This window comes from Paraburkholderia jirisanensis (assembly GCF_054782355.1).
This window is the reverse complement of record NZ_BAAGSQ010000030.1, coordinates 1-113,858: the sequence shown is the minus strand read 5'-3', so window position 1 is coordinate 113,858 and position 113,858 is coordinate 1. Positions and strand designations below refer to the sequence as shown.

The window sequence follows — 113,858 nt, the reverse complement described above, 5'->3', positions numbered from 1 at the left end:
AGCGAAAGGCCGCTTCGAAGACTATCTGAAGAACATCCCGACGTACGTGATCACCGCCGAGTATCCGGCGTTCCTCGGCGTTTCCGCGATTCTGTCGGAGCAGTTGTCCAACCGGTCGGGCGGTAGTTCGTCGGCCGTGTTCGAACGCATTCGCCAGATGCGCGATGCGCTGACGCCGGCTGAACGCCGTGTCGCGGATCTTGCGTTGAATCATCCGCGTTCGATCATCAACGATCCGATCGTCGATATCGCGCGCAAAGCCGATGTCAGCCAGCCGACGGTGATTCGCTTCTGCCGTTCGCTGGGCTGCCAGGGTTTGTCGGATTTCAAGCTGAAGCTCGCCACCGGTTTGACCGGCACGATTCCGGTGAGCCACAGCCAGGTGCATCTCGGCGATACGGCGACAGACTTCGGCGCGAAGGTGCTCGATAACACCGTGTCGGCAATTCTGCAGTTGCGCGAGCATCTAAACTTCGACCACGTCGAAGAGGCGATCGATCTGCTGAACACCGCGCGACGCATCGAGTTTTACGGGCTCGGCAATTCAAACATCGTCGCGCAGGACGCGCACTACAAGTTCTTCCGCTTCGGTATTCCGACGATTGCGTATGGCGATCTATATATGCAAGCCGCTTCGGCTGCGTTGCTCGGTAAGGGCGATGTGATCGTTGCAGTGTCGAAGTCGGGACGCGCGCCGGAATTGCTGCGTGTGCTCGACGTTGCGATGCAGGCCGGCGCGAAGGTGGTTGCGATTACGTCGAGCAATACGCCGCTCGCGAAACGCGCGACTGTCGCGCTGGAAACCGATCACATCGAAATTCGCGAATCGCAGCTTTCGATGATCTCGCGGATCCTGCATTTGTTGATGATCGACATTCTCGCGGTGGGTGTAGCAATTCGTCGCGCCGCGCCGGATGCCGATGTGAATGAAGCAGTGGCCAAGGCGCGCGTAGGCGCTGATGAAGAGACCAGTGCTGTGCTCGACTGGTTGAGCCACGGGGCGGCTTCGTCGCCTAGAGACTAACGGTGATATCCCGCAAGGCAAAGCAGGCACGACACGCTTTGCCTTGCGGGAACCTCTCTGCTTTCGCAGTTATTTCGGCAAGGCTAGTTGACCAAACAACGCTCTACGGCGTCACGGTGAGCTAACCGCCGCGGCCCACTCCCGCTAGCGATAACGCTCCGCCGCATGCGGCCCACTCAAATGCGGTAGCAGCGCTTTGCGCGCCGCTTCAAACGCGTCATAGTATTTGACGTCCAGCAGCGGCGGAATCGTCACCGCTTCATGCCGGTCGAATCCGACCAGCGCCGCATCCACCAATTCGCCGACGTCCATCATGTTGTCGTTGACGCTGCGGCCTGAGCGCTCCCAGATCTCCGTTTTGGTGCCTGACGGCAGTACCGCCTGCACGTAGATCTCACCTTGCAGCTCTGCCTGTATCGCACGCGAAAGCGCGAGCACATAGGCTTTGCTCGCACCGTACACACCCGGAAGCCATTCGGGCGCGAAGCCGACCACGGAACCGATGTTGATGATCGAGCCTTCCACACCGTGCGCACGGAAGCCCTGCACTGCCGCGCCGCAAAGACGCGTCAACGAGACGACGTTCAGGTCGACGAGTTGGTAGAGCGGATTCAGGTCGTCGGCGGCAAAACCTTCGGGGCTCGATGCGCCCGCGTTGTTGACGAGTAGCGTCACCGGCGGTTCGGCGCGTAGCCGGTCTTCGACCGCTTTGACTTGCTCCGGCTGGGTCAGATCGGCGGGTAGGACTTCGATCGTCACGCCGGTGTCCGCTCGCAGTTGCGTTGCCAGCGCTTCAAGGCGCGAGACGTCGCGTGCCACCAGAACCAGGTTGTAGCCGCGCCGGGCCAGGCGGTCGGCATAAGTCTTGCCGATGCCGGACGATGCGCCGGTAACCAGTGCGATGGATTGATCGTTGTCCATGGAGTCCTCTCGTCATCCAGAATGTGTCCGAGAATCTTGTCGGTTCCATTACAAGAAAGCAAGGTAAAGACACACGGATGCGGCGCCGAAATAACATCGCGAAAGAATCTCGAAAGTGAATTGTCTGAACACGACCCGCGGTAATTTTTCGTAAAGCAATTCATTGCGGCTATACGCTCGCGCCGCATCGTCGGCACGCCCTCTGCGCTATCTGATCTCTTAATTTCCCAGTATTCTTGGCGGTCACGCCGGTCGGTCGAATAACGCAAAGAGCAAAGCCTGCGCAAAATGGGCTCGGGAGTGCAGTTCGCAATGGCAGCACTAGAACCAGAAATCCAGCGGCCTCCCAAGGGGCATCAAAGTCATACCGTTGCCGCGACGTTTGCGAAATCAGCGATCGCAGCGCTTGCCGTGTGCGGGTGTATTGCACTGGGCTCGTTTTATACGTCCGGCACGCATCTGTTTGCGCCGGCATCCGGCGACAACATCAGCAACGACGATCAAATGGCGCGCGCTCAAGCGTTCAGTCATTTGCAGAATCTTGTTGTCGCACGCGTAGCGGCAAATGAATTGCCGGGTGCGATCAATTCGATGCATCTGAGCGCGGACCAGAACGAGAAGTTAAGCGCGCTCCTCAACCCGCCGGCCGCGACGACGCAAACACCAGCAGCAACGCAAGCCACTGCAAACGAACCACGCCAGCCAGTCAGCGCTGCCGCAACATCACCCGGCGCGGTTCCAGCAAGAGTCTCCACATCCGCTCTAGGCCAGGCGCCGGCAGCGAAACCGGCCCCGGCCAGTGCTCGCACGCCGACCTATCTCGCATGGGTGCATCTGTGGGACACCGATGCCGAAGACGGCGATGTCGTTCGCATCGAGAGCGCCGGCTACGCGCGTACCGTTACGTTGACCAAACAAGGCATCACGTTTGCCGTGCCGGTTTCAGGTAGCGGTCAAATTCGTATCACCGGTGTCAAGGATGGTGACGGCGGCGGCGTGACCGTAGGCATCGGATCCGGATCCGCTCAGGCAATCCTGCCGATCATGAGCGAAGGTCAAACGCTAACCCTGAACGTCAGGACGAACTGATGCGCTGGCTCAACTCGCTTGCGACGCGCTACGCACCGCTCGCCTTTGTTGTGATGGCATGCGTGGCCGCCGCGCAATTCCTGATGCAGCATCATCCGGACTCTCCGAATCTCGGGCATCTTGCCCGCGATACAGCGGCGTTCCTGCACGCTTACGCGTGGTGCGTGCTCGTCGTTGCAGGCGCGCTCTGGCTGCTCACTTTTGCAGGCTATTTTCACGACCGCAGACGCGGCGCCAATCTCGATACAAGCAAAGGCAGGTGGTTAATGGACGCACTCGACAGGCTGACGAATCGACGCGTGCTGGAAGAAAAGCTTGCCCAGGAACCCGGGCCGGAGATCATCGATTCGGAGAAGCTCGCCGATGCGCTGAAGAGCAAGGTCATCGGCCAGGACACGGTCTGCGACGACGTCGCCGCGCAAATCCGCCGTCGCCTTGCGCTTCGGCAACGCAACAAGCCCATCGGCGTATTCATGCTGGCGGGCCCGCCGGGCACCGGCAAAACCTATCTCGCGAAATGCCTCGCTGCCGAGGTGGGACGCACGCTGCTGCATTTCGACATGACGCAATTCTCGAGCGGCGCTCATGCGGCCACGCAGTTGTTCGGCGCATCGAAGGGCTATGTCGGCTCGAACACCTACGGCAAACTCACCGCCGCGCTACGCGACACGCCGGATGCAGTCGTGCTGCTCGACGAAATCGAGAAAGCGCATCCCGAGATCCACAAGCAGTTCCTGACCGCGTGGAACGACGGCTTCGTGACCGAAGCATCGGACGGGCGACAGATTTCGACGACGCGCGCCATCTTCTTCATGACCACCAATGCCGCAACGGACGACCTGCAGACGCTGAGCACGACGTATGCGCAGGACGCCGACGAACTGCGGCGTGCATCGACCAATGCACTGCGCGAAGCGGGATTCGCCCCTGAAGTATTGAATCGCATCGACCGGATCTTTGTGTTCAGACCACTCAGTGGCCTGGATATCGCCCGCGTGGCAGCACTCGAGATCGAGACGATGATCAAGAGCTACGGGCTCGATGTGGCCGATGCCGGTATTGACCCGGAGATTTTGCTGGATATGATGCGCCGTCAGCAGCGCCTGGGCACCGGCGCTTCGTCGCGGGACCTGGTGCGTGCCGTAGAAGAATCGCTTGCGGACACGCTGATCGACGCAAAGCAGCATGGCCATACCAAAGTGAGCCTGCAGTCTGTGGATGGCAGCGTCATCGCGCAACCCGAAAAATGAATCCGAACGCATCTGACGCACGCGGCGGGATGGCGCCGTCCTCACTGTGGCAGCGCGCACCGCTCTGGCGTGGCTGTGTTTGTGCCGCTGTGTTGTTGTCCGCCGTGGTGGTGTGCTTTCCGCCGAACTGGCATGGGAGCCGCGTCAAGCAGCAGGCTGCTGCTGAGTCGGTTGCTTACGATCCGCCATCTGCGCCTACCGCTGCGGCTACGGCTGCGGCCGCACCTGCAGCTGCACCTGCACCCGTGGCGGCAGTTGTCCCAGCGGCTGCTTCCGTCGTTGCGAGCGTCGCGGCGCACAAGCAGGCCGAGCCGGTAAAACACCTACCCGTAGCCGCATCGACGATGGTTACAGCCGCAACGACCGCCACGCGTGCCAACCTTGCGGTGAAGCAGACAACCATGCCCGCCGCCCTCGCCACCGCAGATGTCAGCGCACCGCAAAAGCCGGTTGCAAATGCCCAGATTTCGCTAGCGACACCAGGGCAGCCCAAAGCCGCCGATCCATCTGGACTCAATGGCGCGATGTTCGGCCGTACTTTCCAGCAATCGGTGCAAGCCGACCACTTCAACGTGCCGCTGCCACCCGGGCAGTGGGTGATGCTTGCGCACTTCAACATTCATACTCCAACGTCGGCAGGCCACGCCTACTTCCTTGGGCACATCGAGCACAGGCGGCTGGTGGGCGGCGTCAGACTTTTCGCGCTACACAGCAACGACCAGCCAGGAGCCGGCTTCCCGGCCGCGAAAGGATGTGTCATCGGCAATCCGAACGCAAACTACGTGTACATCGAATCCATTACGGCCAACGACCACCAGGGCTGCTGGATCGTGGATCATTACTTCACGCCGCCGTTACAGCAATGGGCTGACCGCGCCACACGTATCTCTGCTCTCGATCGTGCGGTAGGCGGCGATCTAGCCGCCAAAGGCGTGGACTATCCGCAGGACCTGCCCACCGTGCGGTTCACGCGTGCCGAAAAGTGGGGCGTGCTGGAAGTCACCTATCTATTCGATCCCGAACTCGACGGCATTCAGTCGGCCAATGCGCTGTCCGTCAGCGAGTCTGACTGGCATGCGGCGAATATCAGCCGCTTTCCTGAGAAAGTGGCTTATGTGGCAAAGCTGCGCGCATGGGGCGAAGGGTTCTGGCCTAAATTCCAGCAGGCGTTCGATTCCGGCAAGCCGTTAGATACCGCGGCGGCAAGCACGCCTGCCGCTGCTGCTTCGGCGCCTTGATTGCGCAAGCGTTGACGTTCCGCGATCAGGCACCGCGCCGTGCGCCGGCTGCGGTAACGGTGCCTTGCGCTTTTGCCTCGGCAATCAACCATGAACGCAGCGCGGCAATCTTGCGCGAGTGGCCGCGACCATCGGGCAACACGAGGTAGTACGCCAGATCGCGTTTCACCGGTAGCTTGAAAGGCCGCACCAGCCTGCCGTCTTCGATGTCTTTGGTGAGCAGTTGGACTTGTCCCATCACGACGCCCATGCCTTCGAGGGCGGCTTGATACGCGAGAAACGAGTTCTGGAACACGCCCTTCTGCCCACGCACGTACTCATCAAGATCGACGCGTCCTTGCGCATGCAACCAGTCGAGCCAGTCGCGTTTCCGATAGCGCGATTGCAACAGCCGATATTGTTTAAGGTCGTCGATCGATTCAAGCGACGGTCCGCTCTTTAGCAACGCCGGGCTGCACATCGGCTCGATCACGTCCGCAAACAGGAACTCGCCTGAAGCGCCGGGCCACTGCCCTTCGCCGATCTGAATCGCCGCGTCGATGTCTGCTTGCTAAAGTTCACCGGCGACACCGTCGTGCTGATTTCCAGCGTGATCGACGGATAGCGTTGCTCGAAGCGATGCAAGCGGTGCATCAGCCATTTCGCTGCGAAGGTCGCGTACACACATAGCCGCAGCGGTTGCCCTTCGGCCGAGCCCTTTAACGAAGCGGTCGCGCTGGAGATCGCATCGAACGCCGGGCCGATCTGCGTAAAGTAGCGCTCGCCGACTTTGGTCAGCGTTACGCCACGTGGCCCACGCTCGAATAATTCGACGCCCAGGTACGCCTCGAGCGTCGCCAGTTGCCGGCTCACCGCCGAATGCGTCACCGAAAGCTCCGCTGCAGCACGCGTCAAACTGCCGAGCCTCGCGACAGCATCGAATACATGCAATGGATTGAGCGGCGGAACCGGACGCGTCATCGGCGTGTATGAGCAGATTGAAGCTGCTGAGCTGTGACTAAAAGTCACAGCAACTTACGCTATACGAAGTGCCCTGTCAAACCGCGACCTGAAACAATCCAGTCACGTTCCATCGACCTTTAGACGGCGTGCGCGTCGCAATACACCATGGACTTCAACCTGACAGAAGCACAACAGGCGTTCGGCGATGCAGTGAGCCGTTTCGCGCAGGATCGGCTCAAGGAAGGCGCGCTGCAACGTGCGCATCAACGCGGTTATCCGTTTGAAACAGCGCGTCAGTTGGCAGAGCAAGGCTTGCTCGGGATTACTGTGAGCGAGGAAGACGGCGGCCAGGGCGGCACGCTGATGGACGCTGTGATTGCGATCCAGCAAGTCGCGCTTGCATGCCCGCGTAGCGCCGATATCGTGCAGGCCGGCAACTTCGGGCCGATTCGCACCTTCATTGAATATGCAACCGCTGAGCAGAAAAATCGCTTTCTGCGCGATCTGTTGCTGGGCCGCAAAGTGATTTCGCTCGGCATGACCGAGCCGGGCGCGGGCTCCGCCGTCACGCAGTTGACGACGTCCGCACGCAAGGAAGGCGACGAGTATGTGATCAACGGCACCAAGATTTTCTCGACGCATAGCCCCGATGCCAGCCTGTTCCTGATCTACTGCCGCTTTGGTCCCGGTCTCGACAATATCGGCTCGGTACTGATCGAAAAAGGTACGCCGGGCTTGACGGTCGGCCAGCCATCGAGCTTTATGAGCGGCGAGGAATGGTCGCAGTTGTACATGGAAGAGTGCCGTATTCCCGCTGAAAACCTTTTGCTTGGGCCGGGTGGCTTCAAGAAGCAGATGTCGGGTTTCAACGTGGAGCGGATAGGCAACGCATCGCGTTCGCTTGCGCTCGGGCGCTATGCGTTTAACGCGGCGAAAGAGCACGCATCGATGCGCGAGCAGTTCGGCCGACTGTTGTGCGAATTTCAGGGCATTCAATGGAAATTTGCCGAGATGGCGATCAAGCTCGAAGCCGCGCAATTGCTGCTTTATCGTGCGGCGTCGGCGCCTGAAGGTACGTTGCCTTCTGCTTACGATACCGCGGTGGCAAAGTCGCATTGCAACCTGACCGGCTGGGAGGTCTCGAATGAAGCGCTGCAGGTGATGGGCGGCATGGGCTACAGTCAGGAGTCGCTGGTCGAATACTGCGTGCGGCGCACGCGCGGCTGGATGATTGCGGGCGGGTCGCTGGAAATCCTGAAGAACCGCATCGCGGAGTGCGTGTTCGAACGGCGCTTCGATCAACGGAAGTCATAAGTTCATCGGCAAGGGCAAGCAGACTATGACCATCGAATCTGCCCGCAACCGGCCGGCGCAGCACGCGGAACACGGCGAGCCGTTCGGCAAGTTCCCAGGCATACAAAGCAACAGCATCGACGACACGCGTCGCCGCGACACGTTAAGGCATGCATTGCTCGCGCCGCGCAGCATAGCGCTGATCGGCGCATCGGACGACGCGTCGAAAACCACCGGACGTCCGCTCCGTTTTCTGCGGCAAGCGGGCTATGAAGGCCGCGTGTATCCGGTTAACCCGAAGCGCGAAACGGTGATGGGCGAACGAGCGTGGCCGTCACTCGATGCGCTGCCCGAAACGCCCGATCACGCATACATCTTGACGCCGACCGATATGGCGCTCGATGCGCTCGAAGCCTGCGCGCAACGCGGTGTTCCGGTTGCGACGATTCTTGCCGCTGGGTTCTCCGAAACCGGTGCAGAAGGCGTGGCTCGCGAAGCGCGCGTCAGACAAATCGTCGCGCGCACAGGCATCCGCGTGCTTGGGCCGAGTTGTCTCGGCATGGTCAATCTGCACGAAAAATTGACGCTGACCGCTAACGCCGCTTTCGCAGAACCAGAGTTGCCCACTGGCGGCATCTTTGCGGTGTCGCATAGCGGCAGCATGATCGGCGCGTTGGTGTCGCGCGGCAAGGCACGCGGTATTGGCTTTGCGGGGCTCGTTTCAGTCGGCAATGAAGTGGACCTGAGCCTCGGTGAAATCTGCAGCGCGACGCTCGATGATCCGGGCATCACCGGCTACATGCTGTTTCTCGAAACGCTGCGGCATGCGGATGCATTGCGTCATTTTGCGTACGAAGCCGCGCAACGCGGCAAGCCGGTGATCGCGTATAAGCTCGGGCGTTCCGCTGCGGCTGCCGAGCTCGCGGTGTCGCACACCGGCGCGCTGGCAGGCGAAGACGACATCGCCGATGCCTTCCTGAAAGACTGCGGCATTGCTCGGGTGGGCACGCTGGAAGCGTTGTTTGAAGGTTTGCCGCTGCTCGCGAGCATGCCTGCGCCTCAGCCACGTATGCTGCCGGCAACTGCGGCGCCTGTAAAAATCAGCACGCACCGTAAAGCCGCTCCGCGCGTGGCCGTTGTCACAACCACAGGTGGCGGTGCCGCGATGGTTGTGGACCAGTTGGGCGTGCGCGGCGTCAGCGTCGAAGCGCCCTCGCCTGAAACACAGGTACGTCTCGCCGAAGCAGGCGTTGAAGCCGCACCAGGAAGAATCGTCGATCTGACCTTGGCCGGCGTGCGCTACGAAATCATGAGCGCTGCGCTTAAGGTGCTGCGCAGCGCGCCGGAATTCGATCTTGTCATTGCGGTGGCCGGCTCATCAGCACGCTTTAATCCGAACCTTGTCGTACGCCCAATCATCGACAGCGCGCGCGATAAGCACGACGACTGGTGCCCGCTTGCGTCGTTCATCGTGCCCGATGCGCCGGTCACACTCGCAGAACTTACAAGCGCTGGTGTGCCCTGTTTCCGCACGCCGGAAGCATGCGCCGATGCGGTCGAGGCGGCATTTGCGCGACGCGCGCCCGCACCACTTGCAGAACCCAGCGCGCGTGCAGCGACGCACGCGCTAACGCAAAGCGAAAGCGCCGAGGGACGCCTCCTCGACGAACTCGAAGCGTATGCACTGTTGCGCGATATCGGCCTGAACGCGCCGCGCTGCGTAACCCTCGACGCAACACAAGCGCATCTTCCATCGAGCTACGAAGACTCGCTCGATTACCCAGTCGCAGCGAAGATGCTATCGGCGGCGTTGCCGCACAAATCGGACGTCGGCGGCGTCGTACTGAACATCAACGACGACACGCAACTGCTCGACGCTGTGCAAACCATCAAACGGCAAGTAGCCGAAATCGGTGCAGACGTCCCCGTCGAACGCATTCTCGTGCAGCCGATGGTGAAAGGCATCGGCGAAGTGCTGCTCGGCTATCGCGTCGACCCACAAGTCGGCCCGATTGTGATGCTCGCGGCTGGCGGCGTGTTGACCGAGATTTACCGGGACCGTGCGTTGCGCATGGCGCCGATCGATCACGCCAGCGCACTCGATATGATCGACGAAGTACGCGCGCTGAAAGCGCTCAAGGGCTATCGCGGCAAACCGCGCGGTGACCTCGATGCGTTGGCCACTGCACTCGTCAGCCTTTCGCAACTGGCGCTAAAACCGGAATTGCGCGTGCTCGAAGCCGAGATCAATCCGCTGATGGTTCGCCCGCAAGGACAAGGCGTCGTCCCGGTAGATGCGTTGATCCGGCTTGCCTGACCAGGCCACCGCAATGTCGACCGCGACGACATCAATCGCCAACGTATGAGACGATGTAAGCCTCTGCAACACAACGAATCACACGCATGGCGGACCTCACTCCCCTCCCCGAATCGGTCTTGACGGAAGGCCGGGCGGCGCTCGCCCGCCTCGACGCGCTCGCAACGCATCACGATTACCGCGTCACGTGCGGCGCAAACGTGAAATGGCGCGCGTTCGGCAGCGGCAAACCTCTCGTGCTGGTGCACGGCGGCCACGGCAACTGGACGCACTGGGTGCGCAACATCGAAGCGCTCGCGGCATTTCGCGCAGTATGGGTGCCGGACCTGCCCGGCTACGGCGATTCCGACGCATTACCGCGCGACGCAGGCTTCGAAGATCTGATCGCAGCCACGCTCGAATCGCTCGACGGTCTTGTCGGCGCTTCGACTGAAGTCGATGTCACGGGGTTTTCTTTCGGTGGCGTAGTTGCATCGACACTGGCCAATCGCAGAGACGTAGGCTCGCTAGCGCTAGTCGGCAGCGCAGGACACGGCGGAAAACGCCGCCCGCAGCGCGAATTGCTGAACTGGAAAAAAGCCGAAGCAGACGACGAACGCCGCGCACTGTTCGACGCGAATCTAAAATCGTTCATGCTGTACGACCCGCGTCACGCGGATTCACTGGCGCTAACCGTGTACGAGCAAGCGTGTTTGCAAACGCGCTTTCGCAGCAAGGATGTGTCGCTCGCCAGCGATCTTGCCGTGCTGCTCAAGAGCGCCGATGTAAAGCCGTTGCTGCTTTGGGGCACACAAGACGTCACCTCGGCCGATCCGCAAAGCTTCTCGGACCTGCTGAACGCACAAGGCGTACAGCACAGCTTCGGACTGATACCCGACGCAGGCCACTGGGCGCAATTCGAAGCCGCCGATGAAGTGAACCGCAGGCTATGCGAATACTTCTCGCAGGCGTCACGTTAAGCCGTCAATCTCCAGCTGTGCTGTGACTTTTAGGAACACCGCTGTGCACGATTCGAAGTTGTAGCCACGCATCGAACCCAACAGAATGTACTGGACGGCCCAGGCATCCGGCCGTCGAGCGCGATCCGGCGTCAGACCGGCCGCGCCGCGCGCGCACCACGCGCCCATCCAAGTACAGGAGACGACGTGTCCTACCCAGAACTCACGGCCGATGCGGTGCGCGAGGCGCACCGCAATCATTTCATCCGTGCGCGCGTCGCCGGATGCGCGGGCCACGCGATCGAGTGGTTCGATTTCTCGATCTACGCCAATTTCGCGATCTTCTTCGGGGCACAGCTGTTTCCGTCCATCGACCAGACCTCGGCGCTACTCGCTGCGTTCGGCGTCTACGCAATCGGCTTCGTGATGCGCCCCGCCGGCGGCTGGCTGCTCGGTGTGTACGCAGATCGTCACGGACGGCGCGCGGCGCTCGCGTTATCGGTAACGATGATGTCGGTCGGTTCGCTGGTCATGGCGGTGCTGCCGACCTATGCGGCGATCGGCCTCGCCGCACCTGTGATCGCGACACTCGCCCGGCTACTGCAAGGGCTTTCGGTAGGCGGTGAATTCGCGGCCGCGTGCTCGTTCCTCGCTGAAACGGCGCCTAAGAACCGCCGCGGCTTTCACGGCAGCTTCCTGTTCTTCGGCACGGGCCTCGGCCTGATTTGCGCGTCCGGCATTACGTGGCTGCTTAGCCGCGTGCTCGACCATGCGCAAATGGTGTCCTTTGGTTGGCGCATTCCGTTTCTGCTCGGCGCGCTCGGCAGCCTGCTGGCGTTCTGGATCCGCATGCGCGTTGGCGAGACCGAAGCGTTTACTTCGGCACAACGCAAGCACAGCGCAACGCAGGCATCGCTGCGCGTGCTGTTCACGCAGTATGGGCGCCAGTTTTGGACGCTGATCGGCATCAGCATTCTCGGCGCGTTCAGCTTCTACCTGTTTATCGTCTACGTGCCGGTCTACGCAATTCATCGCAGCGGCGCGTCGCCATCGGTCGCGTACGCAGCCAGTACCGTAAGCCTGATCGTCTTCACCGCTGTGCAGCCATTGTTCGGCGCATTGTCCGACCGCTACGGACGCCGCCCGCAATTGATCGTGATGGCTGCCGCCTATGTGCTATTCCTGTACCCGGTTGTGCTTTCAACCGGCAGCACATTTTGGAGCATTCTGCCGGTCGAACTATTCGGCACGCTGTTTTACGCGCTTTTCACCGCGATCGCGCCGGCAGTGATGGCTGAACTATTCGGCACCGAAGTCCGTTCCATTGGCATCGGGCTACCGTTCAACCTGGTCGTCGCGCTGCTCGGCGGCACCACGCCGTACCTGATGACGTGGCTGCAAAGCCATGGCCACGAGCGCTGGTTCCTCGTGTACGTCTGCATCGGCTCGGCGATCAGTCTGATCACCTACGTGCTGATGAAGGAAACCGCGCACAACGCATTGCGCGATCACGCTGAGCACGTTGCCTGACTCCACTTTCCCGATGCACGCCTCACTACGCCATGATCCTTGACGAATTCGCACGCTATGTCGCCGACGAAGCTCGGCGCGATCTGTCGCAGCAAACCGGGCATGCCGCCAAGCGCGTGCTGATCGACTGGTTTTCTGCGCTGTTTCCCGGTACACGGGTCAGCCCTGCAACCAATCTGGTGCGCGCTCACGCCGCCGAACTCGGCGCCGGTACATCGAGCCTGCCGGGCTTTGCTACCACCGCGCATGCGGGCACCGCTGCATGGATCAACGGCAGCGCGTCACACGCAGTCGAATTCGACGACATCTTTCGCGATGCGGTCTATCACCCCGGTTGCCCAGTGATCGCCGCGGCACTCGCGCTCGCGGAACAACAGCACGCGTCGGGCGATGCGCTATTGAAAGCCATCACCGCCGGCTACGAAGTATCCACACGTATCGGCGCCGCGATTCAACCGGCGCACTACCGCTATTTCCATACCACCGGCACAGCAGGTTCGTTCGGCGCAGCCGCTGCAGGCGCGGCGCTGATGGACGCCGGCTCGCAACCGGTCGCGCTGCATGCGCTCGCAACGTCGGCAACCTTCGCATCGGGCTTGCAGCAGGCCTTCCGCTCGGACGCGATGACGAAGGCCCTGCACGCCGGCCACGCCGCCTGGGTCGGCGTGACGGCCGCGCAAGGCGCAGCGGCGGGCGTAACCGGTGTCGCCGATATGCTCGAAGGCGATGCCGGTTTCGGCGCAGCGCTATGCGGTTCGCCCGACTGGTCCGGCGTAACCGACGGACTCGGCGAACGCTATAACATCGAACGCATCACGCAAAAGAACCACGGCTGCTGCGGGCACACGTTCGCCGCTATCGATGCGGCGTTGGCACTGGTACAAGAGCACAAGATCACGGCAAGCGACATTCGGTCGATCACCGTTCGTGCGTATCAAGCTGCACTGGATGTCGCCGGCATTCGCGAGCCGCGTTCGGCCTTCGAAGCGAAATTCAGCCTGTACTACGTGCTTGCGCATGCGGTGCTCTACGGCGCAGTACGGCTCAACGCCTTTAGCGACGAACGTCTTGCAGACCAGCCATTGCGCGAGTTGATGAAGAAAGTGCACGTCGAAGCCGACCCCGAGTTGACCGCGCATTTCCCGCGCATGCGGGCCGCGCGCGTGACGATTGTGCTGGCAGACGGCACGTCGCTCGAACATTTCGCGCCGCACCGTCGCGGCGATCCCGAGGCGCCTTTGACCGATGCGGAGCTCGAAGACAAATTCATCGAGCTATCGGCGCCCGTGATCGGCGATGGCGAGGCGCACAAGCTGTTGACGGCGCTATGGCATATCGACAGCAGTACGCCTGCGGACTTGCATCTCGCCGCACTGCGTGCGCGCTAAACGAGGTCGCGCGACCTTCGACGCACATCCAGGATGACGTGACGCGGCACGTCGCGTCACCGCGTGATCCACATCATTTTGCGCACCGCAGCACCAAACGTGCTGCTGCGATTTTGCGTTTGTCATCTATCACCTTCGCGCAACGTTGTGCGACGATTGCGGCTTGGCTGCATCGTCATGCGTCGTGCCGGTCGCGCCAGGAGACAGCGACCAGCCGGCGAATCCGTGCTCGAATTCACAGGCTCACATCCATGCAAATAAAAACCTTACTGCCGAAGGTTCTCGCCACCGCACTGCTCAGCAGCGTCGCACTCACCGCCAGCGTACAAGCCGCCGAACTGCACGTGCTGACCTCAGGCGGTTTCACTGCCGCGTATCAAACCCTCGGCCCGAAATTCACCGCATCGACAGGCAACACGCTCGACACGATACTCGGCCCATCGATGGGTAAATCGAAAGAAGCGATTCCCAACCGCCTGGATCGCGGCGAGCCCGCCGATGTCGTGATCATGGTCGGCTACGCGCTCGACGATCTGATCAAGCAAGGCAAGGTCATCCCGAGCTCACGTGTCGAGCTCGCGGATTCGCGCATCGGCATGGTCGTCAAAGATGGCGCGCCAAAGCCCGATATCAGTTCAGTCGACGCGCTGCGGCAAACGCTGCTGCATGCGCATTCAATCGCGTATTCAGACAGTGCGAGCGGCGTCTACATCGAGCGTGAGCTATTCAACAAGCTCGGCATCGAAGACCAGGTGAAGGGCAAGGCGAAGATGATCGAGCGGATTCCGGTCGCATCCGTCGTGGCCAAAGGCGATTATGAAGTCGGCTTTCAGCAGGTCAGCGAACTGCTGCCGGTGAAAGGCGCGGCCTACGTCGGCAAGATTCCGGAATCGCTGCAGTCGACCACGCGTTACGCCGCCGGCATTCCGGTAGCCTCGCAACATCCGAAAGAGGCGAAGCAACTGCTCGACTATATGGCGTCACCGCAAGTGCAGCCCGAAGTGCAAGCGACCGGGCTCGATTCCGTCGCTGCGCATTGACGCAAACCTGATAGCCAGGCAGACACAGTCGACGCGCGCGGCGCGTTTCGGTCTGCCTGTGCTCAAAGACTCAAAGGCTCAAAGCACCTGCGCGGACTGCGGCGCCGGCCGCGCATGCCAGCGCACCACCAGCACACGCCCTGCATAACAAAGCAGACCGCACACGGCAATCACGACGCCCATCCCTTGCGGCGAGCCGTCATGCCACAGGCCGACCGCGAGGCTCGCCAGCGCGCCGAGCCCCAACTGCACTGCGCCGAACACGGCGGCGGCGGCACCCGCGTTGAGCGGATAACGATGCATCAGATCCGTCGTGCAATTGGCGGACAACAGCCCGACCACGCTCACCACAAAGAACAACCCGGCCACGATCGACCAGAGCCCGCCCCACCCCGTCAGACAAACAAGCGCGACGAATAGCGACGCAACGCAACTGACCGTCGCCGCGCCCACGATCATGCGCAACGGCCCATAGCGGCTGACAAGGCGCGTATTCAGAAAATTGCCGGCCATGATGCCGACGATATTCAGCCCGAACAGAAAGCCGTAATGCTGCGCGGAAACGTGAAAATATTCGATATACACGAACGGCGTCGCGGTGATATACGCGAACATCGCCGCGAACGCCATGCCGCCGCACAGCATCAGCCCCCATGCGACGGGGTCTTTCAGCAGCTTGCCGTATGCAGCGAACGATTGCAGCACCGCCGAATTCGCGCGCTTTTCGCGCGGCCAGGTTTCCGGCACGCGCAAAAACGCGGTAACCGCGCATATCGCACCGAACAACGTCAGCACGATAAACACGACACGCCAGCCGCCCAGCAGCAACAACTGCCCGCCGATCAGCGGCGCAAGCAGCGGACCAATCGACGTGACGATCGCGAGCATCGACAGCACGCGCGCGGCATCGGACGGTTCATGGGCATCGCGTGCAATGGCGCGCGCCAGCACCGACGCAGCACCCGCACCCAACGCCTGCACAAAACGAAACAGCACCAGTGAGCCGATCGAAAATGACGCGACGCACGCGAGGCTGGCCAGCGCATACATGACGATGCCGCCTAGCAGCACCGGCCGCCGCCCGTATGAATCCGACAACGGCCCATACAACAGCATGCCGATCGAAAAGCCGAACATGAAACTGGTGAGCGTGGTCTGCGCGGCACCTGCGCTAACACTGAAAGCTTGCGTGATCGACGGCAGGCTCGGCAGGTACATGTCGATCGAAATCGGCCCGCATGCGGCAAGCGCGCCGAGCAATAGAATCAGCCGGGCATCCGGACGGCCCCTGGTGACGTGCGACATGGAATTCCACAATGAAGCGGCCAATCCGCCGATGGATGGATGCGGATGCAACGAACCGCGTGTGACGATGCAACGGGTCCTTATTGTAGCCGACATGAAACTGTAAGCATGTTCGCTTCGCACCGAACGGCACATGGTGATCGGGTAAGCTGCCGACTGACATGAGGATCTGGGCGACGCCCGTTTTCGTCTGCTCGCTTCCGTTGCTTGACATTCGCTCACAAAAATCGCCATGACCGCATTTCTGCTGATCTGGAGCCCCAAAAAGTGGCCTTGGCCCGAGCTGCCCGACGTCGCGAAGCGAGTCGCCGCCGGTGAAGCGGTCTCGGATGTGTGGGGCTGCGGCGTCGCGCGCAGCATCCTGCCGGGCGACCGGGTGTTCGTCCATCGCGTGTCGCAGGAGCCCAAGGGACTGTTCGCATCCGGCTACGTGACGCGCGCACCGTACGAAGTGCCCGATGCGAACAGCAAACGCGGCTACCGGCTGTGCATCGATTTCGTCTACGACTGGCTGGTCGACGCGCATCACGAAGTGACGATTCCGCGCGACGCATTGCGCGTCCATCCGTTTTCAGTGCAGACATGGGATGCCCAAAGCTCGGGCACCTCGATCAAGCCGATGGCCGAAGGCGCGCTCGAAAAGCGCTGGAAGGAGCTCACACGCAAGCGCGAGCAACCGGCGACCAAAACCCGCCCGCAAGCTGGCCGCAGCAGCAGCTAAAAACGCGCCTGCCCCGTCCGCAGGCCGACTCCACGCGACTCCGGTACAATTTCGTCACCCCTTAGCCGGCGCGGCGCGCCCCGCAGCAGCAGACACCGCGCGCCGCCAGCCGGCTACAGCGCGCCTTCGGGCGCCTTCCCGTACCGCTTTATGACGCAGGTCCAAGCCATGTCCAGCAACCAAGCTCTCTTCGAACGCGCACAACGAACCATTCCCGGCGGCGTCAATTCGCCGGTGCGCGCGTTCCGATCGGTCGGCGGCACGCCGCGCTTTATCGAACGCGCACAAGGCGCGTACTTCTGGGACGCCGAAGGCAAGCAATATATCGATTACATCGGCTCGTGGGGCCCGATGATTGTCGGCCACGTGCATCCGGAAGTGCTCGAAGCGGTGCAGCGCGTGCTGGTCAACGGTTTCTCGTTCGGCGCGCCGACCGAAGCCGAAGTCGAAATTGCCGAAGAAATCTGCAAGCTGGTGCCGTCGATCGAACAGGTACGGATGGTGTCGAGCGGCACCGAAGCGACGATGAGCGCACTGCGCCTCGCGCGCGGCTTTACGAACCGCAGCCGCATCGTCAAGTTCGAGGGCTGCTACCACGGCCACGCGGACAGCCTGCTGGTCAAGGCGGGCTCGGGCCTGCTGACGTTCGGCAACCCGACTTCCGCGGGCGTGCCGGCGGATATCGCGAAGCACACCACGGTGCTCGAGTACAACAACGTCGCCGAGCTTGAAGAAGCGTTCAAGGCGTTCGGCAATGAGATCGCTTCGGTAATCGTCGAGCCGGTGGCGGGCAATATGAACCTCGTGCGCGCGACGCCCGAATTCCTCGGCGCGCTGCGCCGCCTGTGCAGCGAATACGGCGCAGTGTTGATTTTCGACGAAGTGATGTGCGGCTTCCGCGTCGCGTTGGGCGGCGCGCAGCAGGTGTACGGCATCAAGCCGGACCTCACGTGCCTGGGCAAGGTGATCGGCGGCGGCATGCCGGCCGCGGCGTTCGGTGGCCGGCGCGACATCATGGCGCATCTCGCGCCGCTCGGCGGCGTGTATCAGGCGGGCACGCTGTCCGGCAATCCGATTGCGGTGGCAGCGGGCCTGAAGACGCTGCAGCTGATTCAGGCACCGGGCTTCTACGAAGCGCTGACGCGCCAAACGGCACGGCTCGTGAACGGTCTCGTCGAAGCCGCGCGCGCAGCCAAGGTACCGTTTGCAGCGGATTCGATCGGCGGTATGTTCGGCCTGTACTTCGCTAGCGACGTGCCGCACAGCTTTGCTGAAATCTCGCGCTGCGACGTGCCGAGCTTCAACAAGTTCTTCCACAAGATGCTTGACGCAGGTGTCTACTTTGCGCCGTCCGCGTATGAAGCGGGCTTCGTGTCGAGCGTGCACGACGACGCCGTGATCGACGCGACGATCGAAGCAGCACGCGGTGCGTTCGCTTCATTGCACGCTTGAATCACCGTTGAATCGCCTTTAAGCAAGACAAGTTAATCGCCTTAAGCGAATCGACACGAAGCGACCGACGAGTCGCCGCCATTGAACGATTCGCCAACGCACGAACAGGAAGCCGATGTTCTCGCAAACTGATTTTGTCCATATGGAACGCGCGCTGGTGCTCGCCGCGCGCGGCATGTACACCACCGATCCGAACCCACGCGTCGGTTGCGTGCTGGTGAAGAACGGCGAAGTGATCGGCGAAGGCTTTACGCAGCCCGCCGGCCAGGACCACGCGGAAATCCGCGCGCTGAAGGATGCGCGTTCGCGCGGGCACGATATCAACGGCGCGACCGCCTATGTAACGCTTGAACCGTGCAGCCATTTCGGCCGCACGCCACCGTGCGCGAATGCGCTGATCGAAGCGAAAGTGGCGCGCGTGGTCGCCGCGATGGAAGACCCGAACCCGCTGGTGTCCGGCCGTGGTCTGGGGATGTTGCGCGATGCCGGCATCGAAGTGCGCTGCGAACTGCTTGCGAACGAGGCGCGCGAATTGAATATCGGCTTCGTGTCGCGCATGACGCGCGGCCGCCCCTGGGTGCGCATGAAAGTGGCCGCGACGCTCGATGGCCGCACGGGTCTGCCGTCTGGCGAGAGCAAATGGATTACCGGCGAAGCCGCGCGCGCGGATGGCCATGCATGGCGCGCCCGCGCATCGGCGATCCTGACCGGCATCGGCACGGTGCGTGAAGACAATCCGCGTATGACGGTTCGCGAAGTCGATACGCCGCGCCAGCCTAAGCGCGTGCTGATCGATAGCAGGCTCGACGTGTTGCCCGAAGCGCACATTCTGGCCGGCGCGCCGACGCTGATTTTCTGCGGCAACTTCAACGAGCAACTCGAACAGCGCGCCGTTGCGCTGCGTGATCATGGTGCAGAGATCGTGCCGCTCGCCAATGAGAACGGCAAGGTCGATTTGCCTGCGGTGCTAAAAGAACTCGCCAAACGCAACGTGAACGAACTGCATGTCGAAGCCGGCAACAAGCTGAATGGCTCGCTGCTGCGCGAAGGTTGCGTCGACGAGCTGCTGGTTTATCTTGCCCCTGGCCTGCTAGGCTCGAACTCGATGAGTATGTTCGACATCGCGGCGCCGGGCACGCTCGAGGAGCGTCTGCATCTGGAGTATCAATCGGTCGACCGGATCGGCAGCGATCTGCGCATCGTCGCGCGGCTTGTTCCGCCGCCTCCGTCGCATTGAACAGGAAATCAGAATGTTTACTGGAATCGTCGCGGCCGTGGGCCGCATTGCATCGATCAAGCCGCTGGGTAGTGAGCCGGAAGCGGGTGTGCGTCTTGGCGTCGAAGCCGGCGGCCTCGACCTCGAAGACGTGCAGCTAGGCGACAGCATCTCGATTCAGGGTGCCTGCATGACCGTGATTGAGAAGACGGCGACGTCGTTTGATGTGGACGTGTCGCGTGAGAGTTTGAATCACACCGCAGGACTCACGCAGGTTGGCGAGGTGAATCTGGAGAAGGCGCTGCGCGCGCATGACCGGCTGGGCGGACATATCGTGTCCGGGCATGTGGATGGGCTCGGTACGGTGACGCACTTTGCGCCGGTTGGTGAGTCGCATGAGCTGCGTGTGCTTGCGCCTAAGGATATTGGCCGGTATCTCGCATACAAAGGCTCGATCACCGTGAACGGCGTAAGCCTTACAGTGAACTCGGTAAAAGACCGCGACGATGGCTGCGAGTTTTCGATCAACCTGATTCCCCATACCGTGCAGGTGACGACACTGCGCCATCTGAAAGCAGGCTCACAGGTCAATCTCGAGATCGATCTGATTGCGCGGTATGTGGAGCGGATGCTCAGTGCGTCTCAGGATAGCGACAAGCCTTTGCAGTAGTTTTTAGCACTTCGCCGCATGCGGACAGGGACTACGACTTTGCCCGCTGCAGTCAACACCTGAAACAGCGAGGGATCACTGCGCGCATTGCCCGGCGCGCAGTGGAAAGCGCGTGGGCGAATAGCGCATACCTGAACAGGCGCTATCTCGGTGGATTGGACTAACCGCCGATCGTAGCCGCGCGCGGCCGCATTGTGCCTGTCATTGGCACACGCTGATCGGGCAGATTGTCAGTCGTGGCCGCACGCGTTCTGGGCGGAATATTCACCACAGCGACGACCCTGTTGTGCAGCTGCCCGCCGGAGAACGGGTGAACGACCCTTGTTACATTGGGGCGAAGGATCCGCTCGGTGGTCGTTTCTTGGCGCCCACCAATAGCGACTGACTGATAGATCGTCCACGCCATCGCCGACGTCTTCCTGCAAATAAAGAAGATACCTGTCGCCGGAGCGATAATATCGGGGGTCCAGTAATCGTTGATGTTCTGCGCCGGATCGCCACGCGTGCGCTTATCGGCGTTGATGCTTTGCAGATGCTGAAAACCTTGTGCCGCGTAGGTCGCGTCGACGGCATACATGCCGTTATTGTCGTGGCAGAACTTGATAAGCCCGCGGACAGGATTGACGTAAATCCGTAGCGAACAACCATTCATGCCTGCAGTCAGCGCCGTAGCGCCCACGGCCACGTCATAGTCGACGTCGCATTCACCCACCCCCTTCTCGATGTACGGATACCAGTACGTTTTTCCGTCGCCATCACCCGGTCTAACCGTTAGAGCCGCGACCGCGGTACCCGGCGTATATTCGACTGCCACAGTTCGATTTTTATCGCCCCCATTGGTCCCCACCGCATCAACATGACGGCCACCTTCAACTATACAAAGACCACCGCGATTCGACGAGCCTAGCTGCCGGAAGACCAGCGACCGTTGGTTAAGCACGGCACCCGGCTCGACTCCGAAAGTCCGCCAGTGATGTTGGTTCATTTCCTCTTCGCTCGGCATATCGATTCCTTATCTAAAGCGGCAGCGTTTCACGGTTGATGTTGATGAATGGGGCGTAGGTCAACGCGACGACGCTCTCTGGGTACCGGTTCCCATCGGAGATGGCACACACATATGGAACACCCGCATCGCATCTGTTATTCCATCAACCGGTGGAAGTTAGCGAAGCGACACCTCGTCGCGGATGCCCGGGACGTTCCCCTGACGATCACGATCATCAGTTCCAACCGGCTCCAACCGGCTCCAACCGGCATGATTCGATGGCATTCGAGCGCACGCTTGATGCGGTACCTGCAGTACCGGGGCCTGAGCGGTCAGCCCCGCAAAATCCCGGACAAACTGCCTGACTCTGCGCAAAAGCGGCGCATGCTAGTCAAATCAGATTTAAATTACATGACAAAGACCCAGTATTGAAACACTGCCGGCAATTTAATCAGCCGCAATACATCAGACCCCATCGAACCTTATCGGTGGTGGTTCTGCAGTCTCAAAGACGACAATACGTATCGCTAAAGAAAAAACCGCGGCGTAATAACAGGTAATAGCCCTTCACTCAACCTGTCACTCGCCCGACATACGGCAATGTCTTAATTCGGCACCGACAGCATTTCGACGGCTTTGTAACGCCGGGAATCGCCATTTCTACTCACACCCCCGACTTAAAGACAGGTTCACAATGGATCGCCGTAAATTCATCAAGTTGAGCGGTTTCATGACCGTTTCCGTCGCAAGCACCACGCTATTGAGCGCATGCGGTGGCAGCGACAGCCCGGCTTCGAACAACAGTAGCGGCGCGCCGGCAAGCGCTGGCCCCGTTGCGTTCGCCCAAGGCGTCGCATCCGGCGACCCGCAGCCGGATAGCGTCGTCCTGTGGACGCGCGTGTCGGGTGGCGATGGCATCAACCCGATCAACGTCGCAGTGCAAGTGTCGACCACGGCCGATTTCTCGTCGCTGGTGCTCAATACCACGGTCGCAGCAAGCCCGGATTGGGACTACACGCTGCGCCATCAGGTCACCGGCCTTAGCGCGAATACGATCTACTACTACCGCTTCAGCGCCGGTGGCGTCAGCAGCATGGCGGGCCGCACGTGGACACTTCCGGCCGCGGGCCAAGCCCTTGCGCAACTGAAGTTCGCCGTGGTTTCGTGCCAGGACTGGAGCGTAAATCACTGGGCAGCATTCGACGCGATTCAAAACGAAGACATCAACTTCATCGTGCACGTGGGCAACTACGTGTATGAGCAACTCAACATCACGCTCCCGATCACGCCCGCGCACGATCCGCAGCACCCTGCTTTCACGCTGCCCAACGGTACCGCGCTGCCCGATGGTTCGGTCTACGCGACCACGCTGGCTGACTATCGCACGCTGTACATGACCTATCGCAGCGACCCGCGCCTGCAGGCACTGCACGCGAACTGGCCGATGATCGCGATCTGGAACGACCACGAGTTCTCGAGCGATGGCTGGCAGGATCACGAGACCTACACGTCCGCTGAAGCCGAGCAGACCGCTCGCCGCCGCAGCGCCAATCAGGCATGGTTCGAATTCATGCCGACCAACGTGACGTTCACGGCTGCCAATACTTCGTTCCAGAACATCCAGATCTATCGCTCGTTCAGCTTCGGCAATCTGGCCACGCTGGTGATGACCGATGAACGTTTGTATCGTGCGGCTCACGAAGTTGCAGAAACGGTGTCGGGCAACCCGGTTGGCAGCCGTTACTTCGTTCCGAAGGCTACGGTGGCCGCTGCCGAGCAGGCACGACTGAGCGCCAGCAGCAATGCGCTGACGCCCGTGTCGATGCTCGGCGATACGCAGCGCCAGTGGTGGCAGACACAGATGAGCACAGCCGCCACCACGTGGAAATTGTGGGGCAACGACGTATCCCTGCTGCGCATGCAGGTGGACATGTTTGCGGCCCTCACGGACACGCTCACTCAGGCCGTGCTGCAAACCACCAGCGGTTTGACGCCCTTCGAAGCGCAGTTCCACACTGCGATCCAGGCGGATTTGACCGCCGCCGTAGCCGGCAATCTGATACCCGCGCCGTTCTCCAATCTGAATACGTTCGCGTTGGGCCTCGGTTTTCCCGCGGCGGACGTCAACGAGACCATCGCCGCCCTGAATGCGTTGCTGCCGCCGTATTCGACGCTGACCACGATGCTGATGAACGCCGACCAATGGGATGGCTACAACGCTGAGCGCCTCAGCCTGATGAGCTTCCTGGCAACCAACAGCATCAACAACGTAGTGGCGCTGACCGGCGACCTCAATGCGTTTGCCGCCGGCACGGTGATGAACGATTTCGATGCCGCCACGCCGACGCCCGTCATGGTCGATCTGGTGACCGCCGGCATTTCGAGCACCTCGCTGTTCACCTCTTACGTGGCCTTCGTCAACAATCCCGCCAACGATATGGGATGGCTGAGCAAGGCAGCGCCTACGACCGGCCCCAATGCCCTCGATACGACGCTGACATCGAACAACAGCTGGCTGACGTACGCGGATACCAACGCGCAGGGCTATAGCGTGATTACGCTCACGCCGAGCTTGCTGACGTGCAACTTCCGCAAGGTCGCTCCCGTCAGCCCGACTGGCGTGGTTCCCACGGCCGCCACTGCGGTGGCCAGCACCCAGGTGGTAACGGTGACGGCAAATACGGCCGCGGTCACGGTGGTACCGGCGTAATCGTACGGATAGGCAGGTAAGCTGATGGCCCGGGAGGAAGTACTGTCCCGGGCCATTTCCGTTTACCTCGCGTCGTTCGCCCCCGCAATGCCAACGTTGCTTCGACGTACAGCGAGCGCTCTCTCAAGGCATTTACAGATCGAGCGCCTGAACCTTAAGCACGAGGTCGACAACCGAGCGCGCGGCCATCTTGGCCATCGCATGCTTGCGATGAATCTTTACGGTGATTTCGCTAAGGTCCAACTCCTTCGCAATCTGTTTGTTCATCAGCCCGATGACCACATATGACAGCACTTCGCGCTCACGTCGGGTGAGCGATTCGTATCGCTCGCGCAGGTCTTTCCGGTTGCGTTCAGCGCGCCGACGTGTACGGTCGCGTTCGATCGCCTGCGCGACCGCGTCGAGCATGTCCTGATCGCGAAACGGCTTTGCAAAGAAATCGACCGCCCCAGCCTTCATTGCCTTTACCGTCATTTCGACATCGCCATGGGCGGTCATAAATACGATCGGAAGCGGGCTTTCCGTTCTCATGACCTGGCTTTGCAGGTTCAGGCCACTTTGCCCCTGGAAGCGCACATCGAGCACAAGGCAACCGCACGCATCGATTCGATCGAAGCGGACGAACTCTTCCGGCGACGCAAATGTCTGCACCCGCAAGCCTACCGACCGGAACAGACTGCCAAGCGCGTTGCGCAACGTGAGGTCGTCGTCGACCACATAGACGACGGGCTGACTTTCTTCGAAGTCCTCCTCGTCAAGAGTGATCCGGCTGCGTGTCATGTCAATGTCTCCCGATCTTTGCAGAGTAGTCTGCTATCGCTCAGCAGCGATCCAGCTTGCATCGCCCCCGCCATCAGATGGCGAAGCCGCCGCCGTGCACGCGCAAGGCGCGACATGACGGTACCGCACGGAATGCCCAGTTGCGTTGCAACGCATTCATAAGTCATGCACTCCACGCCGATCATCAGCACGACGTCACGCTGATCGGCGGGCAGAAGCTGCAGCGCGTACTGCAGGTCCAGCAGGTCCGTAAAATGCGACTCGCTGATCGCGCCAGATAGCTCTCCGTGCCAGTCCTCATCGTCGAACGAACTAAAACATATGCGGCTGGTACGCTTCACATCGTTGATAAACGTGTTGTACATGATGGTGAACAACCATTTGCGCAGGTCTGTTCCAGGCTCGAATGAATTTGCATAGCGCAGTGCCCGTTCGGCGGTGTCCTGGACCAGGTCGTCCGCACGGTCGCGGCAGCGGATCAGCTTTCTCGCGTATCGCCGCAGATTCGGCAGGTGCAATGGAATATCGTCGATCGTGCTAAAGGTGGGGGTTGATCGCTGGCTTGACATCGACATCGTGGATCGCATCACTCAAACGTGGACAGGTTCATGAGCATGTGTGCCGCCGCTCCTGAGTCCGTCAGCGTACTGGTTCAGACGACCTTTACCAATGCTCCGCGGGGATGCAGGGTTGTTCCACCTACATGTGTGGACTTAACCCATTGGTATCGATTTTCGGGAACGTGGATGAGTGTCGAAGACGAGAGAATCATCTTCGGCAACAGCGGCCGCCGCGCTGCGGGCCTGCTAAGCAGATCCTTCGAATGTAGCGAACCTCAACAGAGTCGCCGTTGACGGCGATCAGCGCATCAGCGGGCGCCGCGCTGCGCTGGCTCGAACGGGACCGGCCGGATGTCGGCGAAGCGTGCGCAATGATGCGTAGTATCGTCAGCGATAGTGCGCGAACTCGCGAAGTAGTACGTACGCTGCGTGCGCTGGTCAAAAAAACACCGCCGGCTTTTGCATGTTTCGACATCAACGCTGCGATTCGAGAGGTCGTCGCGCTGACAGGTGGCGAAATGCGCGAGCACGGTATCGAATTCGACGAACGCGTGATCTCGCCGATGCTGCTTGCGCGCGGAGACCGCGTGCAGATACAGCAGGTCGTGCTCAATCTCGTCGTCAATGCGATCGAGGCGATGGCGGAAGTCGCCCAGCGGCCCCGGGTGCTTACCGTGTTGTCCGGCGAAGTGTCGAACGACACAGTGTTTGTCGAGATCGCAGACACCGGGCCGGGTCTTACGCCGGCGATCGTCTCGCGACTCTTCGAACCCTTCGTGACAACGAAGGAGCAAGGGCTTGGAATGGGCCTGTCGATCTGCCGTGCGATCGTCGCCGCGCACGGCGGCCAACTCGTCGTACTGCAACGCGCGGATCAGCGCGGTGCGACATTCCGCTTCTGTTTGCCTCGAAGCGCGGGAACCGCTCTGGCTGACCTCGTGCACGATCGATGCCACCAGTTCGCCCATCGTCGTCAGCCGGCTCACGCGCGCAAGTTCCTGTTGCGCATCGCGTAGCGCATTGACCGCGTGTTCGCGCCGCCGGGTCTCTTCGACCAGATCCGCATATAGCTGGGCGTTTTCAACGGAGATCGCTGCTTGCGAAGCCAACACCCTGAGAACTTCGGCGCAATAGTCCAACGAGCTGTTCATATCCGATGAAAGGGGTCAACCGGTTCGCCGTGCCAATCCAGGGAGCCCGCACTCACGACGCGCGTCTGCGCCATTGCTGCCTATGATTCGGTTAACCCATTCACTGGCTGTTTCATCCCCGATGGCAAAAATTTCGTAAGCCGACGTATGGCTTTCGGCGATAGGATCAAGAAGTGGTCTGCGCTGCCGGATTCACGACGAGCGTGTCGGCGATGCGCGCGGATGGTCGACGAACACGACGTGAACCACCAGGGTACGCTCCCCTGACGCCGGTTCGTCAACGCGAGGGATCTACGACGCCGGCCCTTGAACTTGTATCGGTGCGCCAGCTTTTCCTGAAACTTGCGGTGCAATGACCAGGTAGCGGCGCCGGTTATCCGGCGTACCTGCATCGGACGTGATCACCTGCCTGATTTGACCGAGTGCATTGACGATTGCCGAGCCGGCCGGATTCGTCATGAAGTTCGTCAAAGCTTCGATATTGCCGCTACCGTCTGCATGATCGGCAAGCCCAAGCACATACGGCGATTTCGGCGTGAGTCCCGTCACCGATGCCTGCAGCACCTGCAACAGCCCTTGATCGAAAAGCGCGACGCTAGTGGGCGCATTCGCGGCATCGGCCGACGTCGCCCCGATGGCCATCATCGTCAAATGAGCGGTCTGCCCGGCGACGCCCAGTTGCTGCAGATTCTGCGTACGGTCGCCGCCAGCGTCTTGCGGCACCGCGTTCGGCACATACGTGACGGCCTGCGGTGCCTGCCCGATCGGCACGGTCGCGATGACCTTGTTGGTGAGCGTATCGATCGCAGTCATCGCGTCGGCATTCTCGAGGCCCACATACACCCGCGTACCGTCGCCCGACGGCCAGATGCCATGCGGCAAATTGCCCACCGGAATTGTCGCGACCTGCGAGAAATCGCTGGTGCGAAACACCTTCACCAGATTCAGGCCGCCCACCGTCACATAAGCGAATGTGCCGTTCGTGTTGTGCACGATATTCACGTGGTTAGTGATCGGACCGGTGTCGAGCGTCGCAAGCAGTTTGAACGGCGGCCGCGCATCGAACACCTGGGTCTTGCCCGTGTCCTTTAGCGTGAACCAGACCTGCTTGCCATCCGGCGTCGCCGCGATATTCGGGCAGAACGGGCTCGCCTGCGTGACCTTGCCGACAATCTTGTGATCGGCAACCGACACGACATCGGTCTCCGGATTGAACGATGAACAGATGTAGCCGTATTTGCCGTCCGGCGAGAAAATCTGCATGCCCGGGCCGGCCGGCACAATGATGCGTGACTTCTCCTCGTATGTTTTACCGTCGAGCACCGCGATATAGTTTTCGCCACGCACGGTCACCCACACCTCTTTGCCGTTCGGTGTGAAAAACGCTTCGTGCGGCGCACGTCCGACATACGTGATGTGCTTCACCGCGTTAGTTGCGGTATCGATAAAAGCAACCGAGTTCGAACCGATCGACACCACCGCGATCGTCTTGTGATCAGGTGAGAAACCCATGCCGTGTACCAGCAACTGGCCGCGATAGAGCGGGCTGAAGTTGCCGGGTGTCGGGTCGCCCAGGCGGATCACGCCGAGCAGTGTGTTATCGGCTGGGTCGGTTACCGATACCGTATTCGAAAACTGCTCGGCCGCATAGACACGATCGTGGTGGCTTACGGGAATATCGGGCGCGGACGCCGCCGCCGGCGCCTGCCCCGCGTAGGCGATGCGCGCGGTCGCCATAGCGGCAAACATCAGCGCGCCGATGAAAATTCTGGTGTGTCTCATTGAGGGTCCTTGTTATGGTTCATTGGCATCGACATGTTCATCGGCATCGCGTCAGCGGACTTTCCGTGTGACTGCGCCGAAGATCCGGGCGACGCAGCAAGCGGCGTTTGCTGGTCGGGTGCCGCCTCCGGCGCAGGCAGCGGCAAGCCGAGGGCGATCCGCATTGCAAGGATCTCCTGCTGTTGCTCGACGATGATTTCCTGAGCGATACGGCGTAGTTGTTCGTTATGTCCGTAGCGCAACTCCGCCTGTGCCATATCGATTGCGCCCTGGTGATGAGGCGCCATCATTCCTACGAAATCGCGGTCGATGTCGCCGGATGGTTTGATGGCCATGCCGTCCATCATTTTTGTCATCGCCGTATCGTTCTCGGCGAGGAACGGTTGTTCAGTTGCACTGCTGGCGCTGGTCGTTGCGGGCGGCGAAGCGAGCAAGCGTGCAGGCGCGGCGATTGAGCTGACCGCTAGCGCAAGAAGCGCTGCATTCAATCGCATGGAAGCGGTAAAGCGACTCATCTTTGACTTCCCTCGTTTACGTTCTGCCGGGTCACTGAAAGGCCGGCACGGCAGTCGTGAGATGCGCACGTCACTAGCCGTGACTTACAAAACGCATTCGCATTCTTCAAGATGCCGAACGATTAATATAGCCGCTACTTTATGCGATATAAATAACCACTAAGTATGAGGGCGCGATGCGCACACCGTCGCTGCGAGATCAATGGTGCGGCCTAATGAGGCTCCGTCAACAAGCAGACGATCAATGAACTCTCGCCTACCCTCAATGACACATACGTCATGGCCAGTGCAGAATGCTGGAGCCAATCGGGTCGGGGTGCCGCATCAGCCGTGGTGCCATGGGTCATTCGGGTTGACCGGCACCCAAGGCCCTCACCTTCAGGAAAACCCGGCTTATGGAATCGTTTGTTGCAAGCATCGATGTGGGAACGACGTCGCTAAAGGCAGCATTGCTATCGCGTCACGGCACCTTGCTCCACCCTCAGACGGCAGCGCTCAAGACATGGTCGAACATCGACGGAACCGTCGAACAACAACCCGAGCAGTGGTATAGCCTCCTGGCCGACATCACCAGAGAATGGTGGCGTCGTGGCGTCGACCCTGCATCGATCCAGATGATCGCAATGACTGGGCAGATGCAAAACCTGATCGCGGTAGGCCGCGATGGAACGCCTCTGGGGCACGCTCTGCTCTATTCCGATGTCCGCGCCTCGGCGCAAGCGGATAGCGTCAATCTCCGCTTCGGAAAGGAGGCGTTGCTGTCGGCGTTAGGGAATCCGGTTACAGCGGGTTCCTTGCTGCCTAAACTGATCTTCTTGCGGCTACGGTATCCCGATCTGTTCAAGGAAGCACATAAAGTGCTTTTTGGCGCCAAGGACTACCTGATACACGTGTTGTGCGGCGAATCCGTATGTGATCCGACCACGGCATCGACCACCGGCCTGCTATTGCTTCGCGATAGAGTCTGGGCTGATGAATTGCTTGAGGCTTATGGCTTTGCTCAAGACCTTATGCCCAGGCTCTGCGAGCCGGAAGAAACCGTCGGCGGCGTGTCCGATTCCGCGTCCGCCGTCACGGGATTCGTTGCTGGAACCCCCGTCATATGCGGCGTAGGGGATGCTGCGGCAACCGCATTGGGCGTCGGGCCGGCCGACATGGCTGAGCCCTATCTGTATGTGGGCACAACAGGTTGGCTCGCACAGCGGATCCGCGCGAGCGACCTCGGCTGTCCCGCTGCTAACACGGTGTTTACACTCTGTTCCTCGCAACCGGATGCCATGATCCGCATCGCCCCCGTGCTGAATGCCGGAAATGTCCTTGCATGGGCGCTCACACTGGTAGGCCACGTCACCGATGACGACCCAACGCATTTCTTCGAGGTTCTCGAAACGGAAGCGGCGAAGTGCGACGACGCGGGCGCGTTGACGTTCGTTCCTTATGTGTCGCCCGAGCGATGCCCTGTCGAGACCCTGACGCCGCATGGCGCATTCATCGGCATCTCAGCGCAAACAACCCGGGCGCAGATGCTCCGTGCCGTATTCGACGGCGTTGCCCAGTCGCTAAGATGGTGCGGCAGTCTACTCAACATAGAACCGGGCGGCGATATGATCGCGATCGGCGGAGGCACCAGAAGCAAAATACTGATGCAAACGATCGCGGATGCATGCGGCAAGACGCTTCATCTACGGCCACACTCCGACATGCTTGCCGCGGTGGGTGTGGCTTCGATTGCCGCGGAGCGGCTTGGATGGCGTGCCGGATTCGATGCGTACTACGATCGCCAACTCGAGAAGCCCGAAGGCAAGCTAGTCGTTTCGCCCAGCGCTGAGCGGTCGTTCGCGTTGCAGTCACAGCACGCGCAGTTTCGCCAGATCGCAAAAGTCATCACATCGCTATAGCGCCGCTCCTGGGAGAGCCAACTGACGCTACCTACATGCTATGCAAGCCCGATCGCATGCAGCAGCGCGCAATGCGGTCGATCAAAACGCAATAACAGGTATGCGCTTCAGATGACGGCAGAGATCGCGTCACAGGAGAACAAAGCCCGGAATAAAGCCCAAACATCGCGTGTTGTCGAATACGTATCCGCACCAGGCACGATTTCGCAATCGACATTCAACACCTGACAAGGGCTTTCAATGAATCGCCGTTCACTCCTTTGCCTCGGCGGCTGTGCCGCATTCGCACTGCCGGCTCTCACCGCAGCACTCACCCCACTGTCCGCCGCCGCGGCCACTGACATGCCGGTCTCGGACGCCGACCGCGCTTTCGTCGCGATGGTCTCGCAAGGTGGCATGTTCGAAGTCGAGGCCAGCAAGGTTGCAGCCGAAAAAGCCGCTCGCCAGGACATCACCGACATCGGCTTCACCGAGGTCCACGATCATCAGCTCGTCGGCGCGAAACTGCTGTCGATCGCTGCATCGGTCGGCATGCACGTCGACACGACACTCAACGCTGACTTCTCGAAGCGTCTGGACCGGCTGCGCGGTCTGTCGGGCAAAGCGTTCGATAACGCCTACCTCGAAGAGATGGTCACCATCCACGCCGCCGACGGTGCTGCATTCGCGAAAGAGGCGCAATCGGGCAGCCATCCGGCACTGCGCGCATTTGCGGCTGAAACGGTGCTGATCGTCAGGCGACATCAGGGCTCGTTGAACGCATTGCCGCTCGAAACCGTCTGAAACGCAGAACGTCGGTCGCCGACGCACCTGGCTGTACTGCCGACCTCAGCATCTGGATTGCAAGCGCGCTAGATAGCAAATTCAGACAATGCGTGACAGCAGTGACAAACATCTCGCCGGCTTGGAATTTATCGGGCGGCCGGCGAGATTTGCTTCGTATCTGCTACGCAGTCAACCCGCTTCGAGCACGACGCTGCGACTCAGCAAAACCGGCCGCGCCAGCAGAAATACCCCCGCAAGCATCGACATCCCCACCGCGACAGCGAGTACGAAACTCCAGTCGGCATTCGGCATGATCTGCGGCAAAAGACCCACCGCCAAGGCGGGCGGAAAGTGCAGCCGCAGCGTGCGCAACGTCACGATTCCAGCCAGCAGCGAAACAACGACCGACAGTGGACCCACGCCAAACGCCAGAATCGCGGCCACCCCCGCGCCGGCGGCGATCGTGCAAACAAGCGGTAAAACAAGAGGCCGCTTCGCCCACGGACGAACGTTCGCGTGAGCAAACATCTCGAACGCGATCACGACAAGCGGCGGAAACAGAATCAGCCGTAGCCCGGTGACGACGGCCAATCCGTACACCAGCAGAAGAAACCCGACGAAAACCAGCGGCCATATCTTGAGCCAGGGATCGCGTTCCACATCATCGGCTTGCGCCGCTGCGCGAGGCGCGGGTGCCTGACGAGCCTCGCCCGACACCACGACCCGCACATGGATCATCGACGCAACAGCCAGAACGGCCATCACCGCAGCGATCGACACCGGATACCACCAGCTCGCAATACCGAACACAAGGGGCAGAAACGCCGCGGAAATGGCCGGCACGATGGGCGAACGCATTACACCGACAATCAGTATTGCACCGGCAATCGTGAGCGCCGCCGACCACAGGCCATACGGCATCACCTGAGTCAGCGCAGTGCCCATGGCTGCGGTCACAGCGGGCGTGACGGTCAGCATGATGGGTGCGCGTGCCCACGCGCCCGCTGGACGCGTGAACACGTCATAGCTCAACGCGCCGAGCTCAGGGAAGAAGACGTAGAGCACACCCGTCACGACCGCGACCTTCGCGACGGCGACAAGAAAGACAATCGAAAGCAATCCACCGAGTATCAAGGCGCTGGCGAAGGTGCCGCGTGGGTCGCGGCGCAGGGACATGTTCATCGGTAGTAAACCCTGGTGGCTGAAGTCGCCCCGATGTTAGGGGCGACGGACTTGTGCGAACATTCCCCAGATCCGCAGACCATCCTTGAGAAAATGCACAGATGTTCGATTGGGAAAACATGCGTCACTTCCTCGCCGTCGCTCGTGTCGGGACGTTGTCGGGTGCCGCCCGCAGTCTCAAGGTGGATCACGCGACGGTCAGCCGGCGCCTGAGCGCACTGGAAAGCGACATCGGCACCCGCCTCGTCGAACGCCGGCCGAAAGCGTGCAAGCTCACGCCGATCGGCCAGCGCGTGTTCGACCTCGCACAGGGAATGGAAGAGGATGCGTATGCGATCGAACGATTCCTCGACGCAAGCCGTTCTCCGCTAAGCGGCAAGGTCACGCTGAGTGCACCGCCTATCCTCGTGACGGGTTTTCTGGTGAGACATCTCGCCGACTTTCGGCGTGCGAATCCCAACGTACAATTGTCCGTTTCCGGCGATATGCGGCCGGTTTCTCTCAGCCGCAGAGAGGCCGATATCGTCGTCAGGCTGGGTCGGCCCGAGGAACCCACCAGCGTCGCGCGCAAGTTGGGGCGCGTGTCGTTCGACCTGTACGCGAGCACCGACTATCCGCATCTGCACGATCCGTCCGCCTGGGAGTTCATCGCCTACAACGCCGGCGTTGCAGGCATACCGCAGCATCAATGGTTGATGGACGTCGCAGGGGAACGGCCGATCGCCTGCGAAATCAGCGATATCAATGGACACCTGGCCGCGGCTCGCGCCGGCGCGGGTGTAGCGGGCCTACCGGGTTTCCTCGCCGATACCGATGCGCAACTGCAGCGCGTCGTACATGACGGCGAACCTTTTTCACGAGACATCTGGATGGCGGTGCATCGCGATCTGCGGCGCTCGCCGCCGATACGGGCCGTGATGGATTTTCTGCTGAAGATCGTGGGCGAGAATCCTGCGTTTGCGAAACACGCTTGAGGTGCTCGCTATAGCAACTGCCTCGATGAACCGCGGCTCGCGTTAGCGGCTCCTTGCGACCAACACTACAAAAAACGCACCGCCCAGAAGCGCGGTAACGACGCCGACCGGCAATTCATCCGGTGCGACCAGCATGCGCGCGACGACGTCCGCCCAGACCAGCAGCACCGCGCCGAACAGCGCCGAAGCGGGCAGCAAGCGCCGATGGTCCGCGCCGACCAGACGCCGGCACACATGCGGCGCAACCAGCCCGACGAAGCCGATCGCACCACTCACCGCGACCATCACGGCGGTAAGCAGCGAACTCACCGCAAACACCTCGACGCGCGTGCGCGCGACATTGACGCCAAGCGTTGCCGCGGCGATATCGCCGCTCATCAACGCATTCAGTTCACGTCGCCGCCCGGTCAGCAACAGCAGCGCACCCGCCGCGCAAGCGGCCGGCACCGCGAGCACGTCCCAGCGTGCAAGACCGAGACCGCCGAGCATCCAGAACAGCACTGACGCCGCCGCACGTTGATCCCCGAGATAAAGCATCAGATTCGCGCAGGCCATCATCACGAACGATACCGCGATACCGGACAGCAACAGGCGTTGCGAATCGAGCCGCCCGCCGCGCGCACCCAGCGCGATCACGAGACACGTCGCGACAAGCGCACCGGCAAATGCCAGCAGCGGTAACGTAAAAGGCCCTAATGCGGCGCCTATCCACAGCGTCGCGGCAACCGCGCCAACACTTGCGCCTGAACTGACACCAAGCAGATGGGGGTCGGCGAGCCGATTGCCGGTTGCGGCCTGAAGCACGGTGCCGGTCACCGCCAATGCCGCGCCGACCAGCGCACCGAGCAATGCGCGCGGCAGACGGATCAGCCACACGATGTTCTCTTGTGAGTCGGCCACCGCCGCAGCGTTGCCGAACAGATGCATAAAGACCGTATGCGCAGTCACGGCGGGGCGGATGTAGACAGGCCCCAACCCGGTTGCGATCACAATCGATGCAAGCAGCAACACACCAAGGCTGACGATCGGAACACACGAGCTGCGATACCCGATTGCGACTGACGTGGATTGCATCATCTTCATCATCGGCCTTGAGCCCGTACATTTTCATTCGGCGCGAATGCGGCCGGATGCAACCCGCGCGCGATGGTCCCGATCGCATCCGCGTTGCGCACACCGGGCGTCGCCGCATCGTAGGGCACCACGATAAAGCGGCGTAAGCGCACCGCTTCCACGTTGGCCAGTGCTGGATTGCCGAGCAGAAAGCGGATTTTCTGTTCCGCCGTCACCGCACCATAATCGACGATGACGATCGCTTGCGGATTGCGTGCAATGACGCTTTCCCAGCTGACTTGCGTCCAGCTTTGCTGGACGTCGTCCATCACGTTCGTGCCGCCCGCCGCGCGAATCAGTGCGGTGGGCATGGCAAGCGCGCCAGCGGTAAAAGGTCTGTCTTCGCCGCTGTCGTAGACGAACACGCGTGTGCGCTCGACATTCGGCCCGAGCGCGCGTGAGACTGTGTCGATGCGCGTCTGCATTGCCGAGACCAGGGCTTGCGCGCGTGCGTCGACATCGAAGATCGCACCCAGATTGCGCAAATCGTTGTAGACGTCGTCTAGCGAAGCAGCCGGCCGCGGCATTACATGCGCGCACGACTCGGTCAGCTCGTAAGCGGCAATGCCGAAGCTCGCGAGGCTTGCCGGCGTGATCGGGCCACCAACCCGCATGCCGTAGTTCCAACCCGCGACATACAGATCGGTACCGGACGCGACCAGCGTTTCCAGCGACGGATAGCGCAGTGCCAGTTCCGGCAATCCAGCCAGTTCCTTATGCAGCGATGGCTGTGCGGTTTTCCAGCCATCGATGCCCGTATAGCCCGCCATACGGGAACGCAGCCCCAGGCGCAGCATCATTTCAGTGAGGTTCACGTCGTTGCTGACCGCGCGCGACGGAGCCTGCGAAAACGTCACTTCGCGATTGCAACTGCGTACCGTCACGGGATAGTGGCCCGCATGAGCCGCACCGGCGCACCCCGTGAATGCGACAGCGATCAGGATACGGGCGAATCGAGCAATCATTTCAAGCCTTGTGCTTCCCCGGCAATCAACGTGATGCGGGGACGCCCCGTCACCGGATGGCCGTCGACCAGCGCCTTGACGCCATAGACGGTACTCAGCATGTCCTCGGTCAGCACATCACCGGGTGTGCCAAAAGCGACAATCTCGCCCTGCGCAATCACATAGATCCGGTCGCAAAATGCAGCCGCCAGATTCAGATCGTGAATGGTCGCGATTGTCGTGATCCGCTGGCGCTTGACCAGCGTGAGCAATTCGATCTGATGACGCGGATCGAGATGATTGGTGGGCTCGTCGAGCATCAGCACGCGCGGCTGTTGCGCGAGCGCGCGCGCCAGCAACACACGCTGCCTTTCGCCGCCGGACAGCGACGCGAACGGTCTATTCCGCAAGCCGGCCAGTTCCACATCGCGCAGCGCGCGATCGACGTGCGCCGCATCATCGGCTGTATCGCCTTCGAGCAGGCCTTTGTGCGGCGTACGTCCCATCGCCACGACCTGCGCGACGCTCAGGCCGAAATCTTCCGGCGCATCCTGCAGCAAGACGGCGATCCGTCGTGCAGCCCAGCGGGCCGAATGCGTCCATACATCTTCACCATCGAACGACACGGTGCCGCGTTGCGGCCTGGCGTAGCGAAACGCACAACGCAGCAGGCTCGTCTTGCCACTACCGTTCGGGCCGATCAAGCCAACGAATTCGCCCGGCCGTACCTGCAGCACGATGCGCCGCAGCAGGCCCTCGTCAGGGTCGCCGCCACGCTGCTTCGCATCGGGCGGCGACCAGCTCAAACGCTCGATCTGCAAAGATGTCATCAGCCCTCCCCGCGTCGTAGCGTTCAGAAATTGACCGTCGCCGTCACCCATCCCGAACGCGGCGCGCCGAGCAACCATTCGCCGCCGTCGTTCTGCGTCGTGACCACATAGACGCGATTGGTCAGGTTGCGCAGATACAGCGCGATATTCAGGTGGCGCGTCGCTTGCCACGACGCGGATGCATCGACCAGCGTATAGGACGGAATGGGTACCGTATTCGCGTTGTCGCCGAAGCGCCGCCCGACGTATTGCACACCGACGCCTGCTTTCCAGCCGGGTGCAAAGGCCCAGTCGAGCCATACATTAGCGGTCTGCTCCGGAATGTTGAACGGCACATTGCCCGCACGCGACACGCTTTGCCCATTGTCGCTTTCGTTGAAGTCGTCATAACGCGCGCGCAGCAGCGCGGCGTTCGCTTCGACCGACCATCCGCCGCCGAGTTGCAGCGCCCCGGACCACTCGACGCCGCGCGACGACTGTTTGCCGATCTGCTCGCCAAGATCGGGATTCAGCGGGTCGGTGGTGACCAGGTCGCGCTTGACGATCTGATAGAACGCGAGCGTCCACGACGCGCGGCCACCCAGCAATTGCTGTTTGATGCCGGCTTCCCATTGCGTGCCGGTCGACAGCGTAAATGCGCTGCTCGATTGGGACAGCGTGATCAGCGAACCGACGCCGTCGGTACCCGTCGTGTACTGCGCATAGACGGACGTATCGGGCGTAAGCGAAAACACAAGGCCAGTACGCCAGCCGGTATGCGCGAAGGTCTTGTCGAACGACGATGCCGCGCTGTTCGCGGTAGCGAACGTATCGCGATGGAAATCGATGTGGTCGTAGCGCAAGCCGCTTACCCACGCGAGCCGCCCGGTCAGCTCAAGCCGGTCTTCGGCGAATACCGACGCCTGATGGGTGGTGGTGCGAAACGCCGGTACCGTCGCGTCAGGGCTCATGAACACGCCCGGATCGAAGTTGAACGCCGGGACAGTCGACGATCCGTCGAACGGTGAATTGCTGGTATCGAGGAACGAGATTTCGTTGAAGTCCGCGCCCACTACGAGGCGGCTTTTGTGGCCCCACAGATTACCTTCGACAGTCGTGTCAAGCGTATCGCCGATCTGCTTCTCGTGATGCAGGATCTCGATGTAGTCGCTGCGCAGCACGTTGCCGTCGGGCAGCAGCGAGTAACTTTCGCTGTCGTGCCAATGACGGTTGGTCAGCAAATAGTAAAGCTGGTTGCGCACCGTGATGCCGGGCGTTGCGCGCCACGTGGTGTTCAGTCGCGTCCACTGGTCGTAGTACGAGATATCCGAATCGCCGACGTTATAGTTCTGGAAGCGAAGCGCGGGGTTCAACTGCCCGTCCTCGACCGGCACGCCGAAATAGCGCGCGGGTTTTTGCCGCCCGTAGTCATAGTCGAGCGTGAACGACAGCGTCGGATTGACGTCGAGGCGCAGCGCACCGCCAAGCGCCGTCGTGTGTGTGTCGCCGCGCGGCAGCCAGCCGTTCGAACGGTCGTCGCTCACGTAGAAGCGATAGGAAAGCATCGGCCCCAGCGCGCCCGTCGTGTCGAGCGCCACGCGTTTCTCGCCATAAGAGCCGGCGCCAAGCTGGATGGTCGTCGCATAGTCGCGTTGCGGCGCTTTCGGCACGACGTTGATCACACCGCCAATCCCGCCCTCCCCATACAACACCGAAGCCGGGCCGCGCAGCACTTCGATACGATCCACCGACCAGGTGTCGAAAGGGAACGTCACCGTGCCCGCGCCCGGAAACATCCGCACGCCGTCGTACAAGGTCGTGACCGATTCAGGTCCGCTAAAACCGCGCACCGAAACGGAGGTGCCGCCGTTGCCCGGTGCAGCGTCGGTAGCAAAGCCCGTCGCGCGGGTCACGGCTTGCGTCACGCTGCGGTCGCCCCGCTCTTCGATCTGGCCGCTGGTGATCGTTTCGACGCTAGCCGGCGTATCGAGACTCGACAGACCGAGCCGGCTGCCGGTGCTTACAGGTGCAGTCAGATCGGGCGCGTTCGCCGTATTGCGCGTGGTGGCCTGAATGTGCACGGCAGGCAGTGTGGCATCGGGCGACGTCGCAGCGGAACCGCCGCTCTGCGAATCAGGCGCTGACGGTGCGTCCGCCAATGCCGGTAAAGCGTGAAGCAACCATGCACAGGCAAACGCACTGCCGCATAGATGATTCCGTCGTGCCGCGCGTCTCGCGAGTGAACGCGTCGTTAAGGTTTTCATTCCCCGTTACATCCTGTCGTCTTGTGTCTCGCGCGAAAGCGCGTGTCATCGGCGCCGGACGTGCGAAGCCACCTGCGTCGATTCGACTGGCAGGAACATGCACGTTTTCGGTTACCGCTCGAGAGGCGTCACATCGATAACGCCGTACGTTCTGCGCTAGGCAGTCGGTCGAGATGCGGCGTAACGGGGAGAATGGATCGCACACTCGCGAGGCAACGCAGGCATGTGCGACGGGTTGGCGGATCGAGCCATGTCGAGATCTCCAGGGGTTTCGCGCCCCAAAAGCAGCATCAGAAGAAACAAGCTGGGAACCAGCAGGAAACAAAGGCCCAGGTCTGACTTCCGGTATCGACGTCGCAACGACGAGACCGGTCACAGTGGCGCGACCGCGCTGGATTTTCACCAGCTTCCGGGCTTTGTGCCTGCGATTGTACATGCGCGCCAACAATCGGCTATGGCGACGCACCTGAGTCCATCGAAATGACTCGGTGAGGCGTGTTGATGCGCTTAGCCGGCTCGACCCGGCGCGCCTTCCTGAAGCATCGGCCGCGCACGCGCAAATTCATCGAGCGCCGCGCAATTTTTCACGATCCGTTCGATGGTTGGAATCCCTTCGATCCTGATATCGAAGGCCTGCGTAATCGTCCAGATGCTGACAAGGCATATGTCCGCGATGGTCGGCGTATCGCCATGGCAAAACTTGCCCGTTTCGGGTTCCGTCGCAAGACGCGTCTCGAGTCCCTTCAGATTGAACGTCAACCAGTGAACCTGCCAGGCTCGCCACGCCGCTTCATCGAAGCCGCCCGACGTCGTCAGATACTGCCTGGTGCGAGCCGTCAACAGCGGGTTGGTATCGGTGGCCAACACGGCGGCGATCGATCGAACGCGCGCCCGTTCATAAGAATCAGCCGGAAGCAGCGGCGGCTGAGGGACCTTCTCTTCGAGAAACTCCAAAATCGCAAGCGATTGCGTAAGCGGCGCATGCCCTTCCTCGATTAACGCCGGAATGGCTCCAAGCGGATTGATCGCGAGGAATGCTGCACTTCTGTGCTCGCCCTTCTCCAGATTGACGAAGCGCTCCCGCGCGGCCAATCCCTTGAAATTCAGTGCGACGCGCACGCGATGCGTCGATGCGGTACGCCAGAACGCATAGAGTTCGAAATCCGTATTTTTCGACATGAGGTCATCTCGTTACTAAAGACAGGAGGCTCGAGACAATAGCGTATTGCCGGCTTTCATGCGTTTGAACTGTGCAAGGTAGTGCTATGCAAATTTTTAGGCGGCCATCATATTTGCCGATATCAGGCTGCACGCGTCCGTTCAGCAAAAACCGGACAACGTTGTTTGCCGCTTTACTATTGGTGCAGCCTATAAAAACGATAACAAACCGGTCTTGGACGCTATGGTTCGGCTGTTGCATTCTTCGTTCAACGGTTCTCCGAACGAAACGCAAAAGGAGCGGGTCATGCAAGACATCATCGAAGGCTTTATCAAGTTTCGCCGCGAGGTGCTGCCGCAACACAGCGAGCTGTTCCAGCAGCTCGCCACCAGCCAGCACCCAGGCACGTTGTTCATCTCGTGTTCCGATAGCCGGCTGGTTCCGGAACTCGTCACGCAGCGCGAGCCGGGCGACATGTTTGTGATTCGCAACGCGGGCAACATCGTGCCGCCGTATGGACCGGAACCGGGCGGCGTGAGCGCCACCGTCGAATATGCAGTCGCGGCGCTGGGCGTGACCGACGTGGTGATCTGCGGCCACTCCAATTGCGGCGCGATGACCGCCATCGCCACCTGCGCATGCATGGACCACATGCCGGCCGTGCGCAACTGGCTGCGTTACGCGGATTCCGCAAAGGTCGTCAACGAAGCCCGTCATTACAAGGACGATCGCGAACGCGTCGACTCGCTGGTTCACGAGAACGTGATCGCCCAGCTCGCCAACCTCAGAACTCACCCTTCCGTACGGCTCGCGCTTGCCCAGGGGCATCTCGCGCTGCACGGCTGGGTCTACGACATCGAAAGCGGCTCGATCGACGCACTCGATGGCACGACCAACCGCTTCGTCTCTCTCGCGGACAACCCGCATGTTTGTGCAGTACCCGCCCGGATCAGCCTCGAAAGCTGATACCAGCCCTTTCCCAGCCAAGGAGTTTCATCATGACGCAATCCCTGCATAGCCCGCTGTCCCGCCAAACGCTGACCGACACGATCATGGACGCAAAGCTTCGCAAGAACCTGAGCTTTGAACAGATCAACGAAGGCACCGGCCTGAGCATTGCCTTCGTAACGGCCGCGTTGCTCGGTCAGCATCCGTTGCCGCATGATGCAGCGAAAGTGGTGGTCGACAGGCTGGAGCTGGGCGAAGACGCGCTACGCCTGCTGCAGGCCATTCCGGTACGCGGCAGCATTCCCGGCGGCGTGCCGACCGATCCGACCATGTACCGCTTCTACGAAATGGTGCAGGTCTATGCGTCCACGCTCAAGGCGCTGGTTCACGAGAAACTCGGCGATGGCATTCTTAGCGCCATCAACTTCAAGCTGGACTTCGACGTTGTCGACGATCCCGAGGGCGGCAAGCGCGCGATCATCACGCTCAACAGCAAGTACCTGCCGACCAGGCCGTATTGAGCTGACTGGGGAGTCCTGTTCCTGTGCGAACAGCTCCCCTCTTTAGCCATCTCGACAGGCCCGGTATTGCCGCTCGTTAGCGACGCGTTTGCGCTGTTGCATGCGATCGCATCGTTGCTACCGGCCAATCACGAAGCCACTGCGGATGACGTACGCCCGAACAGCACACGGTCGGCCAGCCACACTGCCACGATCGTTGCGCCCATCAGCGGGAAGACGAGGCCGAGTATCACGAGCCCGAGCTTCCAGCCGCGCATTGGCACAACTGCCAGTTCGCGTGCCGGGGCGCCAAGCGTGCGTGCCGGCCGGCGCTTCCACCACATCACACAGCCCGTCGCAGCGAGCGTCGCAAGCCCAGTGGACAAGATCGCGCAAACGATCTGGTTCGCGAGCCCGAAGTAGCGGCCCATATGCAGCGACGTACCGTACGACACTGCCTTTGCCACTGCCCCGTAATCGCCGTAACGGATGTCTTTCAGGACTGCACCGCTGTACTGGTCGATATAGATCGTGCGTTCGAGTTTCGGATCGGCTGGAAAATACGACACCGCGTAGACAGCGCTAGCTGATGCCGGCAAGGCAATGTCGTAGTCGTCGGCGATACCGAGGGCGCGCATCTGCGCGACGACCTGGCCGAGCGACCATGATGACGTCCCCACGTCCGGCGACTGCGGCACCGGCACAGCGCCGACGGCCCATGGCACTTGCGGCAGCGGCATGTCGTCCATCGTCATGCCCGGCATATCGTCCATGCCGTCGCTATGCGACGGGTGCGACGTGTGAGCCGCTTGCGCGGTGCCAGGCTTGACGTGTTCACCCGGCATCCGCGATTGCAGCGCAAGGCTGCCCCACGATCCCGGCGGCGAGCCAAGTCCGGCGCTGGTGGCAAGTGCCTTGAACTGCTTGCCCCACGAGCCGGTCCACGGCAGGCCGGTCACGACGAACGCCAGTGCGCCCACCGCCAGCCAGATGCCAAGCGCCGCATGCACGCTTTTCCATAGCGGCCGGCCACGCAGCGAAAGGCGCGGCAGCAATGCAGCGCGCAGCTTCGTGCCGGCTCGCGGCCACCATAGCGCGATGCCGGTGCCGATCATCACGAGCGTCCAGCACCCGACCAGTTCCATCAGCAGTTCGCCCGGTTTGCCGAGCAGCAGCTTGCGGTGGATCATCCGGTCGACCTGCATCAAGCGTTGCTCGACGCTGAGCGTGCCGAGCACGGTGCCGTCATACGGATTCAGGTAAATGCTCTGCTTGTCACCATTAGGCAGGCGGAAGATAAATTCGGTGCTGCGGTCCGATCGTGAAGAGATGCGGGCCGTCGTCGCGATCGCGCCGACTGGCAGCGCGCCGCGTGCTTTCGCCAACAGCGCATCTTCGGAAAGACGCGGCACGTTGCGCGGTTCTACAACCAGCCGATGCGGATACAGCAGCGGCTCGATCTGCGGCTGAAAGCAGTACAGCGTGCCGGTCACTGCCAGCACGACGAGAAACGGCATCACAAACAGGCCGGCATAAAAGTGCCAGCGCCAGAGCGTCCGGTAGCCGCGCACGGCAGTCGCGGCATTCGCCGCTGTCGTGTGCGAATGGGTGGTGACAGTGGACATGACGTGACCTCCTTACAGGTGCAGCCGGCCTTCAAAATGGAAGGTTCGCCCGCATACGGGTAAAGGACGAGGTAGCGCTCGTCGACGAAGTTGTCGACCGTGACGCTACGTCGCATTCCTGTGCGCATTGATAAACGCCGGCGCGCGCCTTCAAAAGGGCGCACGCGATGGGCGGCGTACGGCGGTGGTCAGGAAAGGGCTGGAGGGGCTCTGGGGCGGCCGGTTGGAAACGCGCCGACAGGCGTAAAGCGCGTGGACAGCACGGTGACTGCAGCCACGATGGGCAGTAGCAGAACCGGTGCGATGGAAGGCGGAATAGGCGGCGGCGCCGCATGCGCTGCAAGCAGATCGCAATAACCGCACGCCGAAAGCAGATCGCCCACCGTGTGATGATCGGCACCACCGGTCTGCGAAACGGTGCAAAGTGCGGCGACCGGCTCACCGGCGCGGACCGAAACCATCCATTGGCTTACCGCCGGCGCGAACACGATCAGGCACATGGCAAAAATGCCAAGCCATGCGATCACGGAGCGACGGGCGTAGAAGTTCATAAGCCGGGACGGAGTCAGGCTGAGAAGTCTAGCATCCGTTTGCTGCCTGCGGGCGCGGATCGCGCAGCGTTTTGCCGCGTCACGGCTGCGGCAGCTCCAGCCGCGCGAGTTCGGCGAAGTAATGCGCACCAGCGGCGAGAATCTCGTCGTTGAAATCGTAGCTCGCGTTGTGCAACGGAATACCTCCGCGCTCCGGCGCATCGCCATTGCCGATGAACATGAAGTTGCCGGGCACCACCTCGAGAAACGCGCCGAAGTCTTCGGAGATCATCATCGGCTGCACGTTCGGGTCGACCTGCGACGTGCCGGCGATCCGCGTTGCCGCCTCGACCGCGAGCCCCACGCATTGCGCCGCATTCACCGTGGGCACGAACTCATGCGTGTACTCGAACTCGCAGGCCGCGCCGTGGCTGCGGCAGATCCCTTCGCTGAGCTCGCGCATGCGGGTCTCGAGCAGCGTTTGCACGTCGCGCGCGTAGCTGCGCGTATCGCCCTTGATCGTCACGTGCGACGGAATCACGTTGCGAATGCCGTCGGTGATGAACTCGGTGCACGATATGACGGCCTGCAGCGCGGGATCGAGATTGCGCGACACAATGGTCTGCAATGCCGATACGATCTGTGCGCCGATCACGATCGGATCGATTCCCATATGCGGCCGCGCCGCATGCGTGCCGCGCGCGGTGATATGGATCACGAAGTTGTCCTCGCTTGCCATGATCCCGCCGCTACGGGTGGCAAAACTGCCCGCCGCCATGCCCGGCATATTGTGCATGCCGTAAATCGCATCGACCGGGAAACGCTCGAATAGCCCGTCGTGCATCATCGCCTTCGCGCCGCGGCCGTGCTCCTCGGCGGGTTGAAAGATCAAGCGCACCGTGCCGTCGAAATCGCGCCGGGCCGCAAGCAGACGCGCCGCGCCCAGCAGCATCGACATGTGTCCGTCGTGTCCGCACGCGTGCATCTTGCCGCTTGCGAGCGACGCGTACAGGCGCCCGGGCGCCTGCTCCGCGATATTCAATGCGTCCATGTCCGCGCGCAAGCCGATCGAGCGGCGCCCGGCCCCGACCGTCAGATTCGCCACCACACCCGTGCCGCCGATGCCTCGATGCACGTCGAAGCCTAGCTCTTCGAGAATATGCGCGACATACGCGGAAGTCGCGACCTCTTCGAATCCGGTTTCAGGATGCTGATGCAGATGCCGGCGCCAATGTTTCAACTGTTGCTGCAGCGTGCTTTCCATCGTGACGATGCTCCATTGCAGATCTTTGTTTTGCGGCGCGCCCCAGTCACTGGGTGACGCGCGCGCCCCATTGCTGCTGACGGGCCAGCACCGATTCCGCGGTTTCGCCCACACATTGCGCGTAGACCGTCGGCGCGGTTGCACCTTCGGTATTGATCACCAGCACGCGCGACGCCGTGTCTAGCGCAACTGCAGCGGCATCGGCGCGATCGCGCATCAGCACGGCGAGCCCCGCGTATCCCGCCGCGCCCGATTCGCCGGCTACGATCGGCACGTCCGCACTGCCTGCGGCGGCGAGTTCGCGCATCGCGGCAATGGCCTGCGCATCGTCGATCGTCATGAAGTGATCGATGCAATGCTCGAGCACGGTCCACGCGAGCGGCGATGCTTCGCCACATGCGAGCCCGGCCATCACCGAATCGACCGAGCCGGTGGCGCGCGCGGGCCGTCCTTCGCAGGCACTGCGCAGCAGACAATCGGCCTGCGTGGGCTCGACCACGATGAAGCGCGGCCGCCTGTCGCCATATGTTTCCCACAGATAGCTCGCGATGCCCGCAGCGAGACCGCCCACTCCACCCTGCAGAAATACATGCGTGAACGCGCACTCTCGCTCGCGTTGCGGGCTCTGTTCGACCAGTTCCGCGGCGATCGTCCCGTAGCCTTGCATCACGTCGCGCGGCACGGCCTCGTAACCCTCATAGGACGTATCCGATACGACGTGCCAGCCGTTTTGTCTTGCAAGCCGCTCCGCGTGCGCCACCGATTCGTCGTAGTTGCCTGCGATCCGGATGATCTGCGCGCCATAAGCGGCGATCGCGTGCTCGCGTTCAGTGCTGACCCGCGCATGCAAGACGATCACGCACTGGCATCCCGCCGTTTGCGCGGCCGCGGCCAGCGCACGTCCGTGATTGCCGTCGGTGGCGCTGATCACCGTCAGATGGGTCAGCAGCGTCTGGTGGCCGCCCTGGATCACGGCGCTCGCATCAAGCCCATGAGCCGGCCATAGCCGCTGGATAAGCCGCATCAATGCATTCGGCGCGCCCAGCGCCTTGAAACTCGCGAGCGGCGAACGCACGGACTCGTCCTTCACGTGCAACTGCGCGATCCCTGAGCGGGCGGCCGCCGCCGGCAACTCGCGCAGCGGCGTGGCACCCGCGGCAAGATAAGGCCACTGCGACAGCGCGACACGGCTGCGCTGCGCATCGGCCACGTTGAGGATGGCCTTCAGTTCATCGGGGTAGCGGGCAAAACGCGCCAGCGGATTGGCAAACAGCATGAGATCGATGCTCCGGAAAAGTCAGCCCGCCCGATGTGCGCCGCGCGCTCGGCGCGCTTGACGCTTGCGGGATAAGCGAAATAATATTTCGACACCAGCGCAACCCGATCGCGCACTTTGCGGCCGTTTCGCAAAAATTTCTCGTGTTTTGCACACCAGGCGAAACCATGGCCGTCACCCTCGATGCGTTCGATCGCAAGCTGCTCGCCGAAGTGCAGCAGGATGCGCAAACCCCGCAAAACGAACTCGGCTTGCGGGTCAATCTGTCTACTGCGGCGGTCAACCGGCGCTTGCGGCGTCTGTCGGACGAAGGTGTAATCGAGCGTTTCACGGCGGTAGTGTCGCCCGAAAAGGCCGGTTGTCCGCTAACCATCGTGACCCACGTCGAAGTGGAGAGCGAGCAGATCGACCTGCTCGACGCGATGAAGCGCACCTTTGCGCAGTGTCCGCAGATCCAGCAGTGCTATTACGTCGCCGGCGAGTGGGACTTCGTGTTGATCCTCACCGTGCGCAACATGGAGCAGTACACCGAACTCACGCGCCAGCTGTTCTTTGCGAACAACAACGTCAGGCGTTTCAAGACGCTGGTCAGCATGAGCCGCGTCAAGGTCGGGCTCGGCGTGCCGCTCGAACCCGACGAATGAAGCGGCGCCTGCCACGCGCACTCAGCGCACCACGCTCTTGTCGCGCCACTCCCCTGCGCTGAACTGACGCACGGTGATCGCACCGTTCTGGATGTCGCCCACGTTGTCGAACTGGATCGGCCCAGTCACACCGTTCAGCTTCAAACCTTGCAGCTTCGGCAGATACACCTTCGGGTCGGTGGAGCCCGCGGCCTGCATTGCGGCGGACATCGCCATCACCGCGTCGTAGGCGTACGGCGCATACAACTGCACCGGCACGCCGAAGCGTTGCTGATAGCGCCTGAAGAACTCGGGGCCCTTCGGCATTTGCGCCGGCGGCACGCCGGCCAGCGTGCAATACGTATCGCTCGTCATCGCCGCGCCGGCCAGCTGGATGAATTGCGGCGTGCAGGCCTCATCGCCGGCGATCAGCCGCGCCTTGATGCCCAGGCGCTGTGCCTGCTGCGCAAACGCCGCGGCCTGCGTATCGCCACCGGTGAACACGATGCCATTGGGCACGTGGCTCTTGATCGAGGTCAGCACCGCCATCCAGTTGGTCGTCTTGTCGCTGCCGTATTCGCGCGCCACCACCGTGCCGCCGGCGGCCTTCACCGCTTTTTCGACTTCGTCTGCGAGACCCTGGCCATACGCGGTGCGGTCGTCGACGATCGCCACCCTGGTCGACTTCAGGTCCTTGACGAGGTACGTACCGATCACCGTGCCCTGGCGCACGTCGTTGGCTACCATCCGGAACACGGTGCGATAGCCTTGTGCGGTCAGCCTCGGGTTGGTCGCCGATTCGGTGATCATCGGGATGCCCGCGTCCGAATAGATCTTCGACGCGGGAATCGACGTACCGGAGTTCGCATGCCCGACCACGCCGGCCACGCGATCGTCGACCAGCTTTTGCGCGACCGTTACGGCGGTCTTCGGGTCGGCCGCATCATCCTGCGAATTCAGTACGAACTTGACGGTCTGGCCGCCGATCTTCACGTGCTGCGCGTTCAGATCCTCGATCGCGAGGCGCACGCCGTTTTCGTCGTCCTTGCCGATATGGGCGAGCTCGCCCGTCAGCGGAGAAACCTGACCGATCGTAACGGTCATGTCTGCACGAGCGATGAGCGGTTGCGCCGCTACACCCAGCATCAGTAGAAAGAAAGTACGGGACGGAATTCGCATGATCGGCACTCGCGTGGTTTGAGCCGCGACACCTTTGCGATGCCGCCGGGATTGAGCGTCCCAGGTGCATCTCGTTTGGGACAGCATCATGCTACGGGGCGCGTGCGATAGCCAAAATCGGCTGCGTGGCTGGGCACGCAAAATCCGCTCGTTCGACAGCGCGATCGCGCGTATTTTTATCGGCCACCGTTGCGAAGCACGTTCCCGCGGCAGCGACGGGCAAATTATCTGTTCAATTTCCGAGGAGCTGTAACTCGATTCCAGCAGGTTATGCTGTCACGCAGCAAACCGCATAATTCCCGTCGCGCTGGCGCCGTAGTTGCAGTGCTGGACTTCGGCTTCTCCGACCGATCCATTCTCAACAAAGCGAACGATGAAACTGCGAATCCTGTGTGCGGCAACGGCCGCCTTGTTTTCCGTCGATGCGGCACATGCAGCGTCAGCCGCGCCGGCAAAGTCGGAATCGACTAACGCGACCACGACCTACCACCGCGTCACCGTCGACGGTGTCGGTATCTTCTATCGCGAAGCGGGCCCGAAGAACGCACCGACCATCGTATTGCTGCACGGCTATCCGTCTTCGTCGCGCGAATTCGATCCGCTGATTCCGCTGCTGGCCACGCGCTATCACCTGATCGCACCAGACTTCCCGGGCTTCGGCCAAAGCGATTCACCGTCGCCTGCCACTTACACCTACACCTTCGATCATCTCGCGCAAACCACCAACGGTCTGCTCGAGCAGCTCGGCATCGACAAGTACGCACTGTATCTGCACGATTACGGCGGCCCGGTCGGCTTTCGCATCATGAGCGCGCACCCGGAGCGCGTGCAGGCGCTCGTCGTGCAAAACGCAAACGCCTATCAAGAAGGGCTCGGCGTGAAGTGGGCGACGATCGCGAAGTATTGGGCCGATCCGAAGGCGCACCCGGAAGTGGTCGATGCGTTCATGTCGTACGCGGCAACCGAGCAGCGCCATACCGCCGGTACGTCGCACCCGGAGCGCTACAACCCCGACACATGGACCGACGAATTCGCGCATCTGTCCAAGCCGGGGCAACGCGAGATTCAAGGCGATCTGCTGTACGACTATCGGACCAACGTCTCTTCGTATCCGCAATGGCAAGCGTGGCTGCGCGAGCATAAGCCGCCGACACTTGTCGTGTGGGGGCGCAACGATCCGTCATTCATCGCGCCCGGCGGCGACGCCTACAAACGCGACGTGCCGGATGCGGAGATCCACCAGCTCGACGCCGGCCATTTCGCGTTCGACGAGCAGAACGACGAAATCGCCCAACTGATGCTGAAGTTCTTCGACAGGATCCACTACTGAAGCCGATACCGACGCGCGTTCATCGCCTTCATCGCCGGCATCGGCGTAGATCGCGCGTCGGTCAATCTGCTTGCTAAAGCGCAAACAGCAACGCTGCAAACACCGGATAAAGCCAGCCGACCCGCACGAGTTGGCTGCTTCGCACACGCTGTACACGAAACGACCACTGCAGCAGCACGATCGCCAGCACGGTGGTCCCGGCCGCCAGCAGCGACGGCGCCGCAAGCTGCCACGACGTGAAGAACAAACCGAACGCAGTGGGAATGGTTGCCTGAATCATCATCGCGCCGCTGATGTTGGCCAAAGCGAGCCGCTCTTTACCCTGCCTGACCCAGATCACTGCGTTCATGATCTCCGGCAACTCGGTTGCGATCGGGCTGAATAACAATGCTGTCAATTGCGCGCTCAATCCGAGCCATGGACCGATAAGCTCGATCTGCTGCACGAACAGATGCGAAGCGGCAAAGATCACGGCAAGCGCGCCCAGCACCTGCAACAGAATCCACCCCATCGCAGGATCCGGATCGTGCGGCCGCAGCTTCAGCGGTTCGAGTGCTTCATGCTGGCCGACGTCGCCTTCGGCTGTCAGCTCCTTCCAGCAATAAAGCGCATAGGCCACGAGAAATGCGACGCCAAGCAAAGGCTTAAAGCTGAATACGACCAGCCCGAGCGAAATCTTCGCCGCGAAAATCACGAGAAACCAAAGCTGATCGCGCCTGAGCCGCCGCGTGTCCACATCGACCACTCTGGCGCGCGCACGACCGATGCGGTGCGCTGCCAGCAGCAGCGCCACGCCGACCACCGCATAGGCCACGGTGGCGAGCGTTAGCGGACCGCCGATCGCCGCACCCACGCCAATCTCTTTCTGCGCCGGACTGCCGCCTAACGCTACCGCGACAAACGTGACGACGCTTTCCGGCAAGGCGGTGCCGAACGCGGCCAGTACTGTACCGGTTGCGGTTTGAGTGAGCTTGAGTTTCTGGCCGAGCCGTTCGACGCCATTGACGAACGTCTCGCACGACAGATAGATGACGCCTGCCGAAGCAAGCAACAGGGCGAAAGTGACTAGCATGACGGTCGCCCCGCCATACGGAATGCGTGAAAGCCGCGAGCGCCGCGAAAGCCACGATGATTGAGCACTTCGATCACTCCACGAGCCGGGCACACGAACCAATGACGCTCCCTTCGCCCGGCTCGGGTGAAAGGGAAGCGTCATAGGTCTCGTCAGGCCGTGGAAGGGCTGCCTGCACCATGGCATGTGATGCTGCGCGTATGCCAATCGTGTTGATACAGGCGCTTCACCGTAGTGGATGAAGCTGACTACTCCCCTAAGACGGAATCGATTATATCGGCATAGTCAGCGAATGGGATCAAGATGCTGACAAATTTTGACTAGAAATTTTATAGCGCCGCGGTAAATGCGAATGATGTTTAATTGCCATGGCGCGTGCTTTAAAGCACGCGCTAAAGCTGATGCAGTGCGCTGCGCTTAGCGCACGATGGTTGCCGTATCGAGCGGCTTGATCGTCGGCACGTGCAGCAGCACCGCCAAGATCGATGCGACAGGATGGCAAACTGCGCGCGCAGATAGATCGAAGCGAATGCTGTGCCTTTAACGCAATTGACCCGTGCTATCCAACGTTACGTCAAGGCTGCGTTCAGTGTTGCGCCGCGAGCGGCGTGTTCGCTTCTGCCAGCCGCAGCCGCGCCGCGTGCGCGGCAAATCGCAGCAAGCGTCGCAACGATGTTTGCCAGACTCGCGCCAGTCGAAAAACATTCCGTCACGCCTAGCGCTTTTAGTGCAGCCCTGTCGTCGCATCCTATGTTGCCGCCCATGATCACCGGTATTTGAAGCTTGCGGCTGCGCAGTTCCACAAGCAGTTGCGCAGCGAGTTCACGATGCGCGCCGGACAATGACGAAATGCCGACCACGTCCGCGCCGTGCTGCAACGCCTGTGCGCACACTTGTGCCGCCGACGAAAACAGCTCGCCGGTTACGACATCAAAGCCCGCATCGGTCAACGCGGCAGCCACTACGCGCGCACCGCGGTCGTGGCCATCCTGGCCGAGTTTGGCCAGCAGAATGCGCGGGCGTCTGCCGAGCGCGGCGGCGGTCTGCGATACCGCTTCACATGCATCGCGCCAATCGGGTTGCGCTTCGAGCATCGGTCCGAGCACACCGTCGCGCACGTCCAACTGCACCGCATGACGGGCCCACACCGATTCAAGCGCCTGCGTACACTCGCCGATCGTCGCGCGCGCACGAATGCAGGCGATGGTGTGCTGCAGCAGATTACCCGTACCGGTCCCTGCCGCGGCTGTCAGCTGCGAGAGCGCGTCGTTCACGCGCGCTGCATTACGGTGCGCCTTTACTTCCGCAATCCGGCGCATCTGTTGCGCACGAATCTCCGGCGCATGCAGTTGCAGATCCGCCGATGGCGCTTCTTCATCGCCGTGCACGTAGCGGTTCACGCCGACCACGGTGCGCTGCCCGCTTTCGATCTCGGCCTGCACCGCGAGCGCAGACCGACCGATTTGCTCCCGCACCCAGCCCGATTCGATCGCCTCGATCACACCGCCGTGTTGCCCGATCTCTTCGAGCAAGGCCTGCACGCGTTGCGCAAGATCGGCGGTCAACGATTCCATCATGTACGAGCCGGCCCACGGATCGATCACGTCGCACACACCGGTTTCGTGTTGCAGCACGAGTTGCGTGTCGCGCGCGAGACGCGCCGATTCGGCACACGGCAGTGCGAGCGCTTCGTCATACGCATTGGTATGCAAAGACTGCGTGCCGCCGAACACCGCGGCCAGTGCTTCGATGGCTGTGCGCACTACATTGTTCATCGGCTTTTGTGCGGTCAACGACCAGCCCGAGGTCTGGCAATGCATGCGCAATGCGCGAGCCTTGTTCGAACTCGCGCCGCATTGTTGCGCAAGTTCCGACCACACGAGGCGCGCCGCGCGCAGCTTGGCGATCTCGACATAAAAATCCGTGCCGACACCGAAAAAGAAACTCATACGCTCGCACACGTCGTCCGCGCGCATGCCGCGCGCGATCGCGGCCGCCACGTAAGTGCGCGCGTTCGCCATCGTCAACGCCAGCTCCAACACCGGATCGGCGCCCGCTTCCTGCAGGTGATACCCCGAAACCGACAGCGCATTGAAACGCGGCACATGTTGCGCCAGATATTCGACCACGTCCGCTGCGATCTTCAGCGACGCTTGCGGCGCGAAGATGCACGTGTTGCGCACCATGAACTCTTTCAGCACGTCGTTCTGGATCGTGCCAGTCAGGTGTGCGGGCGGTACGCCGCTCTCTTCCGCAGCGACGATATAGGCCGCCAGCACCGGCAGCACCGCGCCATTCATCGTCATCGATACGGAAGTCTTGTCGAGCGCGATGCCGGCGAACAGACGCTTCATATCTTCAACGGTATCGATTGCGACGCCCGTCAAACCAACGTCGGCGCTCACACGCGGATCGTCGGAATCGTAGCCGCGCTGGGTCGGCAAATCGAAGGCCACCGACAAGCCTTGCGCGCCTTCCTTCAGCGCCGTGCGAAACGCGAGATTCGAATCCGCCGCATGCGCGTAGCCGGCGTACTGGCGGATGGTCCACGATTTTTCTGTGTACATCGATGCATACGGGCCGCGTACGAATGGCGCCACGCCCGGCAGGCCACCGAGGTGCGCAACACCGTCGAGATCCTCAGCCGTGTACAACGGCTTAAGCGGCACCGCACGGCGCCGAGCCGTATCCGACACGCTCATCGCTGCCTCCAGCGTTTTTCGGTCATCACGTCGGCAATCTTGCGGCCGTCGCTCTTGCGGTGCACTTCAGTCCAATGCGTGAGGCCTTGCGCATTGTTTCGCTCGCCGGCAATCCGTACGCACAGCGCATCGCCGAGATCGATGTTGCCGTAGTAGTACAGCGAGCGCGTGGTCACGACCGGCGGCTCCGTGAAGCGGTGCCGCTGCCATTCCGCGCGATCGACGAACGACTGGAAATTTGCGAAGTAGAGAAAGTCCGCGCCGTTGAAATCGCTGTTCGGGCAAGGCAGGAATTCCGCTGCATCTGCGGCGACCGCTGCAAGGCCGTTCTGTTTTGCTACCTCGCCAGCCTTCAGGCGCCTGCCTAGTTCGATCATCGGCAATCCTTCATCGGGCACCGGGCTCAGTTCGCCCGGCAGTGCCGCCAGGGTTGCGCGCGCAACCGAACGGTTGTTGCGCGCCGCGCCGCGCGTGACGAACGTCGATGTCATCGACACCTGCGCCAGCAGCGCATCGCCGCGCATCACGCGATGCGTGCTGAAGTGCCGCACGGGGCCGGTCCGGCATAGCGTCGTGCCGATGTCGAACGCGTCGCGCTCGCGCACTGCATCGAAACCGTAGGCCTGCAAGCGGACGGCGGTAAACGCTGCATATGAGCGATGCCCGTCGTCGTCGCCGAAGTCCGGCGTCGCACGTCCGGCGTGCGCGGCCAGCGCATCCCAATGATGGTCGCCGCATTCCTTCAACAGCCAGTTTTCCGATAGCCCCGTATAGCTCAATTGCGGCATGCCGGCCCGATAGCTGCGCAGCGTCGTCATGCGGCGAGGCTCTTCGATGGCGAGAGCGCCGCGCGAATCGCGCCGACCACATGCTCCGCATCGCGCGCGATGCCGGAGAAGCGCCCGGATCCCCATGTATGCAGCCACGGCAGGCCGATGAAATACAAGCCCGACTGCGGTGTGATGCCGCGCATGTGGGCCGGATAACCACGCCCGTTGAAAATCGGTGCATCGAGCCAGCTGAAGTCGGGCCTGAAGCCAATGCACCAGATCACCGACGTGATGCCGCTCGCTGCCACATCGAGCGATGTGCGCTCTTCAGTGGGTCGCCACGCTGCCTCATAACGCACACCCGGCGGCGCTTCGACGCCATGCTTCGCAATGAACGCATCGATGCTGGCGTTGATGCGGTTATAGGTGTCGTCAGCACTGTCGAGATTTTCGATCAGATTCGGCGCGAATTGCAGCTGACCGTCACGCAGCTCGTCGAGGCGGCCGAACAGTTCCATACCCTCCGACGCGAAACGCCGCAGATCGATATCGCGGCCGCCGTCGCGGCCGGTCACGTAGTGGTTTGTGTTGTCGCGCACGCCCTCGCGCAGCGGATGTTGCTCGACCGGCATGTCGTAGTAACGCATGTCGGCAAGCCAGTCCACCACATCGCGGCCGCGATAAAAGCGCGCGCAACGCGGCGCTTCGCCGACTGCCAGATACACTTTACGGCCCGCCAGATGCAAATCTTCGGCGATCTGCGCGCCCGACTGACCGGAGCCGACTACCAGCACTGCGCCTTCTTTCAGCGCCCCCGGATTGCGATATGCCGATGACTGCAACTGCGCGATATCCACCGGCAAACGTTCGGCCATGCGCGGCACGATCGGTGTGTGATAGCCGCCTGCCGCCACCACCACATGATCGGCGGTGAATTCGCCACTCGACGTCGAAACCGCGTAACGTCCGCCCGGCTGGCGCACGACGCGTCTTACCTCGGTATGCTCGAGCAGCGGCGCATCGAGCATCGACACAAAACCTTCCAGATACGCAACGATCTCATCCTTCTTCATGAACCCATGCGGATCGGCACCACTGTACGGATGACCCGGCAGCGCGCACTGCCAGTTCGGCGTGACGAGGCAAAACGTGTCCCAGCGCTGCGTGCGCCACGTGTGCACGACCGTCTGCTTCTCGATGACGAGGTGGTCGATCGCAGCTTCCTTCAGGTAATAGCTGATCGACAAGCCCGCCTGGCCACCGCCGACGACGATAACCGTGTAATGCGGAACTTCGCTCGTTCCGCCTTGAGCAATCAATGACGCGTTAGACATGATCTTTTCCTGCGTTCGATAGAGATGTCTTCGGGTTGCTGCGCGTTTTCGTTTGGCCGGGCAGCATCGGTTCGACCATCACGTAAGCGCAACGACCTTCACCTGCGCGTGCGGATCCGACGCGAAGTTCTGCGCCTGCCGTTCGATCTGCGCGAGCTGATCCATGGCCGCCGAGCAGGCAAAGCCATATTTCTCGCGCACCCGCTCGGAACCGATCTGCAGCGCTTTGCGGGCCCGCTCGAGAAAATCACCCAACGCATAGCGCTGCCCGGCATGGAAGAATTCGCCCACTACGGTAGATGGCGAATAACAGTTGACCTCCGTACCATCGGGCCATTGAACCCTGAAGTGCATGACAGGCATGGCGATTCCTTTAAACAACCGGTTCACGTGATAATTGCGCGAGCTGCTGCTTACCCAGCGCTCAGGCGCGCGCTCCCGACGGTGCGCCGATAAACGGCCCGTCCGCGAAGCGCCATAGCGGTGCGGCGCTGCCTTGCTGCTCGACCACCACTTCGCGCGATCGGTCGACTACGCCGATTGCCGCGCAGGCCAGATCACGCTCGCGAAAGCGTGCGAGCACTTCGTCGACATGCTGCTCGCGCACCGAGAGCAAAAAACCAAAGCTTGGAAAGGCGCTGAGCCATCGCTCGAAGTCCACGCCTGCCGGCCGCGGTATCGCATCGAGATCGATACGCGCGCCGACGTCCGAGCATTCGAGCAACATCAACGCGGTACCCAGCACGCCCGCCATACTGATGTCTTTCGCGGCATCGCAAAGACCGCTCTCCGCAAGCTGCGGCAGCAGTTCGAGATCGCCGCGCAGACGCTGCGCGGGTGCGCCGACCGATGCATTCCAGAACGGATATGGGTCTTCAAAACGTCCGCGCAGATCGGCGGCCATCAGCAGCCGGTCGCCGGCGCGCGCGTTGAAACTCGATAGCAGCGCGCGGGCGCGCCCGATGATCGACACCGCAAGCTGCGCCTGAGTGCTGCGCGTGTTGGTATGGCCGCCCACCACCGGCACGCCGTACGCACTCGAAGCAGCCGCAATTCCGGCAAGAATCTGTTCGGCGCCCTGCTGCCCGTCGCTCCACAGCGCATCGACCACAGCCAGCGGCCGGCCGCCCATCGCGTAGACATCGCTGACGTTGACCATCACGCTGCTATAGCCGGCGAACCACGGCAGCGCTTCGACGAAATCGCTGACCAGTCCCTCGATGGCGAACAGCAGAAAGCCGTCGCTGTCGGCAATGGCGGCGCAATCGTCGCCGACCGCCACCGCCTGAGCGAGATCGTCGACGCCGCGCGGCAGCCGCGCGGCGAGCGAAGCGACCACGCCCGCTATATCGGTCTTGTGGCGAAAACCGCGGCTTTCGCGTAACCGTTCGACCAGTGCTTGCACACTCATGAGCGCCCCCGCGACGACGACGACGTGACGAAGCCGCTTTCCGGCGTGAAGCACGGCGGATAGTGCGAGAGGTCCGCTTCCATCAGGTGATGCAAGCGGCCGAACAAGGTCTCTTCCGCAACGGTCTGCCAACGCAGACGCCTGAACAGCGGCACGTTCTGACTCTGCACGTGTGCGAGAAACGTATCGCAGCCGAGTGCATGCGCGCTGCTGACGGCGAGGCGAATCAGCGTCGAGCCGAGCTTGCCGTGCGAACGGAACGCCGCGTGTACCGCGAGACGCGAGCCAAGCCACACGCGCGGCGCCGTTTGATGAATCCGCACCGTGCCCACTACCTGCTCGGGCACGCCGGCCACGCAACTGAGGGCGACCAGCTGCGTCGCGTCGCAATCGATCTCGTCGCGGTCGTCACCGACAAAGATGCCTTGTTCGACGCAGAACACCGCGCGCCGCAACGCATACGCTTCATTGCTTTCCCACGGCAGCGTCGCCCACTTCACGCGGTACTCGGCAGGCGTGAAGGCCAGCGGCAAGGTATCGAGTTCATCCAGCGCTTCGCAGAACATGGTTATGCCTCGTACGATGCCAGCGACGAACATGCGCCGCATTTTCCGCAACCCGCCTTGATATCCGCCGAACGCATCTGCGCGTCGCGCAGCATCGCGCCAAGCGGCATCAGGATCGACTTCATGAACTCGGGCGTCGGGGCGGGATGATCTTCGAGCGGCGTACCGCTGATCGGCACGAACGGCACCACGAACGGGTACACGCCCAGCGCGATCAGCTCGCGGGAAATTTGCAGCACTGCTTCGGCGGTGTCGCCGAGGCCCGCGAGAATGTATGTGCTGACCTGGCCGCGTCCGAACACCGCCACCGCAGCTTTGAAGGCTTCCATGTAGCGCGATAGCGGCACGCTCGCCTTGCCCGGCATGATGCGTTCGCGCACCGTCGGCGTGACGACTTCCAGATGCATGCCGAGTGCGTCGATGCCGCTCGCCTTCATGCGTTCGAACCAGCGGTCGTCGTCGGGCGGTTCGCATTGCGCCTGAATCGGCAGATCGACCGCGGCCTTGATCGCGAACGCGCTTTCGCACAGGATCTGCGCGCCGCGATCCGGCGTCGGCGGTGTACCGGTGGTCAGCACCATATGCTTGACGCCATCGAGCAGCACCGCGGCGCGCGCCACTTCGGCCAGCTGCTCGGGCGTCTTGCGCGCAATCGTGCGGCCCGCTGCCAGCGATTGTCCGATTGCGCAGAACTTGCAAGTTTTCTTGCGGCTTTCGTAGCGGATGCAGGTTTGCAGCACCGTGGTCGCCAGCACGTCGCTGCTATGCAACGTCGCGATGTGCGAATACGGCACGCCATCCAGCGTCTGCAGTTTCGTGAAACGCGGCGCCTGCGGAAAGCTGATGTTGGCGACCGGTATCGTGCCGCGCATCAGCGCGCTGACACCCGACTCATCCGGTGCGCCCGCAACGAACGGCGAGTCCCATGCGGAACCCGTATGCACGGGCACCATGATCGTCACGCCGTCAACCGTCACCGCCTTGTGATCGGATGGGCCCGCGCCACCGCGCCGGCTCGCCGCGCCCGCCTTCGGATCGACCAGCCGCAGCCCCGTCGATTGCAGTTCGGTGCGCAACTCCATCATGCTGCGTTCCGCGCCCGGCTCAGCCGACGAATGCAGGTTCATACCGTTCATCTTTACCTCCAGAGGCGGTTTCGACAGGGTCGCTTACGCCAGGGTCGCTTTCGATCGACGCGTGCGCGCCGGTCCGTTCGAACGTGGCGGCCATCGATACGACCGGCTGCGCCGGACGCTCGTTGATCGCAAGACTCAGCAGTTCCGGGCGCGCATAGTGGCCGACCGAGTCCATCATCCGTTTGCGCTTGGTGATCAGCGCCATGTCCAGATCGGCGATGACCATGCCTTCGCCTTCGCGCAGCGGCTCGGCCAGATGCTGCCCTTCCGGCGACACGATTGCGGTGAAGCACCCGCCGCGCAGCGCTTTTTGCAGCTTCGCATCGGTGGTCACCGAATCGATCTGCGCGTCGGTGAGCCAGCCGGTCGAGTTGACGACGAAACAGCCGGATTCGAGCGCGTGATGCCGGATCGTCACTTCGATCTGCTCGGCGAAAATCGGCCCTACCAGCGAGCCCGGAAACTGGCTGCAGTGGATTTCCTCGTGCTGCGTCATCAACGCGTAGCGCGCCAGCGGGTTGTAGTGCTCCCAGCACGCCAGCGCGCCGACCCGCGCAATCGATGTGTGCGCAACCTTCAGGCCGGCGGCATCGCCTTGCCCCCAGATCATCCGTTCGTGGAAGGTCGGCGTGATCTTGCGGCGCTTCAGCACCAGACGGCCGTCGGTGTCGAAGATCAGTTGCGCGTTGTACAGGCTGCCGTGATCGCGCTCGTTGACGCCGAGCACCACCACCATCCGGTGACGCCGCGCGCGTTCGGCGACGGCCTGGGTCACCGGGCCCGGCACTACCACGGCCTGCTCGTACAGCCGCATATGCTCCGCGCCCGATGCGACCGGCGGCCGCACGAACGAGAAGTACGGGTAATACGGCACAAAGGTCTCGGGAAAGACGAGCAGTTGCACGCCCTTACCGGCGGCCTCGTCGATTGCCGCACAGACCTTTTCGAGCGTGCCGCCGGGACGCTCGAATTCCGGGGCGATCTGCACCGCCGCGGCACGGATGATTCGCTGCTCGGACATGATCGGCCCCTGTCGTGCTCAGAGCGTCCACGTATGGATGATCAGCGCGTCCTCTTTGCGATGGAGCAGCTGCAGATCGAGCACGTCGAGCGGATTGATCGGCCGGATACCTTCGATCAGCGAAGCTTCGCCCTGGCCGTACAGTGCCTGCAGCGCGAAGCGGCACGCGTACACCTTGCCGCCTTCTTCCATGAACTTCATCAATTGCTTGTTGAAGTTCAGATGGCCCGGGAACGCCTCGTCGCCAAGCGTCGGGAAGCCGCGCTGCAAGCCGAGCGTCACGCCGGGCCCATAAAGCAGCACCGACGTGTCGAAGCCTTTGCGCTGCAAACGGGTGGCCTGCAGCAGATTGACGAAACCGATCGAGCCTTCGAACGCAACCGTGTGAAAGGTCACCAGCGCCTTCTCGCCGGGTTCGGCCTTGACGTCGGGGAAAACTTTTTCTTCGTAGTCGACGAGGAAGTCGCCTTTCTGATGCAAAGGTTTATTGACGGCGGGCATGGGGCTCTCCAATAGCTCATGTCATTGATCGGATTGCTCAACCGTTTAGCGGGTTGGCGCAGCCTTTAATGCAACGGTTATGCCAATTTCCGGCCCGCTTCATGCAATCAATTTCCAATCAAGCAAAGCGCAAATGTTCGAGCGGCCCGAAAAAATATCTGAAACCCTTGCTGGACAAGGTTTTTCGGTAAATTGCGCGATGCGTTTTACGCACCGTCCCTGCGCACCGCGCGCGATCTTTGTGCGTACCTGTAGTGCGCAAAACACCGCAAGCGTGCATTGATCCAATCAATGCAATCAGGCATCCAATCGAATCAAAAAGAAATCTGTTTTTGACTCGCGCGGCATGCTATTTTTTTAGCGACCCGTTAAGGAATACCTGGCATGGATAGCTCGACGCATCATTGGCTCAAGCGGCTTGCCGAAAGCCGCAAGCCCGCGTATCTGGTGATACCGGACCTGATCGAGGAAGACCTGGCGAGCGGCCGCCTGCGGCCGCGCGATCGCTTGCCGGGCTTGCGCGATCTGGCGAGCGCATTACAGCTGAACTACACAACCATCGCGCGCGCCTACGCGGAAGCACGCAAGCGCGGCCTGCTCGATGCGCGCGCCGGCAGCGGCACGTTCGTGCGCGGCCGCACGCAGACCTTGCCGCTGGCAGGCGGCAGCAGTGTCGAGATGTCGATGAACATGCCGCCTGAACCGCCGGAACTGGCCGCGCGTTTGCGCGAATCGGCGGCTAGCCTGTTCGCGCACAGCGATCCTTACCGGCTGCTGCGCTACCAGGATTTCGGCGGTACCGCCGACGACCGCGCGGCAGGCCGTGCGTGGCTCAGAACGCGTTTGCCCGCGTGCGAAGACGACACCGTGCTGGTGTGTCCCGGCATTCATAGCGCGCTGGTCGCGCTCGTCTCGCAGCTGGCTCGCCCCGGCGAGACGATCTGCGTCGACACGCTTGCGTATCCGGGTATCAAGGCAATTGCGTCGCAGCTCGGCGTGCGCCTGCAACCGCTACCGCGCGATGAAGAAGGTCCGTTGCCGCATGCGTTCGAAGCGTTATGCAAAAGCGAAAAGCCGGGGGCGTTCTATTGCAATCCGACCTTGCAGAATCCGAGCACGCTGACCCTATCGGGGCAACGGCGCGAAGCGCTCGCCGATGTCGCGCTGCGTTTTAGCGTGCCGATCATCGAAGACGACGCGTATGGCTCATTGCCCGCCAGCACGCCGGCGCCGCTCGCAGCGCTTGCCCCCGAACTGACGTATTACGTGACGGGCTTTTCGAAGTCCTTCGGTGCCGGTTTGCGCGTCGCGTATCTGCGCTCGCCGACCGCGCGGCAGACCCAGCGCATCGCCGGTGCGTTGCGAGCCACCACGGTGATGCCGAGTCCCTTCACGGTGCTGCTGGCCACGCAATGGATCAACGACGGCACCGCCCACGAAATGCTCGACGCGATTCGCCGTGAAGCGCATGCGCGCCAGGCGATTGCCGGGCAGGAACTGGCAGATTGGCAATATGACGCGCACCAGGATGGCTTTCACCTGTGGTTGCAGATACCGCAGCACTGCGACTGGAGTGCACCTGAGCTAGCGATGCAATTGCGCAATCAGGGCGTGGGTGCGGTAGCGGGGGCCGCGTTCTCGACCGATGGCAATCCGCCGAATGCGATTCGCGTGTGTCTCGGCGGCCCGCAGGATCGCGACGGTTGCCGCGAAGCGCTGCAACGGGTCGGGCAGACGCTGAACGATCCGCATCATTTGCATATGCCGATGATGTGACGGGTTCGTGGATGCGTCGTATGGTGTTTCAGCCAGACACCCGGAATCTGCCGGCTAGCGCCCCACGCTGGCATCCGCCGCGTTGGCTTGCTGTGCCGGCGCCGCATCCACATCGTCGATGTTCGGCGCGGCCGCCTTTTCAGCACGCCAGCGTTGCCGCGACTGGTACATCGTACGCAGCGCCATGCGCGCCATCTTCACCCAGCCGGAAGGACGCGGGTCCGCCAGCATGCTGAGCGCGCGTGCGTAATCGAGTGTGAGGCCGGGCGTCCATGCCATCGTTGCGGCGCGTTTTCTCACCTGCGCCGCGACCCAGAGTTCCGGCGTGGTCGCGATGTGCAGCAGCGGCCGCCAGCCGCCGCCCTTGCCCCACGCGCGCGCCGACGCGCCCTCGATCGCCGCTTCGAGCGCCTTCGCGACGGTACTCGAGCAGTTGCGGTATGTCAGGTTGTAGGTCTCGTTGCGGCGATACTCGGCCCAGAAGCGCTCGAGCCGCTGTGGATCGTAATTGCGGATGCGCACCTGCCGTGTCGATGGACACCACGCGTGCGATTCGGTCGCATAGTCGGGCTGGAAAATCCCCGGCACGTCGTTGTCGCGTGTCGCGCGCAGAATGCGCGAGAACTCGTCCGGCGCGCGTTCGATTTCGATCGCCGGATACAGGCTGATGTAAATCCCTTCCGCCGATTCGAGCGCGGCATGGCCGGTCGAAATCGCACCGTTGCGGTCGACCGCGGCGATATACCGATCGACGATCAACTGCCGGCGCGCCTCGCCCTTCGCTGACTCGACCGGTGTCCATACGTGTACCGTCAGCGCTTTTTCGTGCGGTTCGGGTGGCCCGTCCCATGACAGCGACGCGGATGGCGCGGGGGCATCGTGCGGCGCCGCGCTGGTCGCTGCAGTCGCTGCTGCGGGCTTGTGTTCGGTGCGCTGTTCATCGGCCACGGCCGGGTTCACCGCCATACGCCGCACGCGCAATGCGAGCAGAGACATGTTCCAGCCGCCGAACAGCAGGCCGAACGCCACGCAATACGCGACGGTGCCTGCATAGTGATCCGGATACGGCTGGTAGAAAAAGATCGCAATGGCGATTTCGAGCAGGCCGCCTGCGATTGCGATCTTCCACGTCCGATAGCGCACTACGCGCGCCGCGATGATTTGCAGCGCACCGTCCACGAGGAACAGCGTGCCGAAGATCATCGACAGGATGAAGTTGCCGTGCTCGCCGCCCGCCAATACGAGCCCCGCCGACACCACGAAGGTCGCGCCCTTCACGTAGCGCAGCGTACGCTGGCCGCCCATGCCGGTCCATGCGACCGCCACGGTGGCGACACCTTCGAGCAGCAGCAGCGCCGCAAACGGAATGATCGGGAACCACAGTGCGCCGTCGAGCGCATCGCAGAAGATCGCGACGCCCAGCGCGAAGCTGACGAACCCGATGGCCATCAGTTCGCGCCAGCGAGTGCGAAGGTAGTCGACACCCAGCAGAATCATCACGAGACGGACCATGGCTCATCCTCCGTGTGCTTGCGAACCGTGGCTGAAGCGGAACGTAAATGCGGCGGCTTTGATGTACCGCGGCATGCGCGCGGAGTGCATCGCACGTCACGCAACACAACGCATGATAGTGCGGATTTCACGGCGCATTGGCGCTAATCGATCACGCGTGGCGCGGTCGTTTCGTAGGACGATATTGTCGGGTTGCGGGTGATGCAGTGCGAAGCGCGGCTAGTGCGCCGCCGCATCGGCCAGCAGCGCCCAGCGTTCGTGGTCGCGCCACACGCCGTCGATGCGCAGGTAACGCGGCGAGTAACCTTCCTTGCCAAAACCGAGCCGGCGCACCAGCGCGATCGAGGCGATATTTTCCGGCTGGATGTTTGCTTCGAGACGATGCAGGCCGAGCTCCTCGAACGCGAGCATCACCGCGGCGCGAAGTGCCGCCGTCATCAGGCCCATGCGGCGAAACTCGCTCATGCCGTAGTATCCGAGGTAAGCGCTTTGAAATGCACCGCCGGTGATTGCAGTGAGATTGATCACCCCGGCTACGCGGTTCGATGCGGTTTCGCGCGCAATGAGCGCCATGTTCGGCCCGTTCAGCGTGCGCGCGAGCCAATGGTCGAATCCTGTCTGATCGGTAAAGGTAGTGACCCAAGGTGCGTGGTATTGCTGATTGTCCCGATTGGCCGCGATCAGATCCGCGGCGTCTGCGCGCGTTGCGTGGCGCAATTGAACCGTGCTCATTTTTTTGTGCCTCTACATTTATGCCTTTGGAACCTGCATGAAGGCCGGCCTGTACAAACTTCACTAGCGGAGTTTTCGCGATTTTATGTAGCCAATATCTGCCGCACTTCCCACGCCATAGTGGAAAACCATTCCATCCCTTCAGAAAACGCCACGCGCTGCCGTTGATACGAACAGCAACGCACCGATATCCGGCAACCACACGCAAACCATCATGACGGACCACGATCGCCCCCACTCACTCGAGGCCGCATTCCTGCGGCACGAAGCCTCTCTCGCGCCGCCGAACCGGGTATTCGGCGACGACGACAGCGCCGTCTACCGCACGCTGCTGGAATCGACCAAGGCGATCCCGTGGAAGATCGACTGGGCGACCATGGCGTTCGCCTATATCGGTCCGCAGATCGAAACCCTGCTGGGCTGGGCGCCGTCGTCGTGGAAAACCGTCAACGACTGGGCCGAGCGGATGCATCCGGACGACCGCGAGGCCGTGGTCAATTTCTGCGTCGCACAATCGAAGGCCGGTACCGATCATGAAGCCGACTATCGCGCCTTGACTCGCGACGGCGGCTACGTGTGGCTGCGCGACGTGGTGCACGTCGTGCGCAACGCCGACGGCGAGGTCGACTCGCTGATCGGCTTCATGTTCGACATCAGCGAACGCAAGCGTACCGAGGAAAAGCTCGCGCAATTGCAGAAAGAGCTCGAGCGCCTGTCGTTCCACGACAGCCTGACCGGCACCGGCAACCGCCGGATGTTCGACGATGTGATGGAGCGTACGTGGTCCGCGGCACAAGCGTCAGGCCGTCCGCTGTCGCTGATCATGGTGGATATCGACTTCTTCAAGTCGTACAACGACTACTACGGCCATCTGCAAGGCGACGAGTGTCTGCAGCGCGTGGCCCACGTGCTGAGCGAAGCAGCCGGACCGGAACATTTTCTCGGCCGCTTCGGCGGCGAAGAGTTCGTGCTGGTGCTCGCCGATACCGACGCCGACAGTGCCGTCAAACTGGCCGACCACTGCCGCGCGCTGCTCGCCGAAGCGGACATCGCACATGTGCGTTCGCCTCATCAACAGCGCGTGACAGCCAGCTTCGGCGTCGGCACGATCGTGCCCGGCGCACAAGCGGAGCGCACCACGTTTATCAATCTGGTCGACGCGCAGCTCTATCATGCGAAGGAAAATGGCCGCAACCGCATCGCCGCGGTAGACCGTGCCGGCATGCAAGGCGAGGCTTTCAAATCGCATTCACGGTAATGCAACGACCTCATTAAAGCAGCGAAAAAGTTGCCTTCGCAGAGGCGCCGCAGAGAGCTCGCGGCGCCCGCAGCCGAACCACAGCGAAACCCGTTCAAAGCACATTTTCTTCGTGCGGTGCCCCGTGCGGCGCCCCTCACAGCTCTCCGATGTATCTCGATAGACATAACCGCTAAACACAAAACGCGAAATCTGGCAGCCCCTTCATGCGCGTATCGGGCAGTTGTCGTTTTTGCGCGACGTATGCCCCGGGTAAGCGCAATGTCATGTTTGCGTTTTGTCACATTACCGTTAAATTTGCGGCCTGTACCCGAAGTCGCGATGCGCGCCGGCGTGTCGAGCGAATCATTCTTAAAACATCGGAGAACGTTTTGAACAAGAAAGTACTGACCACCGCGCTGCTCGCAACCTTCGCTGGGGCTGCGCACGCACAAAGCAGCGTGACGCTGTACGGGATCATCGACGCAGGTATCAGCTACGCAAACCATAGCGGTGCCAACTCGCAGAAAATCTTCAAGTACGACGACGGCGTCGCACAGGGTAGCCGCTGGGGCATGCGCGGCACGGAAGACCTGGGTGGCGGTCTGAAGGCGATCTTCGTGCTCGAAGGCGGCTTCAACAGCGGCAACGGCACGGCCAGCCAGGGCGGCGCACTGTTCGGGCGTCAAGCGTATGTCGGCCTGTCGAAGGACAACATCGGCGCTGTGACGTTCGGCCGCCAGTACTCGCTGTCGACCGACGTGCTCGGCAGCTTCTCGACCGGTAGCAACACGGTCGCCGGCAACTACGCGTACCACATCAACGATATCGACCAGCTGACGTCGAGCCGCATCAACAACTCGGTCAAGTTCAGCAGCGCAAACTTCTACGGCTTCACGTTCGGCGCGTTGTACGGCTTCTCGAACCAGGCTGGCGCATTCGGCGGTGCACCGACGGTCGGCGCCGCCACGGGTTCGTCGCGCACGTACAGCTTCGGCGCGAACTACGCGTTCGGCGGCGTGAGCGTCGGCGCAGCGTACACGGACATCAAGTTCCCGGCCCTGTCCACGCCGGCCTTCCCGCTGAACCTCGCGAACTTCAACTCGACCACCACGTCCACCGCCGCAGGCTCGACGATCAAGGACCTGCGTACGTTCGGCGGCGGCGCCCGCTACACGTTCGGTCCGGCCACGCTGTGGGGCTTGTACACCAACACGCGTCTCGAGCCGATCTCGCTCGGTTCGACCACCTACACCGCGTATGAAGCAGGCGGCAAGTGGGCGTTCACGCAAGCGCTGTCGCTCGGCCTCGGCTACACGTACATGCACCTGTCGGGCGCAGGCAACGGCCATTGGAACCAGGTCAACGCAGCACTCGACTACGCGCTCAGCAAGCGTACCGACGTTTACCTGCTCGGTATCTATCAGGACGCCAGCGGCAAGGTCGGCACGGCCAACCTGCAAGCGCAGATCGGCGACAGCAACTCGTTCTTCGGTAACTCGGGCACGAACTCGCAGAACCAGCTGGCGTTCCGCGTCGGTATCCGTCACAAGTTCTAAAGGGCTGGCAGGCTTGCTGCGCGCCTCGCGGTGCGCGGCAGGCCTTGGCTTTTTGCATGTGCCGTATGCATCAGTGCGGGGCATGCGTGGGGAACATCCCGCGCATGCCCCGTTTGACGTTTACGCGCTCAGGGCTTTGACGCGGGTGTCAATGATGGCGTCGATGGCGATGGCGCTGCCGTGTCGGCGGAGAGCATCGCCTGCTTCAACAGCACTTCCGCCGCGCCCCACGCGCGGCTCGCGGTCGCTGGATCATTGAACGCACGCGCGTCGACCGTCGCGCCATCGAGCAGCATCATGTACACGCTGCCCAGTTGCTTCGCGGTATGCGGCGGCACGATGTCCTTCAGCAATTCCTCGATCCAGCGAGCGATTTTCTGCCGATAGCGGATAGCGACTTCCGATACCTTTGGATATTCAGTGCCGAACTCCGCCAACGCCCGTTCGAAAAGACAACCGGCAAATTCCGGTGTCTCGAACCACGCGCCGTACCAGTCGAACATCGCCTTGACCCGCTGTACCGGATCAGTCAATGGGCGCAGCCGCTCTTCCATGCTGTCGACGATGTATTGATAGCGCTGCTCGAGCACTTCGCGCACCAGATCGTCCTTGCTGACGAAATGCCGGTAAAGCGTCATACGCGCGACGCCGGAATCGTCAATGATCCAGTCGACCCCTACCGGGTGAAAGCCATGTTTGGAAAACAACTCGGTGGCCTTGTCGACCACGATCTGGCGCTTGCTTGCGCGCATTGTCACGCCTCCTGTACGACGCTCGCTGCAATCAGCCCCGAATCTTAGCATCGAGCCCTGAAGCACAGCGCGGCGGCCCTGATTTGCCCTATGCATGCCGTCCCAAAGCGTGCACAAAAGACGGTTGACATCAAGGTAGACCGATATATATCATTTGGCCGGAATTGAACACTACAGTATTCGAATCATTCAATTTCAATAACCGCCGTTCAGCAGCACTGCAATCCGTGTCACAGGGAATTCAAAATGGGAATTTGGATTACGGTATGCGGGGTAACCAGACGCAGCCGGCTCGACCTTTAAACGCCAGACGCTTGCCTGCAGGCATATAGGCAGGCCAGTACTTTTTGCCTATTGGCTAACCGCTATGGTTCGCCGTGATCGGTTATTCATTCCGCGATTTAAATCGCGTGGAATGCGCTTAAACACGGCTATCGTATTGAGAGAATCAGAATGATCCACTCTGCAATATTGAAACGCGTCACGCTGGCATGCGCCATTTCAACGGCTTTCGCACTTTCCGCCGCACTTTCCGCTTGTGGCGGCGACGATAATGGCAGCAGCAATAGCAGTACGGCGGCCGGCGGCTCCGGCGCGCCGTCTACATCGACGCCGGCCAGCAGCACCGCGGCCGCTTCCACCTTCGCGTATCAGAGCGTGGCGCCCGCCACCAGCCGTGCGCAATTCGTCGCCACCGCGAATAGCCAGGGCGCTCAAGGCTTTCATTACCTGAGCGACTTCGCGTTTGGCACCACCCCGCCACTCGAACAGCTCTCCGTCTTCGTCAAGGATGCCGCGACCACCTGGAGCTACGAAGCGCAAAACGCGCCAGTGGGCACCACCGCGTTCGTGACGCAGGCAAGCGACGAAGGCAGCCGCGGCTTTCGCTGGGCCGGCGCACTCGCGGTCAATGGCGACGCGTTTTACCTGTACCGCAAGGACAACGGCTCGGCGGCGACCTACACGTACCAGGTGCTGGCGCAGGCAACTACTCAGGCGGCTTACCTGACGCAGGCCAACTCGCAAGGCGCGAGCGGCTTCTACAACACCTCGCCGGCCTCGTCGTTCGGCGACGGCTCGACCTGGTCGATCTACGAAAAGAGCTCAGTCGGCAATTCGACGTACAGCTACGAGATCCCCGCGCTCGCCACCGACGACGCCGGCTTCACCGGCCAGTTGAACAGCGAAGGCGCACGCGGCTTCCGCTTTCGTACCGAGCTGTTCCTGTCCGGCAGCATGGTCGCGCTTTATGCGAAGGACCTGTCGCAAGCATCGAGCTTCAGCTTCACCGGGCTCGATCCGGCCACCACGGGCACGGCATTTGTCCAGCAGGCCAACGGCCAGGGCGCAAACGGCAGCGGTCTGATCGGCGGCCTCGGGTTGCCGGACGGCAAGCAGCAGACGTTCTATTTCACCCCCGCCGCGTGCACTGGTTTGCTGTGCACGGCGGTCTCGCTGTTCGGCATCTGAACCGCTGCTGGCCGCGCCTTCCTCACCACACCTACGGTACGACGACATGAACACGACACTCAAATACACGGCAGCCTGCACGCTGCTCGCCGCGCTGCTTGGCGGCTGTCAATCGATGGATAGCGGCATGGCGTCGACGTCGGATTTTCTCGACACCACCGGCGACGTGCTGAGCCTCGATTTTCGCGGCCTGCAAGACGCGCAGCGCACGACGATGGGCGCGATGGCCACCGACTGGACCGCCAACGAGAACAACGCGAAACAGAAATGGGACCAGCGGCGGCTGGTGGTGACCGGCATCGTCACGCGAGTCACGCACGTCGACGGTCCGATGCCGAACGCACCGGGGAAATTCGTGATCGTCTTCAAGGACCCGGTGGACGCCCGCTGCGTCGGCACGGCCACGACCCGCGACGACCTGTTGGTCAACGAGAAGCGCACCACCGGGCTGAATGCCGGCGACCGTATCGATGTAACCGGCGTGCTGGCGACCAAGGCAGACGTCGACTCGAATGGCGCTCAATGCCGCTTTGTGTTCGCGAAAGCCAAGTTCGAGAAACTGCCGGCGGGCGCGGCGGATACCGCGCAGGCTGCGTCGACGCCGGCTGCTTCCGCGAAGCAAACCAGCAAGACGGGCAAGGCAAATAAAGCGGCCAAAGCGAGCAAGACCGTCAGCCAGCAGTAATGTGACGGCGCTCGATCTTCGTCTCTGCGAGCGCGCTGCCGGCGGTACACTACCCGATCGATCGGCAAGCCCGCCGACAAGGGGACCCCACCATGCAACGCGATGCATTTACCGCCGCTCTCGCGCAGGAAGGTTTTGCCGAGCCCGTTACCGTCATGCGTGAAGCAGGCACGATGGATGAGCATACCCACCCGTTCGAAGCCAAGGCGCTGATTCTCGCGGGCGAGCTTCGTATCCGCATCGGCGCCGACGAACGGCTCTATCAGACGGGGGATGTGTTTCATTTGCAGCCCAACGTTCTTCACGCGGAACAGTACGGTGCGCAAGGCGTGCAGTACCTGGTCGGACGCAAGCAGGTCACTAACGCCGCCGGTTAGCCTTTCGCACGCGCCCTGCTGCGCTTGCGCTGGAACTTCACGAGTTGATCGAGCGTGACCGCCAGTACGATCACCGCGCCGGTCACGAACGTGCTCCACGTCGCATCGATACCGAAGAACACGATGCCGCTGCTGATCACCTGAATGATCAGCATGCCGATCACCGCGCCGATCACCGTGCCCGCGCCGCCCGATAGCGGCGTGCCGCCGACGATCACCGCGGCGATCACGATCAGCGCGAAATCGGAGCCTTCATTCGGATCGATCGCGCCGCGAAACCCGACGTACATCGCACCCGACAAACCCGCGATCGCGCCCATCAGCACCAGCGTCTGCAGACGCACCCAGCCAAGCGGAATACCGGCGAGCCGCGCCGCATCCGGATTACTGCCGACCGCCTGCACGCGATAGCCGAAGCGCGTACGGCGCAGTACCACATGCAGCAGGATCGCGATTGCGACGAACACCACCGCGACCACCGGCACGATGTTGAACACCTTGGCTGATACCAGCGAGAAAAACGCGCTCGACGTGTCGGACGGCACCACGGCCCGGCCCTTGTTGACGACCAGCGACAAGCCCTGAAACATCGAGTACGTGCCGAGCGTCACGATGATCGACGGCAGGCGCAGCCCGACCGACAGGATGCCGTTGACCATCCCGAGCATCGCGCCGAAGCCGATGCCGCACAACGCGGCGAGCCATGGATTCCAGCCGGCCACCATCAGCGTGGCGGAAAACACCGCGGAAAAGTTGAACATCCAGCCAACCGACAGATCGATTTCGCGGATCGCCAGCAGAAACACCATGCCGAGCGAAAGCAGCCCCTGAAACGTGGTGTTGCCGAGGATCGTCAGCAGGTTGAACGGATTGATGAAGCGCGGCCGCGCGATGCCGATCAACACCACCAGCAGGATCAGCGCGACCACCACGCCGAGTTCGTCGGGCAGGCCGATGCGGCGTCGTACAGTCGGCGCGGCGAGCGCTGCTACCGGTTCGGATTGCGATTTGTGGGCGTTCATGGCGCGCCTGTCTCCGTGCTTTGCATAGGTGTCGGCTGCGTGGCTCGGCAGCCGGTGTTCGATGGGGTGTTCAAGCAAGCGCCGCGCGCTAGCTGCGCCACGGCTGCGGCTCGTTAGGCGTACCCCAGCTCGGTACCGGTGCCTGCAGGCCATCCTTGATCCACAAAAAGCGGCCGTTCACGTTGGCGGCGGCATCGCTTGTCAGTTCCGCGACCAGATCGGCGGCTTTTTCCGGATCGTCGCCGCCGGTCGTCTCGACCCACTGCGCCCACTTCACGTAGGCATCGGCCACGCTGCCCAAACGCTCTGATGCCGCCTTGATCTCGGCCCACATGTCGGTCTTCACGTCGCCCGGATGAATCACGTTGGCGGTCACGCCGGTGCCGGCCAGTTCGGCTGCGAGGTGCCGCGTCATCTGGTTGAGCGCAGCCTTGCTGGTGCCGTAGGCGCTATTCACCGGCCCCGGTTCATGCAGCGCCGCCGCCGACGTCACGTTGACGATGCGCCCCCAGCCCTGCGCGATCATGCCTCCCACAAACGCGCGGCACGTCAGATACGGCGTGATCGTATTGACCGTGATGGTCTCGATCCATGCGCGCGGGTCGCTGTCCTTGAGCAGATCGATCGGCCCGAAGATACCGGCGGCATTGACCAGAATCGACGGCACGCCAAGGCGCGCCTCGATGTGTTCCTTGACCTCGGCCACTGCGTCCACGCGCGACAGATCGACCGGCACGCACAAGGCCTGCGCGCCACCGTCCGGCATCTGCGCACGCACTTCTTCGAGCGCGGCCGCGCTGCGCGCAAGCAGCGCGACGCGTGCGCCCTGCCGCGCGAGCCGCAGCGCGACACGACGCCCAAGGCCGCGGCTTGCGCCGGTCACCACCGCAATTTTTCCGTTCAGTTGTTGCACGCTGTGACTCCAGTTGCCCCTGCGGGCGTGGCCAATCCGGCAATCAGCCTGGTATCGGATGGGCGCTCGCGCCGTTCGCGAGCGTGCCCGTATTGATCAGATGCAGCAGTGCCTTGTCGTCGAGTTCAGCGCCGCTCAGTTCACCGGCGAGATGGCCGCGGTACAGCACCAGAATCCGGTCGCACAGGCCAATCAGCTCGGGCAACTCGGTCGAGTTGAACAGCACGATCTTGCCGGCCGCCGACATGCGCCGGATCAGCTCGTAGATTTCGCGCTTCGCACCGACGTCGACGCCGCGTGTCGGGTCTTCGAGAATGATCACGTCGGGGTTCGTTTCGAGCCACTTGCCGATCACGATCTTCTGCTGGTTGCCACCCGACAGTTCGCCGGCCAATGCCTCGTCTGAGCGCGTCTTGATGCGCAACTGGTCGATCTGCCGTCTGGCGCGCGAGCGCGCCGCGCCCATGCCGAACCACACGGAGCCGCGCGCCAGCGCGCCGACCGCCACATGGCTCAGGTTGAACAGAATGCTTTTGTCGAGCATCAGGCCATGGTGGCGCCGGTCCGCCGGCACCAGACAGATGCCGCGGCGCGCAGCCTGCGTTGGCGAGCGGGGCAGCGCGCGCCGGTCCGGAAAGACCACGTCGCCGGTTTGCGCGCGCCGCGTGCCGAACAGCATGCCGAACAAGGTGGCGACGCCCGCGCCTTCGAGCCCGGCAAAACCGACGATCTCACCGGATCGCGCGCTGAACGAAATGTCCTTCAGCTCGAACCCGCTCAGGCCGTGCACGTCGATGCTTCGCGGCGCGAGGCCTGCTTGCGGCGGCAGCGGCGGCGGAAACAGCGCGTGCTGCTGCGTGCCGATCATGCCTTCGATCACTTCGGGGATGGTCAACTCGGCGCACGGCCTGGTGACAACGTCCGCACCATTGCGCGTAATCGTGATCGTGTCGGAGATATCGAACACCTCTTCGAGCCGGTGCGACACGTACAGCATCGTCATGCCCTGCTCGCGCAAACGCTTCAGAATCGCAAAGAGCCGCGCCGTTTCGCGTTCGTTGAGCGCCGAGTTCGGCTCATCCAGAATCAGCACACGCGGCTTCTCCAGCATCACGCGGCTCAGTTCCACCAGTTGCTGCTCGCCGATCGACAGATCGCCAAGCGGTGCGTAAACGTCTACTTGCAAGCCGAGCTGGTCAAGCAGTTCGCGGCTCGCCGCTTCCATTGCGCGTGGCGACACCAGACCGAAACGCCGCGGCTCGCGGTTCACGAACAGGTTGGCCAGTACCGAGCGCTCCGGGAACAGACTCAACTCCTGATTGACGATGCCGATGCCGAAGGCGCGCGCTTCGTTTGGCGAGCCGATCGTGATCGGCCGCCCGTCGAACACCAGTTCGCCGCTATCGGGATGCACCGCGCCGGCCAGCACTTTCATCAGCGTCGACTTGCCCGCGCCGTTCTCGCCGACCACCGCATGCACGGTGCCCGGCATCACGTCGAGGCTCATGTCGCGCAACGCGACCACGCCGCCATAGCGCTTGCCGAGGTGACGCACGCTCACGAGAGGCACAGGGCTCCCGTGCAGCGCGCGTTCACTCATACGGGTTCCGGAAGCCGCACCGTCGCGCATGGGTTCACTTTCCTTCTGTCGCCATCGGCTGGATACGCTTGAGCACACCCGCGCCATCGACGCTCTTCGCCCATGTCTTGTAGTATTCGGCCGTTGCGGACGGTGACGCGGACATCGTCTGCAATTGCGCGAAGCTCAACTTCGGCAGGCCGTTGCCCATATCGACGCTTTGCGCAGTCACGATCTGCGTACCCGCATCGACGAAGCCCGGCTGCAGTTTGCTCTTGTTGCGAATCGAGTTGACCAGCAGCGCGATCGGCAAATAGCCCTGCACATAAGCGCTTTGACCGAGCGTGACGTAGGCGTGCCCGTCCTTGATCGCCTTCAGGTTCTGTTCGGTCAGGTCGTAGCCGCCGGCGATGAATCTGTCGCCGGTCGCGGCGTTCAGCTTGCCGAGGCTCGCAACGTCCGGCGCGCACAGGCCGATCATCGCAACGGCATCCGGGTTGGCCGCGTGCAGTTGTTCCCAGTGGTTATAGTTTTCGACCGCGCTCACCTTCACGTCATAAGGACCGAGCACCTGAATGCCGGGCGCGGTCTTGAGCGACTCTTGCACGCCTTTCGCGCGGTTCTCCAGTGACGCAAGGCCCGGGAAGCAATTGCCGATCACCACCTTGCCCTTGGCCGACTTGCCACCCAGTTTGTCCAGCACCATGCGGCCGAGAATGCGGCCGCTTTCGGTCGAACGCTCGCCGACATACGGCGCTTTGACCGCCGCGCCGATCAGGTTGTACTGAACCACCGGAATGCCGGCCGCGACGATTTCGTTCAAGCCGCGTGTCATCGATTCGCCCGGCACCGAAGTCGCCACGCCTGCGGCACCGGCGTTGACGATGTTCTGCACGAGCTTGAGCTGGCCATCCGGCGCGCTGCCGGATTGCTGCGCGACCTTGAGGTCGACGTTAAGGTCTTTAGCGGCCGATTGCGCGCCGTCGATGATCTGCTGGATAAAGGCATCGCCCTGCGAATGCGTGACGAAACCGAGCGTGATCGGTGTCTGCGCGTGGACTGCGCCGATCGAGGCGATACCTAAAGCGAAAGCTGCCGTCAGGTATTTGAGAGGCGCGCGATGCGTGTTTTTCATGGGTTGTCTCCGCTCTTCTTCGTTGTTGTGCCTGCTATGTGGGACGGATTATAGGCATGCATATCGATGCGTTTTGATCCGATTGCGGCATCGCCCGATAGCGAATCGGCATCGAGCGAACCGGTTCAACCGCACTGCACAAACCGCTGCCTTGCAAGGCATTCATGACAGGCACGACAAAGACGCTCGCGGTTTTTTCGCACTACCCAGCCGCTGCAAATGAACGAAGGCCCCAGGTTTCTCAACGAATCCCGGGGCCTTCATAGACCAACCTGATTACCCGTGCACGCAGGCTAAACCGCACTCAACCCGCTACGCGAAACGTCGCCACCACGCCCTCCATCTGCAACGCCTGCTCCTTCAGCGACGTGCTAGCCGCAGCCGCCTGTTCGACCAGCGCCGCATTCTGCTGCGTGGCGCGGTCGAGCTGCGCGATCGCGATGTTGATCTGCTCGATCCCTTCGCCTTGTTGCACCGAAGCACCGGCAATTTCGTTGACGATCGCGTCCACGTTGTTCACCGATTCGATCACGCTGCGAATCGCCGCATGCGCGTCGTTGAAGAGCTGCGTACCGCCTGCCACGCTAGCCGACGAGCGTCCGATCAGTTCCTTTACGTCTTTGGCAGCCGCAGCCGTGCGATGCGCAAGCGTGCGCACCTCCCCGGCGACGACCGCAAAGCCTTTACCCTGATCGCCCGCGCGCGCTGCCTCGACGGCGGCATTCAATGCGAGGATGTTGGTCTGGAACGCGATCGCCTCGATTGTCGTGATCATCGCGGCCATTTCCGTCGAGCGCTTGCCGATCTCGCTCATCACTTCCACCGCGCGCGTAATCACGGCGCCGCTGCCGGTTGCCTTGCCCGATGCGTCGCGACTCAGCGCACCGGCTTCACGTGCGTTATCCGCGTTATGTTTAACGGTGGCGGTCAGTTGCTCCATGCTCGCGGCGGTCTCTTCGAGCGACGCGGCCTGCTCTTCGGTGCGGCGCGACAGGTCCAGGTTGCCTGCTGCGATTTCCTCGCTGCCGGTCAGCACGGACTCGGCGCTGGCCTTGGTCGTCGTGATGGTGCGGCTCAACGAAACCAGCAGTTCGTTCATGCGCTGTTTCATCGAGGCCAGTTCGTCGCGTCCGCTCAGCGCCAGCCGGCCACGCAGATCGCCGGCGCCGGCCTGCTCCATGCACTGCGCGATGTGCGCGACGTCGTCGGCGGTTCTGCGCGCGAAGGCGACGAACAGGTACAGCGCAAGCCCGACCGAGATCACACTGAGCGCGCTCAACACGGCAAACTGGACCGCTTCATCTTTGGCGCGTGTGGCAAGCAAGGCCTTGAGCAAGCCTGCGAGCTTCGCGTGCGCGCCATATGCGGCATCGACCGCCCGCGTGCCGGATTCGAAGTACGCAGTCGCATCGACACCCGCGGCCCCTGCATTCGCCGCAAGACCCGCGACGGTTTTGCCGAATGCATCGAATTCGTCGAAGCTGAGGCCCTGCACGAGCGCTGCATCGTCGCTGCCGGCGCCGAGCGAATTCTGCACGCGCGCGAGATTCTGCCGCACTGTCTCCATCTGATCGCGCAAGAACGTTGCATGCACCGCTAGCGCGCCGCGATCCACCGCGTCGAGTTGCCCTTGCCCCTGGCTTAGCGCGGCCGCACCCTTGCCGCGCGCAATCGCCGCCATCTCGGCAGCGGATGGCAACGAAAACGCCACGACATTCGCAAGGTTGTAAGTCGCCGATTCCGGATCGAGCGCCAGTTGCGACGCTTCGCCGAGATCGCCGGTGAAAGCGAAGATCGCGCGCACCAATGCTGTGTGCGCATCGAACACGTCCTTGCCGGGTCCGGTCAGCGGCATTTGAGCGAGCCGCGCGTATTGCGCGGATAGTGCATCGACTCTCGCATTGACATCGAACGTGCGCACTGCGGCGCTCTGTTGATGCAACAGGTCCATCAAACGCTGTGCATCCGCATTGGCCGCTTCGAACGCGGGCCGTGTCGACAGGTTACCCGCCATCAGCGTCGCGCTTGCGCCGCGGCGCTTCTGTACCGCTTTCAGCAACGCCTGGCTCGTCTCCAGCAGACGCACACCGTCGAGTTCCTGCTGGGTCGCGACATACGCATTCATGTCGTCGCGCAAGATCGAATACAAACATACCGACAACGGCAGCAAGAACAATAGCGCCAGCACCATCAGCTTGCGCGACATCTTGAGCCGCCCCATCAAAGCCATTCCCGGAGCAAACAAACGCATGATTCCCAATCCTGTTTCTGGTTCAACCTGCCTGAACGCGACACGCAATACCGCCAATGCCATTTATGCGTGTCGCATCCACCGGTATTACGGCGGGCACAAGCCGAACTGAAACGATTCGCGCAGATATTTCGACGCTGCACCGGCGCGGCGCGCATTACGCATCCGCGTGGTGCAGAATCGTGCGCAGGGCGTTACGCGCCGCGCGCCATCCAGCTTTCCGAGCCCGCTTCGCGCGCCGACGCCTGGCCGAACCAGTCGCCGAGAAAATCGACGAACGCGATGACTTTCGCCGATACGCTCAGGCGTTCGCCGTAAACCACATGCACGTCCGCGCTCGGCAACGCCCACTCCGGCAGCACCACGCGCAACGCGCCGGAACGCAAATAGCGGTACACGTCCCACTCCGATCGCATCACCACGCCATGCCCATCGAGCGCCCACACGAGTGCGGTTTCGCCATCGTTGCTCGATAGCGCACCGCGCACCTTGACGGTTTCGTGTTTGCGCCCGCGCGTCATGTACCACGTGCCGTAGGTTGCGTCGTGTTCGCGCAGCACGATGCATTTGTGGCCGTGCAAGTCGCGTGGCGTGAGCGGCACACCTACGGCCTCGAGATATTTCGGCGATGCGCACAGGAAGCGCCGGTTCGGCGCGATCCTGCGCGCGACGAGTCGCGAATCCGGCACCTGGCCGAACCAGATGCCGACGTCGTACGCCTGGTCCGCGAGATTGAGCGTCCGGTCGGTGAGCGTGAGCTGCACCTCCACTTCGGTAAAGCGCCGCGCGAATTCGGAAACCGCCGGCGCGATATGGCGCCGTCCAAAACCGAAAGTCGCATTGACGCGCAACAGGCCTTTAGGTGTCGCACGCGCGCTCGACACCATCCGGTCCAGCTCTTCGAGTTCCAGTAGAAGTTGCGCACCGCGCGACAGATACAGTTCACCCTCCTGCGTGACGCTGATACGCCGCGTGGTTCGATTCAGAAGACGCACGCCGAGACGTGCCTCCATACGCGCAAGACGCGTCGTCACCGCAGGCGGCGTCAAGCCGAGGTCACGTGCAAGTGCAGACAGACTGCCATGCTTGACGAGCTGGACAAAAAACGCAAGGTCGGAGATCGAGTCCACTCTTAAATTGAATTTAAAAATAGATTAAAGGAGATTGCATTATCTGCACCGACCATCTGGATAGACTATGTCGGGTCTTGAAGCAGTCCTTGCAACCATCCCTTAACGCCCAGCACACAACGGAGGACACGTGTCGCGCACGTTGTATCAGAAACTCGTCGAGTCGCACACTGTAGCCACACTCGACGCACAGCATGTGCTGCTCTATGCGGACCTGCACATCATGAACGAATACACCAGTCCGCAGGCGTTCAATGGTCTCGTCGAGCGCGGCATCGGTGTGTTGCGCAGCGATCAGCAGATGGGCGTGGTCGATCATGTGATTCCGACCAGGCCCGATCCGGTCGGCAAACGGATGATCGTGGTCGATGCGGCCGCGCGTCAGGCTGCGAATTTCACGCGTAATTGCATGCGCTACGGCATCAAACTGTTCGACGTCAACGATCCGCTGCAAGGCATCGAGCATGTGGTCGCGCCTGAGTCCGGTCTGATTCGTCCGGGCATGGTCGTGCTGTGCGGCGATAGCCACACGACAACCTATGGCGCATTGGGTGCGTTGGGTTTCGGTATCGGTACCTCCGAAATCGAACACGTACTCGCTACCCAGACGCTGTCGTATCGCATCGCGCAGACCATGCGCATTCATATCGACGGCGCGCTGCCTAACGGCACGACCGCGAAAGACCTCGTGCTGTACGTGATCGCGCAGATCAGCGCACAAGGCGCACGCGGCTACGCGGTCGAATACACGGGTGAAGCGATTCGCGCGCTGTCGATCGAGGCGCGCATGACCTTGTGCAACATGACAGTCGAAGCAGGCGCTCGCGCGGTGCTGGTCGAACCCGATGAAAAGACCTTCGCGTATCTGCGTGCGCACCGCGGCAATCTCAGCGAAGCGCAAATGGAAAGTGCAATCGACACATGGCGTGCGTTGCGTTCCGATGCCGATGCGCGCTTCGACAAAGAGATCGTCGTACCGGCCGCCGACGTCGCACCGTATGTCACGTGGGGTACGAGCCCTGATCAGGCGATGCCTGTCGATGGCCGCATTCCCGCGCCGGCCGATGGCCGCGATCACATCGAAAGCGCGGCCACCGAGCGTGCGCTCGATTACACGGGCCTCGCTCCCGGCGCGCCGATCGAAGGCACGCCGATCGATCGCGTGTTTATCGGTTCCTGCACGAACGGCCGCATCGAAGACCTGCGCGCCGCGGCCGCGATGCTGCGCGACGGCATGCGAGTCGCACCTACCGTGCGCGCGATGATCGTGCCCGGCTCAGGCGCCGTACGCGTGCAAGCCGAACAGGAAGGCCTGTCCGAAATATTCGTGAATGCCGGTTTCGAATGGCGTCAGCCGGGGTGTTCGATGTGTCTCGCGATGAACGATGACGTGTTGCGTCCTGGCGAGCGCTGCGCATCGACCACCAACCGCAACTTCGAAGGCCGCCAGGGCCGCGACAGCCGCACGCATCTGATGAGCCCCGCGATGGCCGCAGCCGCGGCGATTGCCGGCCACATCACCGACATCCGTAAATGGGAGCAGCACGATGCCTGATTTTTCGCGCATAGAAGGCGTCGCGGCACCGTTGCCGATCGCCAACCTCGACACCGATCAGATCATGCCGAAGCAGTTCCTGCTCGGCACCGACAAGTCGGGCCTGGCCGCCGGCCTGCTGTACGACCTGCGTTGCTTGCCGGATGGCAGCCCGCGCGCGGACTTCGTACTCAATCAGCCTGCGTATGCCGGTGCGCGCGTGCTGGTCGGCGGAGCGAACTTCGGCTGCGGGTCGAGCCGCGAACATGCGGTGTGGGGCCTGCTGCAAGGCGGTATCGAAGCAGTGCTCGCACCGAGCTACGGCGAGATCTTCTACTACAACGCCGCGAATAACCGCTTGCTCGCGATCGTGTTGAGCCCCGCGGAAATCGAAGCGATCACGGCTGAAGTGACGAACCCTGCCACCAGCCGCATCGCGATCGATGTCGTCGCGCAAACCGTGCGCACCGCAACGGGTCGCAGCTACGCGTTCCGGATGGAGACGCGTCATCGCCAGATGTTTCTCGACGGCCTCGACGTGCTCGGCGCATCGCTGCAGATGCTGCCGCAGATCGAAGCGTTCGAGCAGCGTCACTGGTCGGATAACCCGTGGACGCGCGTATTGCCGCTGCCCGCCGGCCACGCTAGCTGACCCGCTGCATCCCCCAACTGATCCCCAAGCCAGAACAATCATGGAGAAAGCCCACATGAAACCCCTAATCGGCCTGATGCTCGGCGACGTAACGGGCATCGGCCCCGAACTGGTCGTGAAGCTGCTGGCGTCGCCCGCGACGCGCGAGAAGGCCAACGTCGTGCTGATCGGCGACGCGCGCGTGCTCGAACTCGGCATGAAAGACGCCGGCCAGCGCATTGCGTACACGAACATCGCACGTGTGCAGGATGCCGACCACCACGCCGCAGCCGTGCCGCTGATCGACCTGCACAACATCGACCCCGCCCTCTACCCGCGCGGCGAACTCAACGCCGAATCGGGACGCCTGACCGGCGAAACGCTCAAGCATATGACCGATCTCGCGCTGGCCGGCGAACTCGACGGCATCTGTTTTGCGCCGCTCAACAAGGCGGCCCTGCATCGCGGCGGCTGGAACTATCACGACGAGCATCAGATGTTCGCCGCGTGGACCAAACATCAAGGCTACTTCGGCGAGGTCAACATCATTCCGCAGTTCTCGACCTTTCGCGTCACTTCGCATGTCGCGCTGCGCACCGCCGTCGATATGGTGCAGCCCGACCGTATCGAAGGCGCGCTGACGCTCGCGCACGACACGATGCGCGCATTCGGTAAAACCACGCCGCGCATCGGCGTGGCCGCACTGAATCCGCACGGCGGCGAAAACGGCCTGTTCGGCGACGAGGAAATCCGCATCATCCGCCCGACGCTCGAAGCGCTGCGCGCGAAAGGGCTCGCCAGCGAAGGCCCGTTTCCTTCCGACACCGTGTTTATCAAAGCGCGCCGCGGCGACTTCGATGCGGTCGTGATCATGTACCACGACCAGGGGCAAATCGCGACCAAGCTGCTCGGCTTCTCGCAAGGCGTCACGCTGACCGGTGGCCTGAAAACTGTCTATGCGACACCGGCGCATGGCGTCGCTTACGACATCGTCGGCCAGGGCACGGCCGATGTCGGCGCGATGAGCGCGGCATTCGACGTCGCCACGCGCACGGCCGCGAGCCGCAAAGCCTCGCACGGCGCCGCGCTGAACACGCACTAGCGCGCCCTTCCCACCCCTGAAACACGCACCACCGCTGCGCCCTCGGCCGGCGGCTGGCGCAGCTCGTCCCTACGAAACGCAATGTCAGAGAGGTATGCGATGCCGATGTTGGAAAACTTCACGAAAACGATCATCCAGACCAGTGGTGCTGAAATCGTCACGGTCAAAGGCGGCGAAGGCCCGCCGCTGTTGCTGATGCACGGCAACCCGTTCAACCATCTGTCGTGGCACAAGATCGCGCCGCGTCTCGCGCAGGAATTCACGGTGATCTGCACCGATCTGCGCGGCTATGGCGACAGCTCGAAACCGCCCGGCGGCGGCGATCACGCGAACTATTCGTTCCGCGCGATGGCGCAGGATCAGATCGAAGTGATGGAGACGCTCGGCTACACGAAGTTCTACGCGGCCGGCCACGATCGCGGCGCGCGCGTGCTGCATCGCATGTGTCTCGATCATCCGACCAAGGTGCTGAAAGCCGGCTTTATGGACATGCTGCCGCAGCACTATCTGCTGAACAACGTAACGCGTCAGTGGGGCAAGTTCTCGTGGCACTGGTTCTTCATGGTGCAGGACTACCCGACGCCCGAAACGATGATGGGCGCAGATCCGGAGTTCTTTATCCGCCGCAAGCTGTCGAAGACCGATCAGGGCACCAGTTTCTTCGGCCCGGAAGCGCTGGCGGACTACATCCGCTGCATAAAGAACCCTGCGGTGATTCACGCGATGTGCGAGGACTATCGCGCGACCTTCGGCATCGATCTCGACATGGATACCGCCGACTACGACGCGGGCCGCCGCGTGAGCACACCCGCGCTGATCCTGTGGGGCGCGAAAGGCGGCGTCGGGCGCAATCACAATGCAGCTGAAGTGTGGAGCCGCTACGCGACGCAGATCGTGCGCAGCGCCACCGTGCCGTCGGGCCATTACCTGCAGGAAGAGTGCCCCGACGAAACCTATGACGAGCTGAGCCGGTTCTTCCGGCAGTAAGCCGCCGCGCGGACGGCGCGGCCCGCATGGCATTGCGTTGCGTTGTGAACGCAGCGCCGCGGGCTGTGCCATCGCTGCAAGCCGCACCACCCCAACTGGAGGAAGACATGTCCCCTTCGCAAACCACGCGAAGCCGGGCGAGGACCACGTTCGTCCTGCTCTGTGTGATGGCCTTCATCATGTACGTCGACCGGACCAATATTTCCGTCGCCGCGCCGGTGATGAGTAAGGAGCTTGGGTTCAGCAACACCCATCTCGGCCTGATCTTTTCCGCGTTCGCACTCGCCTACAGCTGCCTGATGATTCCCGGCGGCTGGCACAGCGACCGCATCGGCGCGCGTAAAGGCCTGTTGCTGTACGGCTCGTTGTGGGCGATCGCGACGATCGCCACCGGGCTGGTCGGCAGTTTCATTGCGCTGGTTGCCGCGCGCTTTCTGGTCGGCGCGGGCGAGGCGCCAATTTACCCGACCGCCGCGCGGATGATCGCCCGCGTGATTCCCGAAGATCAGCGCGGCGCCGCGCAAGGCATCATGCATGCGACCGGACGCATCGCCAATGCGCTCGCGCCACTGATTGTCACAGGTCTGATCGTGGCGTTTTCATGGCGCATCACGTTTGTGCTGCTCGGCGCAGTGACGCTGGTTTATATGGCGGTGATGTACGTGTGCCTGAATGAGGCCAAGCGCGGCGTCACAGCAGACGCAGACCCGCCGCGTGCGTCCGCTGCCATGCAACCCGTGGCGGCACCGCGCAAGCCGGTCGACTGGCCGGACATGATTCGCCGCGTGTGGCCGGCCACCGCTGCGTGCTTTTGCCACGGCTGGGTGCTGTGGTTCTTCCTCAACTGGATCCCGTCGTTTTTCGCGCAGCGCTATGGGCTCAAGCTCGAGCACAACGCCGTGTTCTCGGCGCTGGTGCTGCTCGGCGGCTCGCTCGGCACAGCAGCCGGCGGCCTGCTCACCGACTGGCGTTTCAGGCGCACCGGCAACCGCACCCGCGCCCGCCGCGAGGTGATCATCAGCGGCTTTCTGCTGTCGATTCTCGGGCTGCTGCCGCTGCTCGTCACGCACGACATCGCGATCAACGCCATCGGACTCGGTGTCGCGTTCTTCTGCTCGGAACTCGCCGACTCGCCGCTGTGGGTGGTCGGCACCGAAGTGTCGGTCGAGCATTCGGCCACCTCCAGCGCCTGCACCTTCACCGGCATGGCGCTCGCCGGTGCGGTGTCGCCGCTGGTGGTCGGCGTGCTGCTCGACATGTCGCACGGACGCTGGGCCGTGGCCTTCGTCGTGTCGATCGCAATGCTGCTGCTCGGGCCGATCTTCACGCTGCGGATCCGGCTCGACGAACCGGCGAACCCGGCCAACCCCGCGAGCGGTAGCGCTGCCGTGACACCGGCAGTGGCCCACGCGCACTCGCATTCGCGCTGACGCCAACGCCAGCGCCAACGCCAACACTGGCGCCGGCACGCGTGCCGTCGCCGTGCGTCCGTGCAACGCGCAATGAATCATCAAACCAGATCAGAGACAAGGAGACTGTGCCCATGAAAAAGTTAGCAATAGCAACCAGCCTCGGCGTATGTGCCGCGGCTGCCCACGCACAAAGCAGCGTGACGTTGTATGGCCTGCTGGATGCCGGTGTCAGCTATGTGAACCATGCCGCCGGACCGAATGGCCAGGCGGCGCGCAAATTCAAGCTCGACGACGGCGTGATCCAGGGCAACCGCTGGGGCCTGCGCGGCACCGAAGACCTCGGCGGCGGCCTGCATGCGATCTTCGCACTCGAAAACGGCCTGTCGGTCGCCAATGGCACCGCTTCGCAAGGCGGCGCGCTGTTCGGCCGCCAGGCGTTCGTCGGGCTCGCGCGCGACGGCGTCGGCTCGCTGAGCTTCGGCCGTCAATATTCGCTGTCCACCGATTACATCTCGAAGTACGCGGCGGGCGGGTTGACCGTCGGCAACTACTCGTTTCATATCAACGACGTCGATCAGCTGACGTCGAGCCGCATCAACAATTCGGTGAAATTCGCGAGCGCCAATTTCTACGGGCTGACGTTCGGCGCGTTGTACGGGTTCTCGAATCAGGCCGGCGCGTTCGCGGGTTCGCCCGCCAGCAACGAAGACGGCGTCGCCAACGCCGGTTCGTCGCGCACCATCAGCTTCGGCGCGAACTACGAACACGGCCCGTTCGGCGCAGCCGCCGCGTATACCGACATCCGTTTTCCCGGCACCGCGACACCGGCGTTCCCGATCTCGATCGCCAATGTCAATGCGTTCGGCGACAAGGATCTGCGCACCATCGGCGTCGGTCTGCGCTATGCGTTTGGGCCGGCGCTGGTGTTCGGCAACTGGACCGATACGCGCTTCGAAAGCGTGACGGGCCGCTCGTCGCGCTTCGACAACTACGAAATCGACGGCAAGTATTCGCTGACGCCGGCGCTATCGTTCGGGCTCGGTTATACGTATTCGCGGTTGTCCGGCGACGCGGTGGGCCACTGGAACCAGTTCAACTCGATTGCCGACTACGCGCTCAGCAAACGCACCGACGTCTATGTGCTCGCGGTGTACCAGAAGGCGTCGGGCAGCAATAACGGCGTGCCGGTGCAGGCGGAAATCGGTTCGAGTTCGAGCTTTTTCGGCAATTCAGGCAGCGGCGCGAATAGCCAGCTGGCGCTGCGCATCGGCATGCGCACACGCTTTTAAGCGGGCTTGCGGGCGCGCTTCCAGACACGCTCTGAGCGCGCTCTGGCGGTCGGATGCCGCCGCCGACGGGGGGCGCGGCGGCGCGTTTTGCGCGCGCCGCGCGGCGATGCTATCCAGACGGACGACTTGCGGGGCCCGCGTGGCGTAAAATACGCGCTTTCCCGAACTTCTCGCCATCATGACGCTCGCCTCCACCCCCGAGATCATCGCCGAACTGAAAGCAGGCCGGATGGTGATCCTCGTCGACGAAGAAGACCGCGAAAACGAGGGCGACCTCGTGATCGCCGCGGAATTCATCACGCCGGAAGCGATCAACTTCATGGCCCGCTACGGCCGCGGTCTGGTGTGCCTGACGCTCACGCAGGAACGCTGCCGCCAGCTGAACCTGCCGCTGATGACGCATCGCAACGGCACGCAGTACGGCACCGCGTTCACCGTCAGCATCGAGGCGGCCGAAGGCGTGACCACTGGCATTTCGGCAGCCGACCGCGCACGCACGATCGCCGCCGCGGTCGCGCACGACGCACGCGCCGAGCACATCGTGCAGCCGGGCCACGTATTTCCGATCATGGCGCAGCCGGGCGGCGTGCTGGTGCGCGCCGGCCACACCGAGGCCGGCTGCGACTTCACCGCGCTCGCCGGCCTGACGCCGGCCGCGGTGATCTGCGAGATCATCAAGGACGACGGCACGATGGCGCGCCTGCCGGACCTGATCGAATTCGCGCAGGAACACAAACTGAAAATCGGCACGATCGCCGATCTGATCCACTACCGCAGCCGCACCGAATCGATCGTCGAGCGCGTGGCCGAGCGCACGATGCGCACCGCGCACGGCGAATTTCGCGCGGTGATGTACCTCGATCAGCCGAGCCGCCAGCCGCATATCGCGCTGGTGCGCGGCACGCCGTCACCCGAGCGCGATACGCCGGTGCGCGTGCACGAGCCGCTGTCGCTGCTGGATCTGCTGGAAGTCGGTGCGTCCACTCACTCGTGGACGCTCGATGCCGCGATGCAGGAAATCGCGCAGCGCGACGTCGGCGTGATCGTGATGCTGAACTGCGGCTGCGGCGATACCAGCGAGCACCTGGTCGACGTGTTCAAGGCCTTCGACCAGAAAGACAAGGCGGCGGCGATGAAGCGCCGCCCGGTCGATTTCAAGACTTATGGCATCGGTGCGCAGATCCTGCGCGAACTGGGCGTCGGCAAGATGCAGGTACTGTCGAATCCACGCAAGCTCGGCAGCATGTCCGGCTATGGCCTCGAAGTAACCGGCTTCATCCCGATGCCCGGTGTGCCCGCCGAAAAGCCGTGCCCGTAACCTGATTGACCCGCGCTTTTCAGATACTGCGCTCACCCCTACCCACTACGGACCTGATAGATATGGAAATCGGACAATACCAACCGAATCTCGACGGCGACGGGCTGCGCATCGGCATCGTGCAGTCGCGCTTTAACGAACCCGTATGCAACGGCCTTGCCGATGCCTGCATCGAAGAACTCGAACGCCTCGGCGTGACCGGCGAAGACGTGCTGCTGGTCACCGTGCCGGGCGCGCTGGAAATCCCGCTCGCGCTGCAAAAGCTCGCCGAAAGCGGCCAGTTCGACGCGTTGATCGCGGTCGGCGCGGTGATCCGCGGCGAGACGTATCACTTCGAACTGGTGTCCAACGAGAACGGCGCAGGCATCACGCGCATCGCACTCGATTTCGGCGTGCCGGTTGCCAATGCGGTGCTGACCACCGACACCGACGAACAGGCGGTCGCGCGGATGACCGAGAAAGGCCGCGACGCGGCGCGGGTGGCAGTCGAAATGGCCAATCTCGCGGTCGCGCTCGAGCAAATCGGCGGCGATGACGACGACGACGATGAAGAAGACGAGGACGAAGCAGAGGAACGTGCATGAAGAGCGCTCGCCGACGGTCCCGCGAACTGGCCACGCAGGGGCTTTATCAGTGGCTGCTGTCGGGTGCTCCCGCCGGCGAAATCGATGCACAGCTGCGTAACGCGCAAGGCTTCGACAAGGCCGATTACGAGCATCTCGACGCGTTGCTGCGCGGCGTGATTAGCGAGGCCGACTCGTTGTCGGCCGCGATCGCGCCGTGCCTCGACCGGCCGATCGAGCAGTTGTCGCCGGTCGAGCGCGCGGTGTTGCTGGTCGCCGCGTTCGAGCTCAAACATCACGTCGATATTCCGTATCGCGTGGTGATCAACGAGGCGGTCGAACTCGCGAAAACCTTCGGCGGCTCGGATGGCTATAAGTATGTGAACGGCGTGCTCGACAAGCTGTCGGCGACGCTGCGCGAAGCCGAGGCCGCCGCGCGCAAGCGCTAGGCGTTGCGCGTCTCAGGCATCAAGCGGCGGTTCGGGTTCGGGCCGCACGCAGCTGCCGCGCTCCGTGCCGCGCACGCAGCGTTGTCGGGGCCACGGCCACGGCAGTAGCATTTGATCGGGCTCGCGCTTCGCGCCGAGCCCGCTTTCGTTTTTGAACGGGACTCCTCGTATGAACAGCGTGAGCGAACCTCAGTTGCGGCTTGCCGCCCGGGTCGATGCCATTGCCCCCTTCTACGTGATGGAAGTGGCGAAACAGGCCGCGCTGCTTGAACGCGCCGGCCGCGACATCATTCACATGAGCATCGGCGAGCCGGATTTCACCGCGCCCGAGCCGGTGCTCGAGGCTGCCGCGAACGCGCTGAAAAGCGGCGTCACGCAATATACGGATGCGCTCGGCATTCACGCGCTGCGCGAAGCGATCGCCGGCCACTATGCGCATGCCTACGGCATCGACGTCGATCCGGCGCGCATCGTGGTGACTGCGGGCGCGTCGGCTGCGCTGCTGCTCGCGTGCACCGCGCTGGTCGACCGCGACGACGAAGTGCTGATGCCCGACCCGTGCTATCCGTGCAACCGGCATTTCGTCGCCGCCGCGGAGGGCAAGCCAGTGCTCGTGCCGAGCGGCCCCGCCGAGCGTTTCCAGCTGACCGCCGCCGACGTCGAGCGGCTGTGGAACCCGCGCACGCGCGGCGTGCTGCTCGCGTCGCCATCCAACCCGACCGGCACGTCGATCGCGCCAGACGAATTGCGACGCATCGTCGAAGCGGTGCGCGCGCGCGGCGGCTTCACGATCGTCGATGAGATCTATCAGGGGCTCAGCTACGATGCGCGGCCCGTGTCCGCGCTGAGCTTCGGCGACGATGTGATCACCGTCAACAGCTTCTCGAAGTATTTCAACATGACCGGCTGGCGCCTCGGCTGGCTGGTGGTGCCGCCTTCGCTGGTCAGCGCGTTCGAGAAGCTTTCGCAGAATCTGTTCATCTGCGCGTCGGCGCTCGCGCAGCATGCGGCGCTCGCGTGCTTCGAACCGCGCACGCTCGACATCTACGAAGCGCGGCGGCTCGAGTTCAAGCGCCGGCGCGATTTCATCGTGCCAGCGCTCACCGCGCTTGGCTTCGAGGTGCCCGTGATGCCGGATGGCGCCTTCTATGTCTACGCGGATTGCCGCAACGTGCCGCATGCCGCGGCCGGCGACAGCGCGGCGCTCACGCGTGCGATGCTGCACGAGGCGGGCGTCGTGATGGTACCGGGCATGGATTTCGGGTCGGCCGCGCCGCACGCCTACATTCGCGTGTCCTACGCGACCGCCTTTGCGAAGCTCGAACAGGCTGTCGAACGGTTGCGGCAGCTGTTTGGGCGATAAAGCCGGTCAGCCGGATACGGCTCGGCAGGCTGCAGATAAGAATCGAAGGATCGCGCGAGGTTTTTGGCGTGCGATCTGCGTGACGCTTCGGCGCGCGTATGATATTTCATACAAAATACGCCGATAGTATGTTGAATGATACGAGCTGGTGCAACTACCTCGGTCGAGTCGTTTGGTTGTATGATTTATCAAACATTTTCGCTAGAGTGTTTGAAATGTTATTCATAACGCAGCTCAAACAGCTTCTTGCGCAACGCGCCGCCACGGCAGCCCAACTCGCTGAACTCGTCGGCATGGCACGGCCGAATCTCGTCACCACGCTGTCCGGCAAGCACGACACCCGCGGTTCGACGCTCGAAGCGCTCGCCGGCGCGCTGAACGCGCAATGGGTGCTGGTCCCCAAAGAACGCCTCGCGGCCGTCCAGCGGATCCTCGAAGGGCACGATACCGGGCCGGACCGCACGGCAAAGAGCGCAGCCGAGCTGTTTCTCGAGAAGAGCAACACGTGACTGACGGCCCACACCCGCGCTATCTCGAAGTCCTGTTGCACGGCGACACGTGCGGCTTCCTGTGCGAACTCGAGGGCAATTGCCGCTTCGTGCCGTCGGAGCGATTCAGGATCGCGTCCGGCCAGCCTACCCTCAGCCTGTCGTTATCGATTCCGGGCGATCCTTCGGTTGCCGCACAGATCTTTGCCAACCGCTTCCACCCGGCGCTGTACAACGCCGGCGGACAGCTGCCGCCGTTTTTTGCCGGCCTCCTTCCCGAAAGCGAACTCCGCCAGCGGCTCGAGAACACCCGCCTCAATCAGGAAGACCGTGACGACTTCGGCGTGCTCGCTGCCGCTGGCGCCGACCTGCCAGGCGCAGTCGTCGTCGCTCCGCCCGCCGATCCGCATGACATTCCCGAGTACGCGCGCACCTTCGGCACGACCGGCGGCGCGGACGATTTCGAATCTTCGGCGATCGAGGGAGCGGCAGAAGGCGCCGCGTCGGTATCGGGCGTGCAGAACAAGCTTGCGTTATCGACCATGCAGCGCGGCAAGCGGTACACGATGCCCGGGCATGGCAAGTTGTCGGATGTGATCGCCAAGCTGCCCGTGCGCAACGACGACTCGCAGATCTTCAACGAGTACGTCGCGATGCAGCTCGCGAAAGCCGCGGGCGTCGAGGTCGCGAACTGCGAACCGATGCCGGTGCAGGCGCTCGAGATACCCGGCATCGCCGAGGCTGCGGGAAGCGCAAGGTCGTTTCTCGCGGTGGACCGCTATGACCGCGTCGACAACGTCCGGGTGCATGCCGAGGACGCGTGCCAGTTGCTCGGGCGCATGCCGCGCGCCAAGTACGGCAGCATTGGGCACTTCCAGATGCTGGTCGCGCTGCTCGATCGACTCAGCCCGCGCGGGGTGCAGGACGTTCGACAGTTTTTCGTCCGGCAGGCCGTGAACACGCTGCTCGGCAACAGCGATGCGCACCTGAAGAATTTCTCGGTGCTTTATGAGGACCGGAATTTCCCACAGCTCACGCCCGCGTACGACATCGTGTGCGTCGCGGCGCTGCCGGGTTTCGCCTCGTATGGAACCAACGTCGCGATCGACCGGATGCAGCGCGCCCAGACCCTCGATGACTACAAGCGGATGGCGCGCGCCAGCGGCATCGCCGAGCGGATTGCAACGGCAGCGGCGAAAGCGGCGGCGTCTGCGGCGCGCGCTACGTGGCCACGGCTGCTCGACGAATTGCCCGCGCCGGCGCGTATGAAACAGATCGTGCTCGAAAGACTCGCGAGTTTGCCGCTTGCGCAGGTTTGACGGCGGTTGCGGTTGCGGTTGCGGTTGCGGTTGCGGTTGCGGTTGCGGTTGCGGTTGCGGTTGCGGTTGCGGTTGCGGTTGCGGTTGCGGTTGCGGTTGCGGTTGCGGCCAACCCTTCAGACATGAAAAAACCCCTGCGGGTCGATGACCCGCAGGGGTTTTTTATCAATTGAGCGGCTCTGACTGCCGTTGCCGGCTCAGGCACCCAGTTCCGGCGTCACGACATGCTTGACCGGCACCGCGCTCGCATCATCCTGCGCCGGTGTAGTCGGCGGCGCGGGCTTTGCCGCAGCAAGCGGATGACCGCCATCGAGCGTCATCTGGACACGTTTGCCGTTGGCACCGTTGTTAGCCGCGGGTTGTGACCCAGACGTGGATGCCGTCACGGTTGCCGGCGCCTGCGGCGCGTTGATCGGCACCTTGCGACCGTGAGCGATGTCGCGCAAACGCGAGCGCTCCGCCATCACCTTCGCGCCGTAACCGCCGTCGTCCTGCGACGTCGATCCGACATAGAGGCGCAACCCGTCGGGCAACGAACCGCCACGCGCGATGCAGTCTTTCAGAACCAGCGCACCGACCTTGATGTTCGCGAGCGGCTCGAGCGCTGCGCTCTGGCCGCCGAAGTAGCGGAATTTATCCGAGTGCACCGTCGACATCACCTGCATCAGGCCTTTCGCGCCCACGCCACTCTCGGCATACGGGTTGAAGCCCGATTCGATCGCCATCACCGCCAGCAGCAGCATCGGATCGAGACCGACTTCGCGGCCGGTGTCGAACGCGGCTTTCACCAGTTCGCTGACCGGCTCCTGCGCAACGCGGTAGCGCCGTGACAGGAAGCTCGCCACCAGATCCTGTTCGCGCGTCGACGCGAGCGCACGGTCGTCGCGTGCGTCGGCTGCGACGCGCTGCGCCGGAATCATGCGGGCGAGCGGCCCGATGCTCGGCAGCGTACGCGGATCGAGGCCATTCAACGCCGACGAACCGGCGCCGCCGGACGAGGCAACACTGGTGGCGCCATTGCTGGTACCCGTGCCGCTGCCATCGAACAGCTTGTCGAAGGTATTCAGACCCGTCAGGGTCACGACGGGCGCGTCATCGTTGCCGGTGTTGCTCGACAACGGTTCGTCGGTAGACGAAGCGCCCGGCGCAGCGTTCGTCACGCTGCGCGGCACGAACGACGGCAGCGGGTTGCCCTGCAGCAGACGCGCCGGACCCGCCTGCACGGCGGCCGACAGTACCGGCATCAGCCTGGCGGCCAGGGTGCCGCGCCACGTCGGCATCAGCCACAGCGCAAGCGCCAGCAGCACGGCGGTACCGCCAACCACGCTGAACAGGTGATGACTCACACGGGTCCCGCGACGCAATAGCGCGCGAACGGCCTGTACGGCTCGTTCATCGGGACGCCACGATAACCAGGCATTCATTCAGATCTCCCATGTTGCATGAGCCTGTGAACCCTGCCGACCTGCTGGCTTCGACTACGTATTCACAGATTCAAGGCGCCGCGCGCTCTGGTTAAGGCGGCAGCGGCACCGGGAAAACGGCAAAAAATACCGTCTGGAGAGCCGAAATCCGAAAACGGCTTAGCGGCATGCGGTAAGGCATGCACACAGCGGCTCTCACACGAAAAACCAGCGGCGAAGTGCGCTGGTGAGGACAACTTAAACCGTCAATACCGTGCAGGGGGCGGCAAAAGTGACGCGGTGCGTCGAAGGACCGGGGGACGGTGGTAAAAACTATCAATCCCTGCAACCAATGGACCGGATTCTAGAATACGGTTTTATGAGTCGTCAACACTATAAATATCCAAAGTTATAACCATTTGTAATTATGAACAGTGTTCAGCCGGTCAAGAACCGCGCGGCATGCGCGTTTCCGCCGATTCGCAATTTGTGTGTCAGCGCGTACGCCAACCAACGCATGTAAAATCGACAATTGTCAGCGCGCGGTGTTCCCGCGCTTTTTTGTCTTGCTGCCAACCTGCGCGTTCGGCAGCTGGGCTCAACCATTACGCATAAGTTTCACGCGGCCGTTCGGCGGCCCGAACCGGACCCGATGAAATATAAAGACCTGCGCGACTTCACCAGCCGTCTCGAAACGCTCGGCGAGTTGCGCCGCATTCCGCAACACGTGTCCCCCGTGCTTGAAATGACCGAACTGTGCGACCGCGTGTTGCGCGCGGGCGGGCCGGCCTTGCTGTTCGAATCGAAGCAGCAGCACGCCTTTCCGGTGCTCGGCAACCTGTTCGGCACGCCGCGGCGGGTCGCGCTCGGCATGGGCATCGATACAGCGGAGCAGAACGGCGCCGCCAGCGAGCAGGCCGCGCTGGAGTCGCTGCGCGATGTCGGACGGCTGCTTTCCGCACTGAAGGAACCGGAACCGCCCAAGGGGCTCAAGGACGCCGGCAAGCTGCTGTCGCTCGCCAAGGCGGTGTGGGACATGGCGCCGAAGACGGTCAGCGCGCCGCCTTGCCAGGAGATCGTCTGGGAAGGCGCCGACGTCGATCTCGCGAAGCTGCCGGTCCAGACCTGCTGGCCCGGCGACGCCGGCCCGTTGATCACGTGGGGCCTGACGGTCACCCGCGGCCCGAACAAGACGCGCCAGAACCTGGGAATCTACCGGCAGCAGGTGATCGGCCGCAACAAGGTGATCATGCGCTGGCTCGCGCATCGCGGCGGCGCGCTCGACTTTCGCGAATTCGCGTTGCGGCATCCTGGCGAGCCGTATCCGGTCGCCGTGGTGCTTGGCGCGGATCCCGCCACCATCTTGGGCGCGGTCACACCGGTGCCCGATACGTTGTCGGAGTATCAGTTCGCCGGCCTGCTGCGCGGCGGCCGCACCGAACTCGCGCGCTGCGTGACGCCCGGCGTCGATACATTGCAGGTGCCGGCGCGCGCGGAAATCGTGCTCGAGGGCTTCATCTACCCGCAGCAGGGCGAGCCGGCACCCGCCCCCGCCGGCGCGCCGCCGCGGCCGGCCAAAGGTCCGTCGAGCACGTACGAACATGCGCTCGAAGGTCCGTACGGCGATCACACCGGCTACTACAACGAACAGGAGTGGTTCCCGGTCTTCACGATCGAGCGCATCACGATGCGTCGCGACGCGATCTATCACTCCACCTACACCGGCAAACCGCCTGACGAGCCGGCCATGCTCGGCGTCTCGTTGAACGAGGTGTTCGTGCCTTTGCTGCAGAAGCAGTTCGCGGAAATCACCGATTTCTATCTGCCGCCGGAGGGCTGCAGCTACCGGATGGCGATCGTGCAGATCAAGAAGAGCTATCCCGGCCACGCCAAGCGCGTGATGTTCGGCGTGTGGAGCTTCTTGCGGCAGTTCATGTATACGAAGTTCATTGTCGTCGTCGACGAAGACGTGAACATTCGCGACTGGAACGAAGTGATCTGGGCGATCACCACGCGAATCGACCCGGCGCGCGATACGGTGCTGGTCGAGCATACGCCGATCGACTATCTGGATTTCGCGTCGCCGGTTGCGGGCCTCGGTTCGAAAATGGGCCTCGACGCTACCAATAAGTGGCCCGGCGAAACCGACCGCGAATGGGGCCGCCCGATCGTGATGGACCCGGCTGTCAAACAACGGGTCGACCGGTTGTGGGACGAGCTCGGGCTGTGATCCGCCGCTGGCGTTTTCAACTATAAGAACTCAGGGAAGTTGCGCGGATGCATGCGCTGTCGTTGCTGTCCGACGGGTTTTTCCTGTCGCTGTCGTTGTGTCTTGATATCGGCCTCGTCAATGTCGCGATCATTTCGTTGACGCTGTCGCATGGCTTCAGGCCCGGGTTCTGGTTAGGCCTCGGTTCGTGTTTCGGCGACCTGCTCTATGCGGCGCTCGCGCTGGCCGGAATGGCCGCGCTGCTGCAGTTCACTGCGGTGCGCTGGGTGGTGTGGATCGGCGGTGCGGCGGTTCTTCTGTATCTCACGTGGAAGATGGCGCGCGAGGCGCTCAATCCGGTGAGTGCGCCAGTTGTCGAAGGGCAAGCCGAAGCGGCACCGCCGCGGCTTTCTGCACGGCGCGGCTTTGCGCGCGGCGTGCTGCTGGCGGTGTCTTCGCCAAGCGCGATCTTGTGGTTCGCGGCCGTCGGCGGCGCCTTGATCGCGAAGGCCGGCGCCGCCGGCGTCACGACCGCGCCGGTGTTTCTCGGCGGCTTCTTTGCCGGCGGCCTGGCATGGACACTCTTTATTTGTGGACTGGCGAGCCATGGTCGCAAGCGCGCCGGTAGCGGGTTGCTGCGCGCCTGCCATGTGTTGTCCGCCGTGCTGTTCGCGTATTTCTCATATAGCGTGATCGTGAACGGATATCACGAGCTGCTCATACCAGCGACACACGTAGCCGGCTGATATCGCGACGCAGCGGGTGCGTGCACGCCCCGCTGCGACGGCACACACCATGTATCGCCTTACTGCTGGCCCAGAAATTCACCCAGCCGCGCCAGATCCACATTGCCGCCGCTCACCACGACGCCGACGCGCTTGCCGTCCACCGGCACGATGCCGTTGAGCACGGCTGCGGCCGCGAGACAACCAGTCGGCTCGACGACGATCTTCATCCGCTGCGCGAAGAAACGCATCGTGTCGATCAGCTGCGCATCCGTGACGGTGACGATCTGCGACACCCGTTTCTGGATGATCGGGAAGTTGTATGCGCCGACGTGCGTGGACGCCGCACCGTCGGCGATCGTATGCGGCACGTCGATCGTGACGATCTCGCCGCGCGCGAGCGATTGCTGCGCGTCGTTGCCCGCTTCGGGCTCGACGCCGATCACTTCACACTGCGGGCTCAACGCCGCCGCCGACAGCGCACTGCCGCCGAGCAGCCCGCCACCGCCAAGGCACACGAACAGCAGGTCGAGCGGGCCGGTTTCTTCGATCAGTTCCTTTACCGCGGTGCCCTGCCCCGCGATCACATGCGGATGGTCGTACGGCGGAATCAGCGTCATGCCGCGCTCGCGCGCAAGCCGCTCGCCGATCTCTTCGCGATTCTCGTTGTAGCGGTCATAGGTGATCACTTCGCCGCCGTAGCCCCGGGTTGCCGCTACCTTCGCGGCGGGCGCGTCGTGCGGCATCACAATCGTCGCGTGAATGCCCGCGAGCCGCGCAGACAGCGCGATCGCCTGTGCGTGATTGCCCGACGAGTAAGTCAGGACACCGGCTTCGCGCTGTATGTAGTCGAAGTGCGAAATCGAGTTATACGCGCCGCGAAACTTGAAAGCGCCCATGCGCTGGAAGTTCTCGCACTTGAAGAAGATCGACGCGCCAGTGCGCTCGTTGGCTGTCGTCGATGTCAAAACGGGTGTGCGATGTGCGATGCCTTCAAGACGCGAGGCCGCGTCGACGACATCGTCATAAGTGGGAGCGGGCAGCGGTTGCATCGGCGAGGCACTCCAGAGCGGTGGGGACTTCGCATTCTCGCACTTTCATACCGGTTCGAAGGATGCACCGCCCGCGAACCTGACGCCAGAATGCAAACGGCGCAATGCGGCTTTTCAGCCGGCATCGCGCCGTTTGCGCATCTTCATCGAGCCGGCTTGAACCGGCTCAACACTTGAATATGTTGCTACGCTTACCGGCGATAGTAGCCGCCGTGGTAACCGCCGCGATAGTAGCCGTAGCCACCGCGGTAATAGCCATGACCGTAATACGGACGGCCGTAGTAACCATAGCCCACCACCGGCGGCGCGTATACGACAGGCGGCGGCGCATAGACCACCGGCGGTGGCGGCGGATAGTAGGCCGGTGCGTAAGGTGCGGCATAAACCGGGTAAGCCGGTGCAACCGGCACGCCAATCCCGATACCTACGGACACGTGCGCCTGCGCCGCAGTACTCAAACCAATTCCAAGTGCGGCAGCGGCGATAAGCGGGACGATCTTCTTCATTTGTTCTCTCCTGGCGGCACGAGTGGAAGTACCGTGCTGCGTAACCACATCCTTGCTACTACTCAATCTAACGAAAAAGGATGCACGCTGTCGTTTGCATTTGTTGCAAATTGCAATTGCGATGCGAGTCCTGTTTCATGTAGCACGCCATTCATAGCCAGGAGATAGGCGCGGGCCTCTGAAAATCAAGGGTTTGCGTTTGCGCTCCCGGTGTCCCGGAACGCTTTGCAGGCTATGTGCCATGCGGGTATGCGCGCCCCGGTAATGTTTGATTACAAATTCACTGCAAAACCGCCTCTACCAATGCGGCCTGTGATCGCGCACAAAGCAAAATGCCCGGCAAGAAGCCGGGCATTGCATGTCGGGCAGGAGTCTATTGCGCGAACCTATCCGACCTTCACGTAGGTGAATTCGCGCGTGACATTGGGCGGGACGTAGGCGCCGCTGATCTTGACGCGCGGCGTTAGCCGCTTCTTTTGATCCCACCAGCGGCGACGCTGGGAATGGGTCAAGAACCGCAAATGCTTTCGGTAAGAAAAGATGCTCATCGCGACCTCCGGAATCGACGACTGCGAACCAGAAAAAAGCCCATGGGAACTGCCAGATCCGCTGTTGCGCAGACTCAGCAGTTTTCGCGCCTCAGCCTTGCCCCGGCCTGACAGATGTAACCCAGGTCGGTCTGCAAACGCGCCTGCGCAAAGCCTCGCCGGGAATGCCGATAGAAGCGAAATTCGGCAGCGGATCGACACAGCTCTGCGTCGCTTGTCCTGTTGGAGGGAATCCTCGTCCGGCTTCCACTCAGCGTCTTTTTAACCGGGTCCAGCGGCTGTCATCGGTACGACAGCGAACACAGCCGCCGCAGATGCACGAACTGTCTGACGGATGCCCGTGAGGCGGCGCCCTGCGATCGGCAGTTTCGACCACTTTACCCGTTTGGCCGAAAACCGGCACAGGCCGGTCGGAATGCCCGATGCATGGGGCGGCGCGCGCCGATCTGACCTCGCAACGATCGACCGGCGCGCGAGGCGCCATTTGGGGCGGTAGACAAGGCAGCCGTGCGCGCGACCGCGTGGCGCAAAAGCAACTGCAGCGCGCATGCGCAGACCTCCGCGGCGGACTCGCGCGCGCCGCTTGGCCGCGTGTCCGCGCCCGCCAGTGACGGGTTACAGCGAAAATACATCGGCCGATTGGCTAAAACGCGCGCGGACCGGTGCAGGCTGTAAGTAAGCCATGATAATGTGACGTCCGGCACGTACTGCTACCCGCCAGGCAGCAACCGGCTCTAGGACCAACCGACGAGAACGCACAATGATCAAGGTCAACGTCTTCTATCCGCATCGGGAAAATGGCCACTTCGATGTGGACTATTACTGCGGCACGCACATGCCGCTCGCAGCCAGGCTGTTCGGCACGCTGCTGAAGGGCTGGTCGGTGGAAGTGGGCATCAACGGCGGCGCACCGAACTCGGCACCACCCTATTTCGCGGTCGGCCATTTTCTGTTCGAGGCGGTGGAAGACTTTTATCAGGCCTTCAATCCGGTGGCAGGCGAGCTGCTGGGCGACGTGCCGAACTACTACGACGGCCAGCCGCAACTCATGATCAGCGAGATCAAGGTTCCATTCTGACAACCGCGTTTGACCCGCTGCCGGCATTGCTCGCCGGGCGGCGCTTTCGGGTCTGCCCTGGGTTTGCTCCGGGTTTGCCCCGGGTTTGCCCGAAACCTGATGTATCCCGCGTGGCCGTTGCGCGTCCCGCGGATGCAGCGCAACTGCCACGATACACAACCGTACACCGGCCGGCCTCGGCCGGTCTTGAGTCCGCGCTGTGCCGGACGTTTTCTGAAGGAAAGGACACAAGATGTTCGGCGATATCGCCCGTTTTCTGCTCAACACAGTCTTCACGCTGTTCGGCGCCGCCTTGCTACTGCGCGCATGGCTGCAATTCATTCGCATGCAGCCGTACAACCCGGTATCGAGCGCGGTCATGCAGGTCACCAACTGGCTTGTGCTGCCGCTGCGCAAGATCCTGCCGAACGGCCGTCGGGTCGATCCGGCAAGCCTCGTCGCCACGCTGATCACGTCGCTCGTCTATGTCGTGCTGATGGTGGTGATCGTCGGCGTGGACCCGCTCTCGCTGATGCCGTCGCTGTTGATCGTCGCGCTGCTGACGGTGATCAAATGGGCGCTCAACCTGCTGATCTGGCTGACCATCCTGATGGCGCTGCTGTCGTGGCTCAATCCGCGCTCGCCGGCGATGCCGATCCTGTTTGAACTGACCGCACCGTTCCTCGATCCGCTGCGGCGCATCGTGCCGCGCCTGGGCGGCATCGACCTGTCGCCGATCCTGCTGTTCGTGATCGTGCAGGTGCTGCTGATGGTCGTGACGCGCGCCGCCGTGTCGCTGACGCTGTTCGGCATCTGAGGCAGCGGCGGCTTCGTTATAGCTGCGATTCGACCGGCAGCAGTCCAAGAAACCAGATCCCGGTGCGCCGCCACGCGGACACGCCGGGTTCTGTGTCGAGTTCGGTGGCGTTGCCGTTTGCGTCGGTATCGATCCATACGATGCGGCTCGCGCCGTTCGCGTCGGTGCGTTGCTCGACGCGCCACGCGGCCTGAGCGAGTTGCTGCTCCACACCGTCGGCAACCGCCGCAGCGGCCGCGCCGCTTTCGCAAAGCACGCCAATCTCCGTATTCAGTTCGATCGAGCGCGGATCGAGATTCATCGAACCGATGAAGATCCGCTTGCGGTCGAACACATAAGTCTTCGCGTGCAGCGACGCCTTCGACGAGCCGAACAGGCTCTTCTTCACCGCTGCGCCTTCGTTGGTCGTTGGCTTCAGCTCGTATAGCGTCACGCCCGCCGCGAGCAGGTCCTTGCGGTAGCGCTGATAGCCTGCATGCACTGCGGCGACGTCGGTTGCGGCCAGCGAGTTGGTCAGGATCGTCACGCGCACGCCACGCTGCGTCATGTCGCGAATCCACGCGACACCGTCCTTGCCGGGCACGAAGTATGGGGAAACGATCAGCATCTGCTGCTCGGCGCGCAGGTTCAGCGCCTTGAACTGCGACATCAGATGACCTTGCACGTCGCTGGGCGCGCGGGTGATCTTGTCGGGATCGTCGTACAACAGCGTTGCCTTGCCCCAGCTGAACCCGGCGTCGCTGTCGTCGTCCAGTGCCTGATGCAGGCGGCGCAGCGCCGCGACCGCATAGGGCGAGCTCTGCTCGGAGGCCAGATAGGCGTCGAGTTTGTCGCGGTAGCCGGCGAGCGCAGCGGGGTCCGCGCGGTGGCCGACCAGCGCGTCGATCGGATAGGCCGCGGCGGAATTCCAGTATTCGTCGAACGCGTGCGACACGTCGCCGACCACTGCGCCGTGCACCAGCACGTCCAGATCGCCAAAGTCGACGACGGTCGACGCGCCGAAGTATTCGTCGCCGATATTGCGACCGCCGAGTATTGCGCCCTGGCTGTCGGCGATCAGCGCCTTGTTGTGCATGCGGCGATTCACGCGGAAAAACTCGAGGCCTGCGCCAACCGTCTTGAAACTGCGGTTCGCGACCGGATTGAACAGGCGGATCTGCAGGTTTGCGTGCGAGTTCAATGCGAGCAGCAGTTGATCGTCGGCGTTGGTGCCGAGGTCGTCGAGCAGCACGCGCACCCGCACGCCGCGATCGGCGGCTTGCAGCAATGCGGCCGCCAGCGCGCGGCCGGTCAGATCGTCGTGCCAGATGTAGTACTGCAGGTCGAGCGTGCGCTCGGCGTGCTCGGTGAGCACGATGCGTGCGACCAGCGCGTCGACCGGATCCGGCAGCAGACGGAACGCGGTCTGCCCGACGTGTTCGCGCTGCTCCGGCGCGAAGGCAATGCCAAGGCGCGTGTTGGCGGTGTCGGTTTGCGTGACGCTGTAGCTGGGCGTGCGGGTTGTCTGCGGCGGCAGACTCGCGCATGCGTGGAGGAAGACGAGCAGAACAATCGGCAGAAGCCTACGCAGCAGCGTCATTGTTGATCTCCGCGGGACACGGCAAGCATAGCGAACGTGTGATGCGGATGGTTCGGGAATTTATTGATTGCCGGCGTCTGCGTACTAAAACGGCGGTTACCCGCTCGCGTCAACGTTACTGTCTCGCAGCGAACCCCTGGCGATCCAGAAATTCAGCGACGAGCGGCTCCCATATATCGATGCCGCGCGCAAACAGCGTGTGACCGTTCTCCGCGAACGGCGCAAGCATGTGGAAATCCGCATGACCTCCTGCGTGGACGAAAGCGGTGTGCCACGCAGTGCTGTAAGTCGGGCCGAAGTACTGGTCGTTTTCGGTGTAAATCCACAGCATCGGAACGCGAGCCGTCTTGCCGAACTGTGCATACGCGGACTCAAGCAACTCTGGCTCGCAAGGTACGCCGGGATGCTGGACGGGGTCACCGCCCGCGCCGCCAGCGAAATTAACCGCTGCGACTACGCCGTCCGGATTCTCTGCCGCCACGGCTGTCGTGACGAAACCACCCACCGATTGCCCTACGATAACGATCCGGTGCGGATCGACATGCGGTTGCCGTTTCGCGTAGTCGAGCACGGCGGACTCCTCAATGCGAGCCGCATCGACCATCGGTGCGTAGTTCTTGCGACGACATGCTCCGCTGTATTCCGGGTCGAACTGCGTGCCGAACTGGCCGTATCCGATCCGGGTCGGTTCAAACACCGCAAAGCCTCTTTTCACGAAAAACGCGGCTTGTCGGGTATACCGAAAGCGAGGTGGGTCGCTGCGATCGGTGCCATTGCGCCCGTGATTGAGGATCAGAATTGGAAACGGCCCATCGCCGTCCGGCAGAAACTGTGTGATTGCGACCTTTCCGGTTTCTTCCCTGCCGTAGAAATCTTTGACAGCAACGTCGATCGTCGCGACGGACTCGTGCAGGTTGGCTGCGAGCTGCTGGGCCCAGACATTGGAGGCAGCCAGTAACAGAGCTATCGCGAAGGCCATGGACATCAGAGGTGTCGAATCGGGGCTGCGGGTATCGTTTTGGTCGTTGCCCATGGCATGAGAAAACGTGTGGTTTACGATCCATATCGGCACGCCGTGCCGGTTCTTTAGATTCTCAATCAAACTTCGTGTATCGCCATATCACCACCCTTATAAAACTTAAATAAAACAAGTAACGCTTGATCCGCATTGACTATCCATATACCACCGCATTCTTGCAGATTTCACTATTTTCAAGTTACACGGACATTTTTATTTTTCAGGCCATAGATGTCTATAATTAGCCAACCAATTTCCCATGTATTGAATCACCCAATCTTTCACCTTAAATTCATCGTGCTTGCAAATCCCCTTGCAAAAGCAAGGTAGCTATTTATTTATATTTACCAATAAAGCAGGTAAAAATCTTCATGCCAATGCGTAATGTTTTATCGCTTTTCCTTGCGGGCATCCCCGCCGTAGACGTTATCTGTCGCTGATCTGCCGTTGTCGGATCAACGTAAAAATAAGGTAATAGGACGCGCTAACCCAAAACGGCAAACATTGGCTACCACTTCATCTGTGAAGTGGCAATGCGTCCGCTCGCCCCTATGTTTTTCAAGGCTTAACTGTCGTTTTGTTAAGAGTGGCGCTTTTCGGCAAAAGAGCGCAATTGTAAAGTTGTGAAAGTAAATCTGTAACAGGAAGCCTATGAGAGGTACTCAATGAAGTGTGGCAATTCAGGTATCAGTAAAATGTCGTCAATTACAGCCGGTTGTTCGCTTGCACTGTCGGCGTTGTTCGTCAACACGACGGCAACCGCCGCGACGGTCACCGGCACGCTGCCGTCGCCCGTCTATCCCGCTGGTAGCGTGCAGCTTGCGCTGTTCACCCAACTGAACCAGGCGAGAACCGAGTGCGGGTTTCCGGCATTGCAAGAAAACCAGCTTCTCGATAAGGCAGCGCAAAATCATGCGGTCTATGGCGCAGCGAACGGGACGGGTTCCGACACCGAAATCCAGGGCAAGAAGGATTTCACGGGAGTGACAGACCTCGCTCGCGTCGTGTCGGTCGGCTTTCCGTCCAACGTCCTCGGCGGCGGGGCGAGCGTGGACGTGTCGACGTCCACTGCGGCAACAGAAGCGCAGCAAGGGCTCGACCAGAGCATGCTCGCCGGCATTTACGGTGCGGCCAGTCTCTTTACGCCGGTCGATCTCATCGGCATCGGCGCGGCTCAAGGAACGCTCGGAAATGGTCAGTCGACGCCATCCGAGTTCATGAGTATCGACGTCTTCAATACCGCCACCCAACCAGTTTCCTCGTCGCCCATCACCTTCCCGTGCGAGGGTTCGACGAACGTCGCGCTGCTCAATTCGCAACAGATCGATCCCGCGCCTGGCACAGACGTCACGGGCCCGCAGATCCTTGTGATCGGCAACTCGACGGACACCATCGCATTGACGTCCGGAACGCTGATGTCGTCGACCGGCACCTCGATCCCGCTGACGCTGCTGGATTCGAAGAACGACCCGAACAAGCTGCTGCGGCCGTTTCAGAGCGCCGCGTACGTTCCGCTGTTGCAAAGTCTGTCGTTACAGGCGAACACGCAGTACTCGGTGTCGCTCAACGGCACCGTCAATGGCAAGCCGTTCTCCCGCACCTTTACGATGACGGCGGGTACGAGCGTGCTCACATCGTCGACGTCGGGGTCGAGCCCGAAGAAAACATCGACACCGACTCCGCCGACGTTGCCGCCAGGCTTCCCGTCTATCCAGTCGTTCTCTGGGAGCACGACATCAGCGTTGTTTCCGACGAGTGGAAACTAGCTTTGATTGAGTTCTGAGCGTCATCTGAAGCGGCGGTCCGCTGCGCTTGTAGCGTCCCGGATCGCCGGGCTCCCCTACGCCGTCAACGCGTAGGGGATGCGGACTGAGCCTCGACAACGCGCTTCTTTGCTGACATCCACCTCACTCACCTCCCCAATCCCCCAAAAACCCTGTAAAATCGCGGGCTCCGCGGGCGTCGTATAATGGCATTACCCTAGCTTCCCAAGCTAGAGACGTGGGTTCGATTCCCATCGCCCGCTCCAGACGGCTCACAGCCTCATTGCAGTTCTTCGCAAGGTCAGGCAGCCGGATGGTGCTACCGCACTTCATCTCCCTGCTCTCCTTTATCGCGTTGGTCGAATGCCGTGCGCGGCCCGGCCAGCCTCCACGCGAAGAGAAAGAATGCACGTTAGCCAAGCAGCCCCTCGACGATGATCCACGATCCGAACGAAGCCAGCGCGCCGCGCGATCCTTCCACGCCATCCGATGACGATGCGTACGCGTCTACTACGCAACCCAACGACGCGGCCGAACGCGAGAACCTGGAAGCCGATGCACCCGGCAACCCGCTGCACCTACGCCGCATCCGCAGCTTCGTCACGCGAGCCGGCCGCGTATCGACCGGCCAGCGCCGCGCGCTGGACGAGCTCGGTCCGCGCTACGTGCTGCCGTATGCTGCGCAACCGCTCGACTGGGACGCGCAATTCGGCCGCCGCGCGCCGCGCATTCTGGAGATCGGTTTCGGCATGGGCGCGACCACCGCTGAAATCGCCACCCGCCGGCCCGACGACGACTTTCTCGGCGTCGAAGTGCACGAGCCCGGCATCGGCGCACTACTGAAGCTGATGGACGAACAGAATCTGTCGAACATCCGCATCATCCAGCACGATGCAGTCGAAGTGCTCGAACACATGCTCGCCCCGGCGAGCCTCGACGGCGTGCACATCTTCTTTCCCGACCCGTGGCACAAGGCGCGCCACCACAAGCGCCGGCTGATCCAGCCGAAGTTCGTCGCGCAACTGGTATCGAACCTGAAACCCGGCGCATACCTGCACTGCGCGACCGACTGGCAAAACTATGCGGAGCAGATGCTCGAAGTGCTCAGCGCGGAACCCGAGCTCGAAAACACCGCTGAAGGCTACGCACCGCGCCCGGACTACCGCCCCGTGACCAAGTTCGAGCGGCGCGGCCTGAACCTTGGGCATGGCGTGTGGGATCTGATCTTCAAACGTCGCGCCGCCGGCGCGTAACCGCCAATGAAAAAGGTCTGCATGCACGCTGTACCCGCCCGTGCATGCAGACCTCAAGACCTCAGACACAACACACGACAGCGGCCTGCGGCCGCCGTCGCATCAATCCGCCCAGCTCAACCCACCGCTGTATCCGACCACCAGGATCAGCAAGCCAAAGCCGATCCGGTACCACGCGAACGCAGTGAAATCATGCGAAGCGACATAGCGCAGCAGCCAGCGCACACACGCAAACGCACTGATGAACGCCGCGACAAAACCGACCGTGAAGATCCCCAGCGCGTCCACCGACAGCGCGTTCCAGTCCTTGTACAGCTCATACGCCGTCGCGCCGAAGATGATCGGAATCGCGAGAAAGAACGAAAACTCAGTCGCAACGCGCCGGTCGAGGCCGAACAACATACCGCCGATAATCGTCGACCCCGAGCGCGACATGCCCGGAATCAGCGCAAAGCACTGCGCCAGGCCGACTTTCAGCGCATCGAGCGTACTCATGTCGTCGACTGAATGAACCCGTGCGGGCGCGCCGCCGCCATTGCGCTGCCGCCCTTCGACCCACAGGATCAGCACCCCGCCCACCACCAGCGCCAGCGCAACCGGCACCGGCGAGAACAGCGCCGCTTTGATCGTCTTCTCGAGCAGCAAGCCGAGCACGACGGCCGGAATCGTCGCGACGATCACGTTCACCGCGAACCGACGCGCATCCGGGCGCGCCGGCAAACCCGCGACCACGTTGACGATGCGCTGCCGGAACTCCCAGCACACGGCGAGAATCGCACCCAGTTGAATGACGACGTCGAAAGTCTTTTCCTGCGGCGTATCGAACCGCAGCAGATGCCCGGCAACGATCAGGTGCCCGGTACTCGACACCGGCAGAAACTCCGTCAAACCCTCGACCACGCCGAGAATCAGTGCCTTACAGGTGAGTATCCAGTCCATCCGTGACCTTTCTCGCTATTGATATGCGTTTTCGCAGCGGGCCAGCGGGTGCAGTGCCGCGCGGCCCTGACGGCCACGCGCAGGTCACTTTTCGACGATCTGCACACGTATGCCGTTTGTAAGGACCTGGATTGTACCGGGTTCGTAGGAGACTCCGGCAAATTGCAGTTGTTCGGGCTTGAACGTGTAGATCGGATAGTTGGTCAGCAGCTGGGTCGCAAGCAGCGCGGCGGCCGCGTTGATCTGCTGCGTATAGGCTTGCGCGTCGCCGCTTACGCTGACATTGTCGACATTCGGCGCGCGCAGCACGACCGAACGGCTCGCGGCATCGTATTCGAGCCGGCTCGACAGCGTGAACACGCCGTTCACCGGCTGCCCGAGAAACGGGCTGGTGAACTGCGCATCGACCCGCACGGAAACGCGATTCGTATCGGGCAGCAGGCCGACTACCGGGTTCGTCAATGCGACATCGAATACCTGCGACATCGTGCGCTGGTACGGGAACTTGCGCTGTAACGCCTGTTGAACCTGCTGCTGCGAAAACGTGTAGTGATCCGGAATGAACGGAAAGATGGATGCCGCACAGGCGGACAGCGATAACGCGGTGCCCGCGGCCGCGCATGCGGCGAGCAGGAAGCGACGCCTTGTCGGGGCGGCGGGTGGGGTCATACAGGTTCTCCTTCCGGTAAGGGCCGCTGCCGGTGCAGTGGCGCGCGGGTTCGATGCCTGGTTTTCGATGCTTCGTGCTTGAGCGCGCGCGTTTTGCGTGCAACCGCGTGGTGGTGCGCCGCTCAGGGTTGCGTCTGCACTTCGAGACGCGTGAGCCACAGCAACGCGTCGTCGCGCGATGCGCCGCACATGTCGGCTTGCGGTTGTAGACCCGAACAGCAGGCCGGCCGTTCCGGCTTGCCGAAGATCGCGCAGCGCAGATCGTCGCCGAGTTGCACGCAGCGCACGCCCGCCGGCTTGCCGTGCGGCATGCCCGGAATCGCGCTTGAAATCGATGGGGCGATGCAACATGCGCCGCAGCCGGGGCGGCACGCATGATCGGTGGCTTTGAGCGAAACGGCTGTCACTGCATGTTCCTGAGACGCGGCTTTGCGAAGGTTGGCTGGAATCCGGGCGGCCGCAGCCGCGGCAACTTGCGCGCCCGTCCCGCATTGTGCCACTCGTGAGCCGGCCGTCTTGCCCGGCGTCGCGATTTCGGCCATAATCTCCGTCTTCGCCGCGCCCGGCTCATGCCGTCGCGCGCATCGCGAGACTGCCCAGGTGGTGAAACAGGTAGACGCAGGGGACTCAAAATCCCCCGCCGCAAGGCGTGCCGGTTCGAGTCCGGCCCTGGGCACCAAGCACTATTCCAAGTAGTTCCTAGAAAGTCCTGAAACCCGCGCCAGCACAAAGCTCCGCGGGTTTTTTGTTTCCAGCGAGTTCTTTACAGGTGCGACAACAGCCGGTGGTATGTGGTGGTACATTCGGTGGTATTCGCCGCGCCTTAGCGCGCTTTCGCTGGAAATACCACCATGCCGCTCTCTGACACCCAGGTAAGGAATGCCCGGTTTAACCCTGACGGCAGCGGGAATCGCTTATCAGACGGCGGCAGAATGTATCTGCAGCTCGACAAGTCGGGGGCGAAGTACTGGCGGCTCAATTATCGCTTTGCTGGCAAGGACAAGACACTGGCGCGGGGCGTCTATCCTGACGTTTCACTTTCATCCGCCCGAAAGAAGCGCGACGAGGCGCGCGAGAAGGTCGCGGCTGGCGTAGATCCGAGCGAGGCAAAAAAGATCCAGAAGCGTGCAGTCCTGCTCGCCGCGTCCAACTCGTTCGAAGCGGTCGCAACCGCATGGATGGAAGAGCGCCGCTCGTTTGTCGAGCCGGCTCAGTATGAAAAGACGCTGGCCCGTTTCAAGGCCGATGCCTTGCCGTGGCTCGGCAAGCGGCCTATTGGTGAAATCGACGCGCCGGAAATTCTGGCGGTACTCAAGCGAGTGGATGCGCGGGGTGCTCGCTTTACGTCTCATCGGCTCCGCAGCGAAATCAGCCGTGTGTTCCGTTACGGCATCAAAGAGGGATACTGCAAGTCCGATCCGGCACGCGACCTGATCGGAGCTATCCCTCCTTCCGTCACCAAGCATTTCGCGGCCATCACTGAACCGGATAAGGCAGCGGAGCTACTCCGGGCCCTCGATGGCTTCAGGGGCACGTTTGTCGTGCAATGCGCGCTACGCCTGTCTCCAATGCTGTTCCAACGACCTGGTGAATTGCGCCAGATGGAATGGACCTCGGTCGACTTTGACCGCGAACAATGGTCCTTTTTCGTCAGAAAGACGAAAACCCACCATCTAGTTCCACTACCAAGCCAAGCGATTACCATTCTTCGGGAACTTCACGCCCTCACAGGGGACGGGCGTTATGTGTTCCCTGGTGCGCGCGATAAGAAACGCCCGATGTCCGATGCTGCAGTCAATGCTGCCCTGCGCAGGCTAGGTTATGACACGCAGGAGGAGATCACCGGCCACGGATTCCGTGCGATGGCGCGGACCATTTTGCATGAGGAACTGGAACAGCAACCCGATACGATCGAGCACCAGCTCGCGCACAAAGTTCCAGACGCGCTTGGCTCAGCATACAACCGGACGAAGTTCCTCCGGCAACGACGCGCAATGATGCAGAAGTGGGCCAACTATCTCGATCAAATTAAAGCTGGTGCAGAAATCATCCCGATCAATGCGGTCGGATAGTGGCCGCTGTGCCTCGCGCGATATTTCCACACTTCGGGCGCTGTCGACACGCGAGTCGATAAAGTCCGCCGGTACGCAGCCCCATCCGAGTGAGTTACGGGTGAAGCGATTATCGCCCCTGCTAATTGAGGTGCCGACATGTCGCAGTTCGATCTTTGAGAGGCCTCAACCCATATAGAGTTTCGCATCAGTCAGCGGTTCGCCAGCAACGCACGCTGCGCGGTCGCTCTTCCAGCCGCTCACGAGTTGGAGGAACCCTTGTGCATGAGTACGCGTGGTTGCCACGTCTCCCGATCCAGCGGCAAAAGAGGAACGTCGAGCGCGCTTGATGATTCTGACTCGCGTGCTGGCCTTACGACTCCTCGCCGCGATGTCAGCATCCCTTCCCCCCATGCAAGCCTGAGAACCTGAGCGCGCGCGAGTATCACCGCACTGTCAGCGGACCAAAGTAGTTGCGGCACTCCGTCTCGAGCAGATCGAACGCGGCCACACCATATTGCTCCACCAGCAGGAAAGCATTTAGTCAATGGTGACCGCCGTTAGCAGTCAACTCTCTAAGGTAGACGGTGCGAGGGCGTCTCGCTCGCGGAATCGTCGCTTGTCTGCGCCGGCTTCGCCGCTTTCCCATTGGAAGTCGACGAGGATGGACGCCTCCCGCGCGTAGACCCCTTCGAATTGCTCGTTGCGACCCATTCGTCGTAAGCTTCAAGGTTGATGTGGCGACGATTGTCGGGGGACCATTTCCAATGCTTCCCTTCCACGAGACGGCCGTCGCGCACAAGATGGTTAAATGAATCGATCGAGCGCCCGATGAATTCTGATGCTTTCTCTACGGTCACCCAGATGACTGGCCTGAAATTGAGTGGCATATCTTATCCTCCAATTCGTACTGCGCTCATCGACCACATGAGCGGGCGTTCAGTGCGGTCCGCGCACGCATATAACTGCTTGAACCAGCTTTGCTGGCGCGTAGATGAAAACCGTTTTGCTACCAGTTCAACAAATTCCCTTTCCGCTTTGAGCAGATCCCGTGAAGGCGAGTGTGACGGCGCACGCGCCTTCGGAAGTGAGTTCACCGTCGGCTGCGGCACGTGAGCTTTTCCTTCTTGCTTCACCGCCAGTCGCGCGCAATGTGTCAGGCCATACCCGCCACACAGAACCAATCTGAAAGAAGCCGAGCTCGGCGCGATGCGCGTAGACCGTGCCGTAACTCACGGCAAGAAGCTCTGCTGCCATCTTCAACGTTAATGCTTGCTCCATCATTGGCTCTCGCACGCTCTCCTGGCTAGGAGGAAGTGGCGGCGACTGCCGGTTTGATGATTCCGGCTTGGGTACCGGCGGAAGCGACCTATCGTCGCGTCGCGTCGATCTCGCACCTGCTCGAGCTCGCGCCGCGCCTTCGGCCCCTTTGGCATCAATATAGGCTGCCAGATCCTGAACGCGCACGCCCCTAGCACTCTTTCGCGAGTGCTCGATTCGTACGAGCGCCAACTCGATTTCGCCAGCGCCGATCTTCCGCACGAGTGTCGGTACGGTGAGTGGCGCAAAGTAGTCGCGGCACACGATGTCGATCGGCACGACGGCCTTGCCGCCGTATTGTGTCGTTAGGATTGAAAAAGTATCCATTTGGCTCACGTTTCGTAGTTCCCACATCCCCGTTATTCAATATGCATTCATGCATAGCAAATTAAGGAAATTCACCTTTTTCCGACAAACATTCGAGCCGGGGTTTACCACTGCTTTCTTTTCAATGACCGTACGGCATTATCCGATCGCACCACAACTATTGAGAGAGACCTATGACCGACAATCTGAAAATCAAACAGCCTCAGGATCCGAAACAGGTGAATGTTAACGAACCGTGGGAGCTGAACTATTGGAGCAACAAGTGGGGTGTCACTCATTCTCAACTGAAGGATGCTGTGAAAGCGGTTGGCCCGCACGTCGATGCTGTGCGCGTCAGACTGGGTAAGTAAGCCAAACCGACGAATGCGTGCGGAGTTAGATATGCATCGTCGGTACCGACATTGACGCGCGCCGCGTTTTCCGATGTAGGAAAACGCCGACTCGCGACGCCTGAGACGGGCCGCACACTGGTTTCTTTTTTAGAAACTGGAGAGCGAAGTGCCTTTGACATTATTTTGGAAACTCGTAGGCGCTGTCATCCGGCAACGGCGGGGGCGAATCGCATCGGTAGTTCTCGAATATCGGCATCGAATTACAGGATGCCGACGATTCGTCGCATTGGAAGGCGACGGCCGCTGCAGCCATCTGGAAAAGCAGAGGCCTGACGCCCGGTTCTAGAAAAAGGCGGGTACTAGGACAGCAGACTGAGAAACTTGCCCCATGCGGTCAGCTGTCCGACCGAATCGCCACGACCATGCGTTCGTACGTTTGCGTTGTAGGCAGCCATCGCAAGCCCGGCCATGCCGGTAGGACCGTCCGCCTGCAATCGCTTCAGCTCGCTTTCCAGTTGATCCAGGCTCAATGACTGGCTACGCGCGTCGAGTTCGGCAAAGCGCTTTTTCATCGCGCGGTGCTCGAGCTTTTTCTCTGTAGCGCCGGCAAGTCGCTCGAGGATTGCGCTCGCCGCGACCAGTCCTCCGATCCACGCCGCGGCAACTTTATGATCTGCCGTCGTCGTGTACACGATCGCGCTGCCGCCGAGCAGCGTGATTGCGCCGAACAACCAGTCCAGACGAGCAAAGAAGCGCTCATTCAATGCGTTCCAACACGTCCCGTAGCGTACATCGAGCTGCGCTTCATACTTGCTACGTTCGTAGTTTTGCTCCATACCTTGCTCCGATTATGCGATTTGGTTGAACAGGAACAGGCGATGGATTGCGCTTTGGTGGGACGTTGGCCCGTTCTTGTCGACGATCGTGAAACTTCATGGTGGCTCCCCGTGGCAGATGTGGCAGCCGCCATTCTATTCGAGGAAGCTGCCCCATTTTTACGGCTTCGTTAAGCTGCCACCGTGAAGGACAATGCGTGTGTGTAAGGCACTCTCAGCGGACGATTATCCCTACCCCAGCGAGCTGCGCGATGCCTTCGGATATCTGTGCAGCCGAGGCGCCTGTCGGCCAGAGGAGCTCCGACCCGTTCACCTCTGCTGCGCGCGAGCGATGCCCGCGTGCTTCCGAAACGAGAAAGCCAGCATCGTGACGTGCTTCTGTTAGAACTGCCGGCATTGCCAAACTCCAAATATGAGGTTGAATTGGGCAGGCGCCTGACGCGGAAAGAGCCGACCGGGGCCGGTGAGCATCCGCTTACGCTTCATCGCCTGCTGCCGGTGTTTTGCCCCACCGCCGGCCGGGGGTGTCGCGCCAGGCTAAACGCGGCGGTCGTCGGTGAGGCTGCGTAGCTCGAGCGCCGCGGCCTTCTTCAGATCGTTAATGAGATCGTGGATAGCGGCTTCGCCATCGGCCGAGACCTTGAGCTTCACTGATAGCTGGCTGGTGAGGGCATCCAGGCTGTCGTCTATGTGCTTCAGCATTAACGAAAGCATGCAGTTCATCTGGTCGACCTGAACAAGCTCGCGACGATCGTGCCGAAGCTTGTCCGTAAGGATTTCTATCTGAACGACATCTCGCCGTTGCCTCGCTGTCTCTTCGCCGGCGTGAGCAATCGGTGATCGCTGCCGTGGCGCCGGGGTAGCTTTAGCGCGAAGACCGAGTTCCGATTCGACCGCCAACCCCTCCCCGCTACAAGACTCGCCCTCCAGATAGGCGACAACTGCATCTGGATCGAAACGCCACCCACCGCCCTTTACTCCCCGTTGCAACACCGGAAAGCCGGCGTCAGTGTCCAGCCGCAGATCCAGCTTCGGTCTGGACCATCTGAGCAGTCGGCACAGCGCGCTCTTGGTGACCGGGGGAGTCGCCGACCATTCGACCGCTTCATCATTCGCCACGTCGATCCCGCTCAACAGTGCTGCCACCGCTTGCGACGGCGGCGATCTCCGCGAGGAGAGCCTCGACAGCGCGTCGCAGCGCGCGCACTTTTGCCAACTCGAGCCGTAGCTCGTCCCGGGCGTCACCTGACAGTTGCGCGCGACCGCCAGGTGCACACGACGGTCGTCGACGATACGCCGCACCGACCTGCAGATGCGTGAGTACCGCACTGAGGTTGAACTGCCAGGGATCCCCCGTCTTGCCGCAGTGCAACACTGGAAAATTTTTGTCCGATTGGAGACGCCGGTCGAGTGCCGGCCGCGACCATCCGAGGTGCTCGCACAGGTGCTTTTTATCGACGATGCGCACGAGATTTTTGGCCTGACCTGCGAGGTTTGGCGTTACACGATCGGTGCGCGTTGCACGGTCCATCACGTCACTCCGATTCCTTGTGGCGCGGTCGTTTCCCGCGGTGCTGGAAAATTCATTCCATCAATCCTTACAACCGATCGAGGCCGACTTGTCAGGTGTTTTTGCAACTCAGAAAAACGGGGGGAACGGGCGCGCGCAATGCCCGCGTTAAAGCAGGTCCCCCGGAAGGACCCGCTGAAATAATTACCTGAATCACGGTCGACGGACGGGCTCGGTCGTGGTCCGATTTGGAGGGTTTTACAACGCCCTTCGAAGGCCGCCGGTCCGCTTGGCCACTCGCGCGGCCCGTCACACTGCACAACTCCCGATAAAGGCAGGCGCATTGCCGGTAGCGCATGAGCTCTGTTTTCTCGCCAGTTGTTCGCCAGTGACCGCGCACTCATTGCAAGCCGCCCTGTTCGGCGATCCGGAGCTGCGCGCGGGCTGCATGCGAGAGATCGGACTCGAGATAACCAAGCGTCGTCCGCACGTCCTTATGGCGTAGTACACGCTGGATCGTTTGAACCGGCGTACCGTACTCACTCAGCAACGTGGCAAAGGTGCCGCGTAACCGATGCGGCGTGATGTCGCCTATGCCAGTGCGTGCACTAGCTGCCTTGATGGCAACGCGGGTGAAGCCGCGGGCGAATGGGCTGCCGTCAGCATGAGCGACGATAAGTCCCGCCGGTTTGCGAAGTGGTCGCAGGTAATCCATCAGCCACGCCGGCACGGGTATTGGATCGGCCTCGCGCCCCTTCGTCTTGCCGGGCGTGTAGGTCTGTCGGGTAGCGTCGAGCCATTCCCACCGTGCGCTGCCAGCCTCGGACTCGCGCAGACCCATGCCGAACATCAGCCGCGCAGCGATGCGCACCGGTTCCGAGGCAACGATGTCGAGCGCATCAAGCCACTGACGCAGCTGATCGATTGGCAGTGTTGCTCGCGGCTTGCGTTGCACCTTGAGCATGCGAACTTTGAACGATATGTTGCCAATGAGACCGCGATGCACTGCCCAGCGACATAGGAGGCGGATCTTGCGCGACCAGTGGTTTGCCGAGCTCGGCGCGTGCGTTTGAAGATGCTCATTGCGCGCACGCTCGACAAGCTCGGTCGTCAATTGGTCGATGCCGACGTCAGCAAGAATGCCGAGATGCAGACGGCCGAAGGTCTCGATGCCGGCGCGGTGCGAAGCACTTGCGGTCAGCTCCGTCGCGGCGAGCCAAAGCATCACCAGTTCGCGCAAAGTTGGAATTACCCGGCCGGAGGTAGATTGCAGCAACGCGACGCGATATGCCCGTTCCGCAACGACAACCGCGCGCACATGTGCTGACTCGTGCGTTGAGCGTTGCACGCGCTTGCTGTCGATGGAGAACCGGTAGTGCCATGCTTTTCCAACTTTGAACAACTGATAGCTCATTTGTGTGTGGCCGGCATTTACGTTTGCTGCTCAAGCGATGGTCGCAGCGGAAGGGGGAAGTGCCGTTGACGCACCCGCGATTACCGATTTAAGCGCATAGACGTAATCGCGCACGGCTGCCGCAAAGTCGTAAGCGAGTTCTCAGCACCGTCTGGAACTGAGCATTGAGTTTGGCTACTTTGGTGTCCACCAAATTTTATAGTGGGCGCAATCGTGGACAGACCAGCACAAG

Annotated in this window: 102 protein-coding genes, 2 tRNA genes and 2 riboswitches (1 of these 106 running past the window's edge); of the genes, 51 read left to right on the top strand and 53 right to left on the bottom strand. The window is 62.1% G+C overall.

Going from position 1 to position 113,858, the window contains the following annotated elements; translation table 11 throughout:
* On the top strand, positions 1-1,024 hold the 3' portion of the coding sequence (locus ACYVNQ_RS30385) for a bifunctional transcriptional regulator/glucokinase (RefSeq protein WP_460907962.1). It extends 893 nt beyond the left edge of the window; only the last 1,024 of its 1,917 coding nucleotides appear in the window; its start codon lies beyond the left edge, outside the window; it ends in the stop codon at positions 1,022-1,024.
* Positions 1,025-1,168: 144 nt separating this feature from the next.
* Here ACYVNQ_RS30385 and ACYVNQ_RS30380 read toward each other — a convergent pair whose 3' ends face one another.
* Positions 1,169-1,945: an SDR family NAD(P)-dependent oxidoreductase gene (locus tag ACYVNQ_RS30380; RefSeq protein ID WP_460907959.1), complete on the bottom strand. Its 777-nt coding sequence runs from the start codon at positions 1,943-1,945 to the stop codon at positions 1,169-1,171.
* Between the two features lie 312 nt (positions 1,946-2,257).
* On the opposite strand from ACYVNQ_RS30380, the gene ACYVNQ_RS30375 reads away from it, so the two are divergent.
* The 3 genes from ACYVNQ_RS30375 to ACYVNQ_RS30365 all read left to right on the top strand — a co-directional run bounded on the left by ACYVNQ_RS30375 (position 2,258) and on the right by ACYVNQ_RS30365 (position 5,522).
* A complete protein-coding gene (locus tag ACYVNQ_RS30375; RefSeq protein ID WP_460907957.1) occupies positions 2,258-3,034 on the top strand; it encodes a hypothetical protein in 777 nt (258 codons plus the stop codon).
* The gene (locus ACYVNQ_RS30370) at positions 3,034-4,284 is read left to right on the top strand and encodes an AAA family ATPase (RefSeq protein WP_460907955.1); all 1,251 of its coding nucleotides are present in this window, start codon (positions 3,034-3,036) and stop codon (positions 4,282-4,284) included. The genes ACYVNQ_RS30375 and ACYVNQ_RS30370 overlap by 1 nt, the downstream gene beginning before the upstream one ends.
* A gap of 401 nt (positions 4,285-4,685) precedes the next feature.
* A complete protein-coding gene (locus tag ACYVNQ_RS30365) occupies positions 4,686-5,522 on the top strand; it encodes a hypothetical protein (RefSeq protein WP_460907954.1) in 837 nt (278 codons plus the stop codon).
* 25 nt (positions 5,523-5,547) lie between these two features.
* Here the strand turns inward: ACYVNQ_RS30365 and ACYVNQ_RS30360 are convergent, their stop codons facing one another.
* Positions 5,548-6,006 (bottom strand): LysR substrate-binding domain-containing protein, encoded by a 459-nt coding sequence (locus ACYVNQ_RS30360; protein ID WP_460908499.1) that lies wholly within the window; start codon positions 6,004-6,006, stop codon positions 5,548-5,550.
* Positions 5,991-6,482 carry a LysR family transcriptional regulator gene (locus ACYVNQ_RS30355; RefSeq protein ID WP_460907952.1) on the bottom strand — a complete coding sequence of 164 codons (492 nt, stop codon included), beginning with the start codon at positions 6,480-6,482 and terminating at the stop codon, positions 5,991-5,993. The genes ACYVNQ_RS30360 and ACYVNQ_RS30355 overlap by 16 nt, the downstream gene beginning before the upstream one ends.
* A gap of 147 nt (positions 6,483-6,629) precedes the next feature.
* Between ACYVNQ_RS30355 and ACYVNQ_RS30350 the strand changes: the two genes are divergently transcribed.
* The 6 genes from ACYVNQ_RS30350 (at position 6,630) to ACYVNQ_RS30325 (ending at position 14,970) form a co-directional block, all read left to right on the top strand.
* Positions 6,630-7,778 (top strand): acyl-CoA dehydrogenase family protein, encoded by a 1,149-nt coding sequence (locus ACYVNQ_RS30350; RefSeq protein ID WP_460907949.1) that lies wholly within the window; start codon positions 6,630-6,632, stop codon positions 7,776-7,778.
* A 25-nt stretch (positions 7,779-7,803) separates the two neighbouring features.
* Positions 7,804-10,074, top strand: a complete 2,271-nt coding sequence (locus ACYVNQ_RS30345) for an acetate--CoA ligase family protein (protein WP_460907947.1) — start codon at positions 7,804-7,806, stop codon at positions 10,072-10,074.
* A gap of 86 nt (positions 10,075-10,160) precedes the next feature.
* Positions 10,161-11,033 carry an alpha/beta fold hydrolase gene (locus tag ACYVNQ_RS30340; RefSeq protein ID WP_460907945.1) on the top strand — a complete coding sequence of 291 codons (873 nt, stop codon included), beginning with the start codon at positions 10,161-10,163 and terminating at the stop codon, positions 11,031-11,033.
* Positions 11,034-11,219: 186 nt separating this feature from the next.
* Positions 11,220-12,542, top strand: coding sequence for an MFS transporter (locus tag ACYVNQ_RS30335; protein ID WP_460907942.1), 1,323 nt, complete (start codon positions 11,220-11,222; stop codon positions 12,540-12,542).
* Between the two features lie 32 nt (positions 12,543-12,574).
* Positions 12,575-13,930 (top strand): MmgE/PrpD family protein, encoded by a 1,356-nt coding sequence (locus ACYVNQ_RS30330; RefSeq protein ID WP_460907940.1) that lies wholly within the window; start codon positions 12,575-12,577, stop codon positions 13,928-13,930.
* Between the two features lie 257 nt (positions 13,931-14,187).
* Positions 14,188-14,970: a substrate-binding domain-containing protein gene (locus tag ACYVNQ_RS30325; RefSeq protein ID WP_460908496.1), complete on the top strand. Its 783-nt coding sequence runs from the start codon at positions 14,188-14,190 to the stop codon at positions 14,968-14,970.
* A gap of 78 nt (positions 14,971-15,048) precedes the next feature.
* Here the strand turns inward: ACYVNQ_RS30325 and ACYVNQ_RS30320 are convergent, their stop codons facing one another.
* A complete protein-coding gene (locus tag ACYVNQ_RS30320) occupies positions 15,049-16,275 on the bottom strand; it encodes a Bcr/CflA family multidrug efflux MFS transporter (protein WP_460907938.1) in 1,227 nt (408 codons plus the stop codon).
* A gap of 232 nt (positions 16,276-16,507) precedes the next feature.
* Here ACYVNQ_RS30320 and ACYVNQ_RS30315 point away from each other — a divergent pair, with 232 nt between their 5' ends.
* From ACYVNQ_RS30315 to ACYVNQ_RS30300, 4 genes are all read left to right on the top strand, one after another.
* Entirely contained in the window at positions 16,508-16,996 is a 489-nt protein-coding gene (locus ACYVNQ_RS30315) for a hypothetical protein (protein WP_460907936.1), read from the top strand.
* 168 nt (positions 16,997-17,164) lie between these two features.
* Positions 17,165-18,448, top strand: a complete 1,284-nt coding sequence (gene hemL / locus ACYVNQ_RS30310) for a glutamate-1-semialdehyde 2,1-aminomutase (protein WP_460907934.1) — start codon at positions 17,165-17,167, stop codon at positions 18,446-18,448.
* A gap of 115 nt (positions 18,449-18,563) precedes the next feature.
* Positions 18,564-19,685: a bifunctional diaminohydroxyphosphoribosylaminopyrimidine deaminase/5-amino-6-(5-phosphoribosylamino)uracil reductase RibD gene (ribD, locus tag ACYVNQ_RS30305; RefSeq protein WP_460907932.1), complete on the top strand. Its 1,122-nt coding sequence runs from the start codon at positions 18,564-18,566 to the stop codon at positions 19,683-19,685.
* A gap of 13 nt (positions 19,686-19,698) precedes the next feature.
* On the top strand, positions 19,699-20,334 hold the full coding sequence (locus ACYVNQ_RS30300; protein ID WP_460907930.1) for a riboflavin synthase: 636 nt from the start codon (positions 19,699-19,701) through the stop codon (positions 20,332-20,334).
* Between the two features lie 160 nt (positions 20,335-20,494).
* Here the strand turns inward: ACYVNQ_RS30300 and ACYVNQ_RS30295 are convergent, their stop codons facing one another.
* Positions 20,495-21,337 (bottom strand): hypothetical protein, encoded by an 843-nt coding sequence (locus tag ACYVNQ_RS30295; protein WP_460907928.1) that lies wholly within the window; start codon positions 21,335-21,337, stop codon positions 20,495-20,497.
* 712 nt (positions 21,338-22,049) lie between these two features.
* Here ACYVNQ_RS30295 and ACYVNQ_RS30290 point away from each other — a divergent pair.
* Complete coding sequence (locus ACYVNQ_RS30290; protein ID WP_460907926.1) at positions 22,050-24,029, top strand: alkaline phosphatase D family protein; 1,980 nt, start codon at positions 22,050-22,052, stop codon at positions 24,027-24,029.
* A gap of 132 nt (positions 24,030-24,161) precedes the next feature.
* Here the strand turns inward: ACYVNQ_RS30290 and ACYVNQ_RS30285 are convergent, their stop codons facing one another.
* Positions 24,162-24,809 carry a response regulator transcription factor gene (locus ACYVNQ_RS30285; RefSeq protein ID WP_460907924.1) on the bottom strand — a complete coding sequence of 216 codons (648 nt, stop codon included), beginning with the start codon at positions 24,807-24,809 and terminating at the stop codon, positions 24,162-24,164.
* Positions 24,806-25,378, bottom strand: coding sequence for a sigma-70 family RNA polymerase sigma factor (locus ACYVNQ_RS30280; protein ID WP_460908494.1), 573 nt, complete (start codon positions 25,376-25,378; stop codon positions 24,806-24,808). Before ACYVNQ_RS30280 ends, ACYVNQ_RS30285 begins: the two co-directional genes overlap by 4 nt.
* A 362-nt stretch (positions 25,379-25,740) precedes the next feature.
* Between ACYVNQ_RS30280 and ACYVNQ_RS30275 the strand changes: the two genes are divergently transcribed.
* Complete coding sequence (locus ACYVNQ_RS30275; protein WP_460908492.1) at positions 25,741-26,385, top strand: sensor histidine kinase; 645 nt, start codon at positions 25,741-25,743, stop codon at positions 26,383-26,385.
* A gap of 426 nt (positions 26,386-26,811) precedes the next feature.
* Here the strand turns inward: ACYVNQ_RS30275 and ACYVNQ_RS30270 are convergent, their stop codons facing one another.
* Positions 26,812-28,302: a YncE family protein gene (locus ACYVNQ_RS30270; RefSeq protein WP_460907922.1), complete on the bottom strand. Its 1,491-nt coding sequence runs from the start codon at positions 28,300-28,302 to the stop codon at positions 26,812-26,814.
* Positions 28,299-28,817 (bottom strand): DUF305 domain-containing protein, encoded by a 519-nt coding sequence (locus ACYVNQ_RS30265; protein ID WP_460907920.1) that lies wholly within the window; start codon positions 28,815-28,817, stop codon positions 28,299-28,301. Before ACYVNQ_RS30265 ends, ACYVNQ_RS30270 begins: the two co-directional genes overlap by 4 nt.
* Before the next feature lie 395 nt (positions 28,818-29,212).
* Between ACYVNQ_RS30265 and ACYVNQ_RS30260 the strand changes: the two genes are divergently transcribed.
* Positions 29,213-30,715, top strand: a complete 1,503-nt coding sequence (locus ACYVNQ_RS30260; RefSeq protein ID WP_460907918.1) for a xylulokinase — start codon at positions 29,213-29,215, stop codon at positions 30,713-30,715.
* A 240-nt stretch (positions 30,716-30,955) separates the two neighbouring features.
* Entirely contained in the window at positions 30,956-31,498 is a 543-nt protein-coding gene (locus ACYVNQ_RS30255; protein ID WP_460907916.1) for a DUF4142 domain-containing protein, read from the top strand.
* A gap of 171 nt (positions 31,499-31,669) precedes the next feature.
* Here the strand turns inward: ACYVNQ_RS30255 and ACYVNQ_RS30250 are convergent, their stop codons facing one another.
* Positions 31,670-32,662: an HPP family protein gene (locus ACYVNQ_RS30250; protein WP_460907914.1), complete on the bottom strand. Its 993-nt coding sequence runs from the start codon at positions 32,660-32,662 to the stop codon at positions 31,670-31,672.
* A 101-nt stretch (positions 32,663-32,763) separates the two neighbouring features.
* Between ACYVNQ_RS30250 and ACYVNQ_RS30245 the strand changes: the two genes are divergently transcribed.
* Positions 32,764-33,636 (top strand): LysR family transcriptional regulator, encoded by an 873-nt coding sequence (locus tag ACYVNQ_RS30245; protein ID WP_460907912.1) that lies wholly within the window; start codon positions 32,764-32,766, stop codon positions 33,634-33,636.
* A gap of 42 nt (positions 33,637-33,678) precedes the next feature.
* On the opposite strand, the gene ACYVNQ_RS30240 is transcribed toward ACYVNQ_RS30245, so the two are convergent.
* The 5 genes from ACYVNQ_RS30240 to maiA all read right to left on the bottom strand — a co-directional run bounded on the left by ACYVNQ_RS30240 (position 33,679) and on the right by maiA (position 39,945).
* On the bottom strand, positions 33,679-34,713 hold the full coding sequence (locus ACYVNQ_RS30240) for a FecCD family ABC transporter permease (RefSeq protein WP_460907910.1): 1,035 nt from the start codon (positions 34,711-34,713) through the stop codon (positions 33,679-33,681).
* 5 nt (positions 34,714-34,718) lie between these two features.
* On the bottom strand, positions 34,719-35,714 hold the full coding sequence (locus ACYVNQ_RS30235) for an ABC transporter substrate-binding protein (protein WP_460907908.1): 996 nt from the start codon (positions 35,712-35,714) through the stop codon (positions 34,719-34,721).
* Positions 35,711-36,523, bottom strand: a complete 813-nt coding sequence (locus tag ACYVNQ_RS30230) for an ABC transporter ATP-binding protein (RefSeq protein WP_460907906.1) — start codon at positions 36,521-36,523, stop codon at positions 35,711-35,713. The genes ACYVNQ_RS30235 and ACYVNQ_RS30230 overlap by 4 nt, the downstream gene beginning before the upstream one ends.
* A 23-nt stretch (positions 36,524-36,546) precedes the next feature.
* The gene (locus ACYVNQ_RS30225; protein WP_460907904.1) at positions 36,547-38,766 is read right to left on the bottom strand and encodes a TonB-dependent receptor; all 2,220 of its coding nucleotides are present in this window, start codon (positions 38,764-38,766) and stop codon (positions 36,547-36,549) included.
* Between the two features lie 309 nt (positions 38,767-39,075).
* Positions 39,076-39,227: riboswitch (cobalamin riboswitch) on the bottom strand.
* A 46-nt stretch (positions 39,228-39,273) separates the two neighbouring features.
* Positions 39,274-39,945, bottom strand: a complete 672-nt coding sequence (maiA, locus tag ACYVNQ_RS30220) for a maleylacetoacetate isomerase (protein WP_460907902.1) — start codon at positions 39,943-39,945, stop codon at positions 39,274-39,276.
* A gap of 286 nt (positions 39,946-40,231) precedes the next feature.
* On the opposite strand from maiA, the gene ACYVNQ_RS30215 reads away from it, so the two are divergent.
* On the top strand, positions 40,232-40,891 hold the full coding sequence (locus tag ACYVNQ_RS30215; RefSeq protein WP_460907900.1) for a carbonic anhydrase: 660 nt from the start codon (positions 40,232-40,234) through the stop codon (positions 40,889-40,891).
* A 32-nt stretch (positions 40,892-40,923) separates the two neighbouring features.
* Positions 40,924-41,394: a cyanase gene (cynS, locus tag ACYVNQ_RS30210; RefSeq protein WP_460907898.1), complete on the top strand. Its 471-nt coding sequence runs from the start codon at positions 40,924-40,926 to the stop codon at positions 41,392-41,394.
* 128 nt (positions 41,395-41,522) lie between these two features.
* Here cynS and ACYVNQ_RS30205 read toward each other — a convergent pair whose 3' ends face one another.
* The 4 genes from ACYVNQ_RS30205 to ACYVNQ_RS30190 form a co-directional block, all read right to left on the bottom strand.
* Positions 41,523-42,998, bottom strand: a complete 1,476-nt coding sequence (locus ACYVNQ_RS30205) for a PepSY-associated TM helix domain-containing protein (protein ID WP_460907896.1) — start codon at positions 42,996-42,998, stop codon at positions 41,523-41,525.
* Between the two features lie 188 nt (positions 42,999-43,186).
* Entirely contained in the window at positions 43,187-43,549 is a 363-nt protein-coding gene (locus tag ACYVNQ_RS30200) for a DUF2946 domain-containing protein (protein WP_460907894.1), read from the bottom strand.
* A gap of 79 nt (positions 43,550-43,628) precedes the next feature.
* Positions 43,629-44,792, bottom strand: coding sequence for a M20 aminoacylase family protein (locus ACYVNQ_RS30195; RefSeq protein ID WP_460907892.1), 1,164 nt, complete (start codon positions 44,790-44,792; stop codon positions 43,629-43,631).
* Between the two features lie 46 nt (positions 44,793-44,838).
* Positions 44,839-46,068: a diaminopropionate ammonia-lyase gene (locus ACYVNQ_RS30190; RefSeq protein ID WP_460907890.1), complete on the bottom strand. Its 1,230-nt coding sequence runs from the start codon at positions 46,066-46,068 to the stop codon at positions 44,839-44,841.
* A gap of 167 nt (positions 46,069-46,235) precedes the next feature.
* Between ACYVNQ_RS30190 and ACYVNQ_RS30185 the strand changes: the two genes are divergently transcribed.
* Positions 46,236-46,712: an Lrp/AsnC family transcriptional regulator gene (locus ACYVNQ_RS30185; RefSeq protein WP_460907888.1), complete on the top strand. Its 477-nt coding sequence runs from the start codon at positions 46,236-46,238 to the stop codon at positions 46,710-46,712.
* 21 nt (positions 46,713-46,733) lie between these two features.
* On the opposite strand, the gene ACYVNQ_RS30180 is transcribed toward ACYVNQ_RS30185, so the two are convergent.
* Positions 46,734-47,870, bottom strand: a complete 1,137-nt coding sequence (locus tag ACYVNQ_RS30180) for a branched-chain amino acid ABC transporter substrate-binding protein (protein WP_460907886.1) — start codon at positions 47,868-47,870, stop codon at positions 46,734-46,736.
* Between the two features lie 373 nt (positions 47,871-48,243).
* On the opposite strand from ACYVNQ_RS30180, the gene ACYVNQ_RS30175 reads away from it, so the two are divergent.
* On the top strand, positions 48,244-49,200 hold the full coding sequence (locus ACYVNQ_RS30175) for an alpha/beta fold hydrolase (RefSeq protein ID WP_460907884.1): 957 nt from the start codon (positions 48,244-48,246) through the stop codon (positions 49,198-49,200).
* A gap of 73 nt (positions 49,201-49,273) precedes the next feature.
* Here ACYVNQ_RS30175 and ACYVNQ_RS30170 read toward each other — a convergent pair whose 3' ends face one another.
* The 10 genes from ACYVNQ_RS30170 to ACYVNQ_RS30125 form a co-directional block, all read right to left on the bottom strand.
* Positions 49,274-50,272 (bottom strand): sodium:calcium antiporter, encoded by a 999-nt coding sequence (locus ACYVNQ_RS30170; protein ID WP_460907882.1) that lies wholly within the window; start codon positions 50,270-50,272, stop codon positions 49,274-49,276.
* A gap of 71 nt (positions 50,273-50,343) precedes the next feature.
* A riboswitch (yybP-ykoY riboswitch) is annotated at positions 50,344-50,541 on the bottom strand.
* Positions 50,542-50,841: 300 nt separating this feature from the next.
* The gene (gene scpA, locus ACYVNQ_RS30165) at positions 50,842-52,974 is read right to left on the bottom strand and encodes a methylmalonyl-CoA mutase (protein ID WP_460907880.1); all 2,133 of its coding nucleotides are present in this window, start codon (positions 52,972-52,974) and stop codon (positions 50,842-50,844) included.
* Positions 52,971-53,792 (bottom strand): Pnap_2097 family protein, encoded by an 822-nt coding sequence (locus tag ACYVNQ_RS30160; protein ID WP_460907878.1) that lies wholly within the window; start codon positions 53,790-53,792, stop codon positions 52,971-52,973. Before ACYVNQ_RS30160 ends, scpA begins: the two co-directional genes overlap by 4 nt.
* Positions 53,789-55,078 carry an MSMEG_0569 family flavin-dependent oxidoreductase gene (locus tag ACYVNQ_RS30155; protein ID WP_460907876.1) on the bottom strand — a complete coding sequence of 430 codons (1,290 nt, stop codon included), beginning with the start codon at positions 55,076-55,078 and terminating at the stop codon, positions 53,789-53,791. Before ACYVNQ_RS30155 ends, ACYVNQ_RS30160 begins: the two co-directional genes overlap by 4 nt.
* Before the next feature lie 78 nt (positions 55,079-55,156).
* Positions 55,157-55,441 carry an MSMEG_0570 family nitrogen starvation response protein gene (locus ACYVNQ_RS30150; protein ID WP_460907874.1) on the bottom strand — a complete coding sequence of 95 codons (285 nt, stop codon included), beginning with the start codon at positions 55,439-55,441 and terminating at the stop codon, positions 55,157-55,159.
* 61 nt (positions 55,442-55,502) lie between these two features.
* Positions 55,503-56,489, bottom strand: a complete 987-nt coding sequence (locus tag ACYVNQ_RS30145) for a sll0787 family AIR synthase-like protein (protein WP_460907872.1) — start codon at positions 56,487-56,489, stop codon at positions 55,503-55,505.
* On the bottom strand, positions 56,486-57,055 hold the full coding sequence (locus ACYVNQ_RS30140) for an MSMEG_0567/Sll0786 family nitrogen starvation N-acetyltransferase (protein ID WP_460907870.1): 570 nt from the start codon (positions 57,053-57,055) through the stop codon (positions 56,486-56,488). The genes ACYVNQ_RS30145 and ACYVNQ_RS30140 overlap by 4 nt, the downstream gene beginning before the upstream one ends.
* Before the next feature lie 2 nt (positions 57,056-57,057).
* A complete protein-coding gene (locus ACYVNQ_RS30135) occupies positions 57,058-58,182 on the bottom strand; it encodes an MSMEG_0568 family radical SAM protein (protein WP_460908490.1) in 1,125 nt (374 codons plus the stop codon).
* Positions 58,160-59,212, bottom strand: a complete 1,053-nt coding sequence (locus ACYVNQ_RS30130) for a Nit6803 family nitrilase (protein WP_460907868.1) — start codon at positions 59,210-59,212, stop codon at positions 58,160-58,162. The genes ACYVNQ_RS30135 and ACYVNQ_RS30130 overlap by 23 nt, the downstream gene beginning before the upstream one ends.
* A gap of 18 nt (positions 59,213-59,230) precedes the next feature.
* Positions 59,231-59,713 (bottom strand): MSMEG_0572/Sll0783 family nitrogen starvation response protein, encoded by a 483-nt coding sequence (locus ACYVNQ_RS30125; RefSeq protein WP_460907866.1) that lies wholly within the window; start codon positions 59,711-59,713, stop codon positions 59,231-59,233.
* A gap of 384 nt (positions 59,714-60,097) precedes the next feature.
* Here ACYVNQ_RS30125 and ACYVNQ_RS30120 point away from each other — a divergent pair, with 384 nt between their 5' ends.
* Positions 60,098-61,489 carry an aminotransferase-like domain-containing protein gene (locus ACYVNQ_RS30120; RefSeq protein WP_460907864.1) on the top strand — a complete coding sequence of 464 codons (1,392 nt, stop codon included), beginning with the start codon at positions 60,098-60,100 and terminating at the stop codon, positions 61,487-61,489.
* 54 nt (positions 61,490-61,543) lie between these two features.
* On the opposite strand, the gene ACYVNQ_RS30115 is transcribed toward ACYVNQ_RS30120, so the two are convergent.
* Entirely contained in the window at positions 61,544-63,001 is a 1,458-nt protein-coding gene (locus tag ACYVNQ_RS30115) for an HdeD family acid-resistance protein (RefSeq protein ID WP_460907862.1), read from the bottom strand.
* Between the two features lie 219 nt (positions 63,002-63,220).
* Positions 63,221-63,733 (bottom strand): GNAT family N-acetyltransferase, encoded by a 513-nt coding sequence (locus tag ACYVNQ_RS30110; RefSeq protein ID WP_460907860.1) that lies wholly within the window; start codon positions 63,731-63,733, stop codon positions 63,221-63,223.
* A 214-nt stretch (positions 63,734-63,947) separates the two neighbouring features.
* Here ACYVNQ_RS30110 and ACYVNQ_RS30105 point away from each other — a divergent pair, with 214 nt between their 5' ends.
* Entirely contained in the window at positions 63,948-64,991 is a 1,044-nt protein-coding gene (locus ACYVNQ_RS30105; protein ID WP_460907858.1) for a sensor domain-containing diguanylate cyclase, read from the top strand.
* A gap of 371 nt (positions 64,992-65,362) precedes the next feature.
* Entirely contained in the window at positions 65,363-66,529 is a 1,167-nt protein-coding gene (locus ACYVNQ_RS30100) for a porin (protein ID WP_460907856.1), read from the top strand.
* Between the two features lie 128 nt (positions 66,530-66,657).
* Here ACYVNQ_RS30100 and ACYVNQ_RS30095 read toward each other — a convergent pair whose 3' ends face one another.
* The gene (locus ACYVNQ_RS30095; protein WP_460907854.1) at positions 66,658-67,281 is read right to left on the bottom strand and encodes a TetR/AcrR family transcriptional regulator; all 624 of its coding nucleotides are present in this window, start codon (positions 67,279-67,281) and stop codon (positions 66,658-66,660) included.
* 453 nt (positions 67,282-67,734) lie between these two features.
* Between ACYVNQ_RS30095 and ACYVNQ_RS30090 the strand changes: the two genes are divergently transcribed.
* The 3 genes from ACYVNQ_RS30090 to ACYVNQ_RS30080 all read left to right on the top strand — a co-directional run bounded on the left by ACYVNQ_RS30090 (position 67,735) and on the right by ACYVNQ_RS30080 (position 69,813).
* Positions 67,735-68,751, top strand: coding sequence for a hypothetical protein (locus tag ACYVNQ_RS30090; RefSeq protein ID WP_460907852.1), 1,017 nt, complete (start codon positions 67,735-67,737; stop codon positions 68,749-68,751).
* Between the two features lie 46 nt (positions 68,752-68,797).
* The gene (locus ACYVNQ_RS30085; RefSeq protein WP_460907850.1) at positions 68,798-69,436 is read left to right on the top strand and encodes an OB-fold protein; all 639 of its coding nucleotides are present in this window, start codon (positions 68,798-68,800) and stop codon (positions 69,434-69,436) included.
* A 92-nt stretch (positions 69,437-69,528) separates the two neighbouring features.
* Entirely contained in the window at positions 69,529-69,813 is a 285-nt protein-coding gene (locus ACYVNQ_RS30080) for a cupin domain-containing protein (RefSeq protein WP_460907848.1), read from the top strand.
* Here ACYVNQ_RS30080 and ACYVNQ_RS30075 read toward each other — a convergent pair.
* The 6 genes from ACYVNQ_RS30075 to ACYVNQ_RS30050 form a co-directional block, all read right to left on the bottom strand.
* A complete protein-coding gene (locus ACYVNQ_RS30075; RefSeq protein ID WP_460907846.1) occupies positions 69,810-70,835 on the bottom strand; it encodes an ABC transporter permease in 1,026 nt (341 codons plus the stop codon). The two genes, ACYVNQ_RS30080 and ACYVNQ_RS30075, sit on opposite strands and share 4 nt — an antisense overlap.
* An 88-nt stretch (positions 70,836-70,923) precedes the next feature.
* A complete protein-coding gene (locus ACYVNQ_RS30070) occupies positions 70,924-71,748 on the bottom strand; it encodes an SDR family NAD(P)-dependent oxidoreductase (protein ID WP_460907844.1) in 825 nt (274 codons plus the stop codon).
* Positions 71,749-71,791: 43 nt separating this feature from the next.
* The gene (locus tag ACYVNQ_RS30065) at positions 71,792-73,348 is read right to left on the bottom strand and encodes a sugar ABC transporter ATP-binding protein (protein WP_460907842.1); all 1,557 of its coding nucleotides are present in this window, start codon (positions 73,346-73,348) and stop codon (positions 71,792-71,794) included.
* 34 nt (positions 73,349-73,382) lie between these two features.
* Positions 73,383-74,462, bottom strand: a complete 1,080-nt coding sequence (locus ACYVNQ_RS30060) for a sugar ABC transporter substrate-binding protein (protein ID WP_460907840.1) — start codon at positions 74,460-74,462, stop codon at positions 73,383-73,385.
* A gap of 304 nt (positions 74,463-74,766) precedes the next feature.
* On the bottom strand, positions 74,767-76,713 hold the full coding sequence (locus tag ACYVNQ_RS30055; RefSeq protein ID WP_460907838.1) for a methyl-accepting chemotaxis protein: 1,947 nt from the start codon (positions 76,711-76,713) through the stop codon (positions 74,767-74,769).
* A 194-nt stretch (positions 76,714-76,907) separates the two neighbouring features.
* Positions 76,908-77,843, bottom strand: a complete 936-nt coding sequence (locus ACYVNQ_RS30050) for a LysR family transcriptional regulator (RefSeq protein WP_460907836.1) — start codon at positions 77,841-77,843, stop codon at positions 76,908-76,910.
* A gap of 130 nt (positions 77,844-77,973) precedes the next feature.
* Between ACYVNQ_RS30050 and leuC the strand changes: the two genes are divergently transcribed.
* From leuC to ACYVNQ_RS29990, 12 genes are all read left to right on the top strand, one after another.
* The gene (gene leuC / locus ACYVNQ_RS30045) at positions 77,974-79,398 is read left to right on the top strand and encodes a 3-isopropylmalate dehydratase large subunit (protein ID WP_460907834.1); all 1,425 of its coding nucleotides are present in this window, start codon (positions 77,974-77,976) and stop codon (positions 79,396-79,398) included.
* Entirely contained in the window at positions 79,391-80,029 is a 639-nt protein-coding gene (gene leuD, locus ACYVNQ_RS30040; protein WP_460907832.1) for a 3-isopropylmalate dehydratase small subunit, read from the top strand. Before leuC ends, leuD begins: the two co-directional genes overlap by 8 nt.
* 55 nt (positions 80,030-80,084) lie before the next feature.
* A complete protein-coding gene (locus ACYVNQ_RS30035) occupies positions 80,085-81,110 on the top strand; it encodes a 4-hydroxythreonine-4-phosphate dehydrogenase PdxA (RefSeq protein WP_460907830.1) in 1,026 nt (341 codons plus the stop codon).
* Positions 81,111-81,209: 99 nt separating this feature from the next.
* On the top strand, positions 81,210-82,097 hold the full coding sequence (locus ACYVNQ_RS30030; protein WP_460907828.1) for an alpha/beta fold hydrolase: 888 nt from the start codon (positions 81,210-81,212) through the stop codon (positions 82,095-82,097).
* A 107-nt stretch (positions 82,098-82,204) separates the two neighbouring features.
* Complete coding sequence (locus ACYVNQ_RS30025; RefSeq protein WP_460907826.1) at positions 82,205-83,527, top strand: MFS transporter; 1,323 nt, start codon at positions 82,205-82,207, stop codon at positions 83,525-83,527.
* 113 nt (positions 83,528-83,640) lie between these two features.
* Entirely contained in the window at positions 83,641-84,798 is a 1,158-nt protein-coding gene (locus ACYVNQ_RS30020; RefSeq protein WP_460907824.1) for a porin, read from the top strand.
* A gap of 178 nt (positions 84,799-84,976) precedes the next feature.
* Complete coding sequence (gene ribBA / locus ACYVNQ_RS30015) at positions 84,977-86,116, top strand: bifunctional 3,4-dihydroxy-2-butanone-4-phosphate synthase/GTP cyclohydrolase II (protein ID WP_460907822.1); 1,140 nt, start codon at positions 84,977-84,979, stop codon at positions 86,114-86,116.
* A gap of 62 nt (positions 86,117-86,178) precedes the next feature.
* Positions 86,179-86,700: a 6,7-dimethyl-8-ribityllumazine synthase gene (gene ribH, locus ACYVNQ_RS30010; RefSeq protein WP_460907820.1), complete on the top strand. Its 522-nt coding sequence runs from the start codon at positions 86,179-86,181 to the stop codon at positions 86,698-86,700.
* Positions 86,697-87,128: a transcription antitermination factor NusB gene (gene nusB / locus ACYVNQ_RS30005; RefSeq protein WP_460907818.1), complete on the top strand. Its 432-nt coding sequence runs from the start codon at positions 86,697-86,699 to the stop codon at positions 87,126-87,128. The genes ribH and nusB overlap by 4 nt, the downstream gene beginning before the upstream one ends.
* 169 nt (positions 87,129-87,297) lie before the next feature.
* Positions 87,298-88,491: a pyridoxal phosphate-dependent aminotransferase gene (locus tag ACYVNQ_RS30000; protein ID WP_460907816.1), complete on the top strand. Its 1,194-nt coding sequence runs from the start codon at positions 87,298-87,300 to the stop codon at positions 88,489-88,491.
* Between the two features lie 215 nt (positions 88,492-88,706).
* Positions 88,707-89,000 (top strand): helix-turn-helix domain-containing protein, encoded by a 294-nt coding sequence (locus ACYVNQ_RS29995; protein ID WP_460907814.1) that lies wholly within the window; start codon positions 88,707-88,709, stop codon positions 88,998-89,000.
* Positions 88,997-90,298, top strand: a complete 1,302-nt coding sequence (locus tag ACYVNQ_RS29990) for a type II toxin-antitoxin system HipA family toxin (RefSeq protein ID WP_460907812.1) — start codon at positions 88,997-88,999, stop codon at positions 90,296-90,298. Before ACYVNQ_RS29995 ends, ACYVNQ_RS29990 begins: the two co-directional genes overlap by 4 nt.
* 197 nt (positions 90,299-90,495) lie before the next feature.
* Here the strand turns inward: ACYVNQ_RS29990 and ACYVNQ_RS29985 are convergent, their stop codons facing one another.
* On the bottom strand, positions 90,496-91,722 hold the full coding sequence (locus tag ACYVNQ_RS29985; RefSeq protein WP_460907810.1) for a transglycosylase SLT domain-containing protein: 1,227 nt from the start codon (positions 91,720-91,722) through the stop codon (positions 90,496-90,498).
* Between the two features lie 631 nt (positions 91,723-92,353).
* Between ACYVNQ_RS29985 and ACYVNQ_RS29980 the strand changes: the two genes are divergently transcribed.
* Positions 92,354-93,931, top strand: coding sequence for a UbiD family decarboxylase (locus tag ACYVNQ_RS29980; RefSeq protein ID WP_460907808.1), 1,578 nt, complete (start codon positions 92,354-92,356; stop codon positions 93,929-93,931).
* A gap of 47 nt (positions 93,932-93,978) precedes the next feature.
* Positions 93,979-94,656, top strand: coding sequence for a LysE family translocator (locus tag ACYVNQ_RS29975; protein ID WP_460907806.1), 678 nt, complete (start codon positions 93,979-93,981; stop codon positions 94,654-94,656).
* 59 nt (positions 94,657-94,715) lie between these two features.
* On the opposite strand, the gene ACYVNQ_RS29970 is transcribed toward ACYVNQ_RS29975, so the two are convergent.
* The 3 genes from ACYVNQ_RS29970 to ACYVNQ_RS29960 all read right to left on the bottom strand — a co-directional run bounded on the left by ACYVNQ_RS29970 (position 94,716) and on the right by ACYVNQ_RS29960 (position 96,741).
* On the bottom strand, positions 94,716-95,687 hold the full coding sequence (locus tag ACYVNQ_RS29970) for a threo-3-hydroxy-L-aspartate ammonia-lyase (protein ID WP_460907804.1): 972 nt from the start codon (positions 95,685-95,687) through the stop codon (positions 94,716-94,718).
* A gap of 191 nt (positions 95,688-95,878) precedes the next feature.
* Positions 95,879-96,193, bottom strand: coding sequence for a hypothetical protein (locus ACYVNQ_RS29965; protein ID WP_460907802.1), 315 nt, complete (start codon positions 96,191-96,193; stop codon positions 95,879-95,881).
* Between the two features lie 386 nt (positions 96,194-96,579).
* Positions 96,580-96,741, bottom strand: coding sequence for a hypothetical protein (locus ACYVNQ_RS29960; protein ID WP_171029713.1), 162 nt, complete (start codon positions 96,739-96,741; stop codon positions 96,580-96,582).
* A 760-nt stretch (positions 96,742-97,501) separates the two neighbouring features.
* Between ACYVNQ_RS29960 and ACYVNQ_RS29955 the strand changes: the two genes are divergently transcribed.
* Both ACYVNQ_RS29955 and ACYVNQ_RS29950 read left to right on the top strand, forming a co-directional pair.
* Complete coding sequence (locus tag ACYVNQ_RS29955) at positions 97,502-97,819, top strand: EthD family reductase (RefSeq protein ID WP_460907800.1); 318 nt, start codon at positions 97,502-97,504, stop codon at positions 97,817-97,819.
* Between the two features lie 232 nt (positions 97,820-98,051).
* Entirely contained in the window at positions 98,052-98,615 is a 564-nt protein-coding gene (locus ACYVNQ_RS29950; protein ID WP_460907798.1) for a YggT family protein, read from the top strand.
* A 16-nt stretch (positions 98,616-98,631) separates the two neighbouring features.
* Here the strand turns inward: ACYVNQ_RS29950 and ACYVNQ_RS29945 are convergent, their stop codons facing one another.
* Positions 98,632-100,194: a phospholipase D family protein gene (locus ACYVNQ_RS29945; protein ID WP_460907796.1), complete on the bottom strand. Its 1,563-nt coding sequence runs from the start codon at positions 100,192-100,194 to the stop codon at positions 98,632-98,634.
* 115 nt (positions 100,195-100,309) lie between these two features.
* On the bottom strand, positions 100,310-101,296 hold the full coding sequence (locus tag ACYVNQ_RS29940; protein WP_460907794.1) for an alpha/beta hydrolase family protein: 987 nt from the start codon (positions 101,294-101,296) through the stop codon (positions 100,310-100,312).
* Between the two features lie 611 nt (positions 101,297-101,907).
* Between ACYVNQ_RS29940 and ACYVNQ_RS29935 the strand changes: the two genes are divergently transcribed.
* From ACYVNQ_RS29935 to trmB, 3 genes are all read left to right on the top strand, one after another.
* Positions 101,908-102,978 (top strand): CAP domain-containing protein, encoded by a 1,071-nt coding sequence (locus tag ACYVNQ_RS29935; RefSeq protein ID WP_460907792.1) that lies wholly within the window; start codon positions 101,908-101,910, stop codon positions 102,976-102,978.
* Between the two features lie 189 nt (positions 102,979-103,167).
* Positions 103,168-103,241 (top strand) — tRNA-Gly (locus ACYVNQ_RS29930).
* Between the two features lie 168 nt (positions 103,242-103,409).
* Positions 103,410-104,228, top strand: coding sequence for a tRNA (guanosine(46)-N7)-methyltransferase TrmB (gene trmB / locus ACYVNQ_RS29925; protein ID WP_460907790.1), 819 nt, complete (start codon positions 103,410-103,412; stop codon positions 104,226-104,228).
* 102 nt (positions 104,229-104,330) lie between these two features.
* Here trmB and ACYVNQ_RS29920 read toward each other — a convergent pair whose 3' ends face one another.
* The 3 genes from ACYVNQ_RS29920 to ACYVNQ_RS29910 all read right to left on the bottom strand — a co-directional run bounded on the left by ACYVNQ_RS29920 (position 104,331) and on the right by ACYVNQ_RS29910 (position 106,243).
* On the bottom strand, positions 104,331-105,167 hold the full coding sequence (locus ACYVNQ_RS29920) for an undecaprenyl-diphosphate phosphatase (protein WP_460907789.1): 837 nt from the start codon (positions 105,165-105,167) through the stop codon (positions 104,331-104,333).
* Between the two features lie 84 nt (positions 105,168-105,251).
* Positions 105,252-105,836 carry a DUF1439 domain-containing protein gene (locus tag ACYVNQ_RS29915; RefSeq protein ID WP_460907787.1) on the bottom strand — a complete coding sequence of 195 codons (585 nt, stop codon included), beginning with the start codon at positions 105,834-105,836 and terminating at the stop codon, positions 105,252-105,254.
* A gap of 122 nt (positions 105,837-105,958) precedes the next feature.
* Positions 105,959-106,243, bottom strand: coding sequence for a YkgJ family cysteine cluster protein (locus tag ACYVNQ_RS29910; RefSeq protein WP_460907785.1), 285 nt, complete (start codon positions 106,241-106,243; stop codon positions 105,959-105,961).
* Between the two features lie 187 nt (positions 106,244-106,430).
* Here ACYVNQ_RS29910 and ACYVNQ_RS29905 point away from each other — a divergent pair.
* Positions 106,431-106,515, top strand: a tRNA-Leu gene (locus tag ACYVNQ_RS29905).
* Positions 106,516-106,687: 172 nt separating this feature from the next.
* Positions 106,688-107,908: a tyrosine-type recombinase/integrase gene (locus ACYVNQ_RS29900; RefSeq protein ID WP_460907783.1), complete on the top strand. Its 1,221-nt coding sequence runs from the start codon at positions 106,688-106,690 to the stop codon at positions 107,906-107,908.
* Positions 107,909-108,904: 996 nt separating this feature from the next.
* Here the strand turns inward: ACYVNQ_RS29900 and ACYVNQ_RS29895 are convergent.
* Entirely contained in the window at positions 108,905-109,534 is a 630-nt protein-coding gene (locus tag ACYVNQ_RS29895; RefSeq protein WP_460907781.1) for a pyocin activator PrtN family protein, read from the bottom strand.
* A gap of 173 nt (positions 109,535-109,707) precedes the next feature.
* Here ACYVNQ_RS29895 and ACYVNQ_RS29890 point away from each other — a divergent pair, with 173 nt between their 5' ends.
* On the top strand, positions 109,708-109,884 hold the full coding sequence (locus ACYVNQ_RS29890; protein ID WP_460907779.1) for a DUF3606 domain-containing protein: 177 nt from the start codon (positions 109,708-109,710) through the stop codon (positions 109,882-109,884).
* A 341-nt stretch (positions 109,885-110,225) separates the two neighbouring features.
* On the opposite strand, the gene ACYVNQ_RS29885 is transcribed toward ACYVNQ_RS29890, so the two are convergent.
* The 4 genes from ACYVNQ_RS29885 to ACYVNQ_RS29870 all read right to left on the bottom strand — a co-directional run bounded on the left by ACYVNQ_RS29885 (position 110,226) and on the right by ACYVNQ_RS29870 (position 113,626).
* Positions 110,226-110,702, bottom strand: coding sequence for a hypothetical protein (locus ACYVNQ_RS29885; RefSeq protein WP_460907777.1), 477 nt, complete (start codon positions 110,700-110,702; stop codon positions 110,226-110,228).
* A gap of 537 nt (positions 110,703-111,239) precedes the next feature.
* Complete coding sequence (locus tag ACYVNQ_RS29880) at positions 111,240-111,836, bottom strand: hypothetical protein (protein ID WP_460907775.1); 597 nt, start codon at positions 111,834-111,836, stop codon at positions 111,240-111,242.
* On the bottom strand, positions 111,811-112,233 hold the full coding sequence (locus ACYVNQ_RS29875; protein WP_460907773.1) for a hypothetical protein: 423 nt from the start codon (positions 112,231-112,233) through the stop codon (positions 111,811-111,813). Before ACYVNQ_RS29875 ends, ACYVNQ_RS29880 begins: the two co-directional genes overlap by 26 nt.
* Before the next feature lie 379 nt (positions 112,234-112,612).
* On the bottom strand, positions 112,613-113,626 hold the full coding sequence (locus ACYVNQ_RS29870) for a tyrosine-type recombinase/integrase (RefSeq protein WP_460907771.1): 1,014 nt from the start codon (positions 113,624-113,626) through the stop codon (positions 112,613-112,615).
* Between the last annotated feature and the right edge of the window lie 232 nt (positions 113,627-113,858).

What these genes read in the sequence shown, in the direction of transcription:
- ACYVNQ_RS30380 (WP_460907959.1), bottom strand. Translation starts at nt 1,945, where the DNA reads ATGGACAACGATCAATCCATCGCACTGGTTACCGGCGCATCGTCCGGC.
- ACYVNQ_RS30375 (WP_460907957.1), top strand. Translation starts at nt 2,258, where the DNA reads ATGGCAGCACTAGAACCAGAAATCCAGCGGCCTCCCAAGGGGCATCAA.
- ACYVNQ_RS30370 (WP_460907955.1), top strand. Translation starts at nt 3,034, where the DNA reads ATGCGCTGGCTCAACTCGCTTGCGACGCGCTACGCACCGCTCGCCTTT.
- ACYVNQ_RS30365 (WP_460907954.1), top strand. Translation starts at nt 4,686, where the DNA reads ATGCCCGCCGCCCTCGCCACCGCAGATGTCAGCGCACCGCAAAAGCCG.
- ACYVNQ_RS30355 (WP_460907952.1), bottom strand. Translation starts at nt 6,482, where the DNA reads ATGACGCGTCCGGTTCCGCCGCTCAATCCATTGCATGTATTCGATGCT.
- ACYVNQ_RS30350 (WP_460907949.1), top strand. Translation starts at nt 6,630, where the DNA reads ATGGACTTCAACCTGACAGAAGCACAACAGGCGTTCGGCGATGCAGTG.
- ACYVNQ_RS30345 (WP_460907947.1), top strand. Translation starts at nt 7,804, where the DNA reads ATGACCATCGAATCTGCCCGCAACCGGCCGGCGCAGCACGCGGAACAC.
- ACYVNQ_RS30340 (WP_460907945.1), top strand. Translation starts at nt 10,161, where the DNA reads ATGGCGGACCTCACTCCCCTCCCCGAATCGGTCTTGACGGAAGGCCGG.
- ACYVNQ_RS30330 (WP_460907940.1), top strand. Translation starts at nt 12,575, where the DNA reads ATGATCCTTGACGAATTCGCACGCTATGTCGCCGACGAAGCTCGGCGC.
- ACYVNQ_RS30320 (WP_460907938.1), bottom strand. Translation starts at nt 16,275, where the DNA reads ATGTCGCACGTCACCAGGGGCCGTCCGGATGCCCGGCTGATTCTATTG.
- ACYVNQ_RS30315 (WP_460907936.1), top strand. Translation starts at nt 16,508, where the DNA reads ATGACCGCATTTCTGCTGATCTGGAGCCCCAAAAAGTGGCCTTGGCCC.
- hemL (WP_460907934.1), top strand. Translation starts at nt 17,165, where the DNA reads ATGTCCAGCAACCAAGCTCTCTTCGAACGCGCACAACGAACCATTCCC.
- ribD (WP_460907932.1), top strand. Translation starts at nt 18,564, where the DNA reads ATGTTCTCGCAAACTGATTTTGTCCATATGGAACGCGCGCTGGTGCTC.
- ACYVNQ_RS30300 (WP_460907930.1), top strand. Translation starts at nt 19,699, where the DNA reads ATGTTTACTGGAATCGTCGCGGCCGTGGGCCGCATTGCATCGATCAAG.
- ACYVNQ_RS30295 (WP_460907928.1), bottom strand. Translation starts at nt 21,337, where the DNA reads ATGCCGAGCGAAGAGGAAATGAACCAACATCACTGGCGGACTTTCGGA.
- ACYVNQ_RS30290 (WP_460907926.1), top strand. Translation starts at nt 22,050, where the DNA reads ATGACCGTTTCCGTCGCAAGCACCACGCTATTGAGCGCATGCGGTGGC.
- ACYVNQ_RS30285 (WP_460907924.1), bottom strand. Translation starts at nt 24,809, where the DNA reads ATGACACGCAGCCGGATCACTCTTGACGAGGAGGACTTCGAAGAAAGT.
- ACYVNQ_RS30280 (WP_460908494.1), bottom strand. Translation starts at nt 25,378, where the DNA reads ATGTCAAGCCAGCGATCAACCCCCACCTTTAGCACGATCGACGATATT.
- ACYVNQ_RS30275 (WP_460908492.1), top strand. Translation starts at nt 25,741, where the DNA reads ATGATGCGTAGTATCGTCAGCGATAGTGCGCGAACTCGCGAAGTAGTA.
- ACYVNQ_RS30270 (WP_460907922.1), bottom strand. Translation starts at nt 28,302, where the DNA reads ATGAGACACACCAGAATTTTCATCGGCGCGCTGATGTTTGCCGCTATG.
- ACYVNQ_RS30265 (WP_460907920.1), bottom strand. Translation starts at nt 28,817, where the DNA reads ATGAGTCGCTTTACCGCTTCCATGCGATTGAATGCAGCGCTTCTTGCG.
- ACYVNQ_RS30260 (WP_460907918.1), top strand. Translation starts at nt 29,213, where the DNA reads ATGGAATCGTTTGTTGCAAGCATCGATGTGGGAACGACGTCGCTAAAG.
- ACYVNQ_RS30255 (WP_460907916.1), top strand. Translation starts at nt 30,956, where the DNA reads ATGAATCGCCGTTCACTCCTTTGCCTCGGCGGCTGTGCCGCATTCGCA.
- ACYVNQ_RS30250 (WP_460907914.1), bottom strand. Translation starts at nt 32,662, where the DNA reads ATGAACATGTCCCTGCGCCGCGACCCACGCGGCACCTTCGCCAGCGCC.
- ACYVNQ_RS30245 (WP_460907912.1), top strand. Translation starts at nt 32,764, where the DNA reads ATGTTCGATTGGGAAAACATGCGTCACTTCCTCGCCGTCGCTCGTGTC.
- ACYVNQ_RS30240 (WP_460907910.1), bottom strand. Translation starts at nt 34,713, where the DNA reads ATGATGCAATCCACGTCAGTCGCAATCGGGTATCGCAGCTCGTGTGTT.
- ACYVNQ_RS30235 (WP_460907908.1), bottom strand. Translation starts at nt 35,714, where the DNA reads ATGATTGCTCGATTCGCCCGTATCCTGATCGCTGTCGCATTCACGGGG.
- ACYVNQ_RS30230 (WP_460907906.1), bottom strand. Translation starts at nt 36,523, where the DNA reads ATGACATCTTTGCAGATCGAGCGTTTGAGCTGGTCGCCGCCCGATGCG.
- ACYVNQ_RS30225 (WP_460907904.1), bottom strand. Translation starts at nt 38,766, where the DNA reads ATGAAAACCTTAACGACGCGTTCACTCGCGAGACGCGCGGCACGACGG.
- maiA (WP_460907902.1), bottom strand. Translation starts at nt 39,945, where the DNA reads ATGTCGAAAAATACGGATTTCGAACTCTATGCGTTCTGGCGTACCGCA.
- ACYVNQ_RS30215 (WP_460907900.1), top strand. Translation starts at nt 40,232, where the DNA reads ATGCAAGACATCATCGAAGGCTTTATCAAGTTTCGCCGCGAGGTGCTG.
- cynS (WP_460907898.1), top strand. Translation starts at nt 40,924, where the DNA reads ATGACGCAATCCCTGCATAGCCCGCTGTCCCGCCAAACGCTGACCGAC.
- ACYVNQ_RS30205 (WP_460907896.1), bottom strand. Translation starts at nt 42,998, where the DNA reads ATGTCCACTGTCACCACCCATTCGCACACGACAGCGGCGAATGCCGCG.
- ACYVNQ_RS30200 (WP_460907894.1), bottom strand. Translation starts at nt 43,549, where the DNA reads ATGAACTTCTACGCCCGTCGCTCCGTGATCGCATGGCTTGGCATTTTT.
- ACYVNQ_RS30195 (WP_460907892.1), bottom strand. Translation starts at nt 44,792, where the DNA reads ATGGAAAGCACGCTGCAGCAACAGTTGAAACATTGGCGCCGGCATCTG.
- ACYVNQ_RS30190 (WP_460907890.1), bottom strand. Translation starts at nt 46,068, where the DNA reads ATGCTGTTTGCCAATCCGCTGGCGCGTTTTGCCCGCTACCCCGATGAA.
- ACYVNQ_RS30185 (WP_460907888.1), top strand. Translation starts at nt 46,236, where the DNA reads ATGGCCGTCACCCTCGATGCGTTCGATCGCAAGCTGCTCGCCGAAGTG.
- ACYVNQ_RS30180 (WP_460907886.1), bottom strand. Translation starts at nt 47,870, where the DNA reads ATGCGAATTCCGTCCCGTACTTTCTTTCTACTGATGCTGGGTGTAGCG.
- ACYVNQ_RS30175 (WP_460907884.1), top strand. Translation starts at nt 48,244, where the DNA reads ATGAAACTGCGAATCCTGTGTGCGGCAACGGCCGCCTTGTTTTCCGTC.
- ACYVNQ_RS30170 (WP_460907882.1), bottom strand. Translation starts at nt 50,272, where the DNA reads ATGCTAGTCACTTTCGCCCTGTTGCTTGCTTCGGCAGGCGTCATCTAT.
- scpA (WP_460907880.1), bottom strand. Translation starts at nt 52,974, where the DNA reads ATGAGCGTGTCGGATACGGCTCGGCGCCGTGCGGTGCCGCTTAAGCCG.
- ACYVNQ_RS30160 (WP_460907878.1), bottom strand. Translation starts at nt 53,792, where the DNA reads ATGACGACGCTGCGCAGCTATCGGGCCGGCATGCCGCAATTGAGCTAT.
- ACYVNQ_RS30155 (WP_460907876.1), bottom strand. Translation starts at nt 55,078, where the DNA reads ATGTCTAACGCGTCATTGATTGCTCAAGGCGGAACGAGCGAAGTTCCG.
- ACYVNQ_RS30150 (WP_460907874.1), bottom strand. Translation starts at nt 55,441, where the DNA reads ATGCCTGTCATGCACTTCAGGGTTCAATGGCCCGATGGTACGGAGGTC.
- ACYVNQ_RS30145 (WP_460907872.1), bottom strand. Translation starts at nt 56,489, where the DNA reads ATGAGTGTGCAAGCACTGGTCGAACGGTTACGCGAAAGCCGCGGTTTT.
- ACYVNQ_RS30140 (WP_460907870.1), bottom strand. Translation starts at nt 57,055, where the DNA reads ATGTTCTGCGAAGCGCTGGATGAACTCGATACCTTGCCGCTGGCCTTC.
- ACYVNQ_RS30135 (WP_460908490.1), bottom strand. Translation starts at nt 58,182, where the DNA reads ATGAACCTGCATTCGTCGGCTGAGCCGGGCGCGGAACGCAGCATGATG.
- ACYVNQ_RS30130 (WP_460907868.1), bottom strand. Translation starts at nt 59,212, where the DNA reads ATGTCCGAGCAGCGAATCATCCGTGCCGCGGCGGTGCAGATCGCCCCG.
- ACYVNQ_RS30125 (WP_460907866.1), bottom strand. Translation starts at nt 59,713, where the DNA reads ATGCCCGCCGTCAATAAACCTTTGCATCAGAAAGGCGACTTCCTCGTC.
- ACYVNQ_RS30120 (WP_460907864.1), top strand. Translation starts at nt 60,098, where the DNA reads ATGGATAGCTCGACGCATCATTGGCTCAAGCGGCTTGCCGAAAGCCGC.
- ACYVNQ_RS30115 (WP_460907862.1), bottom strand. Translation starts at nt 63,001, where the DNA reads ATGGTCCGTCTCGTGATGATTCTGCTGGGTGTCGACTACCTTCGCACT.
- ACYVNQ_RS30110 (WP_460907860.1), bottom strand. Translation starts at nt 63,733, where the DNA reads ATGAGCACGGTTCAATTGCGCCACGCAACGCGCGCAGACGCCGCGGAT.
- ACYVNQ_RS30105 (WP_460907858.1), top strand. Translation starts at nt 63,948, where the DNA reads ATGACGGACCACGATCGCCCCCACTCACTCGAGGCCGCATTCCTGCGG.
- ACYVNQ_RS30095 (WP_460907854.1), bottom strand. Translation starts at nt 67,281, where the DNA reads ATGCGCGCAAGCAAGCGCCAGATCGTGGTCGACAAGGCCACCGAGTTG.
- ACYVNQ_RS30090 (WP_460907852.1), top strand. Translation starts at nt 67,735, where the DNA reads ATGATCCACTCTGCAATATTGAAACGCGTCACGCTGGCATGCGCCATT.
- ACYVNQ_RS30085 (WP_460907850.1), top strand. Translation starts at nt 68,798, where the DNA reads ATGAACACGACACTCAAATACACGGCAGCCTGCACGCTGCTCGCCGCG.
- ACYVNQ_RS30080 (WP_460907848.1), top strand. Translation starts at nt 69,529, where the DNA reads ATGCAACGCGATGCATTTACCGCCGCTCTCGCGCAGGAAGGTTTTGCC.
- ACYVNQ_RS30075 (WP_460907846.1), bottom strand. Translation starts at nt 70,835, where the DNA reads ATGAACGCCCACAAATCGCAATCCGAACCGGTAGCAGCGCTCGCCGCG.
- ACYVNQ_RS30065 (WP_460907842.1), bottom strand. Translation starts at nt 73,348, where the DNA reads ATGAGTGAACGCGCGCTGCACGGGAGCCCTGTGCCTCTCGTGAGCGTG.
- ACYVNQ_RS30060 (WP_460907840.1), bottom strand. Translation starts at nt 74,462, where the DNA reads ATGAAAAACACGCATCGCGCGCCTCTCAAATACCTGACGGCAGCTTTC.
- ACYVNQ_RS30055 (WP_460907838.1), bottom strand. Translation starts at nt 76,713, where the DNA reads ATGCGTTTGTTTGCTCCGGGAATGGCTTTGATGGGGCGGCTCAAGATG.
- leuD (WP_460907832.1), top strand. Translation starts at nt 79,391, where the DNA reads ATGCCTGATTTTTCGCGCATAGAAGGCGTCGCGGCACCGTTGCCGATC.
- ACYVNQ_RS30035 (WP_460907830.1), top strand. Translation starts at nt 80,085, where the DNA reads ATGAAACCCCTAATCGGCCTGATGCTCGGCGACGTAACGGGCATCGGC.
- ACYVNQ_RS30030 (WP_460907828.1), top strand. Translation starts at nt 81,210, where the DNA reads ATGCCGATGTTGGAAAACTTCACGAAAACGATCATCCAGACCAGTGGT.
- ACYVNQ_RS30025 (WP_460907826.1), top strand. Translation starts at nt 82,205, where the DNA reads ATGTCCCCTTCGCAAACCACGCGAAGCCGGGCGAGGACCACGTTCGTC.
- ACYVNQ_RS30020 (WP_460907824.1), top strand. Translation starts at nt 83,641, where the DNA reads ATGAAAAAGTTAGCAATAGCAACCAGCCTCGGCGTATGTGCCGCGGCT.
- ribBA (WP_460907822.1), top strand. Translation starts at nt 84,977, where the DNA reads ATGACGCTCGCCTCCACCCCCGAGATCATCGCCGAACTGAAAGCAGGC.
- ribH (WP_460907820.1), top strand. Translation starts at nt 86,179, where the DNA reads ATGGAAATCGGACAATACCAACCGAATCTCGACGGCGACGGGCTGCGC.
- nusB (WP_460907818.1), top strand. Translation starts at nt 86,697, where the DNA reads ATGAAGAGCGCTCGCCGACGGTCCCGCGAACTGGCCACGCAGGGGCTT.
- ACYVNQ_RS30000 (WP_460907816.1), top strand. Translation starts at nt 87,298, where the DNA reads ATGAACAGCGTGAGCGAACCTCAGTTGCGGCTTGCCGCCCGGGTCGAT.
- ACYVNQ_RS29995 (WP_460907814.1), top strand. Translation starts at nt 88,707, where the DNA reads ATGTTATTCATAACGCAGCTCAAACAGCTTCTTGCGCAACGCGCCGCC.
- ACYVNQ_RS29985 (WP_460907810.1), bottom strand. Translation starts at nt 91,722, where the DNA reads ATGAATGCCTGGTTATCGTGGCGTCCCGATGAACGAGCCGTACAGGCC.
- ACYVNQ_RS29980 (WP_460907808.1), top strand. Translation starts at nt 92,354, where the DNA reads ATGAAATATAAAGACCTGCGCGACTTCACCAGCCGTCTCGAAACGCTC.
- ACYVNQ_RS29975 (WP_460907806.1), top strand. Translation starts at nt 93,979, where the DNA reads ATGCATGCGCTGTCGTTGCTGTCCGACGGGTTTTTCCTGTCGCTGTCG.
- ACYVNQ_RS29970 (WP_460907804.1), bottom strand. Translation starts at nt 95,687, where the DNA reads ATGCAACCGCTGCCCGCTCCCACTTATGACGATGTCGTCGACGCGGCC.
- ACYVNQ_RS29965 (WP_460907802.1), bottom strand. Translation starts at nt 96,193, where the DNA reads ATGAAGAAGATCGTCCCGCTTATCGCCGCTGCCGCACTTGGAATTGGT.
- ACYVNQ_RS29960 (WP_171029713.1), bottom strand. Translation starts at nt 96,741, where the DNA reads ATGAGCATCTTTTCTTACCGAAAGCATTTGCGGTTCTTGACCCATTCC.
- ACYVNQ_RS29955 (WP_460907800.1), top strand. Translation starts at nt 97,502, where the DNA reads ATGATCAAGGTCAACGTCTTCTATCCGCATCGGGAAAATGGCCACTTC.
- ACYVNQ_RS29950 (WP_460907798.1), top strand. Translation starts at nt 98,052, where the DNA reads ATGTTCGGCGATATCGCCCGTTTTCTGCTCAACACAGTCTTCACGCTG.
- ACYVNQ_RS29945 (WP_460907796.1), bottom strand. Translation starts at nt 100,194, where the DNA reads ATGACGCTGCTGCGTAGGCTTCTGCCGATTGTTCTGCTCGTCTTCCTC.
- ACYVNQ_RS29935 (WP_460907792.1), top strand. Translation starts at nt 101,908, where the DNA reads ATGTCGTCAATTACAGCCGGTTGTTCGCTTGCACTGTCGGCGTTGTTC.
- trmB (WP_460907790.1), top strand. Translation starts at nt 103,410, where the DNA reads ATGATCCACGATCCGAACGAAGCCAGCGCGCCGCGCGATCCTTCCACG.
- ACYVNQ_RS29920 (WP_460907789.1), bottom strand. Translation starts at nt 105,167, where the DNA reads ATGGACTGGATACTCACCTGTAAGGCACTGATTCTCGGCGTGGTCGAG.
- ACYVNQ_RS29915 (WP_460907787.1), bottom strand. Translation starts at nt 105,836, where the DNA reads ATGACCCCACCCGCCGCCCCGACAAGGCGTCGCTTCCTGCTCGCCGCA.
- ACYVNQ_RS29900 (WP_460907783.1), top strand. Translation starts at nt 106,688, where the DNA reads ATGCCGCTCTCTGACACCCAGGTAAGGAATGCCCGGTTTAACCCTGAC.
- ACYVNQ_RS29895 (WP_460907781.1), bottom strand. Translation starts at nt 109,534, where the DNA reads ATGGATACTTTTTCAATCCTAACGACACAATACGGCGGCAAGGCCGTC.
- ACYVNQ_RS29890 (WP_460907779.1), top strand. Translation starts at nt 109,708, where the DNA reads ATGACCGACAATCTGAAAATCAAACAGCCTCAGGATCCGAAACAGGTG.
- ACYVNQ_RS29885 (WP_460907777.1), bottom strand. Translation starts at nt 110,702, where the DNA reads ATGGAGCAAAACTACGAACGTAGCAAGTATGAAGCGCAGCTCGATGTA.
- ACYVNQ_RS29875 (WP_460907773.1), bottom strand. Translation starts at nt 112,233, where the DNA reads ATGGACCGTGCAACGCGCACCGATCGTGTAACGCCAAACCTCGCAGGT.
- ACYVNQ_RS29870 (WP_460907771.1), bottom strand. Translation starts at nt 113,626, where the DNA reads ATGAGCTATCAGTTGTTCAAAGTTGGAAAAGCATGGCACTACCGGTTC.